Raw genomic sequence first — 112,921 nt, 5'->3', positions numbered from 1 at the left:
GTGCTGTTCCAGCTCGTCGTCCGCTGAGCGACATGACCGCCGCTCCCACGCTGCTGGCACACGGCGTCGGTGGTCGCCAGGACCTGCCGATCACGCTGCCGCAGCTCGTCGTCGCCGCCGCGCTGACCCTCGTCGTCACGTTCCTCGCCCTGGGCCTGCTCTGGCGTGAGCCGCGACTCGACCGGGACGCGACCGGGGGCCGACCGGTGCCGGGATGGCTCGCCCGACTCGTCGACGCGCCCACCTTCCGGTGGGTGCTGCGGGTGCTCGGCCTGCTCGCAGCCGCCTGGTTCTGCCTGGGTCTGCTGGGCGGGCCGGACACGGCGGACAACCCGACGGCCGGCGCGCTCTACGTGCTGCTCTGGGTCGGGCTGGCGCCGCTGTCGCTGCTGCTCGGCCCAGTCTGGCGAACGGTCAACCCGCTGCGCACCGTTCACCTGCTGGCGGCGCTGGCCGTGCGGCGCGACCCGCGCCGAGGTCTCCGTCAGCTGCCGGCCGGCGTGGGATGGTGGCCGGCCGCCGCCACCCTGTTCGGTTTCGTCTGGCTGGAACTGGTCGCACCCGACCGCGCCACCCTGCCGGTCATCACCGCCTGGCTCGCCGCGTACGCGGTGGTCATGCTGGCCGGCGCTGCGGTGTTCGGCGCCGGCTGGTTCGACCACGCCGACCCGTTCGAGACGTACAGCGCCCTGATCGGTCAGCTCGCCCCGGTCGGCCGGGCCGCCGACGGCGTGCTGGTGTGGCGCAACCCGCTCGACGGGATCGCCGGGCTGCGGCCCCGCCCCGGCCTCGTCGCCGTGGTGATCGTGCTGCTCGGCTCCACCATGTACGACAGTCTCTCCAACGCGCCCGGCTGGCTGCGGTTCAGCCAGGAGAACGGCCTGCACCCGGCGGTCACCGGCAGCGCCGGGCTGACCCTTGTCGTCGCCGCCGTGGCGGTGGCGTACCTCGCCGCCACCGGAGCCGCCGCGCGCATCGGCCGCTCCGACCCGGCCGCCGTCCGGCGCGTGCCGGGCGAGATCGCCCACTCGATCGTGCCGATCGCGGTGGGCTACGTGGTGGCGCACTACTACTCGCTGCTGATCCTGGAAGGCCAGCGCACCGTCGCGCTGCTCTCCGACCCGTTGGTCACCGGCGCCAACTGGCTCGGCACCGCCGGCTGGGAGCCGCACACCGGGCTGGTCACGCCGTCCGGGGTGGCCACCCTCCAGATCACCGTGATCATCCTCGGGCACCTGCTCGGCACGCTGCTCGCCCACGACCGCGCCCTGTACCTGTTCCCCCGGGCCCGGGCGGTGGCCGGTCAGCTGCCGCTGCTGGCGCTCATGGTCGCGTACACCGTCGCCGGTCTGCTGCTGCTCTACGCGGGGTAGCCCCGCCTGGTTGCGACCCGTGCGTCATGATGGCCCGTGGACTCCGATCTTCAGCGCTACCTCGATGACCTGGTCGCCGCCGCCCGCGACGTCCTCGGGGCCGACCTGGTCGGCGCGTACGCGGCCGGCTCGGTGGGGCTCGGCGCGTACCAGGCCGGCCGCAGTGACGTGGACGTGGCGCTGGTCAGCGCCGGTCCGCTCACCGACACCGCCAAACGGGCGCTGGTGGCGCGGCTGCGGCACGAGGCGCTGCCCTGCCCGGCGCGAGGGCTGGAGCTGGTCGCCTACGACCGGGCAGTGGCCGCCTCGGGCACCCCGGAACCCGGTTTCGAGCTCGAAATCAACACCGGGGCCGGCATGCCCTTCCGGTGCACCCTCGACCCGGCCGACCGGCCCGCCGCCGACGGCCGCTTCTGGTACGGGCTGGACCGCAGCATCCTGCACCAGAGTGGGCTGCCGCTGCTCGGGCCGCCAGCGGGGGAGGTCTTCGCCGACCTCACCCCGGCCGACCTGCGTCGACTGCTCATCGAGGCGCTGTCCTGGTGGCTGGCCCTGCCGACACCACCGGGGGACCAACCCGCGCCCGGCACGGAGGACGCGGTGCTCGGCGCGTGCCGCTCGCTGGTGCGACACCGCGACGGCATCTGGCTCGCGAAGGTGGCGGCCGGCCACCGACTGGTCGACGCCGGTGACCGGGCCGAGGTGATCGGCCAGGCGATCGCCGCGCGGCACGGCGGGCCGCCGCCCACCGGGGCGCAGGCCCGAGCCTTCCAACAACGGGCACGCGACGAGATCGCCGCGTAGCCGGACCGGCCGCCAACGTGAAGACGGTCAGCGGACCGGGCTGGGCTGCAACGAGGCGAAGAGCAGGTTGAGACCCTCGGTCATGGTCGGGTGGGTGATGACCGCGTCGCGCAGGGCGGTCCACGGCATCCCGGCGATCATGGCCAACTGCACCGAGGTGATCACCTCACCGGCCTCGGCGCCGAGCAACGCCGCGCCGAGGATCCGGTCGGTGCTGGCGTCGATGACCGCCTTCCACATGCCCTTGGTCTGGCGCAGGGTGCGCGCCCGGGGGATGGCGGCGACCGGCAGGTGGGCGACCTGGACGTCGTACCCGGCGCGGCGTGCCTCGGTCTCGGTGAGCCCGACCCGGGCCAGCTCCGGGGTGGTGAAGACGGTGTACGGGATCAACCGGTCGGCGGTGCTGCGCTGTCCACCCCCGAGGTTCGCCCGGATGATCCGGTAGTCGTCCAGCGAGACGTGGGTGAACTGCGGGCTGCCGGCGACGTCTCCGGCCGCCCAGGTCCGCTCTGCGCTGGTGCGCAGGTGCTCGTCGACCTCCACGAACCCCCGTTCGCTGAGGCGTACGCCGGCGGCGTCCAGGCCGAGCCCGTCGGTGACCGGTGCCCGGCCGGCCGCCACCAGCACGTCGTCCCCGGTCACCAGGCTGCCGTCGTCCAGCGTCACCCGGACCGTGCCGTCGACGTCGCGGTCGACCCGGGCGACCGCGACGCCCACCCGTACGTCGATGCCGTCGTCGACGAAGACGCGCATCACCGCGTCACTCACGTCGGGGTCCTCGCGGGTGAGCAGTCGCGGGCCGCCCTCGATCAGCGTCACCGCGCTGCCGAACGAGGCGAACATCTGCGCGAACTCCACCCCGACGGTGCCGCCGCCGAGCACCACCAGCCGGCCCGGCAGCCGGTCCAGGTGCAGCAGGCTGTCGCTGGTCAGCACCCCGGCCTCGGCCATCCCGGGCACCGAGGGCAGATGCGGACGCGTACCCGTGTTGATCACCACGTCGTCGCCGCGCAACAGCCGCTCACCGCCGTCGGCGAGCGACACCCTTACGGTCCGGGGGCCGACGAACCGGGCCTCACCGATCACCAGGTGCAGACCGGAGTCGAGGAACTGCTGCCGGTTGGCGGCGACCATCCCCTCAACGACGTCCTGCTTGTGCGCGCGCAACAGGTCCACGTCGACCCGGCCGCCGTCCACCACCAGGCCGAGCGCGGACGCGTCACGCAGCAGGCGCGCCGCCCGTGCGCTGGTCACCAGCGCCTTCGTCGGGATGCACGCGACGTTGATGCAGCTGCCACCGATCATGCCGCGTTCGACCATGGCGACCCGCTGCCCGGACCGGGCGACGTCCATGCTCAACGTCTTCCCGGCCTTGCCGCCGCCCACGACGAGCAGGTCGAACTCCTCCGGTCGGTCGGTCACCGGGCGCTCCTCTCGGTCGCCGGGCGGGCCGGCGGCCACCGCTGGTGCGCGGCGGTCAGCCCAGCCTGCCAGCTGCACGGAAGACGCCGGCCCGGTTCGGCCCAGAATCCCCCGGGACGACCGCAGGCGAGACCGTCCCGGGCCGGGCGGGATCGCAGGGGCCCGGGACAACCGTCACCGTCATCAGTGCCGGGCGGCGCCGTTCTCGCTGACCGGCTGCCCGAAGGCCAGGAACGGCACGGGGGTCGGGGCGTCGGGCCGAGTGAAGATCCGCTCGGCCTCGTCCGTGGGCGCGTCCGCCGGCCGGTCGGTGGGCGTGTTCACCGACTCGTCGAGGTTGGTCGGCCGGTGCGAGCGCTCGGCGTCGGACTGCTCACTCCCGGACTGATCGGCGGCGGACTCGTCGTCACCAGGCCGGTCGCTTTCGTTGCGCACCTCAGCGACCCGATCGTCGGGGGAACGGTCGGCGCTGGGTCGATCGAAGCTGGAACGGGAACCCACCATCGGGTACTCGGCGGTCTCCGTACCCCCGGCGGCCGCGGCCATCACCGCGGCGGCGGCGAGGTCTGCCACCCGCTTCGCCTCCCGCTGCACCCGGGCGCGGACCTCCTTGGCGTGCCGCTCGGCGGAGTCCCCGGCGCGTCGGGCCTCCTCCAGCCGGGCGCTCTCGGCGGTGAGGTCCCGGCGGACCTCGCTGAGCCGCTGCTGCATCCTCGACAGCTCGTTCTCCAGCGTCTCGCCCTCCTCGCGGATCTCGGCGAGCTGCTGGCGGCCGGTGTCCAGCTCGGCGCGCAGCTCGGTGGCCTCCTGCTGACGCTCCTCGATTTCCTGCTGGAGGGCGGTGAGCTGCTGCTGGTGGCTGGCGGCCTGCTCGTCGGCGCGGTTGCGCAGCTCGGTCACGTGCTGCTGCGCTTCGGCCAGCAGTGCGGCGATCTGCTGCTCGGTCGCGCTGCTCTGCTCGGCGAGCTCCTGCTCAGCGGCGGCCTGCTGCTCGGCGATGTCCCGCTCGGCGGCGGTCCGACGCTCGTTGACCTCGCGCTCCACGTTGGCCTGCCACTGGGCCATCTCCTGCTGGTTCTTCGCGCGGGCCGACTGGAGTTCCTGCTGGATCTGGGTGCGCGCCGACTTCATCAACGCGTCGGCGGCAACCCGCGTCTGGTTGAGCTGCTGCGCGCTCTGTTCGGTGATCCGCTTCGCCTCGTGCTGGGCGCGCTCGTGGGCGGCCTCACCGTCGGCACGCAGCTGCTCCGCGTGCTCGCGGATCGCGGTCAGCTCGGCCTCGGCCAGGGTGCGCCGCTCCTCGTGCGCCTGCTCCTGCTCGGTACGCCGGGTCGCCAACTCCTCGGCCAGGTCCTGGCGTGCCTGCGCGGCCCGCTCACGGGTGTCGGCGAGGATGCGCTCCGACTCGCTACGCAGCTCGTTCGCCCGGTCGGTCGCCGACTCGATGATCATGGCAGCCTGCTTGTCGGCGAGCGTCATGATCTCGGCGACCATCGGCCCCAGATCGTGGATCGTCGCGCGGTCCACCTGCACCGGTTGCTCCTGAAGGTCGGCCAGTTCGGTACGCAGTCGCTGCACCTCGGCGGTCAGTTCACGGACCCGAACGGCGGAACGCCCATGCTCCCCGCTGAGCATCGCGATCTGACCGTCGAGCTGCTCCAGGTGTCGGTCCACCTGGCGTTTGTCGTAGCCGCGCAGGGTTTGCTCGAAGTGTGGCCGCGAGGCCGCATCGTCGCGTCCTGCGCGCGGCTCAGCGCCAATGGACATGCACCATCCTCCGTACGATCGGGGGGCGTGAGGGTCGGCGGTCGCCTGCCCCGCGGGCCGTCAGTGTGGCGCAACGCTACCGCCGAGCCGACCTCATGCGAAGTCCCGCCCCACCCCCTCTCACGTCTCAGAGCCCGCCGGCCCTCGGCCCACCCCCCGCCTGCGTCGATCATGGAGTTGTGGTGGGTGACAAAGGTCGTGGACCATCACCATTCCGGCACCACAACTCCACGATCGACGGGGTGGGCTTGGCGCGCGTCGACAGCGGTCTAGCGGCGGCGCGCCACGAGCACCGCGTCGTGGATCGTTATCTGCTGGCCGTTCTCGTCGGTGGCTGCGCGGGGGCGGGCCTCGGCCGTCAGCACCTCCCAGTCAGACGGGTCCAGGGTGGCGGCCACGTCCTCCGCGGTGAACATCATGTCCGGCATGTGCATCCGGCGCGCCGTCGTCCACAGATCCGACGGGTGGTGCCCGACGATCAGCAGAACTCCGCCCGGCGCCACCGCCGCGGCCAACCGGGCGAACAACTCCTGTCGCTGCACCGGCGGCAGGTGCATGAACTGCGCCGACACCAGGTCGTACGCCTCCTCGGCGGGGGGCTTGTCGCGCAGGTCTGCGTGCGTGAAGTCGATCCGAGCACCGACGCCGGCGGTGTCGGCGTGCGCGGCGGCCCGGTCCAGTGCGGTGGTGGAGATGTCCACCGCCGTCACCTGCCAGCCGCGCTCGGCCAACCACACCGCGTCGGCGCCCTCCCCGCTGCCCACGTCCAGCGCGCGCCCCGGGCGCAGGTCCGCGACCTCGGCGACCAACTGCGGGTTCGGCCGACCACTCCAGACCGACGGCCGGGACTGGTAGCGCTCCTCCCACGCCGGTTCCTCGAACGCCGTGGCCACCACCTGGCGGTACGCGGTGACCGCAGCCCGGGTCTCCTCGGCGATCAGGTCGGCATTGATCGCCGCGCCGGCGGTGAGGCCGGCCGCGGCGGACGTGATCACCTGGCCACGGATGTCGGCCACGTTGCCCGCCACCCAGACGCCCGGGACGCTCGTCGCGCCGGTGGGGTCGGCGGGGATCTGGGCGCCGATGACGTGCTCGCCCATCGTCACCTCCTCCGGGGCCAGGCCCAGCCCCACCAGCAGGCTGGAGCGGGGGGTCAGCCGCGTCGCAACCACCACCGCGTCGAGCGCCACCACCCGACCGTCGGCCAGCCGTACGCCGGTCAGCGCGTCCCCGGTCACCTCGATCTCGGCGATCGGGCCCGGGACCACCGCGATGCCCCGGGCGGCGAGCCGCTCGGCGGCCTCCGCGTCCGGTGCGGGGACGTCGTGCAGCAGGAGCAGCACGTCGGCACTCCACTGTCGCCACATCTCGGCCTGGTGCACGGCGAACGGTCCGGTCGCCAGGATGCCGATCCGCCGGTCGCGAACCTCCCAGCCGTGGCAGTACGGGCAGTGCAGCACGTCGCGTCCCCACCGCTGGGCCAGACCGGGCACGTCGGGCAGGTCGTCGGTCAGCCCGGTGGTCACCAACAGCCGACGGGCGCGCACCGAACCCCCGCCGTCGAGGCCGAGCCGGAACCCGTCGTCGTCGCGGGTCACCTCCTCCACCCGCCCGGTGTGGAACTGCCCGCCGTACCCGGCGACCTCGGCCCGCCCGACCTCGAGCAACTCGCCCGGCGGCGTCCCCTCCCGGCCCAGGTAGTTGTGCACCCGGTCGGCCGGCGCGTTGCGCGGCTCACCGGAGTCGATCACCAGCACCGACCGGCGGGCCCGGCTCAGCGCCAGGGCTCCGCTGAGCCCAGCGGCGCCGCCGCCCACCACCACCACGTCGTATGTCTCTTCCACCGGTATCTCCCTCTGACTCTGTCGGCTGAGCCCACCATGCGTCGCCCCCGGCCAGGTGGCAACTATCCTTGCCGTTATGGCAAACGAGGACTCCGCCGCGCTGGCGGCTGTCGGCCCCCGGCTGCGTGCCCTGCGCAATCAACGCGCGATCACGCTGACCCAGCTCGCCGACCTCACCGGCATCTCGGTGAGCACCCTGTCCCGGCTGGAATCCGGCAGCCGCCGACCCACCCTGGAGCTGCTGCTCCCGCTGGCCCGCGCCTACCAGGTGGCGCTGGACGAGCTGGTCGACGCCCCGGCCACCGGCGACCCTCGCGTACGCCCCAAACCGATCGTCATCCACGGCATCACGTTCCTGCCGTTGACCCGCCGACCGGGCGGCCTGCAGGCGTTCAAACAGATCTTCCCGCCGGATCCGTCCGCCGGGGAGCGAACCCCGCAGACCCACGAGGGGTACGAGTGGCTGTACGTGCTGTCCGGCCGACTGCGCCTGCTGCTCGGCGACCGTGACCTGATGCTGACCCCGGGCGAGGTGGCCGAGTTCGACACCCGGGTCCCGCACCTCGTCCTCAACCCCGGCCCCGGCACGGCGGAGGCCCTCAGTCTCTTCGGGCCGCAGGGGGAGCGGTTGCACGTTCGCGCCCGACCCGCCGCGGGCTGAGGCGCTGGCCCCGCTGGTGGCAGGCCGGTTGGCAGGGACTTCCGACCATGGTCTGCGCCACCGGACCGGTGATCACCGGCGACGCGGCGTGATCAGCCCCGACTCGTACGCCCACACGACCAGCTGGGCGCGGTCGCGGCAGTGCAGCTTCGCCATCGCCCGGTTGACGTGTGTCTTCGCGGTCAACGGACTGATCACCATTCGCAGGGCGATCTCGTCGTTACCCAGCCCTCGGGCGACGAGTTCGACGATTTCCTGTTCGCGCGCGGTCAGCACCTCGCGTCCGGCCGCTGGCTCGGCCGGCGGTGGGCCGGCCACGAACTCGCTGATGAGCGTACGTGTGACGGCCGGGGCGAGTAGCGCGTCGCCGCGAGCCACGACGGCAACGGCCTGCAGCAGGTCGGCGGGGTCGGCGTCCTTCAGGAGGAAACCGCTGGCGCCGGCGCGCAGTGCGGCGAACACGTAGGAGTCGAGCCCGTAGTTGGTGAGGATGAGGACGCGGACCGCGGCGAGGTCGGGATCAGCGGCGATGCGCCGGGTCGCCTCGATACCGTCGAGCCCCGGCATCTGCACGTCCATGAGCACGACGTCCGGCCGTAGGCGTCGCGACAGCTGGACGGCCGATGTGCCGTCGGTGGCCTCGCCGACCACCTCCAGGTCGTCCTCGGCGTCGAGTAGTGCCCGGAATCCGGCCCGCATCAGAGCCTGGTCGTCGACGAGCAGGACCCGAATCATGGTGGGCCGTCCAGGGGGAACGTCGCCCGTACCGTGAATCCGTGGTCGTCGCGGGCGGCGGCCCGCAGGGTGCCGCCCAGCCCGGTCACCCGTTCCCGCATGCCGCGCAGGCCCACGCCGGGCGTCGTCGTCCGGTCCGGCGACGCCTGGCCGTCGTCGGCGACCGAGACGGTCAGCTGCGCCGGGGCGTACTCGACGTGGATCTGCGCAGTGGCGGGACCGGCGTGGCGGGCCACGTTGGTCAGGGCCTCCTGGACGACGCGGTATCCGGCCTGGTCGACCTCGGCGGGTAGGTCCCGGGGCCGACCGGTGACGGTCACCTGCACCGGTACGCCGGCCGCCCGGGTCCGCTCGGCAAGCTCGTCCACCCGGGCCAGTCCGACGGGGTCTCCGTCGGTGGGGGAGCGGAGAACGTCGAGCGTCGTGCGCAGTTCCCGCATCGCGGCGCCGCTGGCCTCCTGGATCGCCAGCAACGTGGCCGACGGTTCCTCGCCGTGCTTGCGGGCCAGGTGCACGGCGATCCCGGCCTGGACCTTGATCACGGAGATGCTGTGGGTCAGCGAGTCGTGCAGATCCCGGGCGATGCGCAGGCGCTCCTCCCCGGCACGACGCAACGCCATCTCCTCGCGGGTGCGTTCAGCCTCGATCGCCCGTTGTTCGACCTGTTCCAGGTACGCCCGACGCTGCCGGGCGACGAGCCCGGCGACGTTGGCCGCCACAAACCAGCCCAGCAGGAGGGCGGTCCGCTCGACGATCAGCTGCCCGGGCCGGTCGGCGGGCGCGACCGAGATGTCGCGGGCCAGGAAGCCGCCGAGGAAGACCAGACTGGCCGAAGCGGTGGCCGATCGGTGCCCCCGCCAGGCGGCGACGTACGCCACGCCGAGGACGGGGAACGCCGCGGACACCCCAGGGTGCACCCGGACGTGCAGGGCCAGCATGGCGGCGGTCACCACGCCCAACGCCACCACCGGGTGACGCCGGCATACCGCCAGGCCCGCCGCCATGACCAGGACCAGCAAGACGTCGACCACCCGCACCGGAGCGGCGTCCGGCGCGAGCGCGGCATTGCCGAGCAGGAGGCCACCGAGGGCGAGGCCGCTGAGGGCGTACGGCAGGTCGCGACGCATGGTCGCACTGTAGAACGGGCCGCCACCCGCGAGCATCCACCGCCTGCGGTAGGTGGGCGTACTGCGGACGCGGTATCGGCGGCCAGCCAAGTGCCTGCGGTGGCACGACGCTTTTCCGACCTCTCGGGTCAAGCATCGAACCCATGACATACCGCTTCTTCACCCCCGCTCCAGCGAGTGCGGCAACCGGTCTGACCGGCGAGGTCTACCGGCAGTTGAGAGACGAGTTCCTCGGGCCGGCGCCCACCTTCCAGGCGCTCGCGGCCGTGCCGGAGGTGCTGGCCGCGACCTGGTCGCTGATGCGTGAGGCCCTGCTCGCCGGAGACGGGTCCCGGGTCGACCGCGAGATCGTCGCGTCGGCGGTGTCCCGGGCCAACCGCTGCCGGTTCTGCGTCGATGCCCACGTGATGCTGCTGCACGCGCTGGGCGAGCACGAGGTGGCCGAGGTCATTGCCCGTGGCGGGACGCCGTCCGAGCCGAGGCACGCCGAGCTGGCCGCCTGGGCGGAGGCGAGCCGCAGCCCGATGGCCGCCGGCTGGACCAGTCGGTACGGCCCCGAGGTCACCGGCACCCTGCTCGTCTTCCACTTCATCAACCGGGTCGTCTCGGCGCTGCTCGACCCCGATCTGCTGCCCGGCGGCCTGCAACGCTCCTCAGTGGTGCGGTCGGTCGGGGGCCGGCTCTACGCCAGGACGGCCCGGGAACCGAGGCAACCCGGCCGCAGCCTCCCGCTGCTCGACGCCGGTACGACGGAACCACCGGCCTGGGCGGGGGAGAGCCCGGTCGGCGTCGCGTACGCGGCCCTGAGGAACGCCGCCATGCAGGCCGGGGACCTGCTGGGCGACGTGGCGCGCCAGACCGTCACGGCAACCGTGCGCTGGGAGGACGGCCGCTACCCCGCCCGGCCCTCGGACTGGGCCGTCGACCTGGTCCGGGACGTACCCGGAACGGACCGCGTCGGGACCCGGATCGCGTTGCTGGCGGCGTTCGCACCCAGCGCGATCAGCGTGGGCGACGTGGCCCTCTGGCGGCTCTCCCATCCAGCCGACGCCGACCTCGTGCGGCTCGTCGCGTACGGGGCGATCACGGCCACCGATCACGTCGCCCGGGCCCTGACCTCGGCACACCTCTAGGAGCTCACCATGCGCAAGGCATTCGTCATCGTCAGCATCCTGTTGCTCGTCTCGTTCGCCCTGCAGTTCGTCTTCGCCGCCGTGGGCGGGTTCACGAAGCCCGCCGGCGACGGCGCGTACGCGCTGCACAGCGTCAACGGCATGGCGGTCATCCCCGTTCTCACAGTGCTCACCGCCCTGTTCGCCGCGCTGGCGAAGGCGCCGGGCCGGGTCATCGGACTGGCGGTCCTGCCTGTCGGGCTCGTCGTCGTGCAGGCGCTCATCGCCATGCTCGCGAACGCGTCCACCGACGCCGCCGGCGCCAGCACGCCGCTGGGCCTGACCATCGCCGGGCTGCACGCGGTCAACGGAATCATCGCTGTGCACGTCGTGGTCGGCGTGTTGAGGGCAGCGCGACAGCTGGACCGACCTGAACCTGTCGACGCCGCACCCGTGACGGTTCTCGAGGGGGAGCCGGCATGACCACCGGCTCGCTGCTCGCGGCCGACCTCGTGATCGCGGTCCTGGCGGCCGGCGGATGGCTGGGCGGCGGTGCGGCGTCCGCCGCTCGGCGTCGCCCGCTCGCGCTGGGGCTGGCGGCCTTCGCGCTGCTCGCCACGCTCGCCCGCGCGGTCACGATCACCGCGCTCGCCCGCACCGGCTGGTGGTTCGCGGCGGAGAAGGTCCTCATCGCCGCCCCACTGTCGCTCGCGGCGGTGGCCGTCGCCGGGCCGCGGCTGCTGCGGGCCGCGGTCGACATCCGGTCCGTCGCAGTCCCGCTCCTCTTCGCCGGGTACGCGCAGAGCAGCGCCCTGCTCGTGACGTTCCTGCACGGCTATCCGGCGTCGGCGGGTGTGGGACTGCTGGCGGTCGCCGGGGTGCTGGCGGCAACGGCGGTCTCGTGGCTCGCCCTCGGCGCGCGCCCGTCCCGGACGGTGTCCCGGGCGGCCCTCGGGGTGGCGGTCGCGGCGCTGGTCACCGGAACCGGGCTGGTCGTCGCCCCGGCCGCCGCGCCCGGCGTACCCCACGATCATGAATACGGGGATGCGCGGACCGTCGGCGAACCGACCAGGCGGTTCACCCTGACGGCCGCGACCGCCACGGTGCGGGCGGGCGGCCGGGACGTCGCGGCGTGGGCGTTCAACGCGCAGGTCCCCGGGCCGGAGCTGACGGCCACCGTCGGCGACGTCATCGAGGTGACCTTGCGCAACCGGGACATCGCCAAGGGCGTCACCCTGCACTGGCACGGGTACGACGTGCCGAACAGCCAGGACGGGGTGCCCGGAGTGACCCAGGCGGCGGTTCGGCCCGGGCAGGAGTTCGTCTACCGGTTCCGCGCCGACCAGGTCGGCACGTACTGGTACCACACGCATTCGGTCTCCGACGTCGGCGTGCGGATGGGCCTCTACGGTGTCCTGGTGGTGCGCCCGACGCCGGTGACCGGCGTCGACGTCACAGTGCCGGTGCACACCCTGGCCGGTGTCGCGCTGCCCGAGCCGAGAACGGAGCCGGTGGAGGCGGGGGTGCCCGTGCGGTTGAGGCTGATCAACACCGACAGCACGACGCACCGGTACGCGTTGGCCGGCACCCCGTTCCGGGTCGCCGCGATCGACGGATCCGACCTGCACGGTCCGACCCCGCTCGTGGACACTGCCGTGCCGATCCCGGCCGGGGGACGCTACGACCTGGTGTTCACCGCGCCCGCCACGCCGGTCGCCCTGTTCGTCGATGGCCGGGCCGTCTACTCGACCGGACCGGTCTCGGCGGCCACCACCGCCTGGCCGGTGTTGGATCCGCTCATCTACGGCGGCGCTTCCGCGGTGCCGTGGTCCCGGTTCGACAGGGAGTTCACCCTCGTTCTCGACCGCGGCCTGGACCTGCGTGGACTGCTCCCGCGATACGCCCACACCGTCAACGGCGCGGCCGACCCGGACATCCCACCGCAGGTCGTACGCCTCGGTGACGCCGTGAAGTTCACGATCGTCAACCGGTCCCAGATCGTGCACCCGTGGCATCTGCACGGCCATCACGTCCTGGTGCTGTCCCGCAACGACCGACGGGCGACGGGCAGCCCGTTGTGGTTGGACTCCTTCGACGTACGCCCCGGCGACGTGTGGGAGGTGGCGTTCCGGGCCGACAACCCCGGCATGTGGGCCAACCACTGCCACAACCTGGCGCACGCCGAAGCCGGGATGACGCTGCACCTGATGTACTCGTGAGGGAGCCTCCGGCGCGATGCCGGAGGCTCCCTGGTGTTTGTGCCCGGTCAGTTGAGGGCGTAGATCTCCGCGGCGGTGGTCCACGGGTTGCCGTTGACCTCGCTCAGGGCGCGCAGCCGCAGGTACTGCCCGGTCTTGGCGGTGAACCGGACCTCCTTCTGGCTGGCGTTGTTGGCGAAGGTGCCGGTGGCCACGGCCGTTCCCCAGTTGACGCCGTCAGTGCTGACGTAGACCTCGTACTGGCCGATGCGCCCGTTGGCGGCGCCGCCGCCGCTGTCCTGCCGGGGCAGGTAGCGGATTCCGGAGACGGAGTAGCTCGCACCGAGATTGATCTGGATCTCGTGGGGCATCGGGGCGTTGCCGCCGGTGTACCTGGTGTGCCAGATCGTGCTGAGGTTGCCGTCGAAGGCGTTGGTGGCCGCCCCGTTCTCGGCGGCAGTCTCCTGGCTGTCCGTGTACTTCAGCGACCAGCCGGTGCGGGGGATGACGCCGGCGCTGGGCACGCAGACCGTGCTCAGCTGGTGCGCGCCCCGGTCGGGACGGCATCCCTGGGTGACGGCGCCACCGAAGTAGTCGCGGCTGCCCGGGGCGGTCATGACCTGGCCACTCGCCAGTGCCGGTGAGCCGGTGCGCAGCCGGTAGCCACCGGCGTCACTGATCGAGGTGGCGGTGCCCGGCGAGACGAACAGCGGATCCGCGGTGATCTTGTTCGAGTCGGCGGGCTCGCCGGCCGGGTGCTGGCCGTAGAACACGTTGGAGTCGAACAGCAGAGCACCGGCGTTGTAGCTGGCCTGGGTCGTGGTCACGTAGAAGATGTTGTTGTAGAACTCGACGTTGGCACCGGCCGAGCCGTTGCCGTTGTTGATGATCTGGGCTGCCTCGCCCACGTAGAAGACGTTGTTGTAGATCTTCGTGTTGGTGAGCTTCCCGCAGACCAGGTCGAAGATCTGGCCGCGGTCGTTCTGGCTGATGTTGTAGCGCACGATGTTGTCCTTGGTGGTGGAACCCCCGCCGTTGCACAGCAGGATGAAGCCGCCCTCGTTGTCGTGGCTGTAGTTGTACTGGTAGATGGTGCGGATGTTGCCCTCGTCCAGGTCGAGGCCCTGGCCGTCACAGGTGCTCCGGCCACCGCTGACCTCGTTGAACTGGAACAGGGCGTCGTTGATGTTCCAGCCCCAGATGCCGGCGGCGCACTGCGCTGGCTCGCGGACCCGGAAGCCGTCCACCCGGTTGTTCTCGACCAGGGCGCTCTGGGTGTGGTGCACGTCGATGGCGTCGCCGCCGATGTCGGTGACCGTGTTGCCGCGTACGACGACCCGGGTCTGCGGAAGCCAGTTTCCGCAGGTGGAGCCGCAGTTCGGGTTGGCCAGCTCGGGTCGCACCATCCAGCGGGTCCAGAAGTGGATGCCATAGCGGTCGACGGTGGCGATCGTGTTGTTGTTGATCAACACGTCATCGAACTTCGTCTGCGTGGTGTAGCCGAGGACCTCGAAGAAGATGCCGGCGCTGGCGTCGTCGTCCTTCTTGGTCTGGTTGCCGTTGACGTCGTGGACGCTGAGCCCGGTCACCCGGTAGTAGGTGCCGGTGCCGGAGTTCTCGCGGATGATGTGCACACCGCGGCGGGTGGCGATCGCCGACCCCTTGTTGGAGATGTCCAGGTTGCGGATCTCCCAGTACTGCTGGTTGTAGAGCTTCACGACGTCGACTACCGCGCCGTTGCCGGCCAGCACCGGCTTGGCGCCGCTGCCGTACGCGTCGACGATGATCGGTGCGCCGGCCGCGCCGGAACCCTTGGGGAAGAGTTGCTGGTTGGCGCAGGTGGTGCCCCGCCGGATCAGGATCTGATCTCCGGCGGCGAACGTCCTGGCGTTCACCGGCGTGAAGCTGTTCCAGGGGCTGGCCTGGGTGCCGCTGCCCGAAGTGCTCGCGGAGCAGTCGACGTAGTAGTTCGTTGCGGCTGCCGCGGCGGGGGGCGCGGCGACGAGTATCGCGGTGGCTAGCGTGGTCAAAGCCACCAACGAGGACCTGAACAAACGCATCGGAAGTCCTAACCATGGGGGTGGTGGGGAGCAGTTCACTTCCTTGGAGCTGTGCTGCGCGTACGACCGGGGGTGAGGCCAGCGACGGGCCCGGGGGACCGCGGGCTCGTCGGCCGGCGCCGGTCCGGGTCACCGGAACTTTCGGTTGTAGTCCGCGAGAAGGCCGATCAGCACGGCGAGCGCCACGAGCATGATCGCGAGGTTGCCCCATCCGACAGTGGGCCGGACGACCACCACGGTGACGACGCAGACGAGCGCGATCAGCAGCCTGGTGACGATGAGCAGAGTGGCACGTGTGGATTCCTTCATGACATCCCTTTCTCGGGCCTCAGCCCTTGACGCCGCCGGCAGCCATGCCCTGGATCAGGCGACGCTGGATCAGCGCGTACAGGAGCAGCACCGGCACGATGACGATGACCATGCCGGCGTAGAGCCGCCCGGGGTCCGCGGCCGCCTTCTGCGCGGCCATCAGGTTGAGCAGGCCGACCTGCAACGTCTTGCCCTCGCCGGGCAGCAGGGTCAGCGCGATGACGAAGTCGTTCCAGTACGCCAGGAAGTTGAACAGGATCACCGTGGTGACCGCCGGCCGGGCCATCGGCAGCATCACCCGCGTCATGATCCGGAACCGGGACGCACCGTCCAGCAACGCCGCCTCCTCGAACTCCGCTGGAATCGAGCGAAAGTACGCGGTCAGCAGATAGATCGTGAACGGGATCGAGGTCGCCGCGTAGACCAGCGAGAGCATCGCCGGGTTGTCGAGGAAGAACCCGTCCGGGAACACGTCGACCAGCGCGCGGTCCCAGTCGACCAGCATCAGGAAGATCGGCACGACGATGTAGTTGACGTTGACGAACAGCCCAGCCAGCAGTGCCACCTCGACGATGCCCTTGCCGCGGAACTCGTACCGGGCGACGACGTACGCCGCCGGCACCGAGACCGCCAGCACGAACACCAGGCCGAGGAGCGTGACCAGGACCGACGTGGCGAAGTAGCGGCCCATCTGCGCGCCGCCGAACGCGTCGACGTAGTTCTGCAGGTGCAGGCCCTCGGGCAGGGTCCAGGGGCTGCCGAAGAACTCGCTCTTGCGTTTGAGTGAGGCCACCAGCACCCAGGCGACCGGGATCACGATGAGCAGAGTGATCCCGCCGACGAGCAGGTGGGTGAGGCCACGGCCGGGCCGTGGACCGGATTTGTTGATCGTGGTCATGGGAGTGTCCTCTAGAACTGGAGGGGCTCACGCCGGGTCGCGCGGCTCACCAGGAGCGACACGAGGAACGAGAAAGCGAAGATCACCACGCCGATGGCCATGCCGTAGCCGTAGGCCGAGTTCGTGTACGCCTGCTTGTACATGTAGCTGAGCAGCACCTCGGAGGCGCCGTCCGGACCGCCGCCGGTCATCGCGCGAACCAGCACGAAGCTGAGGTTGACCGCGCTGAGGATGAAGAAGGTCAACGTCGTGCGCAGGTTCTGCCAGATCAGCGGCAGCGTGACGGCGAAGAACTGCCGGCTGGCCGAGGCGCCGTCGAGCGCGGAGGCCTCGTACAACTCCTCCGGGATGCTCGCCATGCTCGACATGTAGATGACCATGTAGTAGCCCAGCGACTGCCACAGCATCGCGGTCGCGACCGAATAGAGCACCACCTTCTGGTCGCCCAGCCAGACCTGTTGCAGTCCGTCCAGCGAGAGCAGCCGGAGTGTGCCGTTGAGCAGGCCGTTCTCCTGGTCGTAGACGGCCGAGAAGATGGCCGCGATGACCACGACCGAGAGCACGTTCGGGATGTAGAGCACGAACCGGTAGAAGGTGTGGCCGCGCAGCTTCTGCCGGGTCATGACGGCCGCGAGGAACAGGCCCATCCCCATCGTCACCACGGTCACGACCACGAGCAGCGCGACAGTGTTCTGGAACGCGCGCAGGAACTGCTCGTCGTCGGCGAGCTTGGCGAAGTTGTCCAGGCCGACGAACCGCATCTGCGCCGAGAAGCCGCTCCAGCTGTAGAGCGACATCCGGAACACGCTGACGGTCGGCCAGATCATGAACAGCGCGAACAGTGCCAGCGCCGGCAGCAGGCAGGCGGCGACGAACCGACCGTCGCCGCGCCGGCCGCGTGCGGCGGAGCCACGCGCTGACGCCGGGGACCTGCTGGGCGTACGCCTGCTGGTGCCCGTGGGTGGTGGAGTGAGGGTCGTCGTCACCGTGACCAGTCCTTGGTTCTCGCGGGGGAGGGGATCGGCGGCAGCCCGGTCCCGGGCTGCCGCCGGGGCGTCACTTGCCCGCTTGCCGCAGCTTCTCGCTGGCGTCGTTCAGCGCGGTCTGCCACTGGTCGACGGTCTTGTCGCCGCTGATGATGCTGTTCGCGGTGTCGAAGAGCGTGCCCTTGATGTTCACGCCCTCGACCGGCGCGGTGCTGGCGAAGCCGCCAACCAGAGCGGTGACGGTCGGGTCCTCGTAGAGCTGGTAGAACGGGGCGATCTCGGCGGGCAGCGTCGAGGCGATGCCCTTGACCGGCTGGATCGCGTTGGACTTGGCGAAGATGCCGGCGGCCTCGTCGGAGTAGAGGTACGCGACGAAGTCCTTCGCGGCGTCCTTGTTCTGGGCTCCGCTCGGAACCCAGGCCGACTCGACGATCGTGGTCAGGTAGCGCTTGCCACCTGCGGTGACCGCCGGCAGCGGAGCCATCGCCCACTCGAACCCGTTGGCGCGCGGCGCGTCCTTCATCTCACCGACGACCCACGTGCCGTTCGGCATGAACAGCGTCTTGTTGTCGAGGAGCGACTGCTGGTTCTTGGTGAAGTCCTGCTCGTTCGCGTACCCCACAGTGGTCTTCGCCGCGTAGCTCAGCAGCTTGGCGGTGATGTCCAGGGCCTGGCGGGCCTGGGCGGTCTTCCAGACGCCGTCAGAGTAGGTCATTGCGTCCTTGTAGAACTGGTCACCGCCCACGTCGGCGAGCAGCGCGAAGAAGAACGAGTCGAGGTAGCCCGCGGTCGGGTAGGTGAACAGCGCGATGCCCTCGGCCTTGGCGGTGTCGCCGAGCTTGAACATGTCGTCCCAGCTGGTGGGGACCTGCCACCCCTTCTGCGCGAAGAGACCCTTGTTGTAGACCAGGCCGGTCGGCGCGTAGTACATCGGCATCAGGTAGGTCTTGTCGTCGTTGTACGGGTTCGTGCTGAGGTTGCCGACGATCCCGTCGGCGAGCTTGGCCCGCACCGTGGTCTGCTCGCCCGGCACGGTCATGTCCAGGACGCCGGTGAGGTCCTCCAGCGCCTTGTCCTTGACCAGCGTCTCGGCGAGCGCGGCCTTGCGGCCCTGGGGCAGCACCACGACGTCCGGGAACTTGCCGGCCTTCATGTTCGGGCTGATCTCGTCCTCAAGCGTCTTCGAGAGCTGCAGCTGCACGTCCACATCGGGGTGCTTGGCCTTGTACGCCTCGACGACCTGGACGTACATGTCCCGGCCGTAGCCGCCCTCGAAGGCCGCGACCTTCAGGGTCTTCTTGCCGTCGGCGTTGTCGTCGCCTCCGGAACAGCCCGCGATCAGGCTGAGCGCTGTCGTCGCGACGACAGCAAGGACGATGGGTTTTCTCAACATGGGGGTGGTCCTCCGGGGCGGGGCGCACATCGGTGCGGGAGTGATCGGCGTGCACGGGGGCGCGGTCCGCTAGATCACTGGGCGGGCCGCGCGTTGTTACTGTGGCACCCGTAACATGAGCCGTCAAGAACGATGTGCCGACGGCGTGACGGTCAGCGGGCCCGCGGCGCCGCGGTCGACTCCCGGACTATCAGGGTCGCCGGCGTCAGCGTTTCGCCGTCCTCATCGGTGCCGAGCAGGAGTGCGACCGCGGCCGCCCCGGAGCGGTAGAAGTCCTGCCGAACGGTGGTGAGCGGCGGGTGGCAGTACGCGGCCAGCTCGATGTCGTCCACGCTCACGATCGACACGTCCTGCGGCACCGACCGCCCGCGCTCCCGCAGCGCCTTGATCACGCCGAAGGCCATCTCGTCGCTGGCGACGAAGACGGCGGTGACCTCGGGAATCATCGCGAGGATCTGCCCCTGGCGGTAGCCCGACTCGGGCGACCAGTCGCCCTCCAGCGCTGGTGGCGCGTCGATCCCGGCAGCCGCCAGGCACTCCTGCCAGCCCTGCCGACGCTGCCGTGCCTCGATCCACTCGTCCGGCCCGGCCACGTGCCACACCTGGCGGTGCCCCGCGTCCAGCAGGTGCTGGGTGGCCGTGCGCCCCGCCTCGTGCTGGTCGATGCCCAGCACCCGCGCCCCGGTGGTGCGCGAGCCGTCCACCGTGACGGTGGGAATGTCCCGCGTGATGTCCTCCATCCGCTGGGTCACGGAGATCAGGGGGACCGCGATGATGATGCCGTCGACGCCCTGGTCGGAGAGCTTGAGCAGGGATTTCTCCATCAACGCGGTGTCCAGCTCGGCGAGGGTCGCGATGCTCACCGAGTAACCCGCCTGACCGGCCGCCGCCTCCACCCCGGCGGTCACCGCCGAGCGCGAGTAGTAGCCGCCGGCCTGCAGCAGGACCAGGCCCAGCGTGAAGCTCCGACCCGAGGACAGCAGTCGGGGAGCGCCGTTGTACCGGTATTTGAGCTGCTCGACCGCGTTGAGCACGCGACGCCGGGTCTCCGCGTTGACGTTCGGCGAGTCGCGCAGCGTGCGCGAGACCGTCTGCGCCGACACACCGGCGGCGCGTGCCACGTCAGCCATGCTCGGCTGCCTGCCACGCATTGTCGCCTCGGTCATCCGCCCGCCCTTCTGAGAACCCGGTACGGCGGCATCCTAGCGCCATTGTTACGTATGGCACGGGTAACATAGGCTTCCGCCATGATCGAGACGACCCGGCCGGGCAACACACTGACACCGTTGAACAGGCCATCGCCCGCGCTCGGCTGGAGCGACCGTCAGCTCCACCGACACGGCGTCCCTCACCGCATCCTTTCCGGCGCCCTGCACTACTTCCGGGTCCACCCGGAGCTGTGGCGCGACCGGATCCGACGGCTGGCCGACCTCGGTCTCAACACCCTCGACACGTACGTGCCGTGGAACTTCCACCAGCCGCACGCGGACCGCGCGCCCCGCTTCGACGGCTGGCACGACCTTGAGGCGTTCGTCGCACTCGCCGGTGAAGAGGGCCTCGACGTCGTCCTGCGGCCCGGCCCGTACATCTGCGCGGAGTGGTCCAACGGCGGCCTGCCAGCCTGGCTCACCGCCCGCGACGTGGCCCTGCGCAGCTCCGACCCGGCGTTCACCGGGCCGGTCGAGCGTTGGTTCGACGAGCTGATTCCCCGCGTCGCACGGCAGCAGACGCAGGCCGGCGGGCCCGTCGTGGCGGTGCAGGTCGAGAACGAGTACGGCAGCTACGGCGACGACGAGGCGTACCTGCGCTGGATTCGCTCGGCACTGCTCGACCGCGGCATCACCGAGCTGCTGTTCACCGCCGACGGCCCCACCGAACTGATGCACGACGCCGGGACGGTGCCCGGAACACTGGCCGCGGCCACCCTCGGCTCGAAGCCCGAAGCCGCCCGTAGCCTGTTCGCCCGGCGCCGGCCCGACGAACCGTTCGTGGTCGCCGAGTACTGGAACGGCTGGTTCGACCACTGGGGCGAGCGACACCACGTCCGCGCGGTGGACAGCGCCGTCAAGACTCTCGACGCCATCATCGACGAGGGGGGAAGCGTCAGCCTCTACATGGCGCACGGAGGCACCAACTTCGGCCTGTGGGCCGGCGCCAACGCGGACCGGGGCCGGCTGCAGCCCACCATCACCAGCTACGACTCCGACGCGCCAATCGCCGAGGACGGCACGCTGACCGCCAAGTTCCACGCCATGCGCGCGGCACTGGGCGCGACCGGACAGCTGCGAGTTTCCGAGCGGATGCCGGTGCTCCCGCCGGCACAGGTGCCGCTGACCCACCGCGCCGACCTGATCGCCGGCGTGCGTGCCGTGCCCACCCCGGAGTCGACCGGTGCACGACCGGCCACCTTCGAGCAGCTCGGCCTGGACGCCGGGATGGTGCTGCTCACCGCCCACCCGAGGATCCCCACGGGTGACCACGTCATCATCCTGACCGACGTACGCGACCGGGCGATCGTCCTCGTCGACGGTGTGCCGATCGGTGTCGCCGACTCCGAGCATCCGGAGCTGCCGATCCGCGGCGCCGGTGCGGCAGTGCGCCTGGAGATCCTGGTGGAGAACCTGGGCCGTATCAACTACGGCCCGCTGGTCGGTCAGCACAAGGGCCTGCTCGGGCCGGTGCTCGTCGACCGCCGGATCGTGCACGGCTGGGCCAGCTCGCCGATCGCCCTGTCCGAGTGGACACCGGACGACCTGCGCCGCGCCACCTCTGCCGGACCCGCCAGCACCGGTGCCGGCTTCGCGGTGGCGACGGTGTCCATCGAGAAGCCGGCCGACACCTTCCTTGCCCTGCCCGGGTCGGTGCACGGCCTGGTCTGGGTCAACGGATTCCTGCTCGGCCGCTACTGGGACATCGGCCCGCAGGTGACGCTCTACTGCCCCGCGCCACTGCTGCGCGCCGGCGAGAACACGGTTGTCGTACTGGAGACCGACCGGCTCGGCCCGGTCCTGGAGCTGCGCGACCATCCTGAGCTGGGCCCCACCGAGGAGTACGTGGAGGAGTTCGACTGACCGTCTGACCGGGCCCCGGCCGCCCGCCGCGCGAGCGGTCGTCCGGGGCCCGACAGGCCGGTCAGGCGCGCTTGCGACGACGCTTCACCAGCAGGAATCCCAGGCCGACCGCGAGCACTGCGGCACCGCCGCCGGCGGCGAGCGGCAGGACGGTCGAGCGACCGCCACCGGCGGTGAGCTCCTCGGAGCCGAGCTCGGTGACCGGCTCGGTGCCGTCGGTCAGGGATTCCGTGCCGGTGCTCGCGCTCGCACTGGGGGTGGGAGTGGCCGCGCTGGGGGTCGGGGACGCGGACGGGGACTTCGAGGGGGCCGGGTCGATGGCGGCGAGCGAATCGCCGTTCAGCGCGACCTTGACCTTCGCCTGACCACCGCCGGAGGACACGACGGCGAGGGACAGCTTGCTCGCCTTGTCCGTCAGTTTGGTGATGGCGTCCGCATTCGGCGGTGCGTTGTTGGTGGCCGTCTTGTCCGCCGTCGTGGTGTCGATGAGTGACGAGGCACCGTAGGAGCCCTTGGGGACACGGTAGGCGTGGACGCCCTCGAGCTTCGCGTCGAAGTTGCCGGCCGCGTGGCGGTACTCGATGACGAGCCGGTCGCCGCCCAGGGCGATGTCCAGGGCCCGGACTCCGCTGCCCTTGCCGTGCAGGGAGCGCAGCGTGTAGACCCCCGACTTGGTGACCTTGAGAGAGGCCCCGCCGTTGAGCCATCCGGCACGGATCATCTCCGGTGCGGAGAAGCCGGCCGGCCGGTACCCACCGGCCATGATGGTCGTGTGGCTGGCGCCCCCTGACTTGCACGCGCCCAGGTTGCCGCCGGTGCACTTGACGCGACCCTGGTGCCCGAAGCCCAGGTTGTGTCCGAGTTCGTGGCCGACCACGTCGATGCCGCTGGCGGTGCCGTACAGGTTGATCCAGGTGGTCGGGCCGGGGAGGGTGGCGAGGCCGGCCCAGGGGCAGTTCGTCTTCTGTGCCGGGAAGACGATCGACAGGCTCTCGTAGTCCTTGCCCGCGACCAGGCCGCGCTTGGTGAGCTCCTCCCGGGTCAACTGGTTGATCTTGCCCTGCGGGCAGCCGGCGGCGCTGAGGTCCAGCTTGATCGGGCCGAGGAACTGCTCCGGTACGGCGGGCACCAGCGTGTACTGCCCACGCGACAACTCCGACAGGTACGACGCGGCCGAGTCGCTCTTCGCGCCGAAGTAGGTGTCCGGCGTGGACGCCTTCACCTTGTCCGGAAACTGGAAGGAAGCGTCGTTGAACTCCACCAGAACGGGGAGGATCTTCCTCTTCACCGGGGCGGCGGCCGCGGGGGTGCCGGGGAGCGTGGCGGTGGTCAGCACGGCGATGCCTGTGGCCAGAGCGATGCGGCCGAGGGCAGACAGCTTCATGGGGTCCTGTTCCTTCAAGGGGGATGCCTGGGCGCCAAGGACGCCGGTGTCCGTGGCTGTACGACTGGTTTCGGCAGCGTCGGGCCGCGCCAGCCCGGCGGAGCTGAAGCGGCTGATGACGAGGGAGTCCTGCCGGTCTCGTGCAGGGTTCGCGATGGAGCCGTGGCCGCAGGTGGAGCCGGGCCGGCCGCCCGCGCTGGATCAGTGAGCCAGGGGCGAGCAGCGAAGGGGACGATCGGGAGGAAAGAAGTCAGGAGCAGCCGAAGCTGCGCATGCACCACATCCTATGACATCCTATGTCTGATGTCGTATGAACCTAGGGCGCATCGATGTGTCCGTCAAGTGTTCGCCGTACCCGGCAGACTCCTCGCCGACCGCGATCACGATCCGGGTCGATGCCGAGGTGAGCGCGGCGGATCGGGGCGGTAGTCGGTGATCGCCCACGAACTCTTCGACACCAGCGGTCGTCGCGGGTGCCGTCGTCCTCCGTCGACAGACCGAACATCGCCGGGGTGGGTGGCGACCAGGTCCAGCGCGGTCACCGCACCGCCGCGGCGCCGCGCAGGCAGCCCCGACGGCAGTCGATCGGTGAGATGCAACAATGCGGGCCCGCCCCGTGGAGGGCGAGCCCGCACTGTTCTGTTTATTGGTGCGCGCGGTAAGAGGTCAGCTGAGCCAGAGGCCGCAGTTGTGCTCCGCCGCGAAGGTGTTGATCACTCGGCTCGCTCCGCCGGTGCGCAACTGCATGACGTTCTCGTCGCCGCCGTAGGTCGGCCACGACGGGGCACCCCGGTAGTTCGGGTTGCCGTTGTGGGCGAAGGCGCCCCAGTACCGCATCATCTGGTCCGACAGCTTCTTCTGCTGCGCGGTGAGGGGCCGCTCGCCGAGAGTGAAGTCGAACAGGTAGGCCAGCTCGCCGCTGTGTCCGTTGGAGACATCCTCACCCGGGACGCGGAACCCGTACAGGGTCGGCGAGGTCGGGTCGTTGAACTCGTAGCGGTAGAGCGGGGTCTTGGTCGAGATCACCCGAGCGGCCTGCTCGGTCTGGCACGCGCGACCAGCGTCGGTGTGCACCTGCGTGATGGCGTCCCACGGGCTCTTGAACTTGCTCAGCGGGTACGTCGCGAGGACGCGGTCGGCCTTGTCGCCGTACTCACGCTTGATCGTGTCGACGTAGCCCTGCGCGGTGATTCCGGCGAGGGCGGTCTCGGTGAGCCGGTTCTCGGAGCGCGTGGTACCGGACATCACCGGCACCTTGTTCCAGGTGCCGTCGGCGAACGCGTCGGCGAACGACTTGGGCAGCAGCGAGCCGCCCACCTTGGAGTTACCGAGGTAGTTCGCCTGGTTGGCGACGAGCTTCCCGGGCCACGCCGCGCGCAGGCAGTTGACAACGGTGGCGGCATCGGTGCAACCCACCGACTCGGCGAACCCGACACCCCGCTGCTCGCCGACCGCGAGCGTGTTGCGGGTGGCCAGGCACTGCTGGCTCTGCACGATCGCCTTGTGGAACAGCCCCTTGGCGGCCGGCATGGCGAGCATGTCGCACACGCCCTGTCCGCCGGCGGACTGGCCGTAGATCGTCACGTTGTTCCGGTCGCCGCCGAAGTTGGCGATGTTGTCCCGGACCCACTTCATCGACGCGAGCTGGTCCATCCGGCCGTAGTTGCCGGAGCCGCCGTCCGTGACCGCGCTGAGCGCGGGGTGGGCGAGGAAGCCGAGCGCCCCGAGGCGATAGTTGATCGAGATGATGATGGTGTCGGTCTTGGCCGCCATCGTTCCGCCGCCGTAGATGACGCCGGTGCCCTGGGTGTGGCCACCGCCGTGGAACCAGAGCATGACCGGCAGCTTGGCGTTCTTCGCGACCTTGCTCGGCCGGTAGACGTCGAGGTAGAGGCAGTCCTCGCTGACGGCCTGCTCCTCGCGGATCCCGGTCGGCTCGAACTGCACGCATGCCGGGGCCTGCTGATCGGCCGACCGGATTCCCCGCCACGACTCCGGCGCGGCCGGAGGGGCGAACCGCAGGTCGCGTACGGGGGGTGCCGCGTACGGCAGGCCGAGGAACTGGTCGAACTGGTTCGTCGCGACGCCACGGACGAGCCCGTTCCGGCTCTGCACGACGGGGTCACCGCCGCGTCCGTCGCCCTTGCTGTCCGCCTGGGCGACGGCGCTGGCGCCCGCGCCGAGCAGCAGCACAGGGGCGATCACGGCGGCAGCCCAGGTGGCCAGGCGACGCTTGGGGAAACTTCTCACGAATTAGTCCTTTTCGGTCGATCGAAGGGGTGTACGCAGCTGTTGCTTGCCGAAGCGCTCGTTGCCGGGATACGCGAGGTGGTGCCGAGGCACCATTTCGCGGACCTCGCTGACGTGGTCAGACAGCGGGACTGACCGCGTCCCACACCGAGCAGTTGTGCGATTCGCCGACCTTGGTGTCGGCGACCCGCTGGGCGCTGGGTGCCGCGAACTGCAGGAGGTCACCCTGCGGGGCGTACCGGGGCCAGGTCGGCGCGAACTGCACGTTCGGGTTACCGTCGCGGGCGAAGCTGCCCCAGTAGCTGATCATCTGGTTGGACAGGTCGACCTGCTCGCCGCTGAAGGGCAGGGCCGTGCCGAGGTAGTCCCAGAGGTAGCCGAGGTCGTTCACGTGGGTGGCACCGAAGGGGTAGTCGGTGTTGAGGCGCCAGATCGAGACGAAGGCCGGGCCATTCTTCTCGGCGAACTCGTAGGCGTAGGTCCTGGTGTCCTTCGCCAGCCGCTCGCGCAGCGTCTGATCCCGACACGCACGCTGGTCGCTCTGGATCGCACCCCAGGTGACGGTGGGCGACTTGTAGTTCACCACCGGGTAGGTGGCACGGATCTGGTCGACACCATTCGGGTACGTGGTGGAGATCAGGGTGTTGAGCTGTGCGGTGGTGAGCGGCTTGTCGAGGTAGTCGTACGCGGCGAAGACACTCTGCTGCGACTCGTCGGAGGTGCCGCCGACCAGGACCGGCAGGTCGGTCAGCTTGCCGGTCTTCATCAGCTCGATCGGATCGGTCGGCACGACGCGAGTGCCGGCGACGGCGCCCGACTGACGGACCTTGGCCTGCGCCGCGAGGATCTCGGTGGGGCTCTTCGAGCGAAGGCAGTCGACCTGGCCCGCGCCCGTCGGGCAGCCGATTTCGGCGCTGAACTGCTCGCCGCTCTCTCGGGCCGCCGGCAACGTCCGCAGAGGACTGCCGCCTCCGCTCTGGAGGATGGCGCGGTCGAAGAGACCTCGCGCGGTGGGCGAGGCAAGCTGCACGGCCGTGTTGCCGGCGCCCGCGGACTGCCCGGCAACTGTGACGTTGTCGGGGTTGCCGCCGAACGCCTTGATGTTCTTCTGCACCCAGCGCAGAGCCGCCTGCTGGTCCAGGATCGCGAAGTTGCCGGCCGAGCCGTCGCGGTTGTCCGCCTCAAGGGCCGGGTTCACGAGGTAGCCCATGGCGCCGAGCCGGTAGTTGATCGTGACGTAGACGACGTCCTCCCGCGTCACGAACTTGTCCGGGTTGGTGTCGCGCCCTGCGCCGGCGAAGTTGCCGCCGCCGTGGATCCAGAAGAAGACCGGGAGGTTCTTCTTTGAGGCGGTGCTGGGGCGGTACACGTTGAGGTAGAGGCAGTCCTCGGTCAGCGTGGGCTTGTCATATCCGGGATCCCAGCCGGTGCCCTGTACGCAGGAAGCCCCGAACTGTGTCGCGTCCCTCGTGGCCTTCCACCTGGCGGCCGGCTGCGGTGCCTTCCAGCGAAGGTCGCCGGTCGGCGGCGCGGCGAAGGGGATGCCCTTGAAGGAGGTCACCATGCTCTTGGCCTCGCCACGGACCGCACCCTTGTCGGTCTGGACGACGGGGGACTGGCCGGGGTAGGTGCTGGCGCCGCGTGAGGCGCTGGCGAAATTTGCCATGGCGGGTGGGCCTGCGGTGACGGCCAGGGCAACAGTCGCTGCGGCTGACACCCCCGCCACCCATCGAGCGGTGGGTCGGATCTTCATCGGTGGTCGTACCTCCATTTTTGCGGCAGGGGAGGTCCCCGGCTCGCACCGGTCCGGTGCCGCAGGTTGTCGTGGACGGGGGAGTCCACGTGAACGGGAGGTGCATCGGATCAACGAATGCACCGGCCCGTGAAGGAGGCCAGGCGACGGTTCAGGCGAGTACCGGGCAAGGAGCCGGAGTGGAACGGTCGCGACGCTGGCGCTTCCCCCGACCGGCCGAGGACGGAGGAAGGCTTTGTTGTCCGGCAGAACATTACCGCTACCAGGAGACTTCGCAACACCAGGGTGAATTTGGTGTTGCGGACGCGCTGCGTCCGTGACCCGTCCGTTACCGGCTGACGGTCGCGGCGGGCAGTTGTCCCGCCCGAGCGAGCGCGACCGCACCGAGCAGCTCGGCCCGTTCCCCGAGCTCGCCGGTGAGCAGCTGCACGGACTCCGCCATGACGCTCGGCATGCGCTGGTCCATCGCTTCGCGCATGCCGGCGACAAACGGTTCTGCCGCCGCGCCGAGCGCTCCGTCCACGATGATTGCCTCCGGGCTGAGCAGCACGCAGACGTCGGCGAGCACTCGCCCGAAGCCCCGACCGAGGTCCGCCAGGATGCGTCGGGTGCCCACCTCGCCCGCAGCCGCGAGCTCGCGGATGTCGGCGACAGTCATCGGTTGCGGGTAGGTCGAGCCGATCGTTTCCACGAAGTCGCCGTACGTCACCGCGAGGCAGCCGCGACTTCCGCAGAGGCACCATCGTCCGTTGGGAAGCACCTGCACATGCGCCAGTTCCCCAGCCAGGCCGCGCGCACCTCGGTGCAGTCGGCCACCGAGGACCAGCCCGGCGCCGACCCCCTCGACCAGCTTGATGTAGATGAGGTCGTCCAGGCCGCGCCCCGCCCCGGCGGTCGCCTCGCCCAGCGCTGCGAGGTTGGCGTAGTTCTCCGCCGCCGTCGGGATGCCCAGGCGTTCGGTGACCATGGGCTGCGGGTCTGAGCGAAACCAACCGAAGACCTTTGCGAGCTCGGGTACGGCCTCGCGGGCGGCGTCGGGCATCCGGCCGAATGCCGCCCCGACCCCCCGTTCGAAGGCTGCCGGAACGCCGATGACGGCAAAGTCGGCCTGCTCCGGCGTCGACCCCGCCTCGGCGAACGCCTCTTCGAGCAGGCGCAGCCCTCGGTCGAGCACGCGTTGCTGGTCGCGATCGCCACCGATGTCGCGTTGCCGGTGGGCGGCAAAGGTGCCGTCCCAGCCGACCGCCGCGGCCCGGATCGTGGTGTGGCTGAAGCACAGGGCGGCGACCAGGCCGCCGGGGTCCGCCAGCGCGAGGCCACTCGCGGGTCGGCCGCGACTGCGATGCCGTCGTCCGGTGTCGGCGGTGTGCTCGACGACCATGCCCCGTTGCAGGAGGCGATTGGCGATGCCGGTCACCGTCGTCTTCGGCAGGCCGGTCGTGGCACTCAACTCGGTCCGGCTGAGAACGGCTCCGCCCCGCAGCGCGGCGAGGACAAGTCGCTCGTTGCCGGGGGTGCCGCTCGGTGGGGCGGGGACAGCACGCGTCATGCGTCGAGCATACCGATTTAAGGACGGAAACAGTCTTAAATGCTGCCGTTGACCAGACTTCTTGGTCCGGATAGCCTCCGTTATGGCTCACTTAGAACGAGTTGAGTCAAAAGGTGCTCCGGCAGGCCGAGCCGGACGCCGACCGGCGAGCAGGTATGGGACCCGGCCAAGTCCCGGACCTGTCAGCCCGCCGGCTGCGGGATGCGGCCAGCTGTGGTGGAACTCTGGCGAGTGCGCAGCTGGTAGCACCCGCAGCTGGCGAAGCCCTTCCAGGCGGCACCACCGACCCTGTGGTCGGGTGTCTCGGAGGGTGGCGGGGCTATCGTGCACCTCGTGACCCACGAACGCGAACTGTCCTCACCTGCCGAGCTGTGCCAACCGGGCGGGCGGCTCAATCCTGCGGCGGTCGGCTGGACACGCCGCCCGCTGCACACCGCGAACCTGCGCGGCTGGGGCCGGACCAAGCGGTGGGAGTACTGGGGCATCGTGACGCCGCAGCACATCGTCGGGCTGGTCGCCTCGTCGCTGGACTACGCCGGCGTGCACAGCGTCTATGTGCTCGACCGGGACAGCGGCACCGAGACGAAGGCCGACGTGGTGGTGCCGCTGGCGCGCGGAACGGTACTACCGCCGCACAGCGGCGTGGGCGAGGTTCGTGCACAGGGCGGTGGCCTGGCGATCCGGATCGCTCAGCGCCCGGACGGCACCGCCATCTCGGCGAGCGCCCCCGGAGTGCGGCTGGAGGTGGACGTGCCGTTGCCGGCCGGTCACGAGTCGCTCGGCGTGGTCGTGCCGTGGAGCCCTACGCGATTCCAGTACACGGTCAAGGACGTCGGCCGCCCTGTCCTCGGCACACTGGAACTGCACGGCCAGAAGTACGAGATCGGTGGGCCGGACGCGTTCGCCGTGCTGGACCACGGTCGCGGCAGATGGCCGTACGCGATCACGTGGAACTGGGCCGCCGGTGCGGCACCGGGACGGGCGATCCAGCTCGGCGGTCAGTGGACTGACGGCACCGGGGTCACCGAGAACGGCCTGTTCGTCGACGGCCGGTTGCACAAGATCGGCGAGGAACTGCGCTGGACCTACGACCGGTCGGACTGGCTTCGCCCGTGGCGGATCAGCGGGGAACGGGTCGAGGCCGAGTTCCAGCCGTTCCACGAGAAGGTTGCCCGCACCAACCTGGGTGTCGTCGCGAACGAGACCCACCAGTGTTTCGGGCACTTCTCCGGCTGGGCGAAGACGGACGACGGGACGAAGGTGAGCCTCGACGGGCTCGTCGGCTGGGCCGAGGAGGCGCGCAACCGCTGGTAGCAGTCGCGTGGTCAGCCGTCATCGGACCACTTCGAACTGTGGACACCTCCGCTCCGTGTTTATGATCGACAACCCGGGAGGGGCACGGAAGCCTGGCCGCTCGGTGCGGCCTCGAGCAAGAGGTGAGGTGCGCGACGGTGAACCGCGAGGCGTACGCCTGCTGGGTGCGTGAGCCCGGCGCGGCGGAGATCCGGCCTGTGACGCTGCCCGCTCCGGGGCCCGACGAGGTGCTGGTCCGGGCCCGGTACTCGGGGGTCAGCCGGGGCACCGAGACGCTGGTCTTCGCCGGCCGGGTGCCCGCCGACCAGCACGCCGCCATGCGCGCGCCCTTTCAGGAGGGTGACTTCCCCGGCCCGGTGAAGTACGGCTATCTCAGTGTCGGCGTGGTCGAGCAGGGCCCGCCGGACCTGCTCGGGCGCACGGTCTTCTGCCTGCACCCGCACCAGAGTGCGTACGTCGTGCCGGCCACCGCCGTGGTGCCCGTGCCGGACGGGGTGCCTCCGGCCCGGGCGGTGCTCGCCGGCACGGTGGAGACCGCCGTCAACGCGCTGTGGGACGCGGCACCACTGGTCGGCGACCGGGTCACCGTCGTGGGTGCGGGCATGGTGGGCTGCTGTGTCGCCGCGCTGCTCGCCCGTTTTCCCGGCGTGCACGTCGAGCTGGTCGACACCGACGCCCGGCGGGCCGGGGTGGCCGGCGCGCTCGGTGTCGAGTTCGCCCAACCGGACGACGCGACCGGCGACCGGGACCTCGTGGTGCACGCCAGCGCCACCAGTGCCGGCCTGCAACGCTCGCTGGACCTGCTCGCGCCGGAGGGCACTGTCATCGAGCTGAGCTGGTACGGCGACCGCCAGGTGCAGGTGTCGCTGGGTGGGGCGTTCCACTCCGGCCGGTTGAGCGTACGCAGCAGCCAGGTCGGCATGGTCGCGCCCGCCCGGCGTGGGCGGCGCAGCTACGCCGACCGGCTGGCGCTCGCCCTCGACCTGCTCGACGACCCGGCCTTCGACGCCCTGATCACCGGTGCGTCCCGGTTCGCGGAGCTGCCCGACGTGCTTGCCAGACTGAGCACGGGCGACCTGCCCGCGCTCTGCCACCTCATCACCTACGACGACGGGGAGTGACAGTGTTCAGCGTGACCGTTCGGGATCACATGATGATCGCCCACAGTTTCCGGGGCGACGTGTTCGGCCCGGCCCAGCGTCTGCACGGAGCCACCTTCGTGGTGGACGCGACGTTCCGCAGGCCCGACCTGGACGCCGACGGAATCGTGGTCGACATCGGCCTGGCCACCGAGCAGCTGCGGGCCGTGCTGGGCGAGCTGACCTACCGCAACCTCGACGACGAGCCGGCCTTCGCCGGGGTGAACACGACCACCGAGGTGCTGGCCCGCACCATCGCGGACCGGCTGGTCGAGCGGGTCCACGCCGGTGACCTGGGCGCGGGGGCGCGTGACCTCACCGGCATCACCGTCACGCTGCACGAGTCGCACATCGCCTGGGCGAGCTACGAGCGTTCGCTGTGATCGATGCCGGTCGGACGGCGTCCACCGGCGAGTCGGACACGACCTTCCGCACGGTGCACGTCGTCCTGCCCGGTGACATCGACGACGTGGCCACTCCCAGCGGTGGCAACACGTACGACCGGCGGGTCTGCGCGGGGCTCGGTGAGCGCGGCTGGTCGGTGCGCGAGCACCCGGTGCCCGGCGCGTGGCCGGCCCCCGACCCGGTCGACCGGGCGAAGCTGACCGAGCTGCTCGACGCCACGCCCGACGACGCCGTGGTGCTGCTCGACGGCCTGATCGCCTCGACAGTGCCGGACCTGCTCGTGCCGCATGCCCGCCGGCTGCGCCTGGTCGTCCTCGTGCACCTGCCGTTCGACGACGCGGCGGAGGCCCGGGCGCTGACCACCGCCCGGGCCGTCGTCACCACCAGCGAGTGGACCCGCCGTCACCTGGTGGCCCGCCATCCGGCGCTCGCCGACCGGATCCGGGCGGCGCCTCCCGGGGTGCGGCCGGCACCGCCGGCACCCGGCTCGGTCACCGGCGACCGGCTGCTCTGCGTCGCGGCCGTCACCCACCACAAGGGGCACGACGTGCTGGTCGACGCGTTGTCCACGCTGGTCGGGCTGCGCTGGACGATGGTGTGCGCGGGCACCCTGACCCGGGAGCCGGACCTCGTGCGGCGGCTGCGGGAACGGCTCACGGGCGCCGGCCTCACCGAGCGGGTGCGCCTCGTCGGTCCGCTGACCGCAGCGGCGCTGGACGCCGCGTACGCCGACTCCGACCTGCTGGTCCTGCCGTCGCGGGGCGAGACGTACGGGATGGTCGTCACCGAGGCGCTGGCGCGCGGCCTGCCGGTGCTCGCCACCGAGGTCGGCGGGTTGCCGGAGGCGCTCGGTCACACGCCCGGCGGTGACCGGCCTGGCCTGCTCGTCGCCCCGGACGACCCCGCCGCGCTGGCCAACGCGTTGACCCGCTGGCTGACCGACGACCCGCTGCGGGCTCGACTGCGGCGTGCCGCTCTGGCCCGGCGCGACACCCTGACCGACTGGCCGGTGACCACCGCGTTGCTGGCCGCCGCGCTGGAGGAGGTGGCGGGATGACCGTCGAGGAGACCCTGCCGTTCGCCGACTGGCTGCGACTGCGGGAGCCGGCCGACGCGGCGGCGCGTGCCGAGGACCTGCTGGACGCCGTTCGCCCCCGACTGGCCGGTGACGCCCCGACGGTGATCCACGACCTGGGCAGCGGCACCGGCTCGATGAGCCGCTGGGTGGCACCCCGCCTGCCCGGCGCGCAGCACTGGGTGCTGCACGACCGCGACGCCGACCTGCTGGCCCGCGCCGCCGAGGGCATGACCGGGGTGAGCGCCTCCGACGGCGCCCCGGTCACCGTGAGCACCCGCTGCGGTGACCTCACCCGGCTGAGCGCCGCCGACCTGGCCGATGCTTCGCTGTTCACCGCGTCCGCGCTGCTGGACATGCTCAGCGTCGAGGAGATCGAGCGGGTGGTGGCCGCCTGCGTGGGCCGGCCGACCCTCTTCGCCCTCTCGGTGACCGGGCGGGTCCGGTTCACCCCGGCCGATCCACTGGACGCGGTGGTCGAGGCCGCGTTCAACGACCACCAACGGCGTACGGTCGACGGCCGGCGGCTGCTCGGCCCGGACGCCGTCGCCGCCACCGTCGCCGCGTTCGCCCGGCGGGGCGTGCACGTGCGGGAACGGCCCAGCCCGTGGCGGCTGGGCCCGGAGCACGCCGACCTGGCCGCCGAGTGGTTCCGGGGCTGGCTGGGCGCGGCCTGCGAAGAGCGTCCCGACCTGGCCGGCCCGGCCGAGGCGTACGCCCGGCGTCGGCTGGCCGACGCGGCGGCCGGGCGGCTCACCGTCCTGGTCGAACACAGTGACCTCCTCGCCGACGGATGAACCGTTCTCACCCTGGGTACGTGGACTAGGGCAAGTGGACGATCTTCAAGGGGAGGGCCGACGCCGATGTTCTGGGCCTGGGCACGAGTGGTCGGTGGGGTGGGTCTGCTCGCCGTCCTGTTGTGGCAGGTGGGCACCGGCCCGTTCCTCGCCGGGGTGCGACTGATCGACGCGCCGGCGCTGGCTGCGGCGCTGGTCATCGGGGTGCTCACCACTGTCTGCGCGGCATGGCGGTGGAGCCTGGTCGCCGGTGGTCTGGGCGTGCGGCTGCCGCTGGCGACCGCCGTGGCGCACTGCTACCGGGCCGTGTTCCTCAACGCCACCCTTCCCGGCGGTGTGCTCGGCGACGTGCACCGGGCGGTCCGCCACGGCCGGGACGCCGGTGACGTCAGCCGGGGCATCCGCGCGGTGGTCTGGGAACGCACCGCCGGGCAGGTGGTGCTGGTCGGCGTCGCGCTGGTGGTGCTCGCGGCCTTCCCGTCCCCGGTGCGGCCGTACCTGCCGATCGCCGCCGGGATGCTGCTCGCGGGAGGGCTGGTCACCGTGCTGCTGGCCCGGGCCGTGCCGAACGCCGGCCCCTCGCGCTGGGCGCGGGCGATGCGCACCGCCGTGGCGGACGTGCGGTCCGGGTTGCTGGCCCGGCGCACCTGGCTCGGCGTGCTGATCGCCTCCGCGGTGATGGTCGCCGGTCACCTGGCCACCTTCCTGGTGGCGGCACGTACCGCCGGATCGGACGCCCCGCTGTCACGACTCCTGCCGTTGACGCTGCTCGCCCTGCTCGCCATGGGCCTGCCGTTGAACGTCGCCGGCTTCGGCCCGCGCGAGGGGGTGGCCGCGTGGGTGTTCGGCGCGGCCGGCCTCAGCGCGGCCGAGGGCGTCGCCACCGCCACCGTCTACGGTGCACTGATCCTGGTCGCCAGCCTGCCCGGAGCGGCCGTGCTGCTGGCCCGGCGCAATCGAGTTCCGGTCGCCGCCCGGGAAGCCGCCCCCGTCGGCGGCTGTTGAGTCGGTTGTGAGACGTACGCGTCGCCGCGCGTCGGCGGCGCCGGACAGAGGAGTCCCATGCCCGAAGCATTGCCGGTCGCCACGATCCGTACGCAGGTCACGGTGCCATTGACGTTTCCCGACGGCTACTCCACGACGGTCCGGGTGTTCTCGTTCAAGGGCCTGGTGGACGGCCGGGAGCACCTCGCACTCGGTCTCGGCGACTGGGCGGGCGCTCTGGACCGGCTCGCCGCCGGGGGAGAGCCCCCGTTGGTCCGCCCGCACAGCGAGTGCCTGACCGGCGACGTGTTCGGCAGCCAACGCTGCGACTGCGGGCCGCAGTTGCGCGAGGCGGTGCAGCGGATCACCGAAGCTGGCGGTTTCCTGCTCTACCTGCGCCAGGAGGGTCGCGGCATCGGCCTGTACGCCAAACTCGACGCGTACGCGTTGCAGGACGCCGGGCTGGACACCTACCAGGCCAACGTGGCGCTGGGCCGGGGCGAGGACGAGCGGGACTACACCGCCGCCGCACAGATGCTGGCCACGCTGGACGTGCCGCGGATCCGACTGCTCAGCAGCAACCCGGACAAGGCCGAGCAGCTGACGAAGCTGGGCGTGGACGTCGCCGAGCGGGTGCCCACCAGCGTGTTCCTCTCCCCGGCCAACGCGGACTACCTGGCGGCGAAGGCGGCCAAGGCGGCGGAGGCCGAGGCGGCGGAAGCGCTCACGAGTGGCACCTCCGACCGGGCTGGCCCCCGATGAGCTGCCAGCCTGAGCCCTCGCGACCGTACGTGCTGCTCAGCTGCGCGGCCTCGATCGACGGCTACATCGACGACGCCTCCGAGCAACGCCTGCTGCTGTCAAACGACGACGACCTGGACCGGGTCGACGCGGTCCGGGCCAGTTGCGACGCGATCCTGGTCGGTGCCGGCACCGTCCGCCGCGACGACCCGCGGCTGCTGGTGCGCTCGCCGAGTCGGCGGGCGGAGCGGGCCGCGTCCGGCCGACCCGAATCACCCACCAAGGTCACGCTGACCGCCCAGGGTGATCTCGACCCGACCGCCCGCTTCTTCACCGCCGGTGATTCGACCCGGCTCGTCTACTGCGCCACCGACGCGGTCGAGAAGACCCGGGAGCGCCTCGGTCGCCTGGCCACCGTCATCGACGCGGGCGAGCCGGTCGACCCTGGATGGCTGTTGACCGACCTGGCCGCGCGGGGTGTGCAGCGGCTGATGGTGGAGGGCGGCGGGACGGTGCACGCCCAGTTCCTCGCCGCCGGTCTCGCCGACGAGCTGCACCTGGTGGTCGCCCCGTTCTTCGTCGGCGACGGGCGGGCGCCCCGGTTCGTCGGCGAGGGTCGTTTCCCCTGGCACCCGGGCCGCCGCGCCCGGCTGGCCGAGGCCCGCCAGATCGGCGACGTGGTCCTGCTCCGCTACGCCCTCTCCGCGCGCTGCGCCGCCGACTCCTGATCGTCGCGTTGGGCCCGCGCCGGCGGGGTACTCGCTGCGAGCGTGATGACTGTGCGGCATCAAGATGCCGCACAGTCATCACCCGCACGCCGGTCATGAGCCGGCGGGTGTTTATTCTGTCGACGGCGACGCCGGCGCCCCGACAGAATCCTCGGATGTCCGTAACGTCCATTGCCCTCCTGCGCTGGCAGTTCGACCTGACGTGGGCGCTGTTCGAGTACCACCTCGAACGACTCGAAGCCGACGACTTCCTCTGGGAGCCGACCCCGCACTGCTGGTCGGTCCGGCGCAGCGCCGACGGCACCTGGACGCCGGACTGGGCCGACACCGAACCCGACCCGGTCCCGGCGCCGACGATCGGCTGGCTCACGTGGCACATCGGCTGGTGGTGGACCGTGACCATGGATCATCTCCGGGGTGCGCCACCGCGCCAGCGCACGGCCGTGGTCTGGCCCGGCGCGGGTGAGCCGAGCGTGGCGTGGCTGCGGGGCCTGCGCACCGAATGGCTGGGCCTGCTCGACCACCTCAGCGACGCCGACCTCGACGGCAACGCGACGTTCCCCTGGCCGGGCGGGACCGACCACACGGTCACGCACACGATCGGCTGGGTCAACGCCGAGCTGATGAAGAACGTCGCGGAGATCGGTCAACTCCGGCTCCTGCGAGCGGCCGACGTGCAAACGACCAACGAGAGGGTCGGTGGATAGGGTGGCCGGCGTGCCGCGACTCGTGCAGATCACCCCGGACAACGTCGAAGCCGCATGCCGGGTGAGTGTGCGGCCGGACCAGGAGAAGTTCTCGTCCCCGGTCGCCTGGTCCCTCGCCGAGGCGTACGCGCAGCCCGAGGTCGCGTGGCCACGTCTGATCGTCGAGGGTGACGAGATCGTCGGCTTCCTGATGGGCTTCTTCGACATCGTGTGGGACCCGGCCCGACCGGACGACCTGCGCTCGGGTCTGTGGCGGCTGAACATCGCCGCCGAGCACCAGGGCCGCGGGCACGGCCGCTTCGCGGTGGACGCCGTCCGTGCGGAGGCGCGTGAGCGCGGGCACGACCGCGTCTTCACGACGTGGCATCCGGGGGCGGAAGGCCCGGAGCAGTTCTACCTGAAGCTCGGGTTCCGCCCCACCGGGGAGAGCAGCGACGGGGAGGTCGTCGGCGAACGTTCCACGCACTGAGCGGACGATCCCGACCGTCCCCTGACCGAGTGATCAGCCCGGCGGCGGGGCCTGCGTACGATGCGGGGTCGAGTTCCCCTCGTCGCGGCGGAGGTATCGGGCAGATGGCAGGCCAGCACGAGGGTTTCGCCCTCGGCGTCGACCTTGGTACGTCCAACACCGTCGCAGTGCTGCGCTGGCCCGACGGGCGCACCCGTCCGCTGTTGATGGACGGTCAACCGCTCAGCCCCTCCGCCGTGTACGCCGACCCGGACGGCACCCTGCACACCGGGTGGGACGCCCGGCGGTTGGCGCAGGCCGACCCGGCCCGGTTCGAGGCGAACCCGAAGCGCCGGGTGGACGAGCCGACCATTGTGCTCGGCGACCGCTCGTACCCGCCGGCCGACCTGCTCGCCGCGGTGCTGGCATCGGTCGCGCGGGCCGCGGTGGGCACCGTCGGCTTCCTGCCCCCGGCCGTTCTCACCTGCCCGGCCGCCTGGGACGCGACGCGACGGCAGGTGCTCGCCGACGCCCTGCTGCTGGCGGGGTGGCCGCAGGTGGCCGAGCACACCCTGGCCGGGCCGACGCCGCCGGGCACCCGGCTGCTGCGGGAGCCGGTGGCCGCCGCCCGCTACTACACGCAGGTGCTGCATCGTCCGGTGCCGGTCGGCGGCGCGATCGCGGTGTTCGACTTCGGTGGCGGCACGCTCGACGTCGCGGTGCTGCGCAACGAGGGCGCAGACCCGTGGGGTGACTCCGGCTTCAGCGTGGTCGCCGACGGTGGCCTGCCCGACCTGGGCGGTCTGGACCTCGACGCGGCCCTGGTGCGGCGGGTCGGTGAGCTGGTCGGTGAACGGCACGCCGCGCAGTGGGCCCGGTTGACCCGGCCGGCGGACCCGGCGCAGCGCCGCGACCAGGTGCGGTTCTGGGACGAGGTACGGGGTGCGAAGGAGACGTTGTCCCGCTCCACTGTCGCGCCGGTCGCCGTGCCGGGGGTGGCCGATACGGTCCAGCTGACCCGGGCGGACGTCGAGCGGGCGGCCACGCCGTTGCTGCGCCGGGCGGTGGAGCGGGCCCGGGAGGTGATCGCCGCAGCCGGTCTCAGCCCCGACCAGCTCGCCGGGCTGTTCCTCGTCGGCGGCTCGTCACGGATCCCGCTGGTGGCCCGGATGCTGCACGCCGAGCTGGGGGTCGCCCCGACCGTGCTGGACCAGCCGGAGCTGCCGGTGGCCGAGGGCGCACTGACCGACCTGCCGCTGCGCAAGCCGCTGCCCGCCCCGGCGTACGCGGGACCACCGCCCGCGCCGGGCCCTGTGAGCCCGCCCGCGCCAGGCCCCGTTAGCCCGCCCGCACCGGCCGGAGCCGCCGCGCCGGTAGTACCGTCGCAGCCCTGGCCGGGGCCGACCCCGCCGGCGGGCCCGCCTCCCGGGCCGGGCTGGGCCGCAGCGGCCCCGACCCTGCCAGCGGGTGGGCCGCGCTGGCGGCGGGCGCGCTGGGTGGTGCTCGGCGCGGTGCTGGCCCTGGTCGGGGTGGGCGCCGCGGCGACGATCTACCTGACCCGTGACCGCTACCCGGATCTGGAGTTCGGGTCGTTGCGTGAACTGTCCCGGCCCAAGGCCGGGACCGAGCGGCCGGCCGGCATGTGGACGGCGATGCTCGGCGACCGGGCCTACCTCGGGTTCCCGCTGCCGGACGACCGGCTGGAGGTAGTGGCCGTCGACACCGCAACCGGCGACGAGCTGTGGCGCGAGCAGACCGACGCGCGGGCCGACGACTGGGAGGCGATCATCGCCGTCCCCGGGGCGGTCGCGGTCCTCGCCGACGCATCGGGCGACAGCACCCCGCGCCCGCTGGCCGTGCTCGACGCGCGTACGGGCGAACAGCGTTGGCAGCGGTCGATCCGTGGTGACGACAACGTCTACTTCGCCGACGACACGGCGGTTCTCGTGGACCGGACCGCGGCCCAACTGGTCGGCCTGCGCCTGAGCAACGGCACCCAGAAGTGGGCCCAGCCCACCCCCCGCGACCAGTTCGACGGCAGCCGCACAGTGGTCCGGCCGGTGGGCACCGCGAAGGCGGCGGGCGGGCCGGCCTTCCTCGACGGCACGCCCCGCAACTCGTGGACGGGCAAGGGGCGGCAGCTCATCCAGGTCGGCGCGGACCGGTCGGTGCGGCTGCTCGACATGGAGTCCGGCAAGGTGCTGCGCCGCTGGGGCAGCGTCGCGGACCTGGACGACCTGGTGGTCGCGCACGAGGACCGCCTGTACGTGGCCGGCAACGACGGCGGGTACCAGCTGCTGTCGTACGACCTGGGTTCCGACGCGGCGCCGGTGGTGCTGCACCGGGCGGGCAACGACGACTACCGCCCGAAGGGACTGGTGGCCTGCGGCGAGCGGCGGGCCTGCCTGTTGCAGGTGCCGAACAACGACGCCGCGCGCACCGAGGTGGTGGCGGCGACCGAGGGTGAGCCCGCGATCCGCTGGTCGGCGCCGGGCGTGACCGACCTGGTCCCGTTGGGTGAGCGGCTGCTCGCCCAACGGGAGTACCCGGACCCGACCGTCACCCTCTTCGACGCCGCCGGCAAGCCGGTGCTGTCCGACCGGGGCGGTGTGGCGGTCCGGCTGGACGAGGGCAACCTGCTGGTCTTCGCCAAGGCGCCCAGCGTGGTCGCGGACAACCGCGTACTGGCCGGTGTGTGGGCCGAGTCCGGTGAGGTGGACGAGTTGGGCGAGCTGAAGGACGTCCGCAGCGCGTCCTGTTCGTGGAACACCCACGTGATCGCCTGCGGCGCGGAGAAGGACTTCGTGCTCTACCGCTTCGCCGAAGACTGACCGAACGTCAGGCGCGCACGATGGTCGTGCCGTCGACGCGGACCGGGATCTCCGTCAGGCCCTTCGTGGCGGGGCCGCCCAGTCGGGCACCGTCGCCGGCGGAGAAGGTCGAGTTGTGCGCGGGGCAGGTGATCACCCCGTCGCGGGGTGCGCCCACGCGGACGCCCTGGTGCGGGCAGGTCGCGTCGTACGCCTTGAAGGCGCCGGCCTCGGGCTGTACGACCAGCACGCCCCCGGCGACCGTGCCGCCACCGACCGGAACGTCCCCGGTGCGGGCCAGCACCGTGCCGGGCGCAGCGGACGCCGTACCGCCCGTCGGGCTGTCACCGGCGCCGCAGGCGCTCAGCAGCCCGGCGGCACCGAGAGCGCCCGCCCCGGTCAGCAGACCGCGCCGGCTCAGGCACCAGCGGTTGTCGCGCAGGAACTCCTGTCCGTCGTACACCGTCGTCACCTCTCCGTCGGCGGACCGGACCGCCGTCGCCCGGTTGCTCGCCGGTTCAGCCTGCCGCACCCGGCTGAACGCGCGATGCGTCCCCGCTGAGCGGTGGCTGGGTGCGGTTGGTGGTCGAGGAGCCGGCTCGTACGATGCTCCGGTGAATCTTCGGGGTACGGTCCGCGCCGATCGTCCGCTGGTGGTGCTCGCCGTCGGGGAGGAGGCCCGCTACCTGCCGCCCGACCTGCCGGTGCTGCTCACCGGCATGGGGAAGGTGAACGCCGCCAGCGCGGTGGCGGCGGTGCTGGCCGCCGGGCCACGACCGCGCCTGCTGCTCAACCTGGGCACGGCCGGGGCGTTGCGCCCCGGGTGGGCCGGCATCCACGAGGTCGCCACAGTGCTCCAGCACGACCTGGACACCGACCTGCTGCGGACGCTCACCGGCGAGACCTACGGGGCGCCACTGTCGCTGGCCACCGAGGGCGCGGTGCTGGCCACCGGTGACACGTTCGTGGCCGACGACGACGCCCGGGACCGGTTGGCGCAGCGCGCCGACCTGGTCGACATGGAGGGGTACGCGGTGGCGTGGGCCGCCGCACAGGCCGGTGTGCCGTGCCGAGTGGTCAAGCAGGTCAGCGACGAGGCGGGGGAGGGCGCGGCCCGGACCTGGAAGGAGTCGGTGGACGCGTGCGCCCGGGACCTCGCCGAGTGGGCCGGCCGACACATCGCCTGACCGGCGGAGGTCATCCGGCGGCGTCTCGTGGTCCGAGCCCCCGCCTGGTCTCCCGGCCGTCGCCGGTGGGGACCAGGACGTGCCCGGCCAGCCCTAGGGCCACGATCGCGGTGACCAGCACCGGTGGCCAGCCGCCGGCCCAGGGCAGCAGCAGCAGCGGCAGCAGTTGCCACATCACTCGCCGCCACGGCACGCGAGCGGACAACAGATAGGTGAACAGTGCCCGGCCGAGCACGAACAACAGCGGCCCGCCGATGATCAGCATCAGCCACCGCACCGGTGTCGTTCCGGTCGGCCGGTCGACGACCAGGTCGAAGGAGGCCGCCGTGACCGCCACGCCGACCAGCAGCACCAGATGGGTGTACGGAGCGATCCGGGTGGACCGGCCGGGCACTGACGCGGCCGCGGTTTCGAGCAACTCGCCGGCCCGATAGACATAGATCTGCCACAGCAGCAGCATGATGACGAACGCGCAGAGCAGGGCGGTGATTCTGAGGCGGTCGAACTCGCTGCGACTGAGCTCCAGGGTGGGCACCAGGATGATGTCGCCGAGGGCCAGGATGACGAACTGCTGGTACCGCTCGCCCAGGTGCGCGGTGGTCCGGTCGTACTGGTCGAGAGGCACCCGGCCGAGCCGCGGTGTGGGGTAGCGCGCCGCCGCGGAGAGCAGGTCGATGGCGATCGCGGTGGTCCAGATCCACCACCGCGCGGTGTCGGCCAGCGCCCCGACGATCCAGAGGACGCCGGACACCAGGAACCAGAACAGGAACCGGGTGGCTCGCGCCATGGCCGAGGGGTGATGCTGTCGGTACAACGTGCTGACCAGGACGATGCCGCGCACCACGTGGGTGCCGACGTAGGCGAGCGCGAAGGCCATGGCCTGCCCACCGGCGACCATCGGCAGCGAGGCCGCCATCCCCACCGATCCGACCATGGCCACCATGAGAATGGCCTGGATGGGGCGTTGCTGCGGGTCGTAGAACTCGGTCGTGGTGGAGGTGACCGACCACGTCCACCAGATCGCCGTCAGCATCAGCAACACCGCAGCGCTGCGCGCCCAGGATTCCTGATCGGCGAGGAGCTTCGAGGTCTGCGCGAGCGCGGCCACGAAGACCACGTCGAAGAGCAACTCCAGCAGCGTCGCCCGGGTCGACCCGTCCCGACGGCGTACCAGTGCCGCGGTGCCTCCGGTGGTCATGCCCGGCCTCCCGCCGTCTCCCGAGGATTATCGGCGGCGTCGGCGCGACCCGTCCCCAGATCGGCGATTCTCGCGGGTCGGGGAAGGGGACGGCCGAAGGTTGCCACCACGTCGGACGCCGGGCGATGCTGAACGACATCCGTCTATTTCGATTTCCGCGGAGGCTTGGATGCGCCGCTCCCCGCTCGTCGCCCTCGTCCTGACCGTCCTCCTGCTCGTCGCACCCGGCGCGGCGCAGGCCGCCGTCCCCGACCGGGCCGCCGCGACCGCCGCCGAACCGGCGGCCGTGTTGGCCGGGGTACGCACCGCCGGCACCGCCTGGGGCCTCGACCCCGCCACCGGCCGGATGACCCTCACCGTCGACGACACCGTGACTCCCGCCGAGCTGAGGGCGCTGCGGGCGACAGCCGACCGGGCCGGCGCGCTGCTGCGCCGCGAACCCGGAACCCTGCGCACACTGATCGCCGCCGGGCAGGGCATCTACGGCGGTGGCGGCGGTCGCTGCTCGCTCGGAGCGAACGTGCGCAGCGGCAGCACCTACTACGTCATCACCGCCGGGCACTGCACCACCACCGCCAGCACCTGGTACGCCGACAGCGCCCAGACCACGGTGCTGGGCACCCGCACCGCCACCAGTTTCCCCGGCAACGACTACGGGCTGATCCGCTACACCGGCCGGATCGCGCATCCGAGCGCGGTCTACACCTACCCCGGACTGCTGCCCATCAACGGTCCCGGCAACGCGTACGTCGGTCAGGCGGTGTGTCGCAGCGGTGTGACCACCGGGGTGCGGTGCGGCACCGTCACCGGTCTGAACCAGACCGTCAACTACTCCAACGGGGTGATCTACGGCCTGATCCGCACCAACATCTGCGCCGAGCCGGGGGACAGCGGCGGACCGCTCTACGTGGCCTCCACCGGCGCCATCCTCGGCATCCTCTCCGGCGGCAGCGGCAACTGCACCTCCGGCGGCACCACCTACTACCAGCCGATCGCGGAGGTGCTGGCCGCGTACGGGCTGACGTTGCCCTGACCCTCGGCACCGGGTTGCCCGGCTCACGCGGGACACCATAGGCTCGGCGGCGCCCAGGACTCTCGCCGCGAGGACGTGTGCGCCCATGCCGACCGACCACCGACCTGACCTGGCATCCGTCCCGGGCGGCCTTGCGCCGGTCGAGGTGGTCGCGGTCGGCGAGACGATGGTGGTGCTCTGCCCCGCGCCGGGTGAGCCGCTGGAGCACGCCGAACGGGTCGCCGTCTCGGTGGGCGGCGCGGAGTCCAACGTGGCCGGTTACCTGGCCCGGCTGGGGCACCGGGCGACCTGGGTGAGCCGGGTCGGCGACGACCCCTTCGGTCGGGCCGTCGTCCGGCACGTCGCCGCCGCTGGCGTCCGGGTCGACCAGGTCGTCGTGGACCCGGCCGCCCCCACCGGTCTGTACGTCAAGGACCCGGGCCCGGAGGGCACCGCCGTGCACTACTACCGGGCCGGGTCGGCGGCCTCCCGGATGGCCCCGGAGACGCTGGCCGACCCGAGGCTGGCCGGCGCCCGTGTGCTGCACCTGTCCGGCATCACCCCGGCGCTCTCCGCGTCCTGCCGGGCGTTGGTCGAGCACGCGGTGACCGCCCGCCCGCTGGCGGGGTCGCTGGTCAGCTTCGACGTCAACCACCGGGCTCGGCTGTGGCCCGCCGAGCAGGCCGCGCCGGTGCTGCGTGACCTCGCCAACCGCTGCGACCTGGTCTTCGTGGGCCAGGACGAGGCGGAGACGCTGTGGGGCACCACCGACCCGCTGGCCGTACGCCGGTTGTTGCCCGACCCGGAGACGCTGGTGGTCAAGGACGGCGCGGTCGGTGCCACAGCGATGTGCCGTGACGCCGAGCCGGTCTTCGTGCCCGCTCCCCGGGTGGCCGTGGTGGAGCCGGTCGGCGCCGGCGACGCCTTCGCCGCCGGCTACCTGGCCGGGCTGCTGCGCGACCTGGATCCCGTGCGGCGGTTGCGCCTCGGCCACCTGGTCGCGGCGCAGGCGTTGACCAGCAGCGGCGACAACGCCCCGGTCCCGCCGTGGGCCTGGTTCGAGAGGCTGCTCGCCGCCCCTGACGAGGCCTGGTCGCCGCTCGATCTGACCGGCGCGCCAGCGCGGGTCTGAGTGGTCGGTTTCCGATCGGGCCAGCAGCCAACAGACTCACCGCGATCTCGGATGGAGTGGACCATGACCACAGCGGATTTCGACCACATCTTCGGCGGTGCCCGGGTGATGGCCATCCTGCGCGGCCTGCCGGTCGCCGAGACGGTCCGGCTCGCTGAGCGGGCCTGGGACCTCGGCATCGACGTGGTGGAGGTTCCGGTGGCCACCCCCGAGGCGGTGCCGGCTCTGCGCGCCGCCGTCCAGGCGGGCACCGAGCGCGGGCGGATCGTCGGCGCGGGCACCGTGCTCGACGTCGAGCAGGTCGCTGCCTCAGCCGACGCGGGTGCCGCGTTCACCGTCGCGCCCGGCCTGGACCTCGCGGTCGCCGACGCCGCCGCCGCGCGTGGCCTGCCGCACCTGCCCGGTGTGGCCACCCCCACCGAGGCCCAGCAGGCGCTGCGGCACGGCCTCACCTGGCTCAAGGCGTTCCCCGCGATCTCTCTCGGGCCCGCCTGGTTCAAGGCCGTCGCCGGTCCGCTGCCGCAGCTGCGGTTCGTCGCGACCGGCGGCCTGGACGCGGGCAACGCCGGCGCGTTCCTGCAAGCCGGCGTACGGGTGGTGGCGGTCGGTTCCGCCCTGTCCGACCCGGAGCAGCTGGACCGGTTGGCCGAGCTGACCACCCTCGGCGTGCCCACGAGGTGAGCCGGCGATGGCGGGTTTGCGCCATGGCAGCGTTCAGCCGGGCGTTCGGCCTGCGCTGACGCCACCGAAATCGGCCGCTGCCTGGCGCATCCCGGGCGGCGGCCGGTCCGCGTTCCGATCGTGGGCGTCCCGCTCCTCGACGAGCTGATCCCATTCGGTGATCACCGGCAGCAGCTCCCCGGACAGCCAGGCGGGGCTCTGGTCGTCGTGGTGCGCGTCGCCGGGCACGCCACAGGTGCCCAGCGGGACCACCCAACGGCTGTCCTCGCGTCGGGCCAGGTCCCAGACGAAGCGCGCCGTCGGCCCCCGGAAGCACCAGTGGGTGACCCCGGGCACGCTGGAGGTGGCCAGCACACAGTCGTGATCGCCGTCGAGTCGAGGGCCGGGCCCGGGGTCCGGGTCGGGCAACGCCCGCCACGCCGCCAGCCGGTGCAGATCGCCCCAGCGCACCGGGTCCTCCGCCGCGCCGGCGACCTCATCGGCCGCCGCACGCACCAGCGCGGCCACGTCCACGCCGGGCAGCGACGCCGCGCCGAGCAGGTGCTCCAGCGCGTAACCGACGCGCGGCGTCAGCGCCAACCAGGGCGCGAACACCTCCGGGTACGCGGGCGGCTCGGCCAACGCGGCCAGCGCCGGATGGGCGGCGATCCGACGTACGACAGCGGCCCGCAGGGCGGCGAACCGCGCCGCGTCGGTGCTGTCGGCGGCCATCCGCCGGTCCCAGCGTCGCAGCCGTTCACGCAGCGCTGCGGTGGCCGGGTCGAGCCCGGTCAGCCCTTCCAGCACCGCCAGCAGGGGCTCGGCCGAGCCCAGGTACGTGTCGGTGTGCACCTCGGCCAGCCCGTCGGCCGTCCAGTCGTGACCGGCGTCGAGCAGCTCGGCGATCCGGCGGGCTCGGTGCGGCGGGGCGAACTCGACCCCGAGCGGTGCCGCCAACCCTCGCTCGTTGGCCATCACCGCCCGGCCGACCACCGTGGCCCGGGGCATCGGCGCGTACCAGCCCTGCCAGGCGTGCTCGGCGTCCCACCCGGGGACCACCCGTCGCCCGTTGTCCGGATGCCGCACCGGCACCGCCCCGGCGGCCCGGTGCAACAGCCCTCCGGCGGTGTCCGCTGCCTGCACCACGTTGACCGGCTCGACCCAGTGCCGCAGCGCGTGGTCCACATCGGTCACGGTGCGGGCGCGCAGCAACTCCGGCAGCGTCGCGAAGCCCAGCTCCGCGCGGACCCGGGGCGGGTAGCGCAGGCTGATGGCCGTCTCGTCGTCCGGCCCGCCGACGATCACCGGACCTCGGTCGGTCTCCACCACCTCGACCTCGACCGGGTCCGCTCCGGCCACCTCGATCGTCTCCAGGTGGGAGTGCGCGAGCCGCCAACCGTCCGGGCCGAGCGCCTGCACCTGGTCGCCGTCCCGGCGTAGCCGCTCGGCGTACAGGTCCTGGTAGTCGGCCATCGCGTTGGTGATCGCCCAGGCCACCGCCCCGGCGTGCCCGAAGTGCGCGATGCCCGGCACACCGGGCACCGCCAGCCCGACCACGTCGTACTCCGGGCAGGCGAGCCGGATCTGCTGGTAGACCCCCGGATCCTCGAAGAACCGGTGCGGATCCCCGGCGAGCAGCGCGGCGCCGGTGCCGGTGCGTTCGGCGGCGAGCAGCCAACCGTTGCTGCCGGCGACGGACGGCCCGTCGGTGGCGAACACGTCCACCGCCTCCGGGCCGAGCCGCTGCGCCACGTGCTCCCGCCAGAGCTTGCCGGGGAAGCCCGCGAACAGGATGTGGTGGCCCAACCAGACCCCGAGCGGCGTCCACGGCTCCCACCGGCCCGGCGTCAGCCCGGTGGCGGCGAACTCCGGCGCGCGGGCCGCCCCGGCGGCGAGACCGTCGTTGACCCCGGCCACGTACGCGCTTACCCACTCGGCGGTCGCCGGGTCGAGCGCCGCATGGCAGCGGCGTGCGGTGTCGTCGAGCCGGACCTGCCGGGCGAACCGGTCCCAGTCGAGCGCGTCGACGCCGAGGAATGCGGCGCTGGTGCCCTGGGCGCGGTGCCGTTCCACCTCGATCTGCCAGGCCCGGTCGTACGCGGTCACCCGGCCCTGCGCCGCCGCCAACGCGAGCGGGTCGCCGGCACGCAGGTGCGGCACGCCCCACGGGTCACGGAAACGCCGGGCGCCGCCGCGCCTGCCGGTCTGCTCCCTGCTGTGCTTGCTGGTTGGCTCGCTGCGCTCGCTCACGCCGGCTCCGGGGCGAGGGTGGTGGCGCGCCGCCGGGCCGCCGGCACGACCAGCGGGGTGCCGGTCTCCGGGTCGTCGATGACCCGGCAGGGCAGCCCGAACACCTCCGCCACCAGGTCGGCGGTGACCACCGACGACGGTTCCCCGGCGGCAACCACGCGCCCGTCGCGCATGGCGATCAGGTGCGTGGCGTAGCGGGCCGCGTGGTTCAGGTCATGCAGCACCGCGACCAGCGTGCGCCCCTGCTCCTCGTGCAATTGGGCGCAGAGGTCCAGGATCTCGATCTGGTGGGCGATGTCGAGGTACGTGGTCGGCTCGTCGAGCAGCAGCAGCGGGGTCTGCTGGGCCAGCGCCATGGCGATCCACACCCGCTGCCGTTGCCCGCCGGACAGCTCGTCCACCGACCGGTCGGCGAGGTCGTCGACACCGGTCGCGGCCATCGACTCCTCGACCACCCGTTCGTCCTCGCGCGACCACTGCCGCAGCAGCCCCTGGTGGGGGTAGCGACCCCGGGCGACCAACTCGGCGGCGGTGATCCCGTCCGGCGCGATCGACGACTGGGGGAGCAGACCGAGAGTGCGGGCCACCTTGCGGGCCGGCAGGTCGTGGATGTCCCGCCCGTCGAGCAGCACGGTGCCGGCGCTCGGGCGCAGCATCCGGGACAGCGCGCGCAGCAGCGTCGACTTGCCGCACGCGTTCGGCCCGATGATCACCGTGAACGAGTTGTCGGGTACCGCGACGGTCAGGTTCTCGGTGATGGTGCGCTGGTCGTAGGCGAGGGTCAGCGCGGTGCCGCCGAGCCGGGAACTGCCGGGGTGCATGGGTGCTCCTTCGAGGGCGTCGCGGGTGTTCACAGCCGGCCCGCCCGGCGTTCCATCGCCAGCAGCCAGACCAGATAGCCGCCGCCGATCACTCCGGTCACCACACCGACCGGAAGCTGGTGCCCGGGAAACGCGCGCTGGGCCACCAGGTCGGCGCCGACCAGCAGCGCCGCACCGACGGCCATCGACGGCAGCAGATTCGGGCCGGGCGCCCGGGTCAGCCGCTTCGTCACGTGCGGCGCGACCAGCGCCACGAACGACACCGGCCCGGCGGCGGCCGCCGCGAACGAGACCAGCAGCACCGCCGCCGCGAGCAGCACCAGGCGCAGCCGGCGCACCGGCACGCCCAGGGCACTGGCCGTGTCGTCACCCAACTCCATCATCCGCAGCGCCGTGCCGCATCCGATGAGCACCACGGGCGCCAGCACGACCAGGACGACGAGCAGCGGCCCGGCGTTGGCCCAGCCCCGCCCGTCCAGGCTGCCGGTGAGCCAGAGCACCGCCCGCGCGGCGTCCATCAGCGGCGCCCGGGTCAGCAGGTAGCCGTTGACGCCGGTCAGGATCGCGGAGATGCCGATGCCGACCAGGATGAGCCGGAACCCGTGCACCCCGCGTCGCCAGGCGAGCGCGTAGATCACCAGGCCGGTGGCGAGGCCACCGACGACCGCGGCGCCGGCCAGCGCCAGGCTGCTGCCACCGAGCACGATCACGACCAGCGCGCCGGCCGACGCGCCCTGGGTGAAGCCGAGGATGTCTGGGCTGCCCAGCGGGTTACGGACCAGCGACTGGAACACCGTGCCGGCCAGCGACAGCGCCGCCCCGACCAGCAGGGCGGTGACCAGGCGGGGCAGTCGCAGCTCGTGCACGATGAACTGCTCCGCCGGCGTGCCGCCGCCGACGAGGGTGCGCAGCACGTCGGTCGGGCCCATCGGATAGTCACCACTGCCCAGGGCGACCAGGCCCAACCCGGCCGCGAGCACTGCCGCGCCGAGACCGATGGCCATCGCGCGAGGACGGAACCGCACCGAAAGTCCCCAGGACGTACGAAGAACGGTCACGGGTGGGCCACCTTCGCGCGGGTGACCAGCCACAGGAAGAGCGGGCCGCCCAGCACGGCGGTCACCATGCCGACCTGGAGTTCTCCGGGTCGGCCCAGCACCCGGCCGAGCACGTCCGCGCCGAGCAGCAGGGCGGGCGCGAGCACCGCGCAGTACGGCAGCAGCCAGCGCAGGTCCGGGCCGGTCAGGGCGCGTACCAGGTGTGGCACCAGCAGCCCGACGAAGACGATCGGGCCGCAGGCGGCGGTCGCCGCGCCGCAGAGCAGCGTGACCGCCACGATCACGGCGGCGCGGATCAGCCCCGGTCGGGCACCCAGGGCCCGTGCGGCGTCGTCGCCGAGCGCGAGGGCGTTCAGCGGTCGGGCGGCACCGAGCGCGACCAGGAGGCCGACCAGGATGAACGGCAGCACCCGGGTCACCGTCGCGGAGTCCGCGCTGGCCAGCGAACCGACCGTCCAGAACCGCAGGCGGTCCAGCGAGGCCGTGTCCAGCAGCATCACCGCGCTCACGTACGAGTAGAGGGTGGCGTTGAGGGCCGCGCCGGCCAGCGCGAGGCGGGCCGGGGTGGCGCCACGCCCGCCGCCGACGGCGTAGACGAGTGCGGTCACCACCGCCGCGCCGAACAGCGCGAACCAGACGTACCCGCCGATGGCGGTGACGCCCAGGAACGCGGCGGCGGTGGCGACGGCCGCGGACGCGCCGGCGTTGATACCGAGCAGCCCGGGGTCGGCGAGCGGGTTGCGGGTGAGGGCCTGCATGACCGCGCCGGCCACGCCGAGCGCGGCGCCGGCAAGCAACCCGAGCAGGGTACGCGGCAGGCGCATCCGGTGCACCACGGCGTACTCGGTGGCGTCGCGGTGCAGCAACCCGGACCAGACGTCGGCGAGCGGTAGGGATTTCGCTCCGACCGCGATGCTGAGCACCACGATCACCCCGAGCAGCGCCACGGCGGCGACCAGGCCGGCGGCGCGGGCCGTCCGCGCGCCGCGCCGAGCCGGGGGCGCGGCCGATTTCCTGTCCGTCACCGACGGTGTCGCCTCGGTGACGGTAGCTGTGGCGTCCAGTGTGGGCTCCGGAGTTGTGGTGGCACGGCGAACCGCTGTTGACAATGACCGAGGTTAGGCTAACCTAACCCCGCTGCCCTGGTCGAGCCCGGCCAGACCCTTGATCGAAAGACAACACCATGACCGATGCCCTGTCCGCACGTCGCCTCTCCCGCCGTGGCCTGTTGGCCGCCGGTGGTGCCGCCACGCTGGCCACCCTGCTCGCCGCCTGCGGCAAGGACGACACCGCGAAGCCCGCCGCCGGCAACGGAAGTGGTCCCTGGTCGTTCACCGACGACCGCGGTACGAAGGTCGATGCCGCAGCCCGCCCGACCCGCGTCGTGGCCTTCACCGGCGTGGCGGCGGCACTGATCGATTTCGGTCTAGACAAGCAGCTCGTCGGAGTGTTCGGTGAAACCAAGCGGGCCGACGGCAGTGCCGACCCCCAGGCCGGCGACCTGAACGTCGAGAGCGTCGAGATCCTCGGCAACGTGTGGGGCGAGTTCAGCCTGGAGAAGTATGCGGCGCTGCGCCCCGAGCTGCTGGTCACCCACATGTACGACCCGGACGCCCTCTGGTACGTGCCGGACGAGAGCAAGAGCAAGATCCTCCCGCTCGCGCCCAGTGTGGCGATCACCACCGCCCGGGTGCCGATGACCAAGCCGATCGAGCGCTACGCCGCGCTGGCCGAGTCGCTCGGCGCGGACCTGTCCGCGAAGAAGGTCACCGACGCGAAGACCCGCTTCGACGCCGCCGCCGAGGCGGTCCGGCAGGCGGTCAAGGCCAACCCCGGCATCAAGGTGATGGCCTGCTCCGGCAGCCCCGACCTGTTCTACGTCTCCAACCCGAAGGTCAGCACCGACCTGATGTACTTCGCGGAGCTGGGCGTCGACATCGTGGTGCCCAACAAGCTCGAATCCGGCGACTACTTCGAGGCGCTGAGCTGGGAGAACACCGGCAAGTTCCCGGCCGACCTGATCCTGCTGGACAACCGCAGCACCGCCCTCCAGCCCAAGGACCTCACCGCCAAGCCGACCTGGCAGCAACTGCCGGCGGTCAAGGCCAACCAGGTCACCGCCTGGGACGCTGTGCCCCGCTTCTCGTACGCCGGCTCCGCGCCGCTGCTGGAAAACCTCGCCACCGCCATCCGGAACGCGAAGAAGGTCAGCTGACGCCATGAGTACGAGCACCGTCGAACTGATCGCCCTCCAGTACCGCTTCTTCGCCGCGCACGTCGTACGGGCCCGTCGGGTCGGCGCCTCGCTGGTCCGGGTGACCTTCGGCGGTGCGGACCTGACGGCGAGCGCGGCTTCGACCGTCGGCGGGTGACCTTCGCCGGCTACTGGCGCTGTGGGCTCTCGGAAGAGGACCTGCGCGCCGAGGCGCTGGTCGGCGCCACGGCCTGAGTGGCGAACCCATCAGAAAGGCAGCACCACCCCGAGGCGCACCGCCGCGCCGGGGGAGGTTCCGGCTGCCCTCGTCCAGAACGTGGAAGGACTTCGAGTGACCGTGCCGACGTACCCCGTCGAGAACACCGCGCCGTCACCGGCGCCCGCCGCCGCGCGGGCCCACCTGTTGCACGACGGCTCGGTCGAGCAGTACCGGCGGGCGATCGCCGACGGCGTCGACCGCGTCGCCCGCCGGGTGGCCACCGTGGACCGTCCCGTCACCGGGATCACGCCCGCCGAGCTGGCCCCCCTGGTCGACCGGGTGGACCTGGACCGGCCGTTGGGCGACGCCGGCGCCGCGCTGGACGAGCTGGAGGACGTCTACCTGCGCGACGCCGTCTGGTTCCATCACCCCCGCTACCTCGCCCACCTCAATTGCCCGGTGGCCATCCCGGCGCTGCTCGGCGAAGCGGTGCTCACCGCCGTGAACTCGTCCCTGGACACCTGGGACCAGAGCGCCGGGGCGACCCTCATCGAGCGGCGGCTGATCGACTGGACCGCCGAGCGGATCGGCCTCGGCCCCAGCGCGGACGGCGTCTTCACCAGCGGTGGCAGCCAGTCCAACCTCCAGGCGCTGCTGCTGGCCCGCGAGGAGGCGTGCGTCGACGCGGTCGGCCCGGCGGCCCGCGCGGAGCTGCTGCCCCGACTGCGGGTGCTCACCTCCGCGGCCGGTCACTTCAGCGTGCAGAAGTCGGCCAAACTGCTCGGCCTCGCCCCGGACGCCGTGATCGCGGTGCCCACCGACGCCCGGCGACGGATCCGGGCGTCCGCCGTCCGCGAGGAGATCGAGCGCTGCCGGCAGGCCGGGCTGGTGGTGATGGCGGTCGTCGCCACGGCCGGCACCACCGACTTCGGCTCCATCGACCCGTTGACGGAGCTCGCCGGGATCTGCGCGGCGACCGGTGTCTGGCTGCACGTGGACGCCGCGTACGGCTGCGGTCTGCTGATCTCGCCGACGCGCCGGCACCTGCTCGACGGCATCGAACGGGCCGACTCGGTGACCGTCGACTTCCACAAGTCGTTCTTCCAGCCGGTCAGCTCCAGCGCGCTGCTGGTCCGCGACCGGGGGGTGCTGCGGCACGCCACCTACCACGCCGACTACCTCAACCCGGCCCGGATGGTGGAGCAGCGCATCCCCAACCAGGTCGACAAGAGCCTGCAGACCACCCGCCGCTTCGACGCGCTGAAGCTCTGGCTGACGCTGCGGGTGATGGGCCCGCACGCGCTCGGCGCGCTCTTCGACGAGGTGGTCGACCGGGCCGCCGACGCCTGGCAGTTGGTCAGCCAGGACCCCCGCTTCGAGGTGGTGACCCGCTCCGAGCTGAGCACCGTGGTCTTCCGCTACCTGCCCACCGGCCCCGGCCGGGACCTGGCCGACGCGGCCAACCTGCACGCCCGGGAGGCCCTTGCGGCGTCCGGCCTCGCCGTGGTCGCCGGGACCCGGGTCGACGGCCGGCACTTCTTGAAGTTCACCCTGCTCAACCCGGCGACCACAGTCGAAGACGTCGGTTACGTCCTCGACCTGATCGCCACCCACGCCGGCCGCTACGTGCACGACCACGTCACCGCCGACCTGACCTGCCACGTCGGCTGATGCCGATCGACCTGCACCGTCGGCTGATGCCGATGAACTCCAATCTGGGCCTGGAGGGCCGGATGTCCACCCACGACTTCATCGCCATCGGGCTGGGCCCGTACAACCTGGGCCTGGCCTGCCTCACGGCGCCGATCGACGAGCTGGACGGGGTGTTCCTGGAGGCCCGCCCGAGCCTCGCCTGGCACCCCGGCATGCTGCTGGAGTCGGCGCGGCTGCAGACCCCGTTCATCGCCGATCTGGTCAGCCTCGCCGACCCGACGTCGCCGTACTCCTTCCTCAACTACCTCAAGGAGATCGGCCGGCTCTACCCGTTCTACATCCGGGAGAGCTTCTACCCGCTGCGCAGCGAGTACGACGCGTACTGCCGGTGGGCGGCGGCGAAGCTGCCGAACGTGCGCTTCGGTCAGACCGTGACCACTGTGGAGTACGACGCCGCCGACGACCGGTACGTGGTGCGGGCCAGCACCGGCACCGGAGAGACCGTCGAGTACGCGGCCCGGCACCTGGTGCTCGGCACCGGCACCCCGCCGTACCTGCCCGACGCCGTCGCCGCGCTGCCCGGGGACGCCGTGCACAACTCCCGTTACCTGGAGCACCGGGCGGCGCTGCGCACCAAGCGCAGCATCACCGTGGTGGGCAGCGGGCAGAGCGCCGCCGAGATCTACCACGACCTGCTCGGTGACATCGACCGGTACGGCTACCAGCTCAACTGGGTGACCCGTTCGCCGCGGTTCTTCCCGCTCGAATACACCAAGCTGACGCTGGAGATGACCTCACCGGACTACGTGGACTACTTCCACGCTCTGCCCGAGGCGACCCGCTACCGGCTGGAGACCGAGCAGAAGGGCCTGTTCAAGGGGATCAACGCGGATCTGATCAACGAGATCTTCGACCTGCTGTACGCGCATACCGTCGACGGACCGGTGAACACCCGCCTGCTCACCAACACCGAGCTGGTCGGGGCCGATCACCAGGACGGGGTGTACACGCTCGGGCTGCGTCAGGTGGAGCAGGAGCGGGACTTCACAGTGCGTACCGAGGGGTTGGTGCTGGCGACCGGCTACCACTACCGGGTGCCGGAGTTCCTCACGCCGGTGCGTGACCGGATCCGCTGGGACGGGCACGGCCGGTTCGACGTGGCCCGCAACTACAGCATCGACCACAGCGGGCGGGGCATCTTCCTGCAGAACGCGGGCACCCACACGCACAGCATCACCTCGCCGGACCTGGGCATGGGCCCCTACCGCAACTCCTGGATCATCCGTGAGCTGCTCGGCCGGGAGTACTACCCGATCGAGAAGAGCATCACCTTCCAGGAGTTCGGGGTGACGTCGTGAGCGTCGTCTTCGCCCGCTCCGACCATCGGCTCGGCGAGTTCGCCCTGCGTACGCTCGACCTGGACACCGACGCCGCGCTGCTGCACACCTGGGTGACCCACCCGAAGGCGGCGTTCTGGCTGATGCAGGACGCCGGCCTGGCCCGGGTGACCGAGGAGTACCAGCGGATCGCCGAACACCCGCACCACGACGCGTACCTCGGGCTGTGGCGGGGGAGTCCCGCCTTCCTCGCCGAGCGCTACGACCCGGCCCACGTCGAGCTGGCCGGCCTCTACGACCACCAACCCGGTGACGTGGGCATGCACTTCCTCTGCGCGCCCGTCGGCACTCCGGTGCACGGCTTCACCCGGGCGGTCCTCGGCACCGTCATGGCGTGGCTCTTCGACGACCCCGCGACCAGACGGGTGGTGGTCGAGCCGGACGTCCGCAACACGGCCGTGCACGCGCTGAACGCCGCCGTCGGCTTCGAGGTCGTCGGCCCGATCGCCAAGCCCGAGAAGGACGCGCTGCTCAGCGTCTGCACCCGAGCCCAGTTCCAGGCCGCCGACCTCGCCGCCGCAGACCGCCCCGCCGACGCTGACCGCGCTGCCGCCGCCCGAACCGAAGGAGCCCCGGCGTGACCGCCACCGCCGTTCCCACCCTGACGCCAGCCGCCGCCGGGCACGCCGCTTCCGGAGACCCGGTCGGGCACCTCACCCCGCAGCGCTGGGCCCGGGCCAACCGGCTGCTGGTCCGCAAGGCGCTCGCCGAGTTCACCCACGAACGACTGCTCGCACCGGAGCCCGTGCCAGGCCCCGACGACCGACAGTTCTACGAGGTCCGCAGCGACGACGGCACTGTCACCTACCGCTTCGCCGCGCGGGTGCTCGCCCTGGCGCACTGGCAGATCGACGCTGACAGCATCACCCGGCACCGCGACGGCACGCCGCTGCCACCCGACGCGGTGGATTTCATCGTCGAGCTGCGCGGCACCCTCGGGCTCTCCGCGCGGGTGCTCCCGGTCTACCTGGAGGAGATCACCTCGACGCTGGCGGGCACCGCGTACAAGCTGGCCAAGGCCGCGCCGAGCGCCGCCGAGCTGGCCACTGCGGACTTCCAGACCATCGAGACGTCGATGACCGAGGGCCACCCCTGCTTCGTGGCCAACAACGGCCGCCTCGGCTTCGGCGTCGACGAGTACCACCGCTACGCGCCAGAGACCGCCGAGGCGGTACGCCTGGAGTGGCTCGCCGCGCACCGGGACCACTCGACGTTCAGCAGCGCCGCCGACCTCGACTACGACGCGCTGATCGAGAGCGAGCTGGACGCGCAGACCCGGGCCCGGTTCGGGGCCACGATGGCCGACCTGGGCCTCGACCTCGCCGACTACCACCTGATCCCCGCGCACCCGTGGCAGTGGTGGAACAAGCTGGCGGTCACCTTCGCCGGGGAGCTGGCCGAACGTCGGCTGGTGCACCTCGGCCCCGGGCCGGACGCGTACCTCGCCCAGCAGTCCATCCGCACCTTCTTCAACGTGAGCGAGCCGAGCCGGCACTACGTGAAGACGGCGCTGTCGGTGCTGAACATGGGCTTCATGCGGGGGTTGTCGGCCGCGTACATGGCGGCCACCCCGGCGATCAACGACTGGCTGGCCGACCTGATCGCGCGCGACGAGGTGCTGACCGGCACCGGCCTGACCGTGATCCGGGAACGGGCCGCTGTGGGTTACCGGCACCGGCAGTACGAGGCGGCGACCGACCGCACCTCCCCGTACCGGAAGATGTTGGCCGCCCTGTGGCGCGAGAGCCCGGTGCCCGACCTGGCGCCGGGGCAGCGACTGTCCACCATGGCCGCGCTGCTGCACGTGGACAACGACGGCGGCTCGCTGGCCGCGGCGCTGATCGCCCGGTCCGGGTTGGCGCCCGAGGTCTGGCTGCGTCGCTACCTGGACGCCTACCTGACCCCGCTGCTGCACAGCTTCTACGCCCACGACCTGGCGTTCATGCCGCACGGCGAGAACGTCATCCTGGTCCTCGACGAGCACGACACGGTCGAGCGGGTGATCTTCAAGGACATCGCCGAGGAGATCGCGGTGATGAGCGCCGACGTCGAGCTGCCCGCCGAGGTGGAGCGGATCCGGGTCGACGTGCCCGACGACACCAAGCTGCTGACCATCTTCACCGACGTGGTGGACTGCTTCCTGCGTCACCTCAACGCGGTCCTGGTCGAGGCCGGCGTGCTCGCCGAGGACGACTTCTGGCGTACGGTCGCGGCCTGCGCGGCCGACTACTTCGACCGGGTGCCGCACCTGGCCGAGCGGGTCCGCCACTACGACCTGTTCGCCCCGGAGTTCACGTTGTCCTGCCTCAACCGGCTCCAGCTCCGCAACAACCAGCAGATGATCGATCTGGCCGACCCGTCGGCGGCTCTCCAGTTCGTCGGCACTCTCGTCAACCCGCTGGCGGCCCACGCGCCGACCCGCTGACCGCGGACTCTCAGCGGGTCGGCTCCGCCGTGCCGGCCCGCTGGAACGCACGGGCCAACTGGGCCAGGTCGAAGCCCTCGAAGTGCTGGAGGAACCGGCGGCGTACGGCGGCCAGGTGACTGGGCCAGGACTCCTGGAGGCGGGCGAAGCCGGCGTCGGTGAGGACGGCGTTCCAGCCGCGGGCGTCCTCCTCGCACCGTTCCCGCTTGACCAGCCCCTGCGTCTCCAACCGGATGATCGTGCGGGTCATGCCGCTGAGCGAGAGATGGCACAGCGCCGCGAGCTCGTGCATGCGCATCCGCCGGTCCGGTGCCTCCGACAGGTTCATCAGGGCGGTGTACTCGGTGAGTGGTAACTGACGGTCACCGACCATGTCTGCGTCGATCGCCCGGGGCAACACGTGCATCACCTGGCCCAGAGCGCGGACCAGGGCCTCCTCGTCGGGGTTGAGGGGTTGCGGCGTCGGCGCGGAGGGGTTGGACATCCTCATACCATACTTGTTTGACTGAGCAAATGGTTACCCTCCGTGTGACCACGACCATAACCAGAGTATTTGCTTGACCAATCAAGCACCGGTTAGCGTTCTGGCCGTCAGGCAAGGACCTCTGGAAGGGCACCACACATGACCAGGATCGGGATCATCCTCGGAAGCACCCGTCCGGGGCGTAACGGGGAAGCCGTCGCCCGCTGGGTGCTGGAGATCGCCAAGCAGCGCTCCGACGCGGAGTACGAGCTGATCGACCTGCTCGACTACCAGCTGCCGCACCTCGACGAGGCGTACCCGCCCTCGATGGGTCAGTACTCCCAGCCGCACACGCTGCGCTGGGCCGAGACGATCGCCTCGTACGACGGGTTCATCATCGTCACCCCCGAGTACAACCACTCCACCTCGGGCGCCCTGAAGAACGCGATCGACTTCCTCTACGCCGAGTGGAACAACAAGGCCGTCGGCTTCGTCAGCTACGGCTCGGTCGGCGGGGCGCGTGCCGTGGAGCACCTGCGTCTGATCTCCGGTGAGCTCCAGATGGCCGACGTGCGTTCGCAGGTCGCGCTGTCGCTCTTCACCGACTTCGAGAACTTCAGCACCTTCAAGCCCAACCAGTTCCAGCAGGACGCGCTGACCACCACGCTCGACCAGGTGGTCGCCTGGAGCTCCGCGCTCGCTCCGCTGCGCAAGGGCTGACCGTTTCGGGCTTACCGGCGGCGGCCGCGGGATCCTTCCCGCGGCCGCCGCCGCTGCCGGCATGTGCGGGCCAACCGGATCGGCGATGCGTACTACCCTCGGCCGCATGAGCCGACCTGCCGGCGCAGACCGGCCTCCGCTGTGGCGGGACCGCACCTTCGGCACGTACTGGGTCGCGCAGTCGCTCTCGGCGGCCGGCGACTCGTTCGCGTACCTGGCGGTGCCGCTGCTGGTGCTCCAGGCGACCGGGTCGGTGGCGCAGATGGGCCTGCTCACGGCCGTCGCGGGCGCGGCGTCCGTCGCCGCCGGGATCTTCGGCGGGGTGCTGGTCGACCGGTACGACCGCCGCACGCTGATGATCGTGGCAGACCTGACCCGTCTGGTGCTCTACGGCCTGGTGCCGCTGGCGTGGCTGGTGGGCCCGCAGGTGTGGCTGCTCTTCGTCGTGCTGCCGATCTGCGAGGCCGCCGGCATGGTGTTCCAGGTCGCTGCCGTCACAGCGGTCCGCAACCTCGTCGATCGTGATCGGCTCACCGAGGCCAATGGTCGGTTGCAGGCGACGTACGCGGCGGCGGCCGTCCTCGGGCCGCTGCTCGCCGGCGTGGTGTCGGCCCGCTTCGGCCCGTCGACCGCCATCGCCGTCAACGCGGCGAGTTTCGCGCTGTCCGCGGCGGGACTGTGGATGATCCGACTACGGCCCGCACCGGCCGACGGCGCCGCGACGGTGACCCGGGAGCGGCCGCTGGCCGAGTTCCTGGCCGGGGCGCGGTTCCTGTGGCGACAGCCCGTCCTACGCGCGCTGACCATCCTGCTGTCGGTGTTCATCTTCCTGACCTACGGCTTCGTCGACGTGCTCATCTACCACGTCACCCACGACCTCGGCGGCTCCGAGGGCACCGTCGGCACGGTGCTCGGCCTGGCGGCGCTGGGCACGGTCGCCGGCGCGCTGCTGGTGGCCCCGCTGCGCCGACGGCGCGGATTCGGCGCGACGTGGATCGGCGCCCACGCCGTCTGCGGGTTCGCGGTGGCGGGCGTCGGCATCGCGACGAGCGTGCCCGCTGTCACCGCGCTGACCGCCGTGTACCTGTGCTGCCTCAGCGTCGGCGGCATCTGCTCGATGTCGCTGCGCCAGGAGATCACCCCGGACCACCTGCTCGGCCGGGTCACGTCGGCGTTCTGGAGCACCCACTACGCGCTCGGTCCGGCTGGCGCAGTCGTGCTGACCTGGGCCGCCGCCCGGTTCGGCGTCGCGGCCGTCACGCTCGCGGCCGGAGCGGGGTGCCTGCTGGTAGCGGTCGGTGGCCTCTTCAGCCCGGTCCGCCGCGCCGGCTCCGAGCCAGCCGCTGCGCAGGTGGGACTCCGCGCCGCCCCGGCCGGCGGCACGGTCGGCGGGTGAGACGCCGCACCCCATCCGCCAGCCGCGTTCGGGCGTCCGCGAGACTCGGCCGCTCAGAACTCCTGGTACATGACGTGCAGCCCGACCCGGCCGAGGGCGGGATGGCGGAACGCGCCCGGCACCGTGCCGACCACCGCGAAGCCCTCCCGCCGGTACAACTCCACCGCCGACCGGTTGCTCTCCGCCACTGCGTTGAACTGCATGCCGGCGTACCCCTGCTCGCGGGCCCAGGTCAGGGCATCGCGGCACAGCGCGGTGCCCACGCCCCGGCCCCGCGCGTCGGCGGCGACCATGAAGCTCGCGGTCGACACGTGCGCGCCCGGCCCGGGCCGGTTGGTGCCCATCTTCGCGGTGCCGAGCACCCGCTCGCCGTCGACCGCCACGACCGTCCGACCTGGTGCCACCTCGACCCACATGCCGTACGACTGCTCGGCGGTCATCGCCGGGTCATAGGTGAAGGTCTCCTGTGCCCCGATCACCCCCTCGATGATCGGCCACACCTGCGACCAGTCCTGGTCGACGAACTCCCGAATCAGCACCGGGGGAGGTTAAGCCCGCGACGTGCCCCGGACAATCGGTTATCCCCGGGTGCATCCGAGTGGCGGTCCCGGTGCGAAGCATGGGTCGTGACGAGACGTCACGGATCCGACGCTTCGACGAAAGGCCCGCTGATGAAGATCGCACGACTCGCCGCCAGGATGGCGGTGGGCGCCATGGCCACCGCGCTGGCCACCACGGCCATCGCTGTGCCGGCCGCTCAGGCGACCGGCAAGGCCAAGTCGCTCGGCACGACCTCACTCGCCGCTGTGCTCACGAAGGACACCAGCGGCTTCGACCGCAACTCGCGGGACTTCGACGTGCTGACCGCGGCCGTGCTGGCCGTGCTGGAGGCCAAGCCGAACTCGCCGGTCAAGGTGCTCACCGACGGCACTGTCGCACTGACCGCGTTCATCCCCACCGACGCGGCCTTCCAGCAGTTGGTACGCGAGATCACGGAGGCGAAGAAGCTGCCGAGCGAGAGCGCGGCCTTCTCCGCCGTCGCCGGGCTGGGCATCGACACCGTCGAATCGGTGCTGCTCTACCACGTGGTGCCGGGCGCCACCATCGATCGCAAGACGGCGGTCCGGGCCGACGGCACGGACCTCAGCACCGCGCTCGGCTCGACCGTCGAGGTCGACGTGCGCACCTACCTGTACTTCTTCCGCCAGGTGCGCCTGATCGACGCCGACACCAACGACCGGGACGCCCGCGTCGTCACCTTCGACGTCAACAAGGGCAACCGGCAGATCGCGCACTCGGTGGACCGGGTGCTGCGCCCGATCGACCTGCCCTGACCGAGGGCGGGTGGCGTCCGACCACGCGTCGGGCGCCACCCGCGCCGGCCGTCAGGCCGAGGCGAGCGCGGCGAGCTCCTCGTCGAGCAGACCTGCCAGCCGGGCATGCCGCCCCGCGTGGGTGCGAACGGTCATGCCGCGGCTGGGCATCTCCACAGTCATCAGCAGGTACAGGTGCAGCCGGTAGAGACCCAACCGGCGGCGCGCGGAGGCGTCCAGCAGCAGCGGCTCGGCGGCGGTGGCCTGGTAGCCACGCAGCAGGGGATGCTCCGGTTCCTCCTCCACACGCCGGAAGAGCAGTGGCGAGACCAGGTCCAGCAGTGGATCGCCAAAGAGGAACCGTTCGCCGTCCACCAGGCCACGCAGCCGCCACCGGCCGTCCGGGTCGGGCGCGGCCAGCACGTTGCCGTCCCAGCAGTCGAAGTGCAGCAATGCCGGCCGGCGCACCTCGTCCAGCACGGCGGCGTGCCGCTGCACCAGCGCGTGCAGGCGTGCCGGGGTGACCGGCAGCCGGACGTTCCAGTCGGTCGCGTCGGCGAGCAGCGCATCGAGCATCGCCGTGAACGCGGCCCGCCAGGTCGACCCGCCGGGACGGTCGTCGTCGTACCCGAACCGGTCGCCGGCGACCTGGTGCAACGCGGCGAGGGCAACCCCGAGGTCGTATCGCGCCGGGCCGTCGTCGACACCACCCTCGACCAGGTCGACCAGCGACCGGCCGGGCAGCATCGCGGTGACCAACCACTCGCCGTACGCGGGGTCGGTGCCGTGGTGCAGCACTTCGGGCACCGGCACCTGCGGCGCACGCTCGGCGACGAGGTGGAAGTAGCGGGCCTCGGCCGCGCAGAGCCCGCGCTCGTAGCGCAGCAGTGGCGTCCCGGTCGGCGGGGCCAGCTTCAGCACCACCCGGCGGTCGTCGTCGAGGAGCGCCCACCAGACGGTCGCGTACCCGCCGCCGTCCAGTGGACCGGAGTCCCTGACCTGGACGTGCGACCCGAGTGAGGCGCGGAGCAGGTACGCCACCTCGTCCGGCCGGAGGGCACGCTGGGTGGGGCTGGCTCCGGTCACGGCCCTGCGTCACCCCGTCCGGCACGCGGGGCCGACGCGGCGGTGGCGGGGGAGGAACGCGGGGCGGGACCGGCGGTGTCGCGGCGAATCAGCTCGGCGGGGAGCACCTCGACCCGTGGTTCCGGCGCTCCGGCACCCAGCACCAGGGACATCGCGCGCACCCCCATGTCGACCAGCGGCAGTCGCACGGTGGTCAGCGCCGGGGTCACATCCCGGGCGATCGGCATGTCGTCGAAACCCACCACGGAAATCTGCTGCGGTACGGCCAGCCCGCGCGCGCGGAGTGTGGCGAGCGCGCCAATGGCCATCGAGTCGTTGAGCGCCACGATCGCGGTCAGCTCCGGGTCGGCGTCGAGCAGTCGGGCAGTGGCCTCCGCGCCGCCGTCGCGGTCGAACTCCGCGTACCGGATGCGCCGTTCCGGCAGCTCGCGGCCCTGCTCGGCGAGAGCCTGCCGGAGGCCGGCCAGCCGGTCGGTCGTGGTGGTCAGGATCCGCGGGCCGGCGACCACCCCGATCGCCCGGTGCCCCAGCCCGCACAGCTCCCGCCCGGCGAGGTAGCCGCCGGTCCGGTTGTCCGGCATCACCGCGTCGCCGGAGTGCTCGTGCCGGCCGATCACCGCCACCCGCCCGCCGGTGGCCTCGTACGCGGCGAGCTTCTCGTTGAGCTGCCGGGTGAACGCCTCGTCGTGGTAGCCGGAGCCGGCCAGGATCAGTGCCGCCACCTGGTGACCGCGTAGCAGCTCCACGTACTCCAGCTCGCGGTCCGGGTCCCGGTAGCTGTTGCAGATCATCAGCAGTCGACCCTGGTCGGTGGCGACGCGTTGCAGCCCACGGGTGATCTCGGCGAAGTACGGGTCGGAGACGTCGTGCACGATCACACCCACGGCGCTGCGGTGCGAGCGGGCCAGCAGCTGGGCATGGGCGTTCGGCACGTACTGCAACTCGGCGACGGCGGCGAGCACCCGCTCACGCAGCTCGTCGGTGACCGGCTTGCTGCTGCCGTTGATGACGCGGGAGGCGGTGGCGGGGGAGACGCCCGCGCGACGTGCCACATCGGACAGAGTCGCCATGGCCCGCCCCCTTGGTCTGTTGACGGCATTTCGCCGTGCCGGCTAGCGTCACGGTACCGCAGAGAAAGCCCTTTCCCGCAGGGAGGCCCGGCCATGTCCGATCGCTTCGCCGACGAGTCCTTCGATGCCTGACGGGCCGGCCCCGCTGCCCGGAGGGGTCGGGGTCTCCCGGCTGCGTGTCTACGACACCGTCGCTCCGGATGGCCTGGTCGGCGGCACGCCGCACGTGCACCTGTGCTGCACCGAGGGGTACGTGGTGACCGACGGCGAGGGCGCGGTGCAGACCCTGACGACCTCCGGCTTCCGGGAGACAGCCCTGCGGCCGGGGGTGGTGGTCTGGTTCGAGCCGGGCACCGTGCACCGTCTGGTCAACACCGGCGGGCTGGGCATCGTGGTGCTCATGCAGAACAGCGGCCTGCCCGAGGCTGGCGACGCGGTGCTGACCTTCCCTCCCGACGTGCTTGGCGATCCGGGCGCGTATGCCGCGGCGGCCGCGCTGCCCGACGGGGGAGCGCCGGGCGCGGACGTGCGGGCCGCGTACCGCAGGCGGGATCTGGCGGTGACCGGCTTCCAGGCGCTGCGGTCCGGCGGGCCGGCGGCGCTGGCCGCCTTCCACGCCGCCGCGGTCGCCCTGCGCCAGCCGCTGCTGGCGCGGTGGCGGCAGCGATGGGAGGCCGGCGCGGGCCGGGCCGCCGCCAGCACCGGCAGCCAGCTCGACGCCTTGGAGCGAGGCGACCCCCGTCACCTGGCCGAGGCCGGGGTGTACGCGGTGGACGAGCCGGTCGAGCGGGGTCGGCTCGGCATGTGCGGCCTGCTGGACACCTACCCGGCGGCCGTCTGACCGTCCCTTTAGGACAGCCGGTGGGTCACCAGGCATCGGTGGAAACAGATCGAGGAAAGGCCTTGCCCGGCGTGAGGGCGCCGCCTACGCTCCAGGAAAGCGTTTGCCTGATCCGCCGAACGGCCCGTCAAATCGGTGCCGTGCCGGGCCCCGAGGAGGTTCCGCGTGACCGAGAACTCTCTGGACACGGCGGGCCGGCAGGCCGCCGCCGAGGCGGCGGGCGGTGATTCGGCGGCTGCGGCCTCGCTCGCCTCCGCAACGTCGACACCCGCCGAGGATCCGAGCCGGTCCACAGCGGCCGGTCGACCGTCCGGAACCGGCGGCCGACCACCCCGACCGACGCTCGGTCGCCGGGCGGCGGCCTTCGCCGACTCGCTCTGGCGTCCGGCGCTGGTGCTCGCCGTCGTCTTCGCCGCGTGGTGGTTCGTGGCTGCGCAGGAGTACGTCCCGAACTACCTGGTGCCCACACCCGCCCAGGTCTGGGAGACGATGACCGGTCAGTGGTCCGAGCTGGCCCGACACACCCTCGTCACCCTCTACGAGACGGTGCTCGGCTTCGTGCTGGCCGCCGCACTGGGTCTGGCCACCGCGGTGGCCATCGCCTACTCCCGCACCCTCGACAAGGCGCTCTATCCGATCGTCCTGTTCGCACAGGTCATCCCGAAGATCGCCATCGCGCCACTCCTGGTGGTCTGGTTCGGCCTCGGCCTCACCCCGAAGATCATCCTGGCGGTGCTCATCGCGTTCTTCCCGGTGGTCATCTCCGGCGTGGCCGGACTGCGCTCCACCGACCCGGAGCTGCTCGACCTCGCCGCCACGATGGGCGCGGGGCCGTGGCGCACCTTCCGCAAGATCCGCTTCCCGAACGCGTTGCCGCACCTGATGGCCGGCCTGAAGGTGGCCGTCACCCTCGCGGTGGTCGGCGCCGTGGTCGGTGAGTTCGTGGGCGCCAGCGAAGGGCTCGGCTACGTCCTGTTGCTGGCCAACGGCAACCTCGACGCCCCGCTGCTGTTCGCCGACCTGATCCTGATGTCCGCCATCGGCATCGTCCTGTTCGTCCTGGTCGAGATCGCCGAGGCACTGCTCATCCCGTGGCATGCCAGCCGCCGCGCCGGCGTGTCCCTCACCACCTCCTGACCGACCCCATCACGGAGGCACCGATGAAACGCACCGCCACCACCATCCTGGCCACCGCAGCCCTGCTCCTCGCCGCCACCGGCTGCGGTGGGGACGACTCCGCCGGCAAGACCGGCGCCGACGGCAGCAAACAGGTCACCCTCACCCTCAACTGGGTGCCCTACGGCGAGCACGCGCCGTTCTACTATGGCCTGCAGAAGGGCTACTACTCCGCCGAGGGCATCGACCTGAAGATCCTGCCCGGCAACGGCTCGGGCAACACGGTCAAGCAGGTCGCCCAGAAGCAGACCGACTTCGGCTGGGCGGACAGCCCGGTGCTGCTCAAGTCGGTGGCCAGTGGGATGCCGGTGCGCAGCCTCGGCGCGTACCTGGAGAAGGGCCCGTCCTCGGTGGAGTTCTTCACCGAGGAGAACATCAAGACCCCGGCCGACCTCAAGGGCAAGACCGTCGGCGGTACGCCCGGCGACGCCCTCTACGCCACCTTCCCGGCCTGGCTGGAGAAGAACGGCGTCAAGAAGGACGAGGTCAAGGTCGTCAACGTGGACGCCGCCGGCAAGATCGCCGCCCTGGCCGAGGGCAAGGTCGACGCCATCATGGGCTTCTTCCACGACCAGGCGCCGACCATCGAGAGCAAGACCGGCAAGAAGGTCGACGTGCTGCTCTTCGCCGACTACGGCATGAACCTGCTCGGCACCGGGCTGATCGCCAACACCCAGACCCTGCAGAAGGACCCGGAGCTGGCCCGCAAGTTCGTCCGTGCCACCCAGAAGTCCTGGGCCGACGCCGCACGTGACCCGGCCGGAGCGGTCAGCGCGATGGTCGCTCTCGCCGAGAACGAGCCCGCTCCCGAGGTGCTCACCAAGCAGCTCACCCTCAACCTGCCGCTGCTCGGCTCCGAAGGGCCGCCCGGAGTGAACACCGAGGCCCAGTGGACCGAGACCATCGACCTGATGTCCCGTTACGCGGAGCTGAAGGACCCGGGGGCGCCCAACGCGTACTGGGACTCCTCGTACGCGGCGCAGGGGTGACGCCGTGACCGCCGCGCCGGCAGCCACCGGCACCGCCATCGGGTTGTCCGGGGTGACCGTACGGTTCACCTCCCGACGGTCGCAGACCACCGCGCTGGACGACGTCTCACTGGACATCGAGCCCGGGGAGTTCGTGACGATCGTCGGTCCGTCCGGCTGCGGCAAGTCCACCCTGCTGAAGATCGTCGCGGGGTTGGTCAAGCCGACCAGCGGTGCGGTGTCGCTGTTGCAGCGCCCGGTACGCGGCCCACAGAAGGAGATCGGTTTCGTCTTCCAGAAGGCCGCGCTGCTGGAGTGGCGCGGCGCCCGGGCCAACATCCTGCTCCAGGCCGAGATGCGCGGCATGGACCGGGCCCAGGCGTCCCGTCGGGCCGACGAGCTGATCGAGATGACCGGCCTGACCGGCTTCGAGAAGGCCCTGCCGCACGAGTTGTCCGGCGGCATGCAGCAGCGGGTGGCGCTCTGCCGTGCGTTGCTGCACTCCCCACCGGTGCTGCTGATGGACGAGCCGTTCGGCGCCCTGGACGCGCTGACCCGCGAGCAGATGAATGCCGAACTGCACCGGATCTGGCGGGAGACCGACACCACTGTGGTGCTGGTCACCCACTCCATCGCCGAGGCGGTCTTCCTCGGCACCCGGGTCGTGGTGATGAGCGCCCGGCCCGGCCGGATCATCCGCACCTTTCCGGTCGAGCTGCCGGCGCACCGCGACTACGCGCAGGTGATGTCGGACCCCCGTTTCGACCGCCTCGCCACCGACCTGCGTGGGTTGCTCGGCAGCGCGGCCGCCAACCACTGAGCGCGGATCGGCACGACCAGCACGACGGAAGGAACATCATGACCCGCAGGTCGATCGGCATCATCGTCAACGGAGTGACCGGAAGGATGGGCTACCGCCAGCACCTCGTCCGCTCGCTGCTGGCCATCCGCGAATCCGGCGGCGTGGCGCTGGCCGACGGCACGACCATCTGGCCGGAGCCAGTCCTGGTCGGGCGCAACGAGACGAAACTCCGGGAGCTCGCCGAGCGGCACGGCCTGACCGACTGGACCACCGACCTGACCTCGGCGCTGGCCCGCGACGACGTCGAGATCTACTTCGACGCCCAGGTGACCCAGCAGCGGGAGAAGGCGATCCGGCAGGCCATCGAGGCCGGCAAGCACATCTACACGGAGAAGCCGCTGGCCGAGGACACCGCCGCCGCGCTCGACCTGGCCCGGGCGGCGGACGCGGCCGGCGTACGCACCGGTGTCGTGCAGGACAAGCTCTTCCTGCCCGGCCTGCGCAAGCTCAAGCGCCTCATCGACGGCGGCTTCTTCGGCCGGATCCTCTCGGTGCGCGGTGAGTTCGGCTACTGGGTCTTCGAGGGCGACTGGCAGCCCGCTCAGCGTCCGTCGTGGAACTACCGGACCGAGGACGGCGGCGGCATCGTGGTCGACATGTTCCCGCACTGGCACTATGTGCTGGAGGAGCTGTTCGGCCGGGTCACCGCCGTGTCCTGCGTGACCGCCACCCACGTGCCCCAACGGGTCGACGAGACCGGTCAGGCCTACCAGGCGACCGCCGACGACGCCGCGTACGGGATCTTCGAACTCGACGGCGGCATCATCGCGCAGATCAACTCGTCCTGGGCCGTGCGTGTGTACCGCGACGAGCTGGTGGAGTTCCAGGTCGACGGCACCGAGGGCAGCGCCATCGCCGGCCTGCGCAACTGTCGGGTGCAGCACCGGGCGGTGACCCCGAAACCGGTGTGGAACCCGGACCTGCCGGCCACCGAGGACTTCCGGGCCCAGTGGGCCGAGGTGCCCGACAACGAGGAGTTCGACAACGGTTTCAAGGTGCAGTGGGAGGCGTACCTGCGGCACGTCGTGGCCGGTGAGCCGTTCCGGTGGGACTTCCTGGCCGGCGCACGCGGTGTGCAGCTCGCCGAGCTGGGGCTGCGCTCCGCCCGCGAGGGTGGTCGCATCGAGGTGCCGGAGCTGCGCTCATGACCGCCGAGGTGGTGTTGCCGGGCGGGCGACGGCACCGGCTGGCCGGGGGGAGCGGCTTCGCCCGCCCGGCCGCGCCAGCGACCAGCCGGATCGCGTACGCGGCAGCGCACGTCGTCGCCGACCCCACCGCGGAGAACGTGCCGGGCGCCCCGGCGACGGTGGACTGGGACACCACCCTCGCCTTCCGGCGGCACCTGTGGTCGTACGGGCTGGGGGTCGCCGAGGCGATGGACACCGCCCAGCGGGGGATGGGGCTGGACTACCCGGCGACCCGGGAGCTGATCCGCCGCAGTGCCGCCGAGGCCCGCGCGGCGGGCGGGTTGATCGTCGCGGGGGTCGGCACGGATCAGCTGCCCGCCGGCCCGGCCACCCTGGCGGCGGTCACCGCCGCGTACCTGGAGCAGCTCGACGACGTACGCGCTGCCGGCGCCCGGCCGGTGCTGATGTGCAGCCGACACCTGGCCGCCGCGGCGCGCGGGCCGGAGGACTACCTCCGGGTGTACGACGAGCTGCTGAGCGCCGCCGACGAGCCGGTGGTGCTGCACTGGCTGGGCCCGATGTTCGACCCGGCGTTGACCGGTTACTGGGGTGCGGTCGACCTGGAACTGGCCGCCGACACCGTCGTCGAGCTGATCAAGGCACACCAGTCGAAGGTGGACGGCATCAAGGTGTCGCTGCTCGACGCCGGCCGGGAGGTCGCGCTGCGCCGCAGACTGCCCGCCGGGGTACGCCTCTACACCGGTGACGACTTCCACTACCCGGAGCTGATCCGGGGCGACGAGGTGGGGCACTCCGACGCGCTGCTCGGGGTGTTCGCGGCCATCGCACCGGCCGCCGCCGCCGCGCTGGCCGTCCTGGACCGGGGAGACCTGGCCGCGTACGACGAGATCTTCGCGCCGACCGTGCCACTGGCCCGGCACCTGTTCGCGGCCCCGACCTGGCACTACAAGACAGGGATCGTCTTCCTGGCCTGGCTTGCCGGGCACCAGGACCACTTCACCATGGTCGGCGGCGCGCAGTCCGGCCGGTCCCCGGCACATCTGGCCACGCTGCTCACCCTGGCCGACGCGGCGGGACTGTTGCCGGACGCCGACCTGGCCGCCACCCGCGCCCGAGCGCTGTTCACGGTGGCGGGGGTGGAGCAGTGAGCGCGAGGAGTGAGCCGGTCCTGCGAGCCCCGCAGTCGCGAACGACAAGCCCACAGAGCCTCGCGCGCTTCTCGTTCAACCAGGCGACCGCCCAGCGGTGGCCGCTGCCCGACGTGGTGGCCGGCTGCGTGGCCGCCGGGGTGCCGGGCGTCGGGCTGTGGCGGGAACCGGTCGCCGACCATGGGCTGGCCCGGTCCGCGAAGCTGGTCCGCGACGCCGGTCTCACCGTCACCTCGCTGTGCCGGGGCGGCTTCTTCTCCACCGACGACTGGCGCGCGCAAAACCTGCTGGCTATCGAGGAGGCGGCCACACTGGGCGCCCCGGAGTTGGTGCTGGTGTCCGGTGGGCTGCCGCCGGGCAGCAGGGACATCGACGGCGCCCGGCAGCGGGTCGCGGACGCGATCGGTGAGCTGGCCCCGCACGCCGAGGCCGCCGGCGTACGCCTGGCGATCGAGCCGCTGCACCCGATGTTCGCCGCCGACCGCTGCGTGATCGCCAGCCTCGGTCAGGCCCTGGACATCGCCGAGCGGTTCGACCCGACGGTGGTCGGCGTGGTCGTGGACGCGTACCACGTCTGGTGGGACGACACGGTGTACGCGCAGATCGCGCGGGCGGGCTCCCGGATCGCCGCGTTCCAGGTCTGCGACTGGGTGACACCGCTGCCCGAGGGGGTGCTGCTCGGGCGGGCGCTGCCCGGCGACGGGTGCATCGAGCTGCGCCGGTTGCGCGAGGCGGTCGACGCGGCCGGCTACGGCGGCCCGATCGAGGTGGAGGTCTTCTCCGCCGAGGTGTGGGCGCGGCCGGGCGCGGAGGTGCTGGACGCGGCGATAGCCGGCTACCTGCGCCACGTTGTCTGAAACTGCCGAGCGGCGTTGGCCGGCGGCGGTCGGCGCGTGGTTGGGCATCGGCACCGCGCCCGCCACGCTGGTGCTCGGTGCGGCGATGGCAGCCCGGCACGGCGGCGCGGTGCCGGTCGCCGGGCTGCTGATCGGCGGGGTGCTGATGACGGCCCTGCTCTGGGGGCAGGGCCGGATCGGCCTGCGCCGGCCGCTCGGCGACGGCGGAACGCTGACCGCGGTGCTGCCCGCCTACCTGGGCAACACGTCACGGCTGCTGCTGGCGGCGGTGCTGGCCGTGTCGATGGTCGGCTGGAACGGGTTCAACGTCGGGCTCGGCGGGGCCTCCCTGGCCGCCCTGACGGACCTGCCGGGCTGGGCCGGGCCGGTGCTGCTGGAGGTGGCGGTGCTGGCCGTCTCCTGGGGGCCGGCCCGGCTCGGCAACCGGGTCGCCGTGCTCACCACGCTCAGCGCGGTGGTCCTGGTCGGCTGGTGCCTGACGGTGCTGCCGCCACCCGGTGCGCCGGTTCGCCTCGCCACCGGTGGGCTCGCCGACGCCGCCGCGCTGATCGGCTACGCGGCGGTGTTCGCGCTGCGCGCGCCGGACTTCAGCGCCGGCCTCGCCCGGCGGCGGGACCTGGCCTGGTGCGTGGGGCTGCTGCTCGGGCCCGCGCTGCTCGGGGTGATCGCCGGCGCCGGCCTGTGGCTGCGGACCGGCTCGGCCGACGTGGTCGCGCTGCTGGCCGCCGGCTCGGGCCTGGCCGCGTACGCGAATCTGTTCGTCGCGGTGGCGGTCTTCGCCGCCGCGTTGACCACCACGTACTCCGGGGCGCTGGCGATCCGTGGCCTGGCACCCCGCGTGCCGGCTCGTACGGCGATGCTGGTCGTCGCGGTCCTCGGCGGGGTGCTGGCGGTGGCGCGTTTCGACCGCCTCGTGCTGCCCTGGTTGACGCTCCTGGCCGCCGCGCTGCCGGTGTTGGTGGTGCCGATGGCCGTGGAAGCCGCGGCCCGTCGGCGCGGTCGTGCGCCGCGGACCGTGCCCGCCTGGTGTTGGGTGCCGCCCGCGTTGCTGGCGGTGGCCTGCACGCTCGCCGGGGTCGGCGTCGCGCCGCTGCTCGGGCTGGCCCTGGCCGGGGCGTGCACCGTGCTCTGGCGGCGGCGAGCCGCGACCGGACTATTGCTGCCAGGTTCCAGGAAATAGCCCCGGTAAGTGGAGGGATCCGCTGGTAGGGGATGGGCCGAACGTGGCTGGCAGGCCCGGCACCTGGACATCTGCCTGCTCGCCCTCGGGTGTCCACCTCACCGCTCGTTGGGTCCACCCACGACAGACGTCAACCTCCGGGCTGGCGACCCGTCCGCCCTACTCGGCTCGCGGACCCGGAGCGCGCGAGCCGTACGCCGGGCCGAACACCACCAGCAGCGCCAGGTCCTCGGTCACCTCGTCGAACCGGTGCTCCTCGCCAGCCGGCACGAAGATCACCGACCCCGGGCCCACCTCGGCGGCACCGTCCGGGGTCACGATCCGGGCCCGCCCCGCGGTGACCACGTAGATCTCGTCCTCGGTGTGCGGGCTCTGGGCGTCGAAACCGCCCGCCGGGATGCAGTACGTCCCCACCGACAGGTCCGGCACTCTCAGCTGTTCGACCCAGTCGTTGGCGGCCCCGGCGGGTGCGGTCCACCGGCCCGCGCCATCGATGATCAGCATGGCGGAAGCCTAGTACGGCAACGACATACCGGGTGTGGAGTGCGGCACGCGGACGCCTGACCGATGCCCTGTCGCGGGCCAATGCGGCGGCTGAGGTTTGTGATCTTATACGCAGCAGCGATCCGTAACACCGCGCAAACCATCGTTTAACCGTCGAGCACTTAGGTGGGGGAGCGCTCCCATAGGCGGGTCGCGATCGATGAGAACAGCTCCACAAGGGAGCACGTGAGAGGAGTCTCGTGGCTACCAGCACGAGCGGGAACAGGCTGCGAAGATCAGCGATACCGACGCTGGTCCTCGCCGTGATCGCCGGCACAACCGGCGTCGCGGGCTCGGCATCAGCGGCCCCGACAGGGCCATCGGGCAGCGGCAACAGCACCACCGGCTACTTCACCGCCGGGTCCGACACAAGAGTCACGCTGACCGACGGCGCCGACCGCCGACCCGACGGCCGCAACGACGCCAGCCGGCAAGCCGCCGTGGACGCCGCCGGTTCGGGCACGTACATCGTGGAACTGGCCGAGGAGCCCCTGACCTCGTACGCCGGTGGCGTGTCTGGCCTGGCGCGAACCCGCCCGGACGCGGGTGACCGGCTTGACGTCACGTCGGCACCGGCACGGGCTTACCGCGGACACCTCGATATGCAGCGCAGCGCCGTCGCTGCCGCCGCCGGGATTCAGGTCAACGCCGCGTACGCCACCGCCTTCAACGGGTTCTCCGCCAAGCTGACCGCCCAGCAGGTAACCACGTTGCGGGCGGACAAGCGCGTCCGCGCGGTCACCGCCTCGCGGGCCCTCGGCACCAGGACCCCGCCGCCCACCGCGCCGTCGACCGCGCCGACCCCCGGCGCTCCGGCAGCCACCGCCCCGGCCGCGCCGGACCAACCCCCGGCGGGGGGTTCTGCCGGCAAACCGGTCAAGCCCGGCCCCGGCACCGGTACGGGCATGGTGATCGGCGTCCTGGACACCGGGATCTGGCCGGAGAGCGCGTCGTTCGCCAAGAAGATGTCCGCCCCCGCGACCTGGCGTGGCACCTGCCAGACCGGCGTGGCCTTCGTGGCCGAGCACTGCAACGGCAAGATCGTCGGTGCCCGCTACTTCGCCGACACGTGGCTCGCCGGCGGCGGCTCGGTGCCCGAGGGCGAGGTGTTGTCTCCCCGCGACATGTCCGGGCACGGCACGCACACCGCGTCCACGGCGGCCGGCCTGCCGGTCTCGGACGTCACCATCGACGGTCGGCGCTTCGGTCCCGTCTCCGGGGTGGCGCCGGACGCCCAAATCGCCGTCTACAAGGTGCTCTGGGGCGGCATGGGCTACGACGCCGACATCATCGCCGGCATCGACGCGGCCGTCGCCGACGGCGTGCAGGTTCTCAACTTCTCGATCGGTTCCGACCTCGGCGACTGGGAGGCCAACACCCCCATCGGCATCGCCTTCCTCAACGCCACGCTGGCCGGAGTCTTCGTGGCGGCTTCGGCCGGCAACACCGGCATCGTGAGCGGGGCGATCAGCAACGCGGCACCGTGGGTGACCACGGTCGGCGCGGCGGTGACGAACCTCGACGAGGCCACCGTCAAGCTGGGCGACGGCACGAAGCTCGTGGGCGGCTCGCTGGACGCACTGCCCGGTGGCGACTCACGGCAGATGGTCTTCGGCGAGCAGGCCGGGGCGCCGGACCTGGGCGCGGTCTACTGCGAACCGGGCAGCCTCGACCCCGCCAAGATCAAGGGCAAGGTGGTCGCCTGCGCGCTGTCCGACACGTTCGGATCCGCCGCCGAGATCAAGGCCAAGGGCGGCGCGGGGATGGTGGTCTTCGACCCGGTCGGCAACTACCGGATCAACTCGATCTTCAACTTCCCGGTCGTCTACCTGCCGACCGAGAAGCAGGCCGGCACGCTGTTCAACTACCTGATGCGTCACCCGACCGACGCGCGGGTGTCCCTGCGCCCTGGCGGCGACGGCTCCAGCGTCCCCGGCGTGCCCAGCGTCGCGGACTTCTCCTCCACCGGCCCGGACAAGGTGACCCTCGGCGTCCTGAAACCGGACCTGGTCGCGCCCGGTTCGGACATCATCGCCGCGGTCTCCCCGGCGGGCAACTTCGGACGCCAGTACGACGCGTACTCGGGCACCTCGATGGCCTCGCCGTACGTGGCCGGAGCGGCGGCGGTTCTGCGTGCCGCGCATCCGAACTGGTCACCCGGCGCGGTCGCCTCGGCGCTTCGGACCACCGCCACCGACACGGTCGGCACCAGCAGTCCCCTGGACCAGGGCAGTGGTTTCATCAACCTGGCCGGGGCCACCGATCCCGGTCTGGTCATCGAGCCGACCGCTGCGGACCTGGTCGCCTTCAGCGAGACGGCCGTGCCGGACGGCAAGGAGCTCAACCTGCCGGCCATCTCGTTGCGCGAGTACGACGGGACCGGCCCGGTGACGCTCACCCGCACCCTGACCAACGTGGGCAAGGTGCGGGAGACCTACCGCTCGTCAGTGTCGGGGCTGAACGGCATGAAGGTCACCGTGACACCGGCATCGGTGACGCTGGCGCCCGGCAGGTCCGCGACCGTGACCATCACGCTGCGTCGGGGCAGCGCGCCCTGGGACCGGTACGTGACCGGGTCGATCGGCTGGCGCGGCAAGGCACACAGCGCCCGGATCCCGGTCGCCGCCCGGCCGTGGGGAATCATGCCCCGGCCGTACGGTGACGACGGGGAAGAATTCGGCCGGATGACCAGCGGCGCGTCCGGCTCGATCCAGCCGGGCTTCACCGGACGGTTCGCCGGTCGCAGCACCGGTTACACGCCAATGCAGCGCACGTCGTACTCGATGCCGGCCGGTGTCTACGGCGGTGTGTTCGACCCGGGTGCCGCCGGAGTGAAGAAGTTCGACTTCACAGTGCCGGCGAACACGGCCGGGATCATGGTCGAGACCAACACCGAGGACCCGAACACGAACCTGGACCTCTACCTGTACAAGGGGGACACCCTCATCTACAGCAGTGACAGGTTCTGGACCAGTGCGGAGCAGGCGTACAAGTTTCTGCCCGAGCCGGGGCGCTACACCGCGTACGTGTTCGCACAGTTCCCCGGTGGTCCGGTCGTCGACTTCCAGTTCGGTCACGCCATCGTCGGCCGAAACGCGAAGTATCCGGGCGCCACGCTGACGCTTCCCTCCACGGCGGAGCGTGGTGCGACGCAAAGCTTCACGCTGAAGCCGAACAAGCCGCTGCCCGAGGGCGACTTCTGGGCGTACACCGAGTACAGCCATGACGGCGCGGTCATTCCCGGCAATCTCGTCTACACCCAGCAGAGTTCCTGGCAGTAGCCGTAGTCGACCGTGGGGCGGTGCAGAGCGCGCCGCCCTGCTGGACGTCTTGGCGGCCGAGCGGTGGCGGACAGGTCGATCCCTGCCCGCCACCGCTCGATCATCAGGTGACCGTGACGGTCAGGTTGAGCGAGCGGGTCTCCCCGCTGGTGTAGGTGGTCGTCACCCGGGCGGTGAAGGTCCCCTTGCGGGGATAGCTGTGGGCGGTCGACCGCAGCGTCGCCCCGTGCGTGATGGCGCTGTTGTCACCGAAGTCCCACGCGTAGTCGGTGATGCTCTGCCCGGACGGCGCTGTCGCGGTGGCGGTGAGTGTGGTGGTCAGCGGTGCGGTGCCGCTGGCCGGGTTGGCCGCGAGGGTGAGCGTCCCGCCCGGTTCCTGTTTGACCCCGGCGCCGTTGAACCGCAACCAGTCCAGCGACAGCAGGTCCGGGGTGCCGCCGACCTGGGCGGCGTTGAGGAACTTCGCGTACAGGGTGGTGGTGCCGACTGGTTTGTTGGTGAGCGTGACGGTGGGCGACACCAGGTTGTCCCACCCGCCGGTCGAGCCGATGGTGGCCGCGCCGACCAGGGTGCCGGTGGGGGAGCCGGTCCGCAGCTCGATGGTGCCGCCGAGCCCGCCGTTGGTCACCCCGAGCGTCACCGAGCCGACGTTGCGCAGGTCCACCGGCCCGTACGCCACCCAGTCGTTGTGGTCGACCTCGCCGAGCCGCTTGCCGGCGCGGGCGGTCGCCCGGTCGTTCACGATGATGCCGGACTGGGCGGTGAAGTGCTCGGCCTCCTTGCTCTTGGGTTGCAACTGGGCCCGGGTCGAGCCGGTCAGTGCCGGTACGCCGCCGGCCGCGCCGCCGTCGGTGTACTGCGCGGTGACCACGGTGTAGAGGTTCTGCCCTGGCCCGTGCCCGTCACCGGCGTCGGCCTCGGTGGCGAGCAGCCCCGAGCAGCCGGTGTAGACGTCCAGCGGATGGGCGTGCGAGTCGTGACCGAGCTGCGTCTGCACGGTGACCTTCGAGCAGTCGATGGTGGTCTCCTCTGGGTCGGTGACGGTCACCGTGTACGGGATCTTGTCGCCGAAGTCGAAGAAGCCCCCGTCCGGCACGGTGATGGTCACCGTGGGCCGGGTGTTGCCGACCACCACCTCGGTGACCGCGGTGGCGGTCAACCCGTTGCCGCTGTTGCGGACGGTCAGCCGGGCGGTGTGCCTGCCGGCGGTCGAGTAGGTGTGGCTCGGGTTGGCCGCTGTGGAGTCGGTGCTGCCGTCGTTGGTGAAGTCCCAGGCGTAGCTGAGCGCCGAACCGTCACCGGCGGATGACCCGGCCGAGGAGAACGTCACCGCGAGTGGGGTGCGCCCGCTGTCCGGGGTGGCGGCGATCTTCACGGCAGGTGGCCGCCCGTTGGCGACGTAGTCGATGCGGTAGATGCCCGCGCCGGCGTTGCTGCCGCCGCGCCCGCTGCCGGTGCCCTCGCCGAAGTCGATGACGTAGAGCGAGCCGTCCGGGCCGAACTCGGCCTCGAAGGGCTGGATCCAGCTCATGTTGCCGAAGATCCCGTTGATCGACTGGAGGTCACCCACGGCGGTGGGCCCGAAGCGCGCGTTGCTGAAGGTCTGCGCCGTCTTGTGGATCGACAGCGTCTTGAACCATTTGCGGGTCAGCTCATAGGTGATCCACTTGCCCTCGAAGTACTCGGGGAACTTCGTGGTGCGGGTGTTGGCCGGGTCGTAGTCGTAGACCGGGCCGCTCATCGGCCCGCCGCCGCCGGTGCCGACCTCGGGGAACTGGGTGGAGGCCGAGTACGCGTACCAGACCAGCGCGGACTTCGACGCCGGCAGGGTGGTCAGGCCCGAGTTGTTGACCGGCGCGGCGCAGTTGAACTTCGCCCCGGAGGTGCTGGTGGCGAAGTTGTAGTCGTTGAACGGGATGTTGTTGCCCACGCAGTACGGCCAGCCGTAGTTGCCGGCACCGGTGATCCGGTTGAACTCGACAGTCCCCTCCGGGCCACGGTTGGGATCGGCGGCGCGGGCGTCCGGGCCGTAGTCGGCCACCAGCACCGCGTTGGTCTGCGGCTCGACGGTGATCCGGAACGGGTTGCGCATGCCCATCGCGTAGACCTCCGGGCGGGTCTTCGCGGTGCCGGCGGGGAAGAGGTTGCCGCTCGGCACTGTGTACGTACCGTCGGCCTGTGGGGTGATCCGCAGGATCTTGCCGCGAAGGTCGTTGGTGTTGCCGGCGGTGCCCTGGGCGTCCCAGGCGGCGCGGCCGGCCCGCTCGTCGACGGGCGTGTAGCCGCTGGAGGCGAACGGGTCGGTGTTGTCGCCGATCGCCGCGTAGAGCCGACCGGCCGCGTCCATGGCCAGCGACCCGCCCATGTGCGAGTTGGCCCGACCCTCACCCCGGTAGGTGGGGACGGTCAGCAGGCGCTTCTCCGAGGAGAGCGCGACGCTGTTGTTGGCGACAGTGAACCGGGACAGGTTGAGCTGTTTGAGGGTCTTGTCCGACCAGAGCAGGTAGATCCAGCCGTTGCTGGCGAAGTTGCGGTCGAGGGTCATCCCGAGCAGCCCGTCGGACTGGTCGGTCATCGCCGAGGTGTACGCGAAGTCCAGCAGTGTGGTGACCTGGAGGGTGTCGGAGTTGACCACCTTCAGCGCGCCGGTGCGCTGGATGTAGTAGACCTTCCGGTCCGGGCCGACGGCCAACTCGAACGGGTCGGCCAGGTTCTCGGTGACCAGCCCCACCCGCTCGAAGTTGCTGGTCCTGGTGGCCGAGCAGTCGCCGGCGACAGCGCCGGCCGCCCACTCGATGCCGTAGCGCAGGTGCTCCAGGAACGTCGCGCTGCTGAACTGGGAGCTGGCGTGCCCGCCGGCGGTGAACCAGGACCGGCCGCCGTCGTAGCGCTGACACCAGGAGTACGCGTGGTCGACGCCCTCGTCCAGCCCGTTGATCCCGTCGCGCACCTTGATCTGCGCGAGGGTGTGCACGTTGCCGGTCGGGTTGGTCCGCCAGTTGTACCACTCCTCGCTCTGCTCCCAGAGCTCCGGCAGGTTGCGGGTGGAGGGGTGCGCCCGGTCGAGCACCTTCACCCGGCCGGGGAAGGTGCCGCCGGTGGAGGAGAAGTCGGGGTGATAGTCGAAGATCGTGCCGACCAGGCCCTCGTACCAGGGCCAGTCACGCTCGCTGGCCGAGGCGGCGTGCAGGCCGGCCCAGCCGCCGCCGTTGCGGATGAACGTCTGCAGCGCGGCCCGCTGGCTGGCGTTGAGCAGGTCGCCCGAGGTCGGGAGCGAGTTGGTGTTGTTGAAGACCAGGGCGTCGAACGTGGCGAGGTTGGCGTCGGTGAACGCGGCGGCGTCGGTGGTGGCGACGACCTCGAAGTTGTGGGCGGCGCCGAGCTGCTGGATCGCGGCGATGCCGGCCGGGATCGAGTCGTGGTAGAAGTTGGTGATCTTGGAGAAGACCAGCACCCGGAAGCGTGGGGCGGCTTCGGCGGGCAGGGCGGTGGTGGTGCTCACCACGGCGGCGATGGTGAGCAGGATGAGGCAGAACGCGCGGAGGTGTCGGGGCATGGGGGCGCTCGCTCCCTGTTGGACGGTGAGGGTCGGAAAGCGCTTTCTTGCTGCCCGCATCACGGTACTGACAGCCAGTGATGACCGTCAATAGCGTACTGGTAAGCGGTTTCCTGCGGTGTCGCCGCCGGTCGGCGAGGCCCGGACGGGGCCCTCGCTCCCATGCCCAGCACCTACCATGGTCAGATCGTGCGTCGTGCCACACGGCGACGCAGCCGGGTGACCTGGGGAGGTCTCGTGACGGTGCCATCCACGTCGGAATCATCCGAGGGTCGGGGTGCCGACCGGATCGACACCACTGTGGTGCATCCGGCTCGCCGCTACAACTACTGGCTCGGCGGCAAGGACAACTTCGCTGTCGACCGGGAGTCCGGGGACCAGATCGCGGCCGTCTACCCGGGAGTACGCACCCTTGCCCGGGAGAACCGGGCCTTCCTCGGCCGGGCCGTCCGGTTCCTCACCGAGGAGGCCGGCATCCGGCAGTTCCTCGACATCGGCACCGGCATACCGAGCGCCGACAACACCCACGAGGTGGCGCAGTCTGTCGTGCCCGAGTCCCGGGTGGTCTACGTCGACAACGACCCGATGGTGCTGGTCCACGCTCGGGCGCTGTTGACCAGCGACCCGGCCGGCGCCACCGCCTACCTCGACGCGGACCTGCGTGACCCGGAGAAGATCCTCGCCGACCCGCAACTGCACACCACACTTGACCTGTCCCAGCCGGTGGGCCTGGTGCTGATCGCCGTGACGCACTTCCTGACCGAGGACGACCGCCCACACGAGCACGTCGGCCGGCTGCTCGACGCGCTGCCGTCAGGCAGTTGGCTGGCGCTGACCCACTTCACCACCGACCACATCCCCACCCAGATCGTCGAGCGGATGTACGCCGAGTTCGCCTCCGGCCGGATGAAGCAGGACGCCGTGCCCCGCGACCGTGCGGAGTTCGCCCGCTTCTTCACCGGCCTGGAGCTGGCCGAGCCGGGCATCGTGCCGGTCACCGAGTGGCGCCCGCAGGTGCCGCCGGAGCAGCGGCCAGCGCTGGCCGACGCCTCGATCTACGGCGCGGTGGCCCGCAAACCCTGACCGGTCGTACAGGCTGGGGTCTTCCGGACCCGGGGCAAGCCCTTAACCCAGTCGGTGTCGGCGTACGAACTCGTCGACCGGTTGAGCACCGACCCGAGCGTCACCGTGCGGCAGGCGATGGCCGGCAGCCCACGCCTCCCGGCTCCGCGAATCGTCGCACTTCTGGATGATCCTGAACTGGCCGAGGCAGCCGCAGCCAACGCGGCCCTGCCGGTCGATCAGATGCGGCAGATCCTGGACCGGATGACCTGATGCCGCTACCAGATGATGATGCCGCCGTGTATCGCCTTGGCGCGCTCCACCGCGTGCCGCATGTTGACCAGGTAATGGAGGATGCGGTCTACGTCGTATCCAGTCGCGGCGGATAGTTGCTCGACGGTCTCTGCCAGGAGTACGCACTCCTGCTCGAAGGCGTCGAGCTGGCCGGGCGAGACCTGAAGATGCCCACGGTTGTCGACCGTGATGTCGGCAAGTTGCGGCAGGAACGTCGCGCCGAGACGCCGAACGGCTGCCGAACCCCACAGCTCATAACGAAGACCTTCAGCTCCTACCCCAGTGCTGGTGCCCGGCGGATCAACGACAACGTCCCGACCGGCGTAGGCGTCGCCGTCCGGTATCCACACTGAGATATCGAGGCTCATCCCCACGCTCCCGCCATGTCCCGAACCGCAGCTACTGTAACGGTGTCGCGGTGCCCGTCAGTCGTGGGTCGGCGGGCCCAAACCGGTTGGTTGCTCCGTAGCCCGCCGCTTAAGGTGCACGCGTGACGATGGTGGACGCGGATTGGTGGTCGATACTCCGGGCGCTGGACGAGCCGGTCGCGCCGGTGGAGGGCGGCATCGGGCGGGAGTCGGTTCTCCGGGCCATGGTGGAGGGCGTCATGCCGGAGCCGATGCGGGCGGCGTTGCACGAGCGGGTGGCCCGAGGTGACGGTGATGGTCTGGAGGTGCCACGGGACTTCGACCACGCTGCGGCCCAGGGCCGGTTTGACCGGCTCGCAGGGCGGTTGGGCGAGGCCTACGGCTGTACGTGCGACTCGGGGTTGGCCCAGGACTCCGCCTGTTTCGGCAGCATCTGGATTCCCGCCGAGGCCAGCCGCAGTCGTACGAAGCGCACGCGGGTTCCGCTGTCCTTGACCGTGAGTGTGAGCAAGTTTGGTGACCTCGCCACCTACGGTGCTTCCAATCCGAGCGAGCACAAACCATTCCTGCACCCCGACGACCGGCAACGGATCGAGCAGGCACTCGCCGAACTCGGTTACCTCATCGTGCCCGAGCACATCCTCGCCGCGCCGTACGACGGGCCTAACGGATGGGTCTTCGGCCCGACGGTCAATGAGACGTGGTCTACTCGGTTCTTCGACCATCTTTGAATACGTCAAGATCCGCCGTTCATGGTGAAAACTTGTTGGTGCACACATCAGCAAGCTGGCCGGCGAATTCTGCGGCGTCCAGCATGGCCTGGTTGGCGCCCTCGCCGACCGGTGGCATGAGGTGCGCGGCGTCGCCGATGAGGGTGACGCCCGGCCGGTTGGCCAGCACGTACCGGTGGGCATCGCCTCGATCAGGCGCGGCGTCGGCACGCCTTCGGCGGCCTCGATGAGGTCGGTGAGGAAGGGGGATCCAGCCAGCGAACATGTCGAACAGGGCGCGCTTACTGCGGTACGTGTCGAGGGGTTGGTCCTCCGTGCAGCGAGATCCCGATTCGGAGGCTGCAGTCGCCGAGGCGTTGCGCTGCCAGGACTGGTTCACGCCGACGCACCGCAGGTTCCCGGGGCCGACCAGCTCGGCGAGATCGGAATGACGCCGGTCGGCGTCCTCGACGCTCAGCTCCACGAGTGTTGCCACATAGGACAAAGCCCGTACCGGCGATCGCGATTCGTGTTCTCACGCCGCTACCGTGCACCGTATTGGTGGATACACCGTACGGTAGTGGGCCGAGCGGCGCACCGCCCGCTCCACCGGCACCGATGAAGCCGCCTTACAGGCCAGCCTCGGCCCCTACCTCACCCGTATGTTGAAGACTGGCACGTACCCCGCCGTGGCCCGACTCGTCATCGACGTCGCCCACCTCAATGCCGAGGCGACCTTCCACCACAACCTGACCACCGTCCTGGACGGCATCACCGGCGACCCCGAACGTGACCCTCCGCTTCTCTGCGGCCGGCGGCTCGCCGACGCGACGTGTGTCGTCGAGCGATATACCTCTGAGTCACTCCCGCCAACAGACAGGAGCGCACGAGTGCAGGTCAGCCTGGCGACGAGCGCCGGTCGGGCCGGTCGGTCGAACGAGGACTTCGTCGGTGCGGTTCCCGGCGCTGTCGTCCTGCTCGACGGTGCCGGCATCCCTGGGGCCGAATCGCTCTGCTTCCACGGGGTCGCCTGGTACACGCAGCGGCTCGGCGGAGCACTGCTCGGCCACCTGTCGCGCGACGACGGGCAGGACCTCACGGCTGTCCTCGCCACGGCCATCGGCGAGATAGCCGCCGCGCACGGCGACACCTGCGACATCGGGGACCCGCGCAGCCCGCAGGCCACCGTCGCGGTGGTGCGCGCGTACCGGGGCCGCCTTGACTATCTGCTGCTCGCGGACTCGTTCCTCATCCTCGACCCGGCCCACGGCGGCCCTCAGGTGATCACCGACGACCGTGAGGTCACCGCCCGGCGTGGCTGCTCGGCGCCCCTGGACGGCATTGCGCCGGGAACCCTGGAGTACGACCGCGTCCGCGACTCCTGCGCCGAGGCGCTGCGGGCCCGCCGAAACCAGGTCGGCGGCTACTGGATCGCCAAGGACGACCCGCGCGCGGCCCGGGAGGCGGTGACCGGCAGCCGGTCCCTCGCCGACCTGAACGGTGCCGCGCTGCTCAGCAACGGTGCCAGCCGTATCGTCAGCCCGTACGGCCTCACCGACTGGCCGGGCGTCCTGGCACTGCTCGCCGCCGACGGCCCATCCGGTGTCATCCGCCGCGCCCGGCAGGCCGAAGCCGCTGGCCTCGGTGCCGCCGCCGCTCAGGCCCCGGACGACGCCACGGTGGCCCACTGCACGCACCTGCCGTGATGCCTGAGGTTCGCCGATGTCTCGCTGCCTACGGCCGCGTGGACGGGGGGCAACGGCCCCAGCGCCCGCACCGCGGTGGAGGACACCGCGGCCAGTTCGGGCCGCGCGGGCAGAAATACCGTGGGGACGCCCAGCGACTGGTTCATCGCGGCGAGCTGACACTCGGCCTGAAGGTCGGTGGTGTTGCGCACGCCGCGGACGATCACCCCCACGTCGTGGCTTCGGCAGTAGGCGGAGGTCAATCCACTCCAGGCCACAACGGTGACGGAGGTCCACTCCACCGGCAGGATAGCCCGAACGGCGGCCGCTCGCTCCTGCTCGTTGATCGTCGGATGCTTGGTGCCGTTGACCGCGACGAGCACGATCACCTCGTCGAACAGGCCGCGTGCCCGGTTCACCACGTTCGCATGCCCGGGAGTGAAGGGATCAAAGCTGCCGGGGTAGACGGCTCGCACGCGTACGCCGGTGTGTGTCATCGATGTCACGGCCGCACGCTCAGGTCCACGAGCGGCCGACGTTGAGCCGCACTGCCGCATTCGAACTCCGCTCCGTGCCGGCGGAGCCAGGCCCGCGCGCCTTCGTCGGTGCTCATGGCCCGACTGTAGGTACCGGCTGTCGGCTTCGGTGGCCCTGGCTGTGGGCGATATGTCACAGCATCCCGGCCAGCACCGGCGTTCGGTGTCCGCCAGACCCGGACGTGGTTCGGGGCACTATCGTTCTGACGTGCACATCCGATTCGACGTCCCCGCCGATCCCGCCTACCCGGGCCGGGTGGCCGCTGCGCTCGCCAGTGTTCGGCTGCGCAGGTTCAGCTACATCGGTGCGACGCTGGCGGCGGTCGGAGCGATCGGTCTGGCACTGTCGCGGGGGTTCTCGTGGGGCGAGCAGATCTCGCCGCTGTGGGTGACGCTGATCGTGGGTGGCGTGCTGTCGATGCTCTACTGGCCCTGGGTGCGGTTGCGCGCCCGACGCCGTTCCAGTGGCTATGCCGTCGAGGGCGCCTACGACATCACCGATGCCAACATCATGATGCGTAGCGGCTCGGAGTCCGGCGGCATCGCCTGGGACGGGGTCGCCCAGGTCAGGGACACTCCGGACTTCTGGATCGTGTACGTCGGCCGGATGCCGGCCACCGTGATCCCACGCTGGTTGATGTCGGCCGAGGATGCCGAGACATTGCGAGCCCACATGGCCGAGCGAGGCCTGCTTCAACATCGCTGAACTGCCGTCGGGATCGCCGATGTGTGGCGCGGCGCAGGGTCCGGTGGCGTCAGCCCAGCGGCACCTGCCTGGGTCGATCGCCACTCCCCGCGGCGCCGACACCCTCGGGCGCATTGATCGGAGCCGCGATGATCCGGCTGGGCACCACCGGCGCGTCCCGGCCCGTGCCCCGTCGACCGTCGCCGCCGGAGGACTCCTCGTGGTAGTCCTGCTCGACGTTGACCGACCAGACGTCATGGGTACTGCCGGTGGCGATGTTCTCGGCCGTGAGCATCGCGGTCAGCATCGAGTGGTCCTGGTTGTTGTAGCGGTGCATGCCGTTGCGGCCCACCGGGTGCACGTTCAGCACCGCCTCGGCCAGCCAGGCACGGATGACGTCCACGTTGTGCTGGTAGCGCTCGTCGTACACCGGGTAGGCCTTCGGCATGCGCACGACGTAGCCGGCCTCCACCACACCGGGTCGGACCAACCCCAACCGCTCCAGCTCCGCGGTCGCCAACGCCACGAGGTCGGCATCCGGGGTACGCCACATCTCGTCGTCCTCGAACACGAAGTACTCCAGCCCGAGGCAGGTGCGCCCGTCCTTGACGAGGTACGGCGACCAGGAGCCGAAGTTCTGGATCCGGCCCACCCGCACTCCCGGGTCGTGCACGTAGATCCAGTTGTCGGGGAACGAGAACTCCGCCGGCACCACCAGCGCGACCGTCAGGAAGTCGCGGTAACGCAGGTCGGCGGCGCAGGCCAGCACCTCCGGCGGTGCCGGCGGACGCATCGCGGACACCAGCTCCGAGATCGGCATCGACGAGATCACGTCGTCGGCCGGTTGGGTACGCTGCCCGCCCGCGCCGTCGACCGTCACGCTGATCGCCCGCCGTCGCTTCGGGTCGCGGTGCACGGCGGTCACCCAGGTGCCGGTCGACAGCTGTCCGCCACGCTTGCGGACCTCCTCGGCGCAGCGTTCCCACATCATCCCCGGCCCGTACTTCGGGTACTGGAACTCCTCGATCAGGCTGGTCACGTCCGTGCGCCGGCGGCTGGGCAGCAGCGCGTTGCGGATCGCCGTGGCCAGCGACAGATTCTTGATCCGCTGCGCGGCCCAGTCGGCCTGCAACCGGTCGGCCGGCATTCCCCACACCTTCTCGGTGTACGTCTTGAAGAAGATCGAGTACAGCCGCCAGCCGAACCGGGCCGACACCCAGCCCTCGAAGTGCGACTGATCTTTCGGCGGGCGCAGGCGGGCCCGGGCGTACGAACCGAGGCAGCGGGCCGCCTCGGGCAGCCCCAGGTTGCGCAGGGCGTTCATGGCGCTGAGCGGGTAGTTGAACAGCGCGCCCCGGTAGAAGATCCGGCTCATCCGGGGTCGGGTCAGGAAGTCCTCGTCGGGCAGGATCTCGTGCCAGAACGACTCCACCCGGGGCACCTTCGTGAAGAACCGGTGCCCGCCGATGTCGAACCGCCACCCGTCGCGCTCCACGGTCCGGCTGATCCCGCCGACCACCTCGTCCGCCTCGAACACCTGCACCGGCAGGCCGTGTCTCAGCAGCTCGTACGCCGCAGTGAGCCCTGCCGGCCCCGCACCGATGATCACCGTGCCGTGCTGCTCGCTCATGCTGCCGCGCTCCCTGCCCACCGTCATGGTTGAGGCGCGGCGCGTACCCGTTCTGCGCGTAATGTCACCCTTGATGGTGGTTCATTTTCGCTCCGGTGCGGCGTGCGGCGGCGTACAACGAGAAGGGCGACACCCCGCGCGGCGGCGGGCGGGCCGACGGAGGTGGGGGAGCGGGGGCGGATGCACCGGTGGCGCAGCGGCGCGGCGGCGCTGGCCGCCCGCACGGCCACGGCCGGCCGCGGCGCGGCCCGCCTGGCTCGCCGGGTGCCGGAGCCCTGGGCGTACGTCATCGGTCTGTTCCTCGGCGCGAAGGTGCTGCTGACCCTGCTCGGGCTGCTGGCCCTGCACGCCTGGGACGGCATCCCCGGGGCACCACCGCCGGACGAGGCGCTGATGTGGGCGCAACAGCGGGAGATCTCCGGGCACCGGTGGATCTCCTTCTGGTTCGCCTGGGACGCTCTGCTCTACCTGCGGCTGAGCGAGCTGCCGCTGACCGGGCCGTGGCGGGACTTCGGGTTCCCGCTGCTGTACCCGTTCCTGGCCCGGCCGCTCGGCGCGGTGCTCGGCGGCGACAACGCGCTGGCCCTGCTGGTGATCAGCAACGTGGCGTTCCTGCTGGCGCTCTGGTATGGCTACCGGCTGGCCGAACTCCTGCTCGGCGACGCGGGCGCGGCCCGCCGGTTCACCCGGTACCTGGTGCTGCTGCCGACCGCGTTCCTGTTCCAGGCGGCACTGACCGAGTCGCTGTTCGTCTGTCTCGCGCTGGCCGCGTTCTACTACGCCGAGCGGCGCCGCTGGTTGCTGGTCGGCGTGCTCGGCTACTTCCTGGCGATGAGCCGCTCCGTCGGGCTGCTCGTGGCGCTGCCGCTGGCCCTGGTGCTGCTCCGCCAGCACGACTGGCGGCTCGGCCCGCGCGCCCTGCTCGGCTACCTGCGGATCGGCTGGCCGTTGCTGCTGCTGCCCGCCGGTTGGTTCACCTTCATGGCGTACTGCCGGTGGCGCGGCGGGGACTGGTTCGCCTACCAGCACGCCCAGGAGACCGGCTGGGGAATCAGGGTGCAGAACCCGGTGCCGGTGCTGCTGCACGGGCTGGCCGGGGAACCACGCGACGCCGCGCGGCTGTGGTTCGCGGTGGCCGTGTTGGCGGTGCTGGTCGCCGGGTTCCGCCGCCGGGAACTGCCCTACCTGGTGTACGGCGTACTCATGGTGCTGGTGCCCCTGTCGATGGGCCCGGCGGTGTACAAGAGTCTGCTGCGCTACCTGCTCGCCGCCTTCCCGGTGGCTCTGGTGCTGGCGCGCTGGGCCCGCCGCGCGAGCGTCGACGTGTGGCTGACCGCGACGCTCGCCGTCGTGCAGGGCGCCCTGTTCGTGCTCTGGCTCAGCTACTGGACCCACATGATCATCTGATTGGGGTGGCCGTCTGCTGGGCAGGATGAGCGGATGACCGAGCCACGGGTGCGCCTCGACGACCTGGGCGCCTGGCTGATCAAGGGCAACGCCGACATGGTCGACCTCACCGCCCGGTTCGCCGCCGAGCCACTGGTGACGAGCTGGTGCGTACGCCCCGGCTATCGGGCGCGGCTCATGCGCGCCGGGCAGCCGGTGGTCTTCTGGGCCAGCGGCAGCCGTGCCCGACTGCCGTACGGGGTGTGGGGTGTCGGACGGGTCACCGGGGTGGCCGAGCCAGGCGCTGGGGGCCAGCCCTGGTCGGTGCCACTGGACCTGCCCATCCTCGCCGCCGGCGACCGGGTGCCCCGCATGGTGTTGCGCGCCGATGACCGACTCGCCGACCTGGAGGTGTTCCGTCAACCGCAGGCCGCCAACCCCTCCTACCTGACAGTGGCCCAGTTCGCCGCCCTGCGTACCCACCTGCCGGAGTGAGCGGCCCCGGCCCGCAGCCGGCCTGCGGCCCTGTGCGAGTCTGCTACCCGTCGTTGCCAGCGCACCTTCGGGGAGGCCCGGTGTTCGCCCTGCCGCTGACCGAGGAGGTCGAGCTGCGCCCGCTGGACCCTTGGCTTGCCGAGGAGTTCCTCGCCAATCTCGACCGGGCCCGGGAGCACATCCAGCCCTGGGTGTCGCCGACCTTCGTGGCCACCGATCTGGCGTCGGCCCGTGCGGTGTTGCAGCGGTACGCCGACCGGTGGGCCAGCGACAGCGGCGGCATCTGGGGGCTGTGGTGGCGCGGCACGCTGGTCGGCGGGGTCATGCTCGTGTCGTTCGACGTGACCCGGGGTGTCTGCGAGGTCGGCTGCTGGGTGGAGCCGGCAGCCGAGGGAAAGGGCATGGTGGCGCCGGCGGTCCGCCGGATCGTCGACTGGGCGGTGCGCGAGCGCGGCATCCAGCGGGTGGAGTGGCGGACCAACGCCGACAACACCCGCAGCAAGGCACTCGCCCGTCGACTCGGCCTGCGCCTGGACGGCACGCTGCGCCAGGTCATCCCCGGCTCGCAGGGACGAATCGACCTCGAAGTCTGGTCGGTGCTGGCCGACGAGTGGCTGGCCGGAGCGAGCGGATCGCCGACCACCGTCCACTGACGACGCAAATCTGTCGTACCCGGGCGACACCATGCATCCATGGCCGTCCCCGCGCTCACCCCTCATCCCGACCCGCCGCGTTCCGTGCCGCTGCGTGAGGCGCGCACCCGGTTCAGCCAGCTCGTCGCGCTGGCCGAGCTGACCGACGCGGTCACCGTCGTCACCCGCGACGGCGATCCCCGCCCGGTCGCCGCGATCGTCCCCGCCTCCGCCGCCCGCAGCGCCGCGCAGGCCCGCGCCGACGCCGACCGGCTTGCCACGGTCACCGCCGGCTGGGCCCGGCGCCTCGACGAGCAGCACCGACGCAGCAGCCAGCGGCACGCCGCCGAGCTGAGTGCGGTCCGCGTGGCGCTGGCCGAGGTGTGGGCCGAGCTGGATCGCCGGGTCGTCCCCGGCAGCGACCCGGCGCTGGCCCGGCTGCGCGCCGCACACCACGACCTGCTCACCGACTGACCGCCTCCGCGCCGCCCGGTTGACGGCGGGCAGTTCGGCGTCTCCAGGCATCCGGACCCGGAGCACGGTCAGTGTGCCCGGGTCTCCCAGAGCGGCCGTCGGGGCTCGTCGTTGTGCACGATGATGTCGGCGTGATCGGTCGGTCGGGCGGTGGCGAAATAGAGCTGCTGGGCGGGGATGTAACGCTCCCGCCAGCGCCGCTCGACGTCGACCTGTGACGACACCCGACGCTCCCGGATCACGGCACGTTCCACTGTCGATTCGAGCGCGGTCGACACGAAGACGCGCAGGTCCCACCGGTCGATCAGTTCCGGGCGCATGAGGAAGACGCCGTCGAAGAGCAGCACGGCGTCGGCTGCGGCAGTCGTGACCGGCGGGGCCAGCACAGCGTCTGTGGTGTGGTCGTAGACCGCGGGTTGGAAGCGTCGATCTCCGCTCGGCCCGAGCGGATCCAGCAGAACCCGGTTCAGCGCGCCGTGGTCGTGCGTGTCGAAGTAGCAGCCTTCGGCCGAGAACTCGCCGCGCGGATAGCGCTGTGCCCGGGGAAAGAGAAAATCGTCGATCGTCGCCCGGATGACGTCGCGACCCTGTGCTCGCAGGACGACGGCCAGCTCGTCGGCGAGGGTGGTCTTGCCGGCCGCGGGCGGTCCGTCGACGGCCACCCGCGTCGGGTGTGCGACCGTCACGGACCCGACGGCCTCGGCCAGCCGGCCGAGCACCTCCTCACGCGTGCCCTGCTCCATCACGGCGCTCCTCCGTCGACCGCACCGCCCGGCAGCTGCGCGACCGGGCCAGCGGCGCGATCGCCCTCGACCTGGATCACCGCTTGACGTCGTAGACCAGCTTGAGGATCCCGTTCGGGTAGCTCTCCGATTCCCGCAGCGTCAGCATGTGCTTGTCCCGGTCGGCCCGGCCGAACAGGCTCTTGCCGGCACCGAGCAGCACGGGGAAGACGAGCAGGTTGTACTGGTCGATCAGGCCCGCGTCGGACAGCCGCCGAGCCAGCTCCGCGCTCCCGTGGATGAAGATCGCGCCGCCTTCGCCCTCCTTGAGCGCGGCGACGTCCTCCGTCGAGCGCAGGATCGTGGTCGGCCCCCAACCGTCGACGATGGCGTCGTCGGACAGCGAGGTCGACACCACGTACTTGGGCAGCTCCTTGTAGTCGGCGTGGTCCTCGGAGCCGGGCCAGACCGCCGCGAACGCCTCGTAGCTGCGACGGCCGAACATCAACGCCGTCGTGTCCGCGAGCTCCTCGCCCTTCAGCGACCAGGCTTCCGGGACGAACTCGAGGTCCTTGAACACCCACCCACCGCTGCGGTGCTCCTCTGACGGCCCGCCGCCGGGCGAGTCCACGACGCCGTCCAGCGACATGAAACCGGTGTAGACCAGGTTGCGCATTGTGCTGTCTCCTCATGCTCGGGTGAGCTGCCGGGTCCAGGCTAGATGGCGACCGCGGTGGCCGTCCTGGACGAAACGACAGCGGGCCCACCAGCGTCGCGGCTGGCTCGTCGTCCGTGTCCTCATGAGCCGGGCGGGCTGGTGGCCCGGCAGTCAGCCGGTGGCCGGGTAGGCGTGCGTCTCGGCCGCCTTGACCGCCACCCAGACCCGCTGGCCGGGAATCAGTCGCAGCTGGGCGGCGGCGGCCGGCGTGACGTCGGCGGCCACCCCGATCGGCCCGTCCAGCTGCACCCGGAGGTTGTCGCCGTGTCGCTGGACGCCGGCCACCGTCCCCGCCCAGGTGTTGCGCGGGCTGCCCTCCGGTCGGGACGGGTGCAGGGCCACCGCCGCCGGACGGAACGCCACGAAGGCCTCGCCGTCCAACCGGTCGGCGACGGTGAGGTTCAGGTCCGGCGCGACGCGTACCCCGTGCCCTTCGGCCCTGCCCCGGTACAGGTTGAGCCCGACCAGCCGGGCGACGTAGTCGGTGCGCGGGCGGGCGGTGACGCTCGGCCCGTCACCCTCCTGCACCACGCGACCACCCTCGACGATGACCAGTCGGTCGGCCAGCGCGAGGGCGTCCAGCGGGTCGTGGGTGACCAGCACCGTCGCGCCCGGGTGCGCGGACAGATGGCGGTGCAGCTCCGCGCGGGTGTCCAGTCGGGTGCGGGCGTCCAGCGCGGCGAGCGGCTCGTCCAGCAGCAGCAGCGATGGCGCGACGGCCAACGCGCGAGCCAACGCCACCCGCTGCGCCTGACCACCGGAGAGCTGTCGGGGGCGGCGGTGCGCCTGGGCGTCCAGCCCCACCCGGTCGAGCCAGTGCCGGGCCGTGGCCCGGGCGGTCTTCCGGTCGACGCCGTGCCGGCGAGGCCCGAAGGCCACGTTGTCCAGTGCGCTGAGATGGGGAAACAGCAGGTAGTCCTGGAAGACCACACCGATCGGCCGGCGCTCGGTGGGCACCCAGCCGCGCGTCGCCGGGCGGTCCAGGTCGATGGCGTCGAGGGTGACGTGACCGGCGGTGAGCGGATGCAGCCCCGCCAGCGCGCGCAGCGCGGTGGTCTTGCCGGCGCCGTTCGGGCCGAGCAACGCGACCACCTCGCCGGGCGCGACCCGCAGCGGCACGTCGAGTCGGAAGGCGCCCCGGTCGACGACGAGCCGGGCGTCCAGCAGTGCACCGCTCATGCGCTGCTCATCCACCGGTCGCGCAACGCCACCAGGATGCCCACCGACACGACGAGCAGCACCAGACTGAGCACGATCGCGGACTCCAGGTCGGTCTCCAACGCCAGGTAGACGGCCAGCGGCATGGTCTGCGTACGCCCGGGATAGTTGCCCGCGAAGGTGATGGTGGCGCCGAACTCGCCGAGGGCCCGGGCCCAGCAGAGCACCGCGCCGGCCGCCAACCCGGGCGCCACCAGGGGCAGCGTGACATGGGTGAAGGTGGCCCATCGGCTCGCGCCCAGCGTCGCGGCGGCCTCCTCGAAGCGGTGGTCGGCGGCGCGCAGCGCACCCTCCACGGCGATGACCAGGAACGGCATGGCCACGAACGACTCGGCCAACACGACACCCGTGGTGGTGAACGGCAGGGTGACGCCGAACGTGGCGTCGAGCCAGCCGCCGAGCAGCCCACGCCGACCGAAGACCAGCAACAGCGCCACCCCGCCGACCACCGGCGGCAGCACCAGCGGCACGGTGACCAGCGCGCGGACCAGTCGACGGCCGGGGAACTCGACCCGGGCCAGCACCCAGGCGAGGGGCACCCCGAGCAGCAGGCAGAGCACGGTGGCCAGGGTCGCGGTCTGCACCGACAGCCGCAGAGCGGTCAGCGCGCCCGGCTCGGTGAGCCGCTGCGGCAGCGTGGTCCACGGCGCCCGGATCACCAGCCCGGCCAACGGCAGGACGAGGAAGAGCAGCCCCAACCCGGCGGGGATCAGCAGCGCGATCGGCACCCGCCCCCGCCGTCGGGGCGCGGCGTGCTCAAGGAGCTGGCTCATGGCGCCTGGAAACCGGCCTCGGCGAGGACCGCCTGCGCCGGCGCCGAGCGGACGTACGCGACGAAGGCCTTCGCGCCGGCCGGATTCGGCGCGTCCTTCAGCGCGACGATCGGGTAGTCGTTGACCGCCCGCGCCGACTCGGGAAACTCCACCCCGGTCACGTCGGCGCTCGCCGCTCGCGCGTCGGTGCGGTAGACCAGGGCCGCGTCGACCTCACCGAGCTTCACCTTGGCGAGCGCACCCTTGACGTCCTGCTCCAGGGTGACCGGCGTCAGCGCGACGCCGGCCGTGTCCAGGGCGGTGCGGGCCGCCGCACCGCAGGGCACCTGGTTGGCGCAGAGCGCCACCTTCACGCCGGGCCTGCTCAGGTCGGCCAGCCCGGTCACGCCTCCCGGGTTGCCCCGGGGCACCGCGATGACCAACTGGTTGCGGGCGAAGGTGGTCGGTGTGCCGTCGGCGTTGCCCGCCTCGGTGACCGTGGCCATGTTCGCCGGGGCGGCGGAGGCGAACACGTCCGCCGGCGCACCCTGGTTGATCTGGTTGGCCAGGGCTGAGCTGCCCGCGACGTTGAGGGTCACGGTGCTGCCGGGATTGGCGGCCTCGAAGTCCTTGCCGATCCGGCGGAACGACTCGGTCAGCGAGGCGGCCGCGAACACCGTCACCGCGCCGGTGCCCCGGCCGTCCGCGGCGCCGCCGGAGGCCCGGTCGTCGCCCGCGCCGCAGCCGGCGACGGTCAACGCCATGACCACGGCCATCGCCGTACGCGTCGCCCGCGCGCTCATCCGCCCGACCTTCCCCTGCTCGGGGCGGGTGCGGCCCGCTCCACCACGACCGTGGTCGACTTGATCACCGCGACGGCCATCGAGCCGACCCGCAGATCGAGCTCGTCGACCGCTTCCCGGCTCATCAGCGACACGACGCGGAACGGGCCGGCCTGGATGTCGACCTGGGCCATCACCGTGTCCTTGCGGACGTCGACGACGATGCCGCGCAGCCGGTTGCGGGCTGAGGAGAACTCGGCGCCCGCGTCCGGGTCGGCGGCCTGGGCGCGGGCGAACGCGGCCAGATCGACCCCGTCGATCACCCGGTGGCCGTGCTCGTCGCGCCCGGCCGTCAGCCGCCCGGCATCGACCCAGCGGCGAATGGTGTCGCTGCTGACGCCGAGCAGGTCGGCCGCCTCACCGATCCGGAACATCGTCACCGGCTCACCCTAGCTGCCGCATCTGCGAGCACGAAAGGCCGGACGGTGCTGTGTCTGCGTACTCCCGTGGGCTTGTCCGGCCGTAGGTGCGCGACCGGGTGTTGCGCGGTTCCGTCGTGCGGAGGCGGAGCGGCTCAGGCGACCTGGTTGTCGTACGTCGCGCGGTTGGCGAGCACGTCGTCCATGTGCGTTTCGGCCCAGCCCTTGAGGCCGCGTATCACCTCGTGCAGGGAGACACCCAGGTCGGTCAGCTCGTAGGTGACGGTGACGGGCACGGTCGGCACCACGGTGCGGGTGATCAGACCGTCTCGTTCCAGGGAGCGCAGCGTCTGGGTCAGCATCTTCTGACTGACCCCGGCCAGGAGGCGCGACAGCTCCGAGTACCGCATCGGCCGCGGCTCGCCGGCGCAGTCGGCGCCGAACTGGTGCGAACCGTCGCTGCGGAGCGCGGCCAGAACCAACGTGACCCACTTGTCCGCGATGCGGTCGAGCAGCTTGCGGCTCGGACACTGCGCCAGGAAGGCGTCGTATTCCGCCTTGGCCTGATCCCTCTTCCGCGCCGCCGTCGTCGTTGTCATCGGACCGCTCCTCCCGCCGCTGGGGGCGTTACGCACCCTCAGGTGCCTACTTCCCATCGTGAAGTTACACCCCGATAGTGGAGCAGGTAGACGATGCACCAGCACCGCTCAGTGCGACACGAAAGCCAGAGGTACGAACATGGTCTCCACCTCCCTTCCCGGCGGCACCTGGACGCTGGGAGACCTGCCGGTCACCCGGTTCGGCTACGGCGCCATGCAGCTGGCCGGCCCCTGGGTCATGGGACCGCCGGCCGACCGCGGTGGCGCACTCGCCGTCCTTCGCGCGGCCGTCGAGTTGGGCATCACCCACATCGACACCTCCGAGGCCTACGGGCCGCATGTCACCAACCAGCTGATCCGGGAAGCGCTGCACCCGTACCCCGATTCGCTGCACATCGTGACCAAGGTCGGCGCGAACCGCGACCAGCAGGGCGGCTGGCCACCGGCCCGTGACCCGGCCAGCCTGCGCCGGTCCGTGCACGAGAACCTCGAGACCCTCGGCCTCGACGTGCTCGACCTTGTCAACCTCCGGCTCGGCGATGCCGCAGGCCCGCAGCCCGGTTCGGTCGCCGAGGCGTTCGAGACACTCGCCGGCCTTCAGCAGCAGGGCCTGATCCGGCACCTCGGAGTGAGCAACGCGACGCCGGAACAGGTCGCCGAGGCGCAGGCCATCGCGCCGATCGTGTGCGTGCAGAACATGTACAACCTCGCGCACCGCCAGGACGACGAGCTGATCGACGCGCTCGCCGAGCAGGGCGTCGCCTATGTGCCGTTCTTTCCGCTCGGCGGCTTCAGCCCCCTGCAGTCCTCGGTGCTCTCGACCGTGGCCGCTCGGCTGGAGGCGGCACCGATGTCGGTCGCCCTGGCCTGGCTGCTGCGGCGTTCGTCGAACATCCTGCTGATCCCGGGCACCTCGTCCACGACGCACCTGCGCGAGAACATCGCGGGCGCCGCACTGCCCCTCTCCGACGACGACCTCGCCGAGTTGGACAAGATCGGCCGCTAGCGAGAAGGGTGGGGGTCAGGGTCGGCGGGGGTGGCCCTTGAGGTGCCGGCCCAGCTCGCGGGCGATCTCGCGGTTGGCGTCGCGCTCGGCCAGCGTCTGCCGCTTGTCGTAGGAGCGCTTGCCCTTGGCCAGGGCCAGCTCGACCTTGGCATAGCCGTTCTCGAAGTACATCGACAGCGGGACCATGGTCACCCCACCCTCGCGGACCTTGTCCAGGATCCGGTCGATCTCGGCCCGGTGCAGCAGCAGCTTGCGATTGCGGCGAGGAGCGTGGTTGGTCCAGGTGCCGTAGGTGTACTCGGCGATGTGCAGGCCGTACAGCACGATCTCACCGTCGCGTTCGTGCGCGAACGCGTCCACCAGCGAGGCCCGCCCCTCGCGCAGCGACTTCACCTCGGTCCCGACCAGCACGATCCCCGCCTCGTACGTCCGCAGCACTGTGTACTCGTGCCGGGCCTTCTTGTTCGAGGCGATCAACCGGCGTTCGGGCTGCTTGGAGGGGCTCACCCCGCGACGATATCCGGCCGCTGCCTCAGCCGGGCCGGCCGGCTCCGCCGGTCGCTTGCCGCCCCGGGAGCAGTCGCCCGGTCAGCTCCCGCACCGACTCGGCGAATTCATCCTGCGACTCACACGGCCAGTGCCCCAGGATCGGTGGGGGAACGCTGTCGCTGGGCGCCGGCACCACATCCTCCGGGTCGACCAACCGGCGATCCACCATCGCCGCCGGCCCGGTCAGCGTCTCCGCCTCCCCGGGCCGGTGGGAGGCGAAGATCCACCCGCCGATCGGGTCGGTGTCGCGCCACAGGTTGATCCAGCGCCAGCCGACCCGCTCGCCGATCTCCCGCAGCGCCGGCTCGTCGGCGTACGCCGGGAACAGCCGCGAGTACAACCGACCCAGTGGCGACCCGTAGGTCAGCAGGGCGACCCGGTCGGTGATCCGGGTGGGCAGTTGCAGCACCGTGGCGGCGAGCAGCACCGAGCCGTGGCTGTGCCCGGCCAGGAGCACGCCGTGACCCTGTTCCACCAGGTAGGAGATCCGCTTGGCCAACTCCGGCACGGCCCGCTCGGCATAGCAGGGCGGCGCGAACGGGTGTGCCGCCCGGGGCCAGAACGTGCCCAGGTCCCAGAGCACACCCACGTAGCGACGGAACCCGGCCGTGCGATAGGCGAAGAGGCCGCCGATCACCAGGCCGAGCAGGATCGCGGCGATCGCGTAGCTGCCCGACCCGATCAGGAAGTTGACCATGCTCTCGGGCACCCCGACGTAGCGCTGCGCCAACTCGCCCGGCATGAGCTGGAGCAGGCCGAGAACGCTGGTGGACAGGCCGAGCGCCGCCAGCCCGGCGTACACCACGGAGAGCGGTTCCAGCCGCTCGGTGAACCGGGCCCGGGCTATCGCCCGCTCGACCCGACGCAGCCGGTCCGCCGCCGACGCGGGCGCGTGCGGAAAGTCGGCGGCCACGATCGCCTGGGCGGCCCGCCGCCGCCCGCGCCGGGTCAGCCTGGTGACCAGAGCCGCCACCAGCAGGGCGGTCACCACCGCCATGAAAAACCCGAAGATCGCCCACTTGTACGGCAGGGGAGGGCTGGTCTCCAGGCCGTCCGCGGTCGTCCCCTCGCGATCAAGCAGGTCCGCCACCCGGTAGACCAGCTCGGCGGAGAACGCCACGGCGAGTCCGGCCGCGATCGTGACGAAGACCGGCGCACCCAACGAACGCAGCGGCGCCCCGTGCTGCCCGCCGCCCCGCCGCCAGATCACCAGCGCGGCGAGGGCGGTCACCAGCATCATCTGGCTGACGAACAGCCAGGCCACCATCGCGCCGTAACCCGGCAGCGCACGGTCCTGCGGCCACGGGGCCGGACTGATGACGACGTGCACGATCACCAGGACCGTCACACCGCAGGCGATCGTGCGCAGCCCGCGGAAGAAGGCGTCCACCCGGGGCGCCGGGTCGGTCCGGTCGATGCTCGGCACCACGGTGAGCAGGACCAGGCAGGTCAGCAGCACCGCCCCGGTGGCCGCCAGCAGGATCACCATCACCCACGAGCGGTGCTGGCTGACACGGGCGGCCAGCAGGCTGCCGTCGAGGGTGGCGAACGCCGCCGCGACGTGGACCGAGCGCAGCCGACCCACCAGTGGCTCGCCGTCCCACTGGCCGACCGCACTCAACTGGTGCTTCGAGGTCGGGGTCGACGGGGTCCGGAACGCGTCGAACGAGTGGCCCGGGCGGGCGCCGAGCCACCAGACCAACCCGATGGCGGCGACCGGCACCAACGCCAGCACACCCAGGCGCAGCCCGGTCGGGCGTCCGCCGAGCCAGGACAGCCAGCTCCGCCCGGCCAGGCACGACGGGGTGTCCATGCAGCGCCAGGCGACCAGGTCCAACGCCACCCCGACGATGGAGAGCACGTAGAGCATGGTGAGGGTGAGGGCGAGCACCCGGCACAGCGCCATGAAGCCGAGCTTCGAAGCGGTGTTCGCCGGGCGCATCCAGAGCGCCACGTTGCAGAGCATGAACGGCAACAGGAACACCAACGACAGCGTCCGCACGGCCGTGCCGGACGGCAGGTCGCTCCAGCGGTACGCCTCCAGCGTCACCCCGTCCGTTCCCGTCGAGTCCGGATAGCCGGGGCGCGGTCGGTAGAACCCTCCGCTGCGGTCCCCGGCGACCTGGTGCACGTACGGCCGGTCCAGCACCTGGTCCGCCCCCGCGCCGGAGACGCCGTGCACCCGCAGCTCCACTATCGCGCCCGACATCGTCGGTCCGGTCGGTGTCGCGTCCGCCATGGGCCCCCCGAGGTGTGCACGCAACCGGGCGGGTCGCCGGTGTTCGGGCGCCCGTGCGGCTCACCGGCTTACCCGGTCCCGGGCCGGTCAACCGTGCGGTGGAGCTCACGCCTTGGTGCGGTCGACCCGTGCCAGGTGGTTTCATGGCGCCATGGCGAACCCGGTGATCCTGACCGTCGACGACGACCCCGTGGTGTCCCGGGCGGTGGCCCGGGACGTCCGGCGCCGCTACGGCGACCGCTACCGGGTGCTGCGGGCCTCCTCCGGGCCGGAGGCGCTGGACGCGCTGCGAGAGGTCAAACTGCGCGGCGAACAGGTGGCGCTGCTGCTGGCCGACCACCGGATGCCGGAGATGACCGGGGTGGAGTTCCTCGAGGCGGCCATGGACATCTTCCCGGCCGCCCGCCGGGTGCTGCTCACCGCGTACGCGGACACCGACGCCGCGATCGAGGCCATCAACGTGGTCGACCTGGACCACTACCTGCTCAAGCCGTGGCATCCGCCGGAGGAGAAGCTGTACCCGGTGGTGGACGGGCTGTTGGAGGCGTGGGCGGTCACCCCGGACGCGGCCAGCGCCGAGATCCGGGTCGTCGGGCACCGCTGGTCGGCGCCGTCGTTCAAGGTCCGCGACTTCCTCGCCCGCAACCTGGTGCCGTACCGCTGGCTGCTGTCGGACGACCCGGAGGGCGTCCGCCTGCTCGACGCGGCCGGTGCCACCGAGGCGGACGTACCGCTGGTGGTGACCCCCGAGGGCAAGGCGCTGATCGCCCCGAATGAGACCGAGCTGGCCGCGCTGGCCGGGTTGACAGTGGTGCCGGCGTGCGACTTCTACGACCTGGTGGTGATCGGCGGTGGTCCGGCCGGCCTCGGCTCGGCGGTGTACGGCGCGTCGGAGGGGCTGCGGACCGTGCTCGTCGAGCGGCGGGCCACCGGTGGTCAGGCCGGGCAGAGCAGCCGGATCGAGAACTACCTGGGCTTCCCGGACGGCGTCTCCGGCGCGCAGTTGACCGACCGGGCCCGGCGGCAGGCGGTGAAGTTCGGCGCCGAGCTGCTCAGTGCCCGGGAGGTCGTCGGTCTCAGTGAGGCCGGGGGCGCCCGGCTGCTGCGCTTCGGCGACGGCACCGAGATCGCGGCGCACACAGTGGTGCTGGCCACCGGCGTGTCGTACCGGGTGCTCGACGCCCCCGGGCTGGCCGACTTCACCGGCCGGGGGGTGTTCTACGGTGCGGCCGCCACCGAGGCGCCGAGCTGCGTCGAGCAGGAGGTCTACATCGTCGGCGGGGCCAACTCCGCCGGGCAGGCGGCGGTGCACTTCTCCCGGTACGCGTCGAAGGTGCACCTGCTGATCCGCGGCGCGGACCTGACCGCCTCGATGTCGCGTTACCTGATCGACCAGTTGGAACGGATCGACCGGATCACCGTGCACCCGTACACCGCCGTGGTCGGTGGGTCCGGGGAGGACCACCTGGAACGGCTCACCCTCTGCGACACGCGGACCGGGGAGTCCCGTTCGGTCGACACGTCCTGGCTGTTCATCTTCATCGGTGCGGAGCCGCGTACCGACTGGCTGGACGGGGTGCTGGTCCGCGACCCGCGCGGCTTCATCGTCACCGGCCCGGATCTGCTCGCCGGCGGACGACGGCCGGCGGGCTGGTCGCTGTCGCGCGACCCGTACCACCTGGAGACCAGCGTGCCGGGGGTGTTCGCCGCCGGTGACGTGCGCGCCGATTCGGTCAAGCGGGTCGCCTCGGCCGTCGGCGAGGGTGCGATGGCCGTCTCGCTCGTGCACCGCTACCTGGAGGCCCAGTGAGCGCGAGGAGTGAGCCGGTTCTGCGAGCCCCGCAGTCGCGAACGAAGGAGGCCCAGTGACCATGGAGTCTGATCGGCTGACACCCGCGCAGCTGCGTACCCTGTTCCTGTTCGAGGCCCTGGACGACGGGCAGCTCGACTGGTTGGCCGAGCGCGGCCGGGTCGAGCAGCGCGCCGGGGGCACCCTCGTGTACGCCGAGGGCGAGCCCGCTACCTGCTTCTTCGTGTTGGTGCGCGGTGCGGTGGCGCTGAGTCGGCAGGTGCGTGGTGACGACGTCGAGGTCAGCCGCACCGACCAGCGCGGCGTGTACGGCGGAGCTGTCCAGGCGTACCTCGGTGACCAGGTCGATCAGGTCTACCGCAACAGCCTGCGGGCGGTGACCGACGCGGACTTCTTCGTGTTGCCGGCGGAGGATTTCGCGCACGCCCTGCGGTCCTGGTTCCCGATGCCGATGCACCTGTTGGAGGGGTTGTTCTTCGGTATGCGGGACTCCCAGACCATCGTCGGTGAACGGGAGCGGCTGCTGGCCCTCGGTTCGCTCTCGGCGGGTCTGACCCACGAGCTGAACAACCCGGCCGCGGCGGCGGTGCGGGCCACCTCGGTGCTGCGCGACCGGGTCGCCGGGATGCGGCACAAGCTCGCGATGATCGCCGACGGGCGGCTCGACGGCAGGGCCCTGCACGGTCTCGTCGCGTTGCAGGAGGAGGCTGTCGCCCGGGTTGCCACCGCACCGAAGTTGACCCCGATGGCCACGGCTGACGCCGAGGACACCCTGACCGACTGGCTGGAGGAGCACGGCGTCGGCGGCGCCTGGGACCTGGCGCCGATCCTGGTCGGGGGCGGCCTCGACACGGCCTGGCTGACGGAGGTGAAGGCTGCGGTCGGACCCGCCGACCTGGAGGCGGCGGTGCGGTGGCTCACCTACACGGTCGACACCGAGCTGCTGATGCGCGAGATCGGTGACGCGGTCACCCGGATCTCCGGCCTGGTGGGCGCCGCCAAGCAGTACTCGCAGCTGGACCGCGCGCCGCACCGGGTGGTGGACGTGCACGACCTGCTCGACGCCACCCTGGTGATGTTCAAGGGCAAGATCCCCGCCGAGGTCAAGCTGGTCCGCGAGTACGACCGCGGCATCCCGCCCATCCCGGCGTACGCGGCCGAGCTGAACCAGGTGTGGACCAACCTGATCGACAACGCGTTGGGCGCGATGGGGGAGAAGGGGGTGCTGACCGTCCACACCGGACGTCTCGGTGACTCGCTGGCGGTGGAGGTCACCGACACCGGCCCGGGTATCCCGCCCGAGGTGCGTCCACGCATCTTCGAGCCGTTCTTCACCACCAAGCCGGTCGGCGCGGGCACCGGCCTGGGGCTGGACATCTCGTACCGAATCGTGGTGCACAAGCACCACGGCGACATTCGGGTGGAGACCGAGCCCGGACGGACCACGTTCCGGGTCCTGCTGCCGATCACCGAGGTGCCGGGCGACGCGCAGGCTACCTAGAGGCGCGTCGGGGAACTGGTCATGGCCGACGCCAGCAACTAACCATCAAGCGACCCGCCGAACGGCGTACGGGGTGAGAGGCGTCAGAGCACGCGGGCGACCCCGCAGTAGCCGTCCACCATGGCCGGGGGCCTGCTGTCAGTCCGCCAGTGCCCCAGCGGCACGACACCCGGCTCGACCAGGTCGAGGCCGTCGAAGAACGCCGTGAAGTCCGCGACCGCACGCAGGTGGTACGGCAGGGCACCGCTTTCGTTGTACTGCCGATGCGACTCGATGACCCGCTCGCTGGTAGCCGTACCGTCGGACATCGCCAGAAAGCTGCCCGATGGTAGGGACGAGACCAGAGTGTTGACGATGGCCCGCGCCTCGGCCGGCTTCTCGATGTGACCCATGACGCCCAGCAGCATCAGCGCGATCGGCTCACTGAAGTCCAGTGTGTCCCGAGCGTCCTGGACGATCCTCTCCGGGTCGCGCAGGTCGGCGTCGACATACTGGGTGGCACCCTCCTGGCTGCTGGTCAGGAGCACCCGGGCGTGCGCGAGAACCATCGGGTCGTTGTCGACGTAGACGACGCGCGCCTGCGGCGTGATCCGTTGGGCGACCTCGTGGGTGTTGTCGGCCGTGGGTAGGCCGGTACCGACGTCGAGGAACTGGCGGATCCCCGCCTCGGCGGCGAGATACGTTACCGCTCGTCCGAGAAAAGCGCGCGAATACCGTGCCGCCTCGACGATTTCCGGGAAGACCGCCCGTACCTGTTGGCCGACCTCGCGATCCGGGGCGAAGTTGTCCTTACCGCCGAGCCAGTAGTTCCACACCCGTGCCGAGTGCGGCACGGTGATGTCCATCTTGGCGGCCGAGCCTCCCACAGGCTGCTCGGTTTGGTCCTGCGACATCTCCGTCTCCTCTCAAGAGCCGTGCGGCGTCGAGGCCGTAGCCTAGCGGTGCGACGGCGCAAGTTTCTTGATCAACGCGACCGAGAGCGAGGGTCAGGAGGTGGGTGTCAGGAACTCGGCCAGGACCCGTGTGTGGGTGGAGAACGCCAGCTCGACCGGGTCGGTGAGCACCAGCCACTCGGTCGCCTCCTCGGTCGGCGTCGACGGTGGCAGATCCTCGGCCGCTCGCTCGGGCAGCACCCCGAAGATCATCATCGTGCCGCCCGCCGGGGCGCCGTGCACCGCGAACAGTCGCGCGTCCTCGGCCGCGGCGACCAGGCCGGTTTCCTCCCGCAGCTCACGGACGAGGGCGTCGGACCACTCCTCGCCGTACTCGATGAAGCCGCCGGGCAGCGCGAGCAGGCCGCGGGCCGGCTCGATGTCCCGGCGGACGACCACCACGCCCAGGCCCTCGGCCGTGCGGACCGGCAGCACCGCGACCGCCACGGGCAGGGGGTTGCGCCAGACGGTCTCGCCGCAGGCCGCGCAGACCCGCGGCCATCCGGCGGCCGGCGGGTAGGCGGCGCCGCAGTAGGAGCAGTGCGAGTACGGCGTGCCGGTCATCCGCAGCACGTTACCCCGGTCGCCGCTCAGGCTGCCGCGCCGCCGCCCGCGCTCAGGCCTGCGGGGCGCCGGTGTAGAAGGCGGTGGTGCGCTCGGCGGCGGCCTTCGCCTCGTCGGCGTCGGTGCCGGCGGCGATGCTTGCCTCACCCCACAGGTGGCTGCTCAGCTCCATGGCCCGCCGTCCCTCGGCGGAGGCGGTCCACTCGGCGCCCTGCTCCGGGGTGATCCCGCTGCCGTCGCCGGCCAGGTGCGAGGCGAGGCCGAGTAGCCCGAGGTCCCAGCCGACGCCGACCGCGCCCGGCCCGAACTGGGCCCACCGGTCCTGGTCGACGTGCGCGATGTGGTCCAGGTCGAGGCGGGCCCGCTCGTCGCCGACCGGGGTGACCCGCACCTCGATCCAGCTCACCTCGCCGCCCATCTCCCAGGTGGCGGTGAAGCGGCGCGGCGGCTCGCAGCTCTCGACGGTGCCGCCGGCGTTGCCCTGGAGCTGGTACGTGCCGCCCAGCCGCAGGTCACCGGTGATCGGCAGGAACCAGCGCGGGATGCGCTCGGCGCTGGTGCAGGCGTCCCACAGGTCCTCGGCGGTCGCCTCGTAGGTCTGGCTGATCGTGGTCACCCGAGCCTCACCGGCCTCCAGGGTGCGGCTGCCGACCTTCCGCTGCACGGCGTTGATCTGCTCGGTCGCGTCGAACATCAGGTGTTCCTCTCGTCGGGTGGGTCGGCGGGCCCACGCAGCCGACGCTCGCGTCGGCCCCGGGCCAGCTCGGTGGCGAGTGCCGCCAGGGGTGGGGTCCAGAACCGGCGGAAGTGCTCCAGCCAGCCGTCGACCTCGCGCAGCGGGCGCGGGTCGACCGCGTACAACCGCCGGGTGCCCTCCGGCCGCACGGTGGCGAAGCCGTTGTCCCGTAACACCTTGAGGTGCTGGGACACGGCAGGTTGGGAGATGCCGAACTCGTCGCGGATGACCGCGCTGACCGCGCCGGCGGTCTGCTCGCCGTCAGCGAGCAGCTCCAGGATGCGGCGCCGGACCGGATCGCCCAGCACGTCGAAGGCGTGCACGACGACCTTTATATCACCACCGGCTTATTTAAGCCAAGGCTGATGCGCCTACGAGTTTGTCCAACCGGATCGGCAGGTCCCGGACCCGTACGCCGGTGGCGTGGTGCACCGCGTTGGCGATCGCCGCCGCCGCCCCGACGATGCCGATCTCCCCGATGCCCTTCACGCCGGCCGGGTTCAGTTCGTCGTCGTGCTCGTCGAGCCAGTACGCCTCGATGGACTCCACGTCCGCGCAGCCGGTGATGTGATACGTGGCCAGGTCGTGGTTGACCCAGTCGCCGTACCGCTCGTCGAGCAGTCCCTCCTCGTGCAGGGCCATCGACAGCCCCATCGTCATGCCGCCGATGAGTTGGCTGCGCGCCGTCGTCGGGTTCACCACCCGGCCGGCCGCGAACACGCCGAGCATCCGGTTCAGCCGTACCTCGCCGGTGTCCGCGTCCACCCTCACCTCGGCGAACTGCGCCCCGTACGCGTACCGGGGGAGCGCCGGCTGCCCGCCCACCTCGTCGGTGGTGTCGGCATCGGCGGACACCTCGTCCGTCGGTACGCCGCCCGGGGTGTCCCGCAGCTTGTCGCGCAGCGCCTGACCGGCCCGGATCACCGCCCAGCTCCAACTGGCGGTGCCCATCGAGCCCCCGGCCACCGGCGCGGCCGGCAGGGCGGTGTCGCCGATCTGGATCTCCACCCGCTCCGGTGGCGCCCCGAGCGCGTCGGCGGCTACCTGCCAGATCGCCGTCCGGGCGCCGGTGCCGATGTCGGTGGCGTTGATCTGGACCAGGAAGCTCCCGTCGGGGCGGGCGGTGGCTCTGGCCGACGACGGCCTGGCCCGGGCCGGGTAGCTCGACCCGGCCACCCCCGTGCCGATCAGCCAGCGACCGTCGCGCCGGGCGCGGGGCGTCGGGTCCCGGTCCGTCCAGCCGAACCGCTGCGCACCCTCGCGCAGGCAGGCCACCAGGTTGCGGCTGGTGAACGGCCGCCCCTGGTCGGGGTCGACCTCCGTGTCGTTGCGGATGCGCAGCTCCACCGGGTCGATGCCGACGGCGATGGCCAGCTCGTCCATCGCCGACTCCAGGGCGTACGCGCCGGGGCACTCGCCGGGGGCGCGCATCCAGAACGGCGTGGGCACGTCGAGGCGGACCAGCCGGTGGGTCGTGCGGCGGTGGGGTGCGGCGTACATGCTGCGGGTGTACACGGCCGTCTGCTCGGCGAACTCGCGGATGGTCGACGTCTGGCTGATCGCGTCGTGGCAGATGGCGGTGAGTCGCCCGTCGGCGTCGGCGGCGAGGCGGACCCGCTGGATGGTGGGGGTGCGGTAGCCGACCGGCCCGAAGAGCTGTTGGCGGGTCAGCGCCAGTTTGACCGGTCGGTCCACGTGCCGGGCCGCGAGGGCGGTCAGCACCACAGCGGCCTTGGCGTACCCCTTGCTGCCGAAACCGCCACCGACGTGTTCGGTGACGACCCGCACCGACTCCGGGGACACCTCGAACAGCTCGGCGAGGGTGCCCCGCACCGACGACGCGCCCTGGTTGGAGTCGTGCACCAGCAGCCGTCCGTCGCGCCACTGCGCCGTCGTGGCGTGCGGCTCCATCGGGTTGTTGTGGTACGCCGGGGTGCGGTACGTGGCGTCCACCCGCACCGGGGCTGCCGCGTACCCGGCGTCGAAGTCACCCTCGGCGGTGTCCGTCGGATAGCTGGGGTTGACGTGGTCCGGCTGGTACAGGCCGGGGTGGTCGTCGGTGAGCACCGTGCTGTGCGGGGCGGCGTCGTAGTCGATCCGGACCAGCCGGGCGCCCTCGCGGGCCGCCTCCAGGGTGGTGGCCACCACCACGGCGACGAACTGCCCCCGGTAGTGCACCGCCGGATCCTGCAACAGCCACAGCTCCGGCTCGGGGCCGGCCGCGAGGCGGGGCGCGTTGCCGTGGTGCAGGACGGCCAGCACCCCCGGGGAGGCGAGCGCCTCCGATGTGTCGACCCGGGTGATCCGGCCCCGTACCACCGCCGACGGCACCGCCCAGCCGTAGGTGATCCCGTCCACCGGGTACTCCACGGCGTAGCGGGCCGTGCCGGTGACCTTCTCGCGGCCCTCCAGCCGGGGGTATGCGTGGCCGACCGCGTCGGTGCTCACGACGTCGCCAGCTCGCTGAGCGCCCGCACCGTGATGGCCCGGGTCAGCGGCACCTTGAAACCGTTGTGCCGCAACGGGCGGGCCTCGGCCAGCTCCGCGTCGGCGGCCCGGGCGGCCAGCTCGGGGCTGAACGGTCGGCCCCGCAGCTCCTCCTCGGCCCGGTACGCCCGCCACGGTCGGTGGGCCACCGCCCCGTACGCCAGCCGGACGTCGCGGACCACGTCGCCGTCGAGGTCCAGCACCGCGGCCACCGAGCCGGCGGCGAAGGCGAACGAGGCCCGGTCGCGCACCTTGAGGTACGTCGAGCGGCGCGCGGCCGGCAGCGGTGGCAACCGGACGGCGGTGATCAGCGTGCCCCGGGCCAGGGTGGTCTCCCGTTCCGGGTGGGTCCCGGGGGAGCGGTACAGGGCGGTGAGCGGGACGTCGCGCGGCCCGTCGGCCTCGTGCACCTCGACCACCGTGTCGAGTGCGGCCAGCGCCACGGCCAGGTCGGACGGGTGGGTGGCCACGCACTGCTCGGACCAGTCCAGCACCGCCAGGTCGCGGTTCTGACCGTGCAGGGCGGCGCAACCGCTGCCCGGTGCACGCTTGTTGCACGCCTTGCCGGTGTCCTGGAAGTAGACGCAGCGGGTGCGCTGCAACAGGTTGCCGCCGGTGGTGGCCATGTTGCGCAGCTGTCCGGAGGCGGCGGCGAGCAGGGCGCGGGCCAGCACCGGGTAGTTCTGGCGGACCACCGGGTGGGCCGCGAGGTCGCTGTTGCGGACGGTCGCGCCGATCCGCAGCCCGCCGTCGGGCAACTCCTCGACCGTGTCCAGCGGGAGCCGGGTCACGTCGACCAGCACGTCGGGGCGTTGCACCCCGAGTTTCATCAGGTCCACCAGGTTCGTCCCGCCGCCCAGGTACGCGGCCTGCGGCTCGGCCGTCAGCACGGCGACCGCCTCCGCCACGTCGGCGGGCCGGTGGTAGCGGAACGCCCTCACGAGGACGCCGCCGTCTCGCGCACGGCCGCGACGATGTGCGGGTACGCGGCACACCGGCACAGGTTGCCGGCCATCCGTTCCCGGATCTCCGCGTCGGTCAGCTCGGCCGGTGCGCTCAGGTCGTCGGTGACGGCGCTGGGCCAGCCTCGAGCGACCTCGTCGAGCATGCCGCGGGCGGAGCAGAGCTGCCCGGGTGTGCAGTAGCCGCACTGGAACGCGTCGTGGGCGATGAACGCGGCCTGCAACGGCGACAGCTCGTCGGGCCCGGCCAGCCCTTCGACGCTGATCACCGAGCGGCCGTCCAGTGTGACCGCGAAGACCAGACAGCTCTTCACCCGGCGGCCGTCCAGCAGCACCGTGCAGGAGCCGCACTGGCCGTGGTCGCAGCCCTTCTTCGCCCCGGTCAGGTCGAGGTGCTCGCGCAGCGCGTCCAGCAGCGTGGTGCGGTTGTCCAGCATCATCTCGCGGGACGAGCCGTTGACCTCGAACGTCACCCGGGACGAGTGCCGCTCGTCGGTCGTCGTCGCGTTCTCGGGTCCGCCCTGCACCGGCCCAGACTAGCTTTGTCGGTACATCTGAGGGCGAATAACGCAAAGCCGTTCGTACGGGGGTGATGCCGGTGACCGCTGGGCTGCTGCTGGCCGCCGGCGCGGGGCGGCGGTACGGCCGTCCGAAGGCGCTGGTCGAGCTGGACGGGGTGCCGCTGGTGCGGCGCGGGATCACGCTGCTCCGCGACGGCGGTTGCACACCCGTGCACGTGGTGCTCGGCGCCGGCGCCGACGACGTGCCCGATCTGCCCGGCGCGGTGCCGGTCCGACACGACGGCTGGCCCGAAGGGCTGGGATCGTCGCTGCGCAGGGGCCTGGCCTCCCTGCCGGCCGACGCGCCGGCCGCGGTCGTGGTCCTCGTCGACCAGCCGCTGCTCAGCCCGGTCGCGGTCCGCCGGGTGCGGGCCGCGTACGCCGGCGGTGCGCTCGTCGCGGTCGCCACCTACGCCGGTCGGCCGGGGCACCCGGTGCTCCTGACTCGGGAGACCTGGCCGCTGCTGGACCGGTACGCAGTCGGCGACCGGGGTGCCCGCGACCTGCTGCGCGACCGGCCGGACCTGGTGGTCGAGGTGCCCTGCGACGACGTCGGCGCACCGCTCGACGTGGACACCCCGGCCGACCTGCTGCGGCTGCGCGCCCTCAGCGACGGGTGAGCCAGCGGGGCAACCCCTCGCTGGTCACCGCGTGATAGGTGATCATGACGATGACGCCGATCAGGCCCAGCAGCGGGTTGACGAACCAGCCGAGCAGACCACTGAGCCCGTAGAGCACCAGGCCGGTGACCGGTCGCAGCCGCTGCGTGCGCGCGTACTCGGGACTGACCCCACGCCTCAGCAGCGCCGGGTGCCGGTGCAGATAGCCGAAGAACACCAGCCAGGGGGCCGACATCAGCGCGGCGGACAGCGCGTACAGGGCGACGGCCGCGCGTTGGTCGTCGGTGTCGCCGTGGGTGAACGCCGACGCCAGCACCGCGGTGGGGAACGGAATGATCACCGCGCCGAAGAGCACGCCGAGGTTGATCCAGCTCAGTGTGAGCGTGGTGCCGCGGATCAGCCGCAGCAGCGCGTGGTGGTTGAGCCAGAGCACCCCGACGTAGACGAAGGACACCACGAAGGCCAGGTAGGAGGCGCCCTCGCCGAGCAGGCCGGTCAGCAGTTCGCCCTCGTGGTATTCGGGCACCCGCAACTCGATGACCAGCAGGGTGATGACGATGGCGAAGACGCCGTCGCTGAACGCCGTCATCCGGTCGATGCCGGACACCTGCGCTCCGGCGTCGGGTTGCTCGGCCTCGTCGGGTGCTGCGGACATTGCCGCAGGCTAGCCACCGGGTGTGGCGGCAGGTGGCGGTTTCGTCCGATTAGAACGGGAACGGCCGCCCGGGTTACCCCCGGGCGGCCGACCGCACCGCCCCCGATCAGGCCACCGGTGCGGCCGTCCCGGTCGTGCGGGCGAGACGCTGGTGGGCGCGGATCAGCTCGGCGTAACGCAGGCCGCTCGCCTTCATCGTCCGGGTCTGGGTCGGGTAGTCGACGTGCACCAACCCGAAGCGCTTGTCATAGCCGTACGCCCACTCGAAGTTGTCCAACAGCGACCAGACGAAGTAGCCGTCCAGCGGCACACCCCGGGCCACCGCCGACGCGCACGCCGCCAAGTGCTGCTCCAGGTGGTCGGTGCGCTCCTTGTCCTCCACCCTGCCGTCCGCGGTGACCTCGTCCGGCCAGGCCGAACCGCTCTCGGTGACGATGATCCGACCCGGCTGGTACTCCTCGTGCACGTCGACCAGCAGCCGCTCCAGCCCCGCCGGGTACATCTCCCAGCCCATCGCGGTCTCCACCGAGCCGGGCACCGGCACCTGCCGGGCGTACGGTGCCGCGCCGGTCGGGTCGTCGACCACCAGTTGACGGAAGTAGTAGTTCACCCCGAGGAAGTCGGTGGGCGTGGCGATCACCGCGAGGTCGTCGCCGCGTACCGGTGGCTCGACGCCGTAGGTGGCGATCATGTCGGCGGGGTAGCCCCGCCCGTGGATCGGGTCCAGCCACCACCGGTTGACGTGCCCGTCCGCCCGGCGGGCAGCCGCGACATCCTCGGGTCGGTCGGTGGCCGCCTCGATCGGGCTGAGGTTGAGCACCAGGCCCACCGAGGCCGCCCGGGCGGCGTTGGCGCGGATCGCCTGAGTGGCCAGCCCGTGCCCGAGCAGCACGTGGTGCGAGGCGTGCACCGCGCGGGTGAGGTCCCGCTCGCCGGGGGCCATCCGCCCCTCCAGGTGCCCGATCCAGCACACGCAGAGCGGCTCGTTGACCGTGTTCCAGTCGCCGACCCGGTCACCGAGGCGGGCGGCCACCACCGCCGCGTAGTCGGCGAACGCCTCGGCGGTGGACCGCTCCGGCCAACCGCCCCGGTCCTGCAACGCCTGCGGCAGATCCCAGTGGTAGAGGGTGACGAACGGCCGGATCCCGTCGGCGAGCAGCGTGTCGACGAGCCGGTCGTAGAAGTCCAGCCCGGCGGGGTTGACCCGCCCGACACCGTCGGGCATCACCCGGGGCCAGGCCACCGAGAAACGGTACGCGTCCACGCCGAGCCGGCGCAGCAACGCGAAGTCCTCGGGCCACCGGTGGTAGTGGTCGCAGGCCACCGCGCCGGTGTCGCCGTTGTCGACGTTGCCGGGGGTCGCCGAGAAGGTGTCCCAGATGGACGGTGCCCGGCCGTCGACGTCGACGGCCCCCTCGATCTGGTACGCCGCCGTGGCGACGCCCCAGAGGAAGTCGGGTGGCAGCTTGGACAGGTCGGGCACGGGACGGATCTCCTCTGGGTTTGGATGACTCACTTGACCGCGCCGGCGGTGAGGCCGGCGACGAAGTAGCGCTGAAGGGCCAGGAAGCCGACGACGACCGGGATGCTGACCACCAGCGAGGCGGCCATGATCTGGTTCCAGTAGACGTTGAACTGGGTGGAGTAGCCCTGGAGGCCGACGGCCAGGGTGCGGCTGCCCTCGTCGGTCATCACCGACGCGAAGAGCACCTCACCCCAGGCGGTCATGAACGCGTACACGGTGACCGCGACGACGCCGGGCACTGCGGCCGGCAGGATCACCTGGAACAGGGTGCGCAGCGGACCTGCGCCGTCGACCTGCGCCGCCTCGTCCAGCCCGCGAGGGATCGAGTCGAAGTAGCCGACCAGCATCCAGATCGAGAACGGCAACGAGAAGGTCAGGTACGTGATCACCAGGCCGGTACGGCTGGCGTACAGCTCGATGCCGGTGGCGTTGCCCAGGTTGACGTAGATGAGGAACAGCGGCAGCAGGAACAGGATGCCGGGGAACATCTGGGTGGACAGCACCGTCACCGAGAAGACTCCCCGGCCGCGGAACCGGTATCGGCTCACCGCGAACGCGGCGAAGATGGCCACCACCACCGAGCAGACCGCCGCGATGGTCGACACCACCAGGCTGTTCACCAGGTAACGGGCCAGCGGGACGGTGCTCCACATGTCCACGAACGGTTGCAGCGTCGGCCGGCTGGGCCACCAGGTGAAGCCGTTCTGCACGTCCTGCAACGGCTTCGCCGCGGAGGTGACCATCACGTAGAGCGGGATGACGACGAAGAGGGTGAGCAGGGTCAGCACGATGCGCCGGCCCCAGCGCTCACCGGCGGTCTCACGCATGGTCGTCCCTCCGACGGTTGGTGATCAGCAGGTACACGGCCGAGACGACCAGCAGGAACAGCAGCAGCGCCACGGACATCGCCGAGCCGGAGCCGAAGTCCCAGGTCTTGAAGGAGCTGCGGTAGATGTGGATGGAGATGAGGTCGGCCTGCTCCGGCGCGGAGCCGCCGAAGAGCACGAACGGGGTGTTGAAGTCGTTGAACGTCCACAGAAACAACACCAGCAGCAGTACGAGGTTCACCGGCCGCAGCATCGGCAGGGTGACCGAGCGCAGCCGGCGCCAGAACCCGGCGCCGTCGATGGCGGCGGCCTCGTACATCTCGCCCGGCACGTTCTGCAGACCCGCCATCAGGCAGAGGAACGCGAACGGCCAGTTGCGCCACACCGACACCACCAGCAGCGACCAGAAGCTGTTGTCGCCGATCAACCAGAACGGCCGCTCGCCCAGCAGCCCGAGCTGGTCGACGAGGACGTGGTTGACCAGGCCGGTGTCGCGCTGCAGCAGGAAGCTCCAGGTGATCACCGCGGCGTAGACCGGCAGGGCGTACGGGGTGAGGAACAGCGCACGCAGGATCGCCCGCCCCCGAAAGGGCCGTTGCAGCACGACGGCCGCCGAGATGCCGAGCAGCCAGGCGAACCCGACCGAGAGCACGCTGTAGGCCAGGGTGACCCAGAACGAGTGCAGCAGTTCCTTGCCGGCGGCGCTGTTCAGGTCGAGCGTCGCCCGGTAGTTCTCGAACCCGATGAAGGGTGCGGTGGACCAGTCGCGAATGTGGAACTGGGTCAGCTCCAGCATGCTCATCCAGACGCCGACCACCATCGGGATGACGTGGATGGCGAGTTCCAGCACGATGGCCGGTGCGAGCAGCAGGTACGGCAGGAGTGAGCGGCGGGGGCCGCGGGGCCGGCGGGCCGGCCTCCGGGCCGGTGACCCGGCCCGGGGTTCGCGCCGGTCGGCGTCCGGCGCGGTGGTGCTGGTTGCCATCGGGGTCCTCTCGGAGGCGGTGGCCGTGGCCGGGCTCAGCGCCCGACCACGGCCACCGGTGACGCCTGGGTCAGCGCATCTTCTGCTGCGCGTCGGTCAGCTTCGCCTTCACCGACGCCTCGGTGACCGGCTTGCCGCTGGCCGCGTCCGCGAACAGCTCCTTCATCGCGGTGCCGACCAGGGTCTCGAAGGTGCTCTCCTCCGGCACCTGCGGGAGCGGGGCCGCGGTGGTGACCAGGGTCTCCTGGATGGTCTTCTGCTCCGTGGCGCTGAACGCCGGGTCGGAGCCCGCGGTCTTCACCGCCGGCAGCGAGCCGTACGTCTTGTTGAGGAGCGTCTGCTCCTCGTCGCTGGTCATGAACTTGACGAAGCTCAGCGCGCCGTCCTTGTTCTTGGTGTGCTTGAAGACCGCCATGTTGATCCCGGCGACCATGCTGTTGACCTTCTTGCCGCCGGGCGGCGGGCTGGCCAGGAACGGCACGGGGGCCACCCCGTACGCGTCGGCCGGCATGTTCTGCGTCTTCAGGTTCGAGCCCGCGGACTGCCACAGCAGCATGGCGGCCTTGCCGTTGGCGAAGTCGGAGACCGACTGGTTCTGCGCGTACTCGGCGTTGCTCGGGTTGGTGATCTTGTCGGCGGCCATGAAGTCGATGTAGCGCTTGATCGCCGAGACGTTCTGCGGGGTGTCGAAGGTCGGCTTGCCGGCCGAGTCGAACCACTCACCGCCGTACTGCTGGCTGAAGGTGAACGCGTGGTGGGCGTTCTCCGACGGGTTGGCCCCCTCGATCGCCAGGCCCCACTTGCCGCCGGTGCTCAGCTTCTTGCCGTACTCGGCGAGCTGCTCCCACGTGGTCGGCGGTGCGGTGATGCCGGCGTCGGCGAACGACTTCTTGTTGTAGTACAGGCTGTACGCCATGCTGTAGAGCGGCACGGCGGCCGGCGGCTTGCCGGGGGCGCCCGCGGCGGCGAGCGCGGCCGGCACGATCCGGTCCTTGCCGCCGACGGCCTGCAGCGCGGCGTCGTCGAACTCGACCAACGCGCCGGTGGCCTGCAACGAGGCCGACCAGGTGTTGCCGATGTTGACCACGTCCGGGCCCTTGCCGGAGGCGGCGGCCGCGAGCAGGCGGTTGAGCAGGT

General features: G+C 71.6%; 106 protein-coding genes (2 of these 106 cut by a window edge). 54 read left to right on the top strand and 52 right to left on the bottom strand.

From position 1 onward, the window contains the following. The 3 genes in view from GA0070619_RS33825 to GA0070619_RS14505 are tightly spaced (at most 36 nt apart) and all read left to right on the top strand, a layout consistent with a single transcriptional unit that may run on beyond the window. Nucleotides 1–27, top strand: partial view of a cupredoxin domain-containing protein gene (locus tag GA0070619_RS33825; RefSeq protein WP_088948558.1) — the 3' portion only. Its footprint begins 444 nt before the window's first position; only the last 27 of its 471 coding nucleotides appear in the window; the start codon falls outside the window, past its left edge; the stop codon is at nt 25–27. 5 nt (nt 28–32) lie between these two features. Further along, nucleotides 33–1,373, top strand: coding sequence for a hypothetical protein (locus tag GA0070619_RS14510; RefSeq protein WP_088948557.1), 1,341 nt, complete (start codon nt 33–35; stop codon nt 1,371–1,373). Nucleotides 1,374–1,409: 36 nt separating this feature from the next. Beyond that, nucleotides 1,410–2,177, top strand: coding sequence for a nucleotidyltransferase (locus GA0070619_RS14505; RefSeq protein ID WP_088948556.1), 768 nt, complete (start codon nt 1,410–1,412; stop codon nt 2,175–2,177). A 27-nt stretch (nt 2,178–2,204) separates the two neighbouring features. Here GA0070619_RS14505 and GA0070619_RS14500 read toward each other — a convergent pair whose 3' ends face one another. From GA0070619_RS14500 to GA0070619_RS14490, 3 genes are all read right to left on the bottom strand, one after another. Beyond that, the gene (locus tag GA0070619_RS14500) at nt 2,205–3,599 is read right to left on the bottom strand and encodes an FAD-dependent oxidoreductase (protein WP_088951801.1); all 1,395 of its coding nucleotides are present in this window, start codon (nt 3,597–3,599) and stop codon (nt 2,205–2,207) included. 183 nt (nt 3,600–3,782) lie between these two features. Continuing rightward, nucleotides 3,783–5,366, bottom strand: coding sequence for a DivIVA domain-containing protein (locus GA0070619_RS14495; protein ID WP_088948555.1), 1,584 nt, complete (start codon nt 5,364–5,366; stop codon nt 3,783–3,785). A 269-nt stretch (nt 5,367–5,635) separates the two neighbouring features. After that, on the bottom strand, nt 5,636–7,216 hold the full coding sequence (locus tag GA0070619_RS14490) for an FAD-dependent oxidoreductase (RefSeq protein ID WP_414855639.1): 1,581 nt from the start codon (nt 7,214–7,216) through the stop codon (nt 5,636–5,638). A 70-nt stretch (nt 7,217–7,286) separates the two neighbouring features. Here GA0070619_RS14490 and GA0070619_RS14485 point away from each other — a divergent pair, with 70 nt between their 5' ends. Continuing rightward, nucleotides 7,287–7,871 (top strand): helix-turn-helix domain-containing protein, encoded by a 585-nt coding sequence (locus GA0070619_RS14485; RefSeq protein WP_088948553.1) that lies wholly within the window; start codon nt 7,287–7,289, stop codon nt 7,869–7,871. Between the two features lie 72 nt (nt 7,872–7,943). Here the strand turns inward: GA0070619_RS14485 and GA0070619_RS14480 are convergent, their stop codons facing one another. Continuing rightward, nucleotides 7,944–8,606: a response regulator gene (locus tag GA0070619_RS14480; protein WP_088948552.1), complete on the bottom strand. Its 663-nt coding sequence runs from the start codon at nt 8,604–8,606 to the stop codon at nt 7,944–7,946. Continuing rightward, nucleotides 8,603–9,733, bottom strand: coding sequence for a sensor histidine kinase (locus tag GA0070619_RS14475; RefSeq protein WP_088951800.1), 1,131 nt, complete (start codon nt 9,731–9,733; stop codon nt 8,603–8,605). The genes GA0070619_RS14480 and GA0070619_RS14475 overlap by 4 nt, the downstream gene beginning before the upstream one ends. Nucleotides 9,734–9,876: 143 nt before the next feature. Between GA0070619_RS14475 and GA0070619_RS14470 the strand changes: the two genes are divergently transcribed. The 3 genes from GA0070619_RS14470 to GA0070619_RS14460 are packed head-to-tail and all read left to right on the top strand — an operon-like array spanning nt 9,877 to nt 13,064. Next, a complete protein-coding gene (locus GA0070619_RS14470) occupies nt 9,877–10,866 on the top strand; it encodes a carboxymuconolactone decarboxylase family protein (protein WP_088948551.1) in 990 nt (329 codons plus the stop codon). Between the two features lie 9 nt (nt 10,867–10,875). Then, nucleotides 10,876–11,328: a DUF6220 domain-containing protein gene (locus tag GA0070619_RS14465; RefSeq protein ID WP_088948550.1), complete on the top strand. Its 453-nt coding sequence runs from the start codon at nt 10,876–10,878 to the stop codon at nt 11,326–11,328. After that, on the top strand, nt 11,325–13,064 hold the full coding sequence (locus tag GA0070619_RS14460; protein ID WP_088948549.1) for a multicopper oxidase family protein: 1,740 nt from the start codon (nt 11,325–11,327) through the stop codon (nt 13,062–13,064). The genes GA0070619_RS14465 and GA0070619_RS14460 overlap by 4 nt, the downstream gene beginning before the upstream one ends. A gap of 47 nt (nt 13,065–13,111) precedes the next feature. Here the strand turns inward: GA0070619_RS14460 and GA0070619_RS14455 are convergent, their stop codons facing one another. The 6 genes from GA0070619_RS14455 to GA0070619_RS14430 form a co-directional block, all read right to left on the bottom strand. Further along, nucleotides 13,112–15,079 carry a discoidin domain-containing protein gene (locus tag GA0070619_RS14455; protein WP_172862047.1) on the bottom strand — a complete coding sequence of 656 codons (1,968 nt, stop codon included), beginning with the start codon at nt 15,077–15,079 and terminating at the stop codon, nt 13,112–13,114. Between the two features lie 153 nt (nt 15,080–15,232). After that, entirely contained in the window at nt 15,233–15,412 is a 180-nt protein-coding gene (locus tag GA0070619_RS14450) for a DUF6903 family protein (protein ID WP_088948547.1), read from the bottom strand. Nucleotides 15,413–15,431: 19 nt separating this feature from the next. Beyond that, nucleotides 15,432–16,310 carry a carbohydrate ABC transporter permease gene (locus GA0070619_RS14445; protein WP_088948546.1) on the bottom strand — a complete coding sequence of 293 codons (879 nt, stop codon included), beginning with the start codon at nt 16,308–16,310 and terminating at the stop codon, nt 15,432–15,434. Between the two features lie 11 nt (nt 16,311–16,321). After that, the gene (locus tag GA0070619_RS14440) at nt 16,322–17,296 is read right to left on the bottom strand and encodes a carbohydrate ABC transporter permease (RefSeq protein WP_231927418.1); all 975 of its coding nucleotides are present in this window, start codon (nt 17,294–17,296) and stop codon (nt 16,322–16,324) included. 70 nt (nt 17,297–17,366) lie between these two features. Further along, on the bottom strand, nt 17,367–18,689 hold the full coding sequence (locus GA0070619_RS14435; RefSeq protein WP_088948545.1) for a carbohydrate ABC transporter substrate-binding protein: 1,323 nt from the start codon (nt 18,687–18,689) through the stop codon (nt 17,367–17,369). Between the two features lie 152 nt (nt 18,690–18,841). Continuing rightward, on the bottom strand, nt 18,842–19,819 hold the full coding sequence (locus tag GA0070619_RS14430; protein WP_231927417.1) for a LacI family DNA-binding transcriptional regulator: 978 nt from the start codon (nt 19,817–19,819) through the stop codon (nt 18,842–18,844). Between the two features lie 117 nt (nt 19,820–19,936). On the opposite strand from GA0070619_RS14430, the gene GA0070619_RS14425 reads away from it, so the two are divergent. Further along, a complete protein-coding gene (locus GA0070619_RS14425; RefSeq protein ID WP_088948543.1) occupies nt 19,937–21,760 on the top strand; it encodes a glycoside hydrolase family 35 protein in 1,824 nt (607 codons plus the stop codon). A gap of 61 nt (nt 21,761–21,821) precedes the next feature. Here the strand turns inward: GA0070619_RS14425 and GA0070619_RS14420 are convergent, their stop codons facing one another. The 4 genes from GA0070619_RS14420 to GA0070619_RS14405 all read right to left on the bottom strand — a co-directional run bounded on the left by GA0070619_RS14420 (nt 21,822) and on the right by GA0070619_RS14405 (nt 28,696). Further along, entirely contained in the window at nt 21,822–23,144 is a 1,323-nt protein-coding gene (locus tag GA0070619_RS14420; protein ID WP_088948542.1) for a metallopeptidase domain-containing protein, read from the bottom strand. 666 nt (nt 23,145–23,810) lie between these two features. Next, complete coding sequence (locus tag GA0070619_RS14415) at nt 23,811–25,394, bottom strand: carboxylesterase/lipase family protein (protein WP_088948541.1); 1,584 nt, start codon at nt 25,392–25,394, stop codon at nt 23,811–23,813. A gap of 118 nt (nt 25,395–25,512) precedes the next feature. After that, nucleotides 25,513–27,111, bottom strand: a complete 1,599-nt coding sequence (locus tag GA0070619_RS14410; protein WP_157743999.1) for a carboxylesterase/lipase family protein — start codon at nt 27,109–27,111, stop codon at nt 25,513–25,515. A gap of 364 nt (nt 27,112–27,475) precedes the next feature. After that, the gene (locus tag GA0070619_RS14405; RefSeq protein ID WP_088948539.1) at nt 27,476–28,696 is read right to left on the bottom strand and encodes an ROK family transcriptional regulator; all 1,221 of its coding nucleotides are present in this window, start codon (nt 28,694–28,696) and stop codon (nt 27,476–27,478) included. 333 nt (nt 28,697–29,029) lie between these two features. Here GA0070619_RS14405 and GA0070619_RS14400 point away from each other — a divergent pair, with 333 nt between their 5' ends. The 11 genes from GA0070619_RS14400 to GA0070619_RS14350 all read left to right on the top strand — a co-directional run bounded on the left by GA0070619_RS14400 (nt 29,030) and on the right by GA0070619_RS14350 (nt 39,865). Beyond that, entirely contained in the window at nt 29,030–30,010 is a 981-nt protein-coding gene (locus GA0070619_RS14400; RefSeq protein WP_088951798.1) for a DUF2804 domain-containing protein, read from the top strand. Nucleotides 30,011–30,147: 137 nt separating this feature from the next. Next, entirely contained in the window at nt 30,148–31,131 is a 984-nt protein-coding gene (locus GA0070619_RS14395; protein ID WP_088948538.1) for a zinc-dependent alcohol dehydrogenase, read from the top strand. Nucleotides 31,132–31,133: 2 nt separating this feature from the next. Beyond that, nucleotides 31,134–31,532 carry a 6-pyruvoyl trahydropterin synthase family protein gene (locus tag GA0070619_RS14390; protein ID WP_088948537.1) on the top strand — a complete coding sequence of 133 codons (399 nt, stop codon included), beginning with the start codon at nt 31,134–31,136 and terminating at the stop codon, nt 31,530–31,532. Further along, nucleotides 31,529–32,611, top strand: coding sequence for a glycosyltransferase family 4 protein (locus GA0070619_RS14385; RefSeq protein ID WP_231927416.1), 1,083 nt, complete (start codon nt 31,529–31,531; stop codon nt 32,609–32,611). Before GA0070619_RS14390 ends, GA0070619_RS14385 begins: the two co-directional genes overlap by 4 nt. Continuing rightward, nucleotides 32,608–33,426: a class I SAM-dependent methyltransferase gene (locus GA0070619_RS14380; protein ID WP_088948536.1), complete on the top strand. Its 819-nt coding sequence runs from the start codon at nt 32,608–32,610 to the stop codon at nt 33,424–33,426. The genes GA0070619_RS14385 and GA0070619_RS14380 overlap by 4 nt, the downstream gene beginning before the upstream one ends. Nucleotides 33,427–33,492: 66 nt before the next feature. Then, the gene (locus GA0070619_RS14375) at nt 33,493–34,431 is read left to right on the top strand and encodes a lysylphosphatidylglycerol synthase transmembrane domain-containing protein (RefSeq protein ID WP_088948535.1); all 939 of its coding nucleotides are present in this window, start codon (nt 33,493–33,495) and stop codon (nt 34,429–34,431) included. A 57-nt stretch (nt 34,432–34,488) separates the two neighbouring features. Then, nucleotides 34,489–35,172 (top strand): GTP cyclohydrolase II, encoded by a 684-nt coding sequence (locus tag GA0070619_RS14370; RefSeq protein WP_088948534.1) that lies wholly within the window; start codon nt 34,489–34,491, stop codon nt 35,170–35,172. Continuing rightward, entirely contained in the window at nt 35,169–35,879 is a 711-nt protein-coding gene (locus GA0070619_RS14365; RefSeq protein WP_088948533.1) for a RibD family protein, read from the top strand. The genes GA0070619_RS14370 and GA0070619_RS14365 overlap by 4 nt, the downstream gene beginning before the upstream one ends. A gap of 155 nt (nt 35,880–36,034) precedes the next feature. Beyond that, nucleotides 36,035–36,586: a DinB family protein gene (locus GA0070619_RS14360; RefSeq protein WP_088948532.1), complete on the top strand. Its 552-nt coding sequence runs from the start codon at nt 36,035–36,037 to the stop codon at nt 36,584–36,586. A 10-nt stretch (nt 36,587–36,596) separates the two neighbouring features. Continuing rightward, entirely contained in the window at nt 36,597–37,055 is a 459-nt protein-coding gene (locus GA0070619_RS14355; RefSeq protein WP_088951796.1) for a GNAT family N-acetyltransferase, read from the top strand. 104 nt (nt 37,056–37,159) lie between these two features. Then, a complete protein-coding gene (locus GA0070619_RS14350) occupies nt 37,160–39,865 on the top strand; it encodes an Hsp70 family protein (protein ID WP_088948531.1) in 2,706 nt (901 codons plus the stop codon). 7 nt (nt 39,866–39,872) lie between these two features. On the opposite strand, the gene GA0070619_RS14345 is transcribed toward GA0070619_RS14350, so the two are convergent. Then, the gene (locus tag GA0070619_RS14345; RefSeq protein ID WP_141912724.1) at nt 39,873–40,307 is read right to left on the bottom strand and encodes a Rieske (2Fe-2S) protein; all 435 of its coding nucleotides are present in this window, start codon (nt 40,305–40,307) and stop codon (nt 39,873–39,875) included. Nucleotides 40,308–40,458: 151 nt separating this feature from the next. Here GA0070619_RS14345 and GA0070619_RS14340 point away from each other — a divergent pair, with 151 nt between their 5' ends. After that, nucleotides 40,459–41,031 (top strand): nucleosidase, encoded by a 573-nt coding sequence (locus tag GA0070619_RS14340; RefSeq protein WP_088948530.1) that lies wholly within the window; start codon nt 40,459–40,461, stop codon nt 41,029–41,031. A gap of 10 nt (nt 41,032–41,041) precedes the next feature. Here the strand turns inward: GA0070619_RS14340 and GA0070619_RS14335 are convergent, their stop codons facing one another. Further along, complete coding sequence (locus GA0070619_RS14335) at nt 41,042–42,229, bottom strand: low temperature requirement protein A (protein ID WP_088948529.1); 1,188 nt, start codon at nt 42,227–42,229, stop codon at nt 41,042–41,044. 169 nt (nt 42,230–42,398) lie between these two features. Between GA0070619_RS14335 and GA0070619_RS14330 the strand changes: the two genes are divergently transcribed. From GA0070619_RS14330 to GA0070619_RS14320, 3 genes are all read left to right on the top strand, one after another. Then, nucleotides 42,399–43,262 (top strand): S1 family peptidase, encoded by an 864-nt coding sequence (locus GA0070619_RS14330; RefSeq protein ID WP_088948528.1) that lies wholly within the window; start codon nt 42,399–42,401, stop codon nt 43,260–43,262. Nucleotides 43,263–43,347: 85 nt separating this feature from the next. Then, nucleotides 43,348–44,373 carry a sugar kinase gene (locus GA0070619_RS14325; RefSeq protein ID WP_088948527.1) on the top strand — a complete coding sequence of 342 codons (1,026 nt, stop codon included), beginning with the start codon at nt 43,348–43,350 and terminating at the stop codon, nt 44,371–44,373. A 63-nt stretch (nt 44,374–44,436) separates the two neighbouring features. Beyond that, nucleotides 44,437–45,054 (top strand): bifunctional 4-hydroxy-2-oxoglutarate aldolase/2-dehydro-3-deoxy-phosphogluconate aldolase, encoded by a 618-nt coding sequence (locus GA0070619_RS14320; RefSeq protein ID WP_088948526.1) that lies wholly within the window; start codon nt 44,437–44,439, stop codon nt 45,052–45,054. 33 nt (nt 45,055–45,087) lie between these two features. Here GA0070619_RS14320 and GA0070619_RS14315 read toward each other — a convergent pair whose 3' ends face one another. From GA0070619_RS14315 to GA0070619_RS14300, 4 genes are read right to left on the bottom strand one after another with little or no spacing between them, the layout of a single operon-like run. Further along, on the bottom strand, nt 45,088–47,283 hold the full coding sequence (locus GA0070619_RS14315; RefSeq protein WP_088948525.1) for a penicillin acylase family protein: 2,196 nt from the start codon (nt 47,281–47,283) through the stop codon (nt 45,088–45,090). Next, entirely contained in the window at nt 47,280–48,104 is an 825-nt protein-coding gene (locus GA0070619_RS14310) for an ABC transporter ATP-binding protein (RefSeq protein ID WP_088948524.1), read from the bottom strand. Before GA0070619_RS14310 ends, GA0070619_RS14315 begins: the two co-directional genes overlap by 4 nt. 29 nt (nt 48,105–48,133) lie before the next feature. Continuing rightward, entirely contained in the window at nt 48,134–49,162 is a 1,029-nt protein-coding gene (locus GA0070619_RS14305; RefSeq protein WP_088948523.1) for a FecCD family ABC transporter permease, read from the bottom strand. Beyond that, the gene (locus GA0070619_RS14300; protein ID WP_088948522.1) at nt 49,159–50,109 is read right to left on the bottom strand and encodes a FecCD family ABC transporter permease; all 951 of its coding nucleotides are present in this window, start codon (nt 50,107–50,109) and stop codon (nt 49,159–49,161) included. The genes GA0070619_RS14305 and GA0070619_RS14300 overlap by 4 nt, the downstream gene beginning before the upstream one ends. A 236-nt stretch (nt 50,110–50,345) precedes the next feature. On the opposite strand from GA0070619_RS14300, the gene GA0070619_RS14295 reads away from it, so the two are divergent. From GA0070619_RS14295 to GA0070619_RS14275, 6 genes are all read left to right on the top strand, one after another. Next, nucleotides 50,346–51,377, top strand: a complete 1,032-nt coding sequence (locus GA0070619_RS14295) for an ABC transporter substrate-binding protein (RefSeq protein WP_088948521.1) — start codon at nt 50,346–50,348, stop codon at nt 51,375–51,377. A 4-nt stretch (nt 51,378–51,381) separates the two neighbouring features. After that, nucleotides 51,382–51,534 carry a hypothetical protein gene (locus GA0070619_RS32390; RefSeq protein ID WP_197699647.1) on the top strand — a complete coding sequence of 51 codons (153 nt, stop codon included), beginning with the start codon at nt 51,382–51,384 and terminating at the stop codon, nt 51,532–51,534. Between the two features lie 174 nt (nt 51,535–51,708). Then, entirely contained in the window at nt 51,709–53,247 is a 1,539-nt protein-coding gene (locus GA0070619_RS14290; protein WP_088948520.1) for a pyridoxal phosphate-dependent decarboxylase family protein, read from the top strand. A gap of 62 nt (nt 53,248–53,309) precedes the next feature. Further along, the gene (locus tag GA0070619_RS14285; protein WP_088951794.1) at nt 53,310–54,587 is read left to right on the top strand and encodes a lysine N(6)-hydroxylase/L-ornithine N(5)-oxygenase family protein; all 1,278 of its coding nucleotides are present in this window, start codon (nt 53,310–53,312) and stop codon (nt 54,585–54,587) included. Continuing rightward, the gene (locus GA0070619_RS14280) at nt 54,584–55,207 is read left to right on the top strand and encodes a GNAT family N-acetyltransferase (RefSeq protein ID WP_088948519.1); all 624 of its coding nucleotides are present in this window, start codon (nt 54,584–54,586) and stop codon (nt 55,205–55,207) included. Before GA0070619_RS14285 ends, GA0070619_RS14280 begins: the two co-directional genes overlap by 4 nt. 20 nt (nt 55,208–55,227) lie before the next feature. After that, entirely contained in the window at nt 55,228–57,051 is a 1,824-nt protein-coding gene (locus GA0070619_RS14275) for an IucA/IucC family protein (RefSeq protein ID WP_088951793.1), read from the top strand. A 10-nt stretch (nt 57,052–57,061) separates the two neighbouring features. On the opposite strand, the gene GA0070619_RS14270 is transcribed toward GA0070619_RS14275, so the two are convergent. After that, nucleotides 57,062–57,535, bottom strand: a complete 474-nt coding sequence (locus GA0070619_RS14270; RefSeq protein WP_088948518.1) for a MarR family winged helix-turn-helix transcriptional regulator — start codon at nt 57,533–57,535, stop codon at nt 57,062–57,064. Between the two features lie 138 nt (nt 57,536–57,673). On the opposite strand from GA0070619_RS14270, the gene GA0070619_RS14265 reads away from it, so the two are divergent. Both GA0070619_RS14265 and GA0070619_RS14260 read left to right on the top strand, forming a co-directional pair. Then, on the top strand, nt 57,674–58,234 hold the full coding sequence (locus tag GA0070619_RS14265) for an NADPH-dependent FMN reductase (RefSeq protein ID WP_088948517.1): 561 nt from the start codon (nt 57,674–57,676) through the stop codon (nt 58,232–58,234). Nucleotides 58,235–58,340: 106 nt separating this feature from the next. Further along, entirely contained in the window at nt 58,341–59,630 is a 1,290-nt protein-coding gene (locus tag GA0070619_RS14260; protein ID WP_088948516.1) for an MFS transporter, read from the top strand. A 53-nt stretch (nt 59,631–59,683) separates the two neighbouring features. Here the strand turns inward: GA0070619_RS14260 and GA0070619_RS14255 are convergent, their stop codons facing one another. Beyond that, entirely contained in the window at nt 59,684–60,169 is a 486-nt protein-coding gene (locus tag GA0070619_RS14255) for a GNAT family N-acetyltransferase (RefSeq protein WP_088948515.1), read from the bottom strand. A gap of 132 nt (nt 60,170–60,301) precedes the next feature. On the opposite strand from GA0070619_RS14255, the gene GA0070619_RS14250 reads away from it, so the two are divergent. Next, entirely contained in the window at nt 60,302–60,964 is a 663-nt protein-coding gene (locus tag GA0070619_RS14250; protein ID WP_088948514.1) for a fasciclin domain-containing protein, read from the top strand. Nucleotides 60,965–61,015: 51 nt separating this feature from the next. Here the strand turns inward: GA0070619_RS14250 and GA0070619_RS14245 are convergent, their stop codons facing one another. Together GA0070619_RS14245 and GA0070619_RS14240 are read right to left on the bottom strand one after the other, a co-directional pair. Then, entirely contained in the window at nt 61,016–62,029 is a 1,014-nt protein-coding gene (locus GA0070619_RS14245) for a phosphotransferase family protein (RefSeq protein ID WP_088948513.1), read from the bottom strand. Beyond that, nucleotides 62,026–63,099: a LacI family DNA-binding transcriptional regulator gene (locus GA0070619_RS14240; protein WP_088948512.1), complete on the bottom strand. Its 1,074-nt coding sequence runs from the start codon at nt 63,097–63,099 to the stop codon at nt 62,026–62,028. The genes GA0070619_RS14245 and GA0070619_RS14240 overlap by 4 nt, the downstream gene beginning before the upstream one ends. A gap of 124 nt (nt 63,100–63,223) precedes the next feature. On the opposite strand from GA0070619_RS14240, the gene GA0070619_RS14235 reads away from it, so the two are divergent. The 8 genes from GA0070619_RS14235 to GA0070619_RS14200 all read left to right on the top strand — a co-directional run bounded on the left by GA0070619_RS14235 (nt 63,224) and on the right by GA0070619_RS14200 (nt 71,279). Continuing rightward, nucleotides 63,224–63,940: a cupin domain-containing protein gene (locus tag GA0070619_RS14235; protein WP_088948511.1), complete on the top strand. Its 717-nt coding sequence runs from the start codon at nt 63,224–63,226 to the stop codon at nt 63,938–63,940. A gap of 165 nt (nt 63,941–64,105) precedes the next feature. Then, nucleotides 64,106–65,077, top strand: a complete 972-nt coding sequence (locus tag GA0070619_RS14230) for an ABC transporter permease (protein WP_088948510.1) — start codon at nt 64,106–64,108, stop codon at nt 65,075–65,077. A 23-nt stretch (nt 65,078–65,100) separates the two neighbouring features. Next, the gene (locus GA0070619_RS14225; protein WP_088948509.1) at nt 65,101–66,105 is read left to right on the top strand and encodes an ABC transporter substrate-binding protein; all 1,005 of its coding nucleotides are present in this window, start codon (nt 65,101–65,103) and stop codon (nt 66,103–66,105) included. A 4-nt stretch (nt 66,106–66,109) separates the two neighbouring features. Next, a complete protein-coding gene (locus GA0070619_RS14220) occupies nt 66,110–66,904 on the top strand; it encodes an ABC transporter ATP-binding protein (RefSeq protein WP_088948508.1) in 795 nt (264 codons plus the stop codon). Nucleotides 66,905–66,942: 38 nt separating this feature from the next. After that, nucleotides 66,943–68,094, top strand: a complete 1,152-nt coding sequence (locus GA0070619_RS14215; protein WP_088948507.1) for a Gfo/Idh/MocA family protein — start codon at nt 66,943–66,945, stop codon at nt 68,092–68,094. Then, entirely contained in the window at nt 68,091–69,242 is a 1,152-nt protein-coding gene (locus tag GA0070619_RS14210; RefSeq protein ID WP_088948506.1) for a dihydrodipicolinate synthase family protein, read from the top strand. Before GA0070619_RS14215 ends, GA0070619_RS14210 begins: the two co-directional genes overlap by 4 nt. A 20-nt stretch (nt 69,243–69,262) precedes the next feature. Beyond that, nucleotides 69,263–70,099, top strand: coding sequence for a sugar phosphate isomerase/epimerase family protein (locus GA0070619_RS14205; protein ID WP_088951792.1), 837 nt, complete (start codon nt 69,263–69,265; stop codon nt 70,097–70,099). Continuing rightward, entirely contained in the window at nt 70,092–71,279 is a 1,188-nt protein-coding gene (locus tag GA0070619_RS14200; protein WP_157743998.1) for an SLC5/6 family protein, read from the top strand. The genes GA0070619_RS14205 and GA0070619_RS14200 overlap by 8 nt, the downstream gene beginning before the upstream one ends. 159 nt (nt 71,280–71,438) lie before the next feature. Here GA0070619_RS14200 and GA0070619_RS14195 read toward each other — a convergent pair whose 3' ends face one another. Continuing rightward, nucleotides 71,439–71,783: a cupin domain-containing protein gene (locus tag GA0070619_RS14195; protein ID WP_088948504.1), complete on the bottom strand. Its 345-nt coding sequence runs from the start codon at nt 71,781–71,783 to the stop codon at nt 71,439–71,441. Nucleotides 71,784–72,085: 302 nt separating this feature from the next. Between GA0070619_RS14195 and GA0070619_RS33820 the strand changes: the two genes are divergently transcribed. Further along, nucleotides 72,086–75,103 carry a S8 family serine peptidase gene (locus tag GA0070619_RS33820; RefSeq protein WP_197699646.1) on the top strand — a complete coding sequence of 1,006 codons (3,018 nt, stop codon included), beginning with the start codon at nt 72,086–72,088 and terminating at the stop codon, nt 75,101–75,103. 103 nt (nt 75,104–75,206) lie between these two features. Here GA0070619_RS33820 and GA0070619_RS14185 read toward each other — a convergent pair whose 3' ends face one another. Further along, entirely contained in the window at nt 75,207–78,659 is a 3,453-nt protein-coding gene (locus GA0070619_RS14185; protein ID WP_088948502.1) for a ThuA domain-containing protein, read from the bottom strand. Between the two features lie 237 nt (nt 78,660–78,896). On the opposite strand from GA0070619_RS14185, the gene GA0070619_RS14180 reads away from it, so the two are divergent. Continuing rightward, nucleotides 78,897–79,742: an SAM-dependent methyltransferase gene (locus tag GA0070619_RS14180; protein WP_231927415.1), complete on the top strand. Its 846-nt coding sequence runs from the start codon at nt 78,897–78,899 to the stop codon at nt 79,740–79,742. A gap of 54 nt (nt 79,743–79,796) precedes the next feature. After that, nucleotides 79,797–79,994 carry a hypothetical protein gene (locus tag GA0070619_RS14175; protein ID WP_088948500.1) on the top strand — a complete coding sequence of 66 codons (198 nt, stop codon included), beginning with the start codon at nt 79,797–79,799 and terminating at the stop codon, nt 79,992–79,994. A 5-nt stretch (nt 79,995–79,999) separates the two neighbouring features. Here GA0070619_RS14175 and GA0070619_RS14170 read toward each other — a convergent pair whose 3' ends face one another. After that, the gene (locus GA0070619_RS14170) at nt 80,000–80,383 is read right to left on the bottom strand and encodes a hypothetical protein (RefSeq protein WP_157743997.1); all 384 of its coding nucleotides are present in this window, start codon (nt 80,381–80,383) and stop codon (nt 80,000–80,002) included. Between the two features lie 122 nt (nt 80,384–80,505). On the opposite strand from GA0070619_RS14170, the gene GA0070619_RS14165 reads away from it, so the two are divergent. Then, entirely contained in the window at nt 80,506–81,114 is a 609-nt protein-coding gene (locus tag GA0070619_RS14165) for a hypothetical protein (protein ID WP_088948498.1), read from the top strand. Between the two features lie 19 nt (nt 81,115–81,133). On the opposite strand, the gene GA0070619_RS32380 is transcribed toward GA0070619_RS14165, so the two are convergent. Beyond that, entirely contained in the window at nt 81,134–81,577 is a 444-nt protein-coding gene (locus GA0070619_RS32380; protein ID WP_157743996.1) for an FAD-dependent oxidoreductase, read from the bottom strand. Between the two features lie 178 nt (nt 81,578–81,755). Here GA0070619_RS32380 and GA0070619_RS14160 point away from each other — a divergent pair, with 178 nt between their 5' ends. Beyond that, entirely contained in the window at nt 81,756–82,799 is a 1,044-nt protein-coding gene (locus tag GA0070619_RS14160; protein WP_231927414.1) for a hypothetical protein, read from the top strand. On the opposite strand, the gene coaD is transcribed toward GA0070619_RS14160, so the two are convergent. Next, nucleotides 82,751–83,275, bottom strand: a complete 525-nt coding sequence (coaD, locus tag GA0070619_RS14155; RefSeq protein ID WP_088948497.1) for a pantetheine-phosphate adenylyltransferase — start codon at nt 83,273–83,275, stop codon at nt 82,751–82,753. The two genes, GA0070619_RS14160 and coaD, sit on opposite strands and share 49 nt — an antisense overlap. Nucleotides 83,276–83,522: 247 nt before the next feature. On the opposite strand from coaD, the gene GA0070619_RS14150 reads away from it, so the two are divergent. Further along, nucleotides 83,523–84,020, top strand: coding sequence for a YcxB family protein (locus GA0070619_RS14150; RefSeq protein ID WP_088948496.1), 498 nt, complete (start codon nt 83,523–83,525; stop codon nt 84,018–84,020). Nucleotides 84,021–84,069: 49 nt separating this feature from the next. Here the strand turns inward: GA0070619_RS14150 and GA0070619_RS14145 are convergent, their stop codons facing one another. Next, nucleotides 84,070–85,629, bottom strand: coding sequence for an NAD(P)/FAD-dependent oxidoreductase (locus tag GA0070619_RS14145; protein ID WP_088948495.1), 1,560 nt, complete (start codon nt 85,627–85,629; stop codon nt 84,070–84,072). A 180-nt stretch (nt 85,630–85,809) separates the two neighbouring features. Here GA0070619_RS14145 and GA0070619_RS14140 point away from each other — a divergent pair, with 180 nt between their 5' ends. The 4 genes from GA0070619_RS14140 to GA0070619_RS14125 all read left to right on the top strand — a co-directional run bounded on the left by GA0070619_RS14140 (nt 85,810) and on the right by GA0070619_RS14125 (nt 88,616). Further along, nucleotides 85,810–87,036, top strand: coding sequence for a hypothetical protein (locus GA0070619_RS14140; protein ID WP_231927413.1), 1,227 nt, complete (start codon nt 85,810–85,812; stop codon nt 87,034–87,036). A gap of 33 nt (nt 87,037–87,069) precedes the next feature. Beyond that, complete coding sequence (locus tag GA0070619_RS14135; RefSeq protein WP_088948494.1) at nt 87,070–87,510, top strand: hypothetical protein; 441 nt, start codon at nt 87,070–87,072, stop codon at nt 87,508–87,510. 80 nt (nt 87,511–87,590) lie between these two features. Beyond that, nucleotides 87,591–88,163 carry a GNAT family N-acetyltransferase gene (locus GA0070619_RS14130; protein WP_088948493.1) on the top strand — a complete coding sequence of 191 codons (573 nt, stop codon included), beginning with the start codon at nt 87,591–87,593 and terminating at the stop codon, nt 88,161–88,163. Between the two features lie 39 nt (nt 88,164–88,202). Then, on the top strand, nt 88,203–88,616 hold the full coding sequence (locus GA0070619_RS14125) for a type II toxin-antitoxin system Phd/YefM family antitoxin (RefSeq protein ID WP_088948492.1): 414 nt from the start codon (nt 88,203–88,205) through the stop codon (nt 88,614–88,616). A 68-nt stretch (nt 88,617–88,684) separates the two neighbouring features. On the opposite strand, the gene GA0070619_RS14120 is transcribed toward GA0070619_RS14125, so the two are convergent. The 7 genes from GA0070619_RS14120 to GA0070619_RS14090 all read right to left on the bottom strand — a co-directional run bounded on the left by GA0070619_RS14120 (nt 88,685) and on the right by GA0070619_RS14090 (nt 93,826). Then, nucleotides 88,685–89,359, bottom strand: a complete 675-nt coding sequence (locus tag GA0070619_RS14120; protein WP_088948491.1) for a nucleoside/nucleotide kinase family protein — start codon at nt 89,357–89,359, stop codon at nt 88,685–88,687. 76 nt (nt 89,360–89,435) lie between these two features. Next, nucleotides 89,436–90,014, bottom strand: a complete 579-nt coding sequence (locus tag GA0070619_RS14115) for a dihydrofolate reductase family protein (RefSeq protein ID WP_088948490.1) — start codon at nt 90,012–90,014, stop codon at nt 89,436–89,438. Between the two features lie 153 nt (nt 90,015–90,167). Then, the gene (locus GA0070619_RS14110) at nt 90,168–91,235 is read right to left on the bottom strand and encodes an ABC transporter ATP-binding protein (RefSeq protein WP_088948489.1); all 1,068 of its coding nucleotides are present in this window, start codon (nt 91,233–91,235) and stop codon (nt 90,168–90,170) included. Then, nucleotides 91,232–92,047: an ABC transporter permease gene (locus GA0070619_RS14105; protein WP_088948488.1), complete on the bottom strand. Its 816-nt coding sequence runs from the start codon at nt 92,045–92,047 to the stop codon at nt 91,232–91,234. The genes GA0070619_RS14110 and GA0070619_RS14105 overlap by 4 nt, the downstream gene beginning before the upstream one ends. Continuing rightward, entirely contained in the window at nt 92,044–92,829 is a 786-nt protein-coding gene (modA, locus tag GA0070619_RS14100; RefSeq protein ID WP_197699645.1) for a molybdate ABC transporter substrate-binding protein, read from the bottom strand. Before modA ends, GA0070619_RS14105 begins: the two co-directional genes overlap by 4 nt. Then, nucleotides 92,826–93,248 (bottom strand): TOBE domain-containing protein, encoded by a 423-nt coding sequence (locus tag GA0070619_RS14095; protein ID WP_088948486.1) that lies wholly within the window; start codon nt 93,246–93,248, stop codon nt 92,826–92,828. The genes modA and GA0070619_RS14095 overlap by 4 nt, the downstream gene beginning before the upstream one ends. Before the next feature lie 134 nt (nt 93,249–93,382). After that, nucleotides 93,383–93,826, bottom strand: a complete 444-nt coding sequence (locus GA0070619_RS14090; protein ID WP_088948485.1) for a winged helix-turn-helix transcriptional regulator — start codon at nt 93,824–93,826, stop codon at nt 93,383–93,385. A 139-nt stretch (nt 93,827–93,965) separates the two neighbouring features. Here GA0070619_RS14090 and GA0070619_RS14085 point away from each other — a divergent pair, with 139 nt between their 5' ends. Further along, nucleotides 93,966–94,832 carry an aldo/keto reductase family oxidoreductase gene (locus GA0070619_RS14085; protein WP_088948484.1) on the top strand — a complete coding sequence of 289 codons (867 nt, stop codon included), beginning with the start codon at nt 93,966–93,968 and terminating at the stop codon, nt 94,830–94,832. A gap of 15 nt (nt 94,833–94,847) precedes the next feature. On the opposite strand, the gene smpB is transcribed toward GA0070619_RS14085, so the two are convergent. Then, on the bottom strand, nt 94,848–95,339 hold the full coding sequence (smpB, locus tag GA0070619_RS14080) for an SsrA-binding protein SmpB (RefSeq protein ID WP_088948483.1): 492 nt from the start codon (nt 95,337–95,339) through the stop codon (nt 94,848–94,850). A gap of 25 nt (nt 95,340–95,364) precedes the next feature. Further along, complete coding sequence (locus GA0070619_RS14075) at nt 95,365–97,620, bottom strand: hypothetical protein (RefSeq protein ID WP_088948482.1); 2,256 nt, start codon at nt 97,618–97,620, stop codon at nt 95,365–95,367. Between the two features lie 151 nt (nt 97,621–97,771). Here GA0070619_RS14075 and GA0070619_RS14070 point away from each other — a divergent pair, with 151 nt between their 5' ends. Continuing rightward, on the top strand, nt 97,772–99,430 hold the full coding sequence (locus GA0070619_RS14070; protein ID WP_088948481.1) for an NAD(P)/FAD-dependent oxidoreductase: 1,659 nt from the start codon (nt 97,772–97,774) through the stop codon (nt 99,428–99,430). Nucleotides 99,431–99,491: 61 nt separating this feature from the next. Then, nucleotides 99,492–100,931 carry an ATP-binding protein gene (locus GA0070619_RS33815; RefSeq protein ID WP_172862205.1) on the top strand — a complete coding sequence of 480 codons (1,440 nt, stop codon included), beginning with the start codon at nt 99,492–99,494 and terminating at the stop codon, nt 100,929–100,931. 83 nt (nt 100,932–101,014) lie between these two features. On the opposite strand, the gene GA0070619_RS14060 is transcribed toward GA0070619_RS33815, so the two are convergent. From GA0070619_RS14060 to GA0070619_RS14030, 7 genes are all read right to left on the bottom strand, one after another. After that, nucleotides 101,015–101,824, bottom strand: coding sequence for an SAM-dependent methyltransferase (locus GA0070619_RS14060; protein WP_088948479.1), 810 nt, complete (start codon nt 101,822–101,824; stop codon nt 101,015–101,017). 93 nt (nt 101,825–101,917) lie between these two features. Continuing rightward, complete coding sequence (locus tag GA0070619_RS14055) at nt 101,918–102,427, bottom strand: NUDIX domain-containing protein (protein WP_088948478.1); 510 nt, start codon at nt 102,425–102,427, stop codon at nt 101,918–101,920. Nucleotides 102,428–102,479: 52 nt separating this feature from the next. Next, complete coding sequence (locus GA0070619_RS14050; protein WP_088948477.1) at nt 102,480–103,121, bottom strand: SRPBCC family protein; 642 nt, start codon at nt 103,119–103,121, stop codon at nt 102,480–102,482. Further along, nucleotides 103,121–103,486, bottom strand: a complete 366-nt coding sequence (locus GA0070619_RS14045) for an ArsR/SmtB family transcription factor (RefSeq protein WP_088948476.1) — start codon at nt 103,484–103,486, stop codon at nt 103,121–103,123. Before GA0070619_RS14045 ends, GA0070619_RS14050 begins: the two co-directional genes overlap by 1 nt. 28 nt (nt 103,487–103,514) lie before the next feature. Then, complete coding sequence (locus GA0070619_RS14040) at nt 103,515–105,611, bottom strand: xanthine dehydrogenase family protein molybdopterin-binding subunit (protein ID WP_088948475.1); 2,097 nt, start codon at nt 105,609–105,611, stop codon at nt 103,515–103,517. After that, entirely contained in the window at nt 105,608–106,591 is a 984-nt protein-coding gene (locus GA0070619_RS14035) for an FAD binding domain-containing protein (RefSeq protein ID WP_088948474.1), read from the bottom strand. Before GA0070619_RS14035 ends, GA0070619_RS14040 begins: the two co-directional genes overlap by 4 nt. Continuing rightward, complete coding sequence (locus tag GA0070619_RS14030) at nt 106,588–107,139, bottom strand: 2Fe-2S iron-sulfur cluster-binding protein (protein ID WP_088948473.1); 552 nt, start codon at nt 107,137–107,139, stop codon at nt 106,588–106,590. Before GA0070619_RS14030 ends, GA0070619_RS14035 begins: the two co-directional genes overlap by 4 nt. A 65-nt stretch (nt 107,140–107,204) precedes the next feature. Between GA0070619_RS14030 and GA0070619_RS14025 the strand changes: the two genes are divergently transcribed. After that, entirely contained in the window at nt 107,205–107,792 is a 588-nt protein-coding gene (locus GA0070619_RS14025; RefSeq protein ID WP_088948472.1) for a nucleotidyltransferase family protein, read from the top strand. Here the strand turns inward: GA0070619_RS14025 and GA0070619_RS14020 are convergent. The 5 genes from GA0070619_RS14020 to GA0070619_RS14000 form a co-directional block, all read right to left on the bottom strand. Beyond that, nucleotides 107,779–108,447, bottom strand: coding sequence for a TMEM175 family protein (locus tag GA0070619_RS14020; RefSeq protein WP_088948471.1), 669 nt, complete (start codon nt 108,445–108,447; stop codon nt 107,779–107,781). The genes GA0070619_RS14025 and GA0070619_RS14020 overlap by 14 nt on opposite strands. Before the next feature lie 106 nt (nt 108,448–108,553). Further along, the gene (locus GA0070619_RS14015) at nt 108,554–109,930 is read right to left on the bottom strand and encodes a GH1 family beta-glucosidase (RefSeq protein WP_088948470.1); all 1,377 of its coding nucleotides are present in this window, start codon (nt 109,928–109,930) and stop codon (nt 108,554–108,556) included. A gap of 29 nt (nt 109,931–109,959) precedes the next feature. Beyond that, nucleotides 109,960–110,799, bottom strand: a complete 840-nt coding sequence (locus GA0070619_RS14010; RefSeq protein ID WP_088948469.1) for a carbohydrate ABC transporter permease — start codon at nt 110,797–110,799, stop codon at nt 109,960–109,962. Beyond that, a complete protein-coding gene (locus GA0070619_RS14005; protein WP_088948468.1) occupies nt 110,792–111,784 on the bottom strand; it encodes a carbohydrate ABC transporter permease in 993 nt (330 codons plus the stop codon). The genes GA0070619_RS14010 and GA0070619_RS14005 overlap by 8 nt, the downstream gene beginning before the upstream one ends. A gap of 70 nt (nt 111,785–111,854) precedes the next feature. Further along, nucleotides 111,855–112,921, bottom strand: the 3' portion of a protein-coding gene (locus GA0070619_RS14000) for an ABC transporter substrate-binding protein (RefSeq protein ID WP_088948467.1). 232 nt of this gene lie beyond the right edge of the window; only the last 1,067 of its 1,299 coding nucleotides appear in the window; its start codon lies off the right edge, out of view — the gene reads right to left on this strand; it ends in the stop codon at nt 111,855–111,857.

The organism is Micromonospora zamorensis (genome assembly GCF_900090275.1).
Lineage (GTDB): Bacteria > Actinomycetota > Actinomycetes > Mycobacteriales > Micromonosporaceae > Micromonospora > Micromonospora zamorensis.
The sequence above is the reverse complement of the archived record's forward strand: the minus strand, read 5'-3'. Positions and strand labels throughout refer to the sequence as shown.

Excerpts from the sequence above, each read along its gene's own strand:
- GA0070619_RS14075 (WP_088948482.1), bottom strand. The coding sequence starts at position 97,620 with ATGGCGGACGCGACACCGACCGGACCGACGATGTCGGGCGCGATAGTG.
- GA0070619_RS14475 (WP_088951800.1), bottom strand. The coding sequence starts at position 9,733 with ATGCGTCGCGACCTGCCGTACGCCCTCAGCGGCCTCGCCCTCGGTGGC.
- GA0070619_RS14365 (WP_088948533.1), top strand. The coding sequence starts at position 35,169 with ATGAGCTGCCAGCCTGAGCCCTCGCGACCGTACGTGCTGCTCAGCTGC.
- GA0070619_RS14055 (WP_088948478.1), bottom strand. The coding sequence starts at position 102,427 with ATGACCGGCACGCCGTACTCGCACTGCTCCTACTGCGGCGCCGCCTAC.
- GA0070619_RS14495 (WP_088948555.1), bottom strand. The coding sequence starts at position 5,366 with ATGTCCATTGGCGCTGAGCCGCGCGCAGGACGCGACGATGCGGCCTCG.
- GA0070619_RS14060 (WP_088948479.1), bottom strand. The coding sequence starts at position 101,824 with ATGTCGCAGGACCAAACCGAGCAGCCTGTGGGAGGCTCGGCCGCCAAG.
- GA0070619_RS14265 (WP_088948517.1), top strand. The coding sequence starts at position 57,674 with ATGACCAGGATCGGGATCATCCTCGGAAGCACCCGTCCGGGGCGTAAC.
- GA0070619_RS14310 (WP_088948524.1), bottom strand. The coding sequence starts at position 48,104 with ATGCACCCCGGCAGTTCCCGGCTCGGCGGCACCGCGCTGACCCTCGCC.
- GA0070619_RS14470 (WP_088948551.1), top strand. The coding sequence starts at position 9,877 with ATGACATACCGCTTCTTCACCCCCGCTCCAGCGAGTGCGGCAACCGGT.
- GA0070619_RS14425 (WP_088948543.1), top strand. The coding sequence starts at position 19,937 with ATGATCGAGACGACCCGGCCGGGCAACACACTGACACCGTTGAACAGG.
- GA0070619_RS14240 (WP_088948512.1), bottom strand. The coding sequence starts at position 63,099 with ATGGCGACTCTGTCCGATGTGGCACGTCGCGCGGGCGTCTCCCCCGCC.
- GA0070619_RS14250 (WP_088948514.1), top strand. The coding sequence starts at position 60,302 with ATGAAGATCGCACGACTCGCCGCCAGGATGGCGGTGGGCGCCATGGCC.
- GA0070619_RS14485 (WP_088948553.1), top strand. The coding sequence starts at position 7,287 with ATGGCAAACGAGGACTCCGCCGCGCTGGCGGCTGTCGGCCCCCGGCTG.
- GA0070619_RS14070 (WP_088948481.1), top strand. The coding sequence starts at position 97,772 with ATGGCGAACCCGGTGATCCTGACCGTCGACGACGACCCCGTGGTGTCC.
- GA0070619_RS14090 (WP_088948485.1), bottom strand. The coding sequence starts at position 93,826 with ATGACAACGACGACGGCGGCGCGGAAGAGGGATCAGGCCAAGGCGGAA.
- GA0070619_RS14145 (WP_088948495.1), bottom strand. The coding sequence starts at position 85,629 with ATGAGCGAGCAGCACGGCACGGTGATCATCGGTGCGGGGCCGGCAGGG.
- GA0070619_RS14120 (WP_088948491.1), bottom strand. The coding sequence starts at position 89,359 with ATGGAGCAGGGCACGCGTGAGGAGGTGCTCGGCCGGCTGGCCGAGGCC.
- GA0070619_RS14020 (WP_088948471.1), bottom strand. The coding sequence starts at position 108,447 with ATGTCCGCAGCACCCGACGAGGCCGAGCAACCCGACGCCGGAGCGCAG.
- GA0070619_RS14325 (WP_088948527.1), top strand. The coding sequence starts at position 43,348 with ATGCCGACCGACCACCGACCTGACCTGGCATCCGTCCCGGGCGGCCTT.
- GA0070619_RS14170 (WP_157743997.1), bottom strand. The coding sequence starts at position 80,383 with ATGAGCCTCGATATCTCAGTGTGGATACCGGACGGCGACGCCTACGCC.
- GA0070619_RS14320 (WP_088948526.1), top strand. The coding sequence starts at position 44,437 with ATGACCACAGCGGATTTCGACCACATCTTCGGCGGTGCCCGGGTGATG.
- GA0070619_RS14160 (WP_231927414.1), top strand. The coding sequence starts at position 81,756 with ATGTTGAAGACTGGCACGTACCCCGCCGTGGCCCGACTCGTCATCGAC.
- GA0070619_RS14405 (WP_088948539.1), bottom strand. The coding sequence starts at position 28,696 with ATGACGCGTGCTGTCCCCGCCCCACCGAGCGGCACCCCCGGCAACGAG.
- GA0070619_RS14435 (WP_088948545.1), bottom strand. The coding sequence starts at position 18,689 with ATGTTGAGAAAACCCATCGTCCTTGCTGTCGTCGCGACGACAGCGCTC.
- GA0070619_RS14360 (WP_088948532.1), top strand. The coding sequence starts at position 36,035 with ATGTCCGTAACGTCCATTGCCCTCCTGCGCTGGCAGTTCGACCTGACG.
- GA0070619_RS14430 (WP_231927417.1), bottom strand. The coding sequence starts at position 19,819 with ATGGCTGACGTGGCACGCGCCGCCGGTGTGTCGGCGCAGACGGTCTCG.
- GA0070619_RS14110 (WP_088948489.1), bottom strand. The coding sequence starts at position 91,235 with ATGAGCGGTGCACTGCTGGACGCCCGGCTCGTCGTCGACCGGGGCGCC.
- GA0070619_RS14445 (WP_088948546.1), bottom strand. The coding sequence starts at position 16,310 with ATGACCACGATCAACAAATCCGGTCCACGGCCCGGCCGTGGCCTCACC.
- GA0070619_RS14085 (WP_088948484.1), top strand. The coding sequence starts at position 93,966 with ATGGTCTCCACCTCCCTTCCCGGCGGCACCTGGACGCTGGGAGACCTG.
- GA0070619_RS14215 (WP_088948507.1), top strand. The coding sequence starts at position 66,943 with ATGACCCGCAGGTCGATCGGCATCATCGTCAACGGAGTGACCGGAAGG.
- GA0070619_RS14115 (WP_088948490.1), bottom strand. The coding sequence starts at position 90,014 with ATGCGCAACCTGGTCTACACCGGTTTCATGTCGCTGGACGGCGTCGTG.
- GA0070619_RS14140 (WP_231927413.1), top strand. The coding sequence starts at position 85,810 with ATGCACCGGTGGCGCAGCGGCGCGGCGGCGCTGGCCGCCCGCACGGCC.
- GA0070619_RS14005 (WP_088948468.1), bottom strand. The coding sequence starts at position 111,784 with ATGGCAACCAGCACCACCGCGCCGGACGCCGACCGGCGCGAACCCCGG.
- GA0070619_RS14420 (WP_088948542.1), bottom strand. The coding sequence starts at position 23,144 with ATGAAGCTGTCTGCCCTCGGCCGCATCGCTCTGGCCACAGGCATCGCC.
- GA0070619_RS14375 (WP_088948535.1), top strand. The coding sequence starts at position 33,493 with ATGTTCTGGGCCTGGGCACGAGTGGTCGGTGGGGTGGGTCTGCTCGCC.
- GA0070619_RS14285 (WP_088951794.1), top strand. The coding sequence starts at position 53,310 with ATGTCCACCCACGACTTCATCGCCATCGGGCTGGGCCCGTACAACCTG.
- modA (WP_197699645.1), bottom strand. The coding sequence starts at position 92,829 with ATGAGCGCGCGGGCGACGCGTACGGCGATGGCCGTGGTCATGGCGTTG.
- GA0070619_RS14295 (WP_088948521.1), top strand. The coding sequence starts at position 50,346 with ATGACCGATGCCCTGTCCGCACGTCGCCTCTCCCGCCGTGGCCTGTTG.
- GA0070619_RS14105 (WP_088948488.1), bottom strand. The coding sequence starts at position 92,047 with ATGAGCCAGCTCCTTGAGCACGCCGCGCCCCGACGGCGGGGGCGGGTG.
- GA0070619_RS14135 (WP_088948494.1), top strand. The coding sequence starts at position 87,070 with ATGACCGAGCCACGGGTGCGCCTCGACGACCTGGGCGCCTGGCTGATC.
- GA0070619_RS14225 (WP_088948509.1), top strand. The coding sequence starts at position 65,101 with ATGAAACGCACCGCCACCACCATCCTGGCCACCGCAGCCCTGCTCCTC.
- GA0070619_RS14185 (WP_088948502.1), bottom strand. The coding sequence starts at position 78,659 with ATGCCCCGACACCTCCGCGCGTTCTGCCTCATCCTGCTCACCATCGCC.
- GA0070619_RS14465 (WP_088948550.1), top strand. The coding sequence starts at position 10,876 with ATGCGCAAGGCATTCGTCATCGTCAGCATCCTGTTGCTCGTCTCGTTC.
- GA0070619_RS14010 (WP_088948469.1), bottom strand. The coding sequence starts at position 110,799 with ATGCGTGAGACCGCCGGTGAGCGCTGGGGCCGGCGCATCGTGCTGACC.
- GA0070619_RS14510 (WP_088948557.1), top strand. The coding sequence starts at position 33 with ATGACCGCCGCTCCCACGCTGCTGGCACACGGCGTCGGTGGTCGCCAG.
- GA0070619_RS14025 (WP_088948472.1), top strand. The coding sequence starts at position 107,205 with ATGCCGGTGACCGCTGGGCTGCTGCTGGCCGCCGGCGCGGGGCGGCGG.
- GA0070619_RS14370 (WP_088948534.1), top strand. The coding sequence starts at position 34,489 with ATGCCCGAAGCATTGCCGGTCGCCACGATCCGTACGCAGGTCACGGTG.
- GA0070619_RS32390 (WP_197699647.1), top strand. The coding sequence starts at position 51,382 with ATGAGTACGAGCACCGTCGAACTGATCGCCCTCCAGTACCGCTTCTTC.
- GA0070619_RS14330 (WP_088948528.1), top strand. The coding sequence starts at position 42,399 with ATGCGCCGCTCCCCGCTCGTCGCCCTCGTCCTGACCGTCCTCCTGCTC.
- GA0070619_RS33815 (WP_172862205.1), top strand. The coding sequence starts at position 99,492 with ATGGAGTCTGATCGGCTGACACCCGCGCAGCTGCGTACCCTGTTCCTG.
- GA0070619_RS14270 (WP_088948518.1), bottom strand. The coding sequence starts at position 57,535 with ATGTCCAACCCCTCCGCGCCGACGCCGCAACCCCTCAACCCCGACGAG.
- GA0070619_RS14260 (WP_088948516.1), top strand. The coding sequence starts at position 58,341 with ATGAGCCGACCTGCCGGCGCAGACCGGCCTCCGCTGTGGCGGGACCGC.
- GA0070619_RS14235 (WP_088948511.1), top strand. The coding sequence starts at position 63,224 with ATGCCTGACGGGCCGGCCCCGCTGCCCGGAGGGGTCGGGGTCTCCCGG.
- GA0070619_RS14335 (WP_088948529.1), bottom strand. The coding sequence starts at position 42,229 with ATGACCACCGGAGGCACCGCGGCACTGGTACGCCGTCGGGACGGGTCG.
- GA0070619_RS14050 (WP_088948477.1), bottom strand. The coding sequence starts at position 103,121 with ATGTTCGACGCGACCGAGCAGATCAACGCCGTGCAGCGGAAGGTCGGC.
- GA0070619_RS14460 (WP_088948549.1), top strand. The coding sequence starts at position 11,325 with ATGACCACCGGCTCGCTGCTCGCGGCCGACCTCGTGATCGCGGTCCTG.
- GA0070619_RS14480 (WP_088948552.1), bottom strand. The coding sequence starts at position 8,606 with ATGATTCGGGTCCTGCTCGTCGACGACCAGGCTCTGATGCGGGCCGGA.
- GA0070619_RS14125 (WP_088948492.1), top strand. The coding sequence starts at position 88,203 with ATGGCCGTCCCCGCGCTCACCCCTCATCCCGACCCGCCGCGTTCCGTG.
- GA0070619_RS14380 (WP_088948536.1), top strand. The coding sequence starts at position 32,608 with ATGACCGTCGAGGAGACCCTGCCGTTCGCCGACTGGCTGCGACTGCGG.
- GA0070619_RS14195 (WP_088948504.1), bottom strand. The coding sequence starts at position 71,783 with ATGCTGATCATCGATGGCGCGGGCCGGTGGACCGCACCCGCCGGGGCC.
- GA0070619_RS14210 (WP_088948506.1), top strand. The coding sequence starts at position 68,091 with ATGACCGCCGAGGTGGTGTTGCCGGGCGGGCGACGGCACCGGCTGGCC.
- GA0070619_RS14450 (WP_088948547.1), bottom strand. The coding sequence starts at position 15,412 with ATGAAGGAATCCACACGTGCCACTCTGCTCATCGTCACCAGGCTGCTG.
- GA0070619_RS14350 (WP_088948531.1), top strand. The coding sequence starts at position 37,160 with ATGGCAGGCCAGCACGAGGGTTTCGCCCTCGGCGTCGACCTTGGTACG.
- coaD (WP_088948497.1), bottom strand. The coding sequence starts at position 83,275 with ATGACACACACCGGCGTACGCGTGCGAGCCGTCTACCCCGGCAGCTTT.